This window comes from Pseudomonas sp. PAGU 2196 (assembly GCF_022179005.1).
Lineage (GTDB): Bacteria > Pseudomonadota > Gammaproteobacteria > Pseudomonadales > Pseudomonadaceae > Aquipseudomonas > Aquipseudomonas kermanshahensis.
In genome coordinates, this window is sequence record NZ_BNTL01000022.1 from 56,579 (window position 1) to 170,068 (window position 113,490).

The following is a 113,490-nucleotide window of genomic DNA, read 5'->3' on the forward strand; positions in this document are numbered from 1 at the left end:
GCGGCGACAAAGCCGACTGAGTTGAATGCTGTGACCGGGTCTTGCAGTATTAGCCCTCTGGGCGGCCAAGGCCTCCACCGAATACACGAATCACGAGAAGCGAAACCACCATCATGATGCGCAGCCATTATTGCGGCCAACTGAACGAGAGCCTGGACGGCCAGGAAGTCACCCTTTGCGGCTGGGTCCATCGTCGCCGCGACCACGGCGGGGTGATCTTCCTCGACATCCGTGACCGCGAGGGCATGGCCCAGGTCGTATTCGACCCCGATCGCGCCGAAACCTTCGCCGCCGCCGACCGTGTGCGCAGCGAATACGTCGTGCAAGTCACCGGCAAGGTTCGCAAGCGCCCTGACGGTGCGGTGAATGCCAACATGGCCTCCGGTGCCATCGAGATCCTTGGCTACCAGCTGACCGTGCTCAACGAAGCGGAAACCCCGCCGTTCCCGCTCAACGAATACTCCGACGTTGGCGAGGAAACCCGCCTGCGCTACCGCTTCATCGACCTGCGTCGCCCGGAAATGGCCGACAAGCTGCGCCTGCGTTCGCGCATCACCAGCAGCATCCGTCGCTTCCTCGACGAGAACGGCTTCCTCGACGTCGAGACGCCGATCCTCACCCGTGCCACGCCAGAAGGCGCGCGCGACTACCTGGTACCGAGCCGTACCCACGCAGGCAGCTTCTTCGCCCTGCCGCAGTCGCCTCAGCTGTTCAAGCAGCTGCTGATGGTGGCCGGTTTTGACCGCTACTACCAGATCGCCAAGTGCTTCCGCGACGAAGACCTGCGTGCTGACCGCCAGCCGGAATTCACCCAGATCGACATCGAGACCAGCTTCCTCGATGAGTCCGAGATCATGGGCCTCACCGAGAGCATGATCCGCAAGCTGTTCAAGGAAGTCCTGGACCTGGAGTTCGGTGAATTCCCGCACATGACCTTCGAAGAAGCCATGCGCCGTTACGGTTCCGACAAGCCAGACCTGCGTAACCCGCTGGAGCTGGTCGACGTTGCCGACCAGCTGAAGGATGTCGACTTCAAGGTATTCGCCGGCCCGGCCAACGATCCGAAGTGCCGCGTTACCGCCCTGCGCGTGCCAGGCGCCGCCAGCATGCCGCGCAGCAAGATCGACGAGTACACCAAGTTCGTCGGCATCTACGGTGCCAAGGGCCTGGCGTACATCAAGGTCAACGAGCGCGCCAAAGGTGTTGAAGGCCTGCAGTCGCCGATCGTCAAGAACATCCCTGAAGCCAACCTCAACGTGATCCTCGATCGCGTTGGCGCGGTCGATGGCGACATCGTCTTCTTCGGTGCCGACAAGTTCAAGATCGTCAGCGAGGCCCTGGGCGCACTGCGCATCAAGGTCGGCAACGACTTCAATCTGCACACCTGCGAGTGGGCACCGATGTGGGTCGTCGACTTCCCGATGTTCGAAGAGAACGAAGACGGCAGCTTTACCGCGCTGCACCACCCGTTCACTGCGCCGAAGTGCTCGCCAGAAGAGCTCGAGGCCAACCCGGCCACAGCCCTGTCCCGTGCCTACGACATGGTCCTGAACGGTACTGAGCTGGGTGGCGGTTCGATCCGTATCCACCGCAAAGAGATGCAACAGGCGGTGTTCCGTCTGCTGGGTATCGAAGCGGCGGAACAGGAAGAGAAGTTCGGCTTCCTGCTCGACGCCCTGAAGTTCGGTGCACCGCCTCACGGTGGCCTGGCCTTCGGCCTGGACCGCCTGGTCATGCTGATGACCGGCGCCCAGTCGATCCGTGAAGTGATCGCCTTCCCGAAAACCCAGAGCGCTGCCTGCGTCATGACCCAAGCCCCAGGCATGGTCGACGCCAAGGCCTTGCGCGAGCTGCACATCCGCCTGCGCGAACAGACCAAGGTCGAGTAAGCGGGCCCCGGGCGCATCCAAATGGATGCGCCTTTGCGTTACGGCGCAGGTATTTTTGTCGTTGCGCCCCGTCAGGGGCGCAATTGTTTGTGTTTCAAAGAATTTGGAGTCGTTATGGCTGGTCATTCCAAGTGGGCGAACATCAAGCACCGCAAAGAGCGCCAGGATGCCAAGAGAGGCAAGATCTTCACCAAGTGGATTCGCGAGCTGACCGTTGCCGCCAAGCAAGGCGGTGGTGACCCGGCGTCCAACCCGCGTCTGCGCCTGGCCCTGGACAAGGCCCTCGGCGCCAACATGAGCCGCGATATCATCGACCGTGCCGTGGCCCGTGGTGCTGGCACCAACGAAAGCGACAACGTCGAAGAGCTCAGCTACGAGGGTTACGGCCCAGGTGGCGTGGCGATCATGGTCGAGGCCATGACCGACAACCGCAACCGTACCGCGGCTGCCGTGCGTCATGCCTTCACCAAGTGTGGCGGCAACCTCGGTACCGACGGCTCGGTGGCCTACCTGTTCGAGCGCAAGGGCCAGATCAGCTTCGCGCCGGGCGTTGATGAAGACGCCTTGATGGAAGCCGCGATGGAGGCCGATGCCGACGACGTCGTCGCCAATGACGATGGTTCGTTCGACGTCTTCACCTCGTTCAACAGCTTCTATGCCGTGCGTAATGCCCTGGAAGAGGCTGGCTTCAAGGCCGATGACGCCGAAATCGTCATGCAGCCGACCACCAGTGCCGAATTGGATCAGGAAGGTGCGGAGAAGGTGATCAAGCTGATCGACATGCTTGAAGACCTGGATGATGTGCAGAACGTCTATTCCAATGCGCAGATTTCCGACGAGATCATGGAAAAACTCGGCTAAGGTTTTCCTTTGGCCTTTGCGGCCATTCGCGGGCAAGCCCGCTCCCACAGCTACCGCACGGTTCCTGTGGGAGCGGGCTTGCCCGCGAATGGCCACTACTGATTGCAACAACATTGCAGGCGTTATGACTCTGATTCTTGGTATCGACCCCGGCTCGCGCATCACCGGGTATGGCGTTGTGCGCCAGACTGCCCGTGGTTGCGAGTATGTGGCGTCGGGTTGTATCCGCACGGGCAGTGGTGAGTTGCACGAACGTCTGCAGATTGTCTTTCGCGGTGTCAGTGAGATCATCAAGCTGCACGAACCGGTGACCATGGGCATCGAACGGGTGTTCATGGCCCGCAACCCCGACTCGGCGCTCAAACTCGGCCAGGCCCGCGGTGCGGCAATCGTCGCCGCCGCCGAGGCCGGCCTGGAAATCGCCGAATACAGTGCCACCCAGGTCAAGCAGGCCGTGGCGGGTACGGGTGGGGCCAACAAGGAGCAAGTGATGATGATGGTCATGCACCTGCTCAAACTCACGAAGAAGCCGCAGATCGACGCCTCCGACGCCCTGGCCATCGCCCTGTGCCATGCCCACACCCGCTCCAGCCTGGTACCGCACGGCCTGGCCACGGCACGGCGTCGCGGCGGGCGCTTGCGTCTGTAGTCGCTTCATGCGGTGATACACATTTTGTTCAGGTGAAGCGTTCACCTGAGGCATTTGCTGATAGGGTTGAGCGGTCTTTGATCGGCTCCCCAAGAGGAAGGATCGGAACGTGATTGGACGTTTGCGCGGCACCCTGGCGGAAAAGCAACCGCCACACCTGATTATCGACGTCAATGGCGTGGGCTATGAGCTGGAAGTGCCCATGACCACCCTGTATCGCCTGCCCAAGGTCGGCGAAACGGTAACCGTGCATACCCACCTGGTGGTGCGCGAAGACGCGCACCTGCTCTACGGGTTCCACGAAAAGCGCGAGCGCGAACTGTTCCGCGAACTCATTCGCCTCAATGGCGTTGGGCCGAAGCTGGCCCTGGCCTTGATGTCGGGCCTGGAAGCCGACGAGCTGGTGCGCTGCGTGCAGGCCCAGGACACCTCGGCCCTGGTGCGCGTACCCGGTGTCGGCAAGAAGACCGCCGAGCGTTTGCTGGTCGAACTCAAGGACCGCTTCAAGGCCTGGGAAACTTCACCGGCCATGTTCACCCTAGTGTCTGACGGGCCGGTGCCAGTCAGCGGTGCCTCCACGGCCGAGGCCGATGCCGTCAGTGCGCTGGTTTCTCTGGGCTACAAGCCGCAGGAAGCCAGCAAGGCAGTGTCCGCCATCAAGGACAAGGCAGGCCTGAGCAGTGAAGAGCTGATCCGCGCCAGCCTCAAAGGGATGATTACCAAGTGATCGAAGCCGACCGTCTGATCGCTGCCAGTGGGCGTGACCGCGAAGAGGTCCAGGACCGCGCGATCCGCCCCCTGCGCCTGGACGAATACATCGGGCAGCCGGTGGTGCGTGAGCAGATGTCGCTGTTCATCCAGGCGGCTCGTGGTCGCAGCGAATCACTCGACCATACCTTGATCTTTGGCCCGCCCGGGTTGGGCAAGACCACCTTGGCCAACATCATCGCCCACGAGATGGGCGTTTCGGTCAAGAGCACCTCGGGGCCGATCCTCGAGCGCCCGGGTGACCTGGCGGCGATGCTGACCAACCTCGAACCTCATGATGTGCTGTTCATCGACGAAATTCACCGGCTTTCACCGGTGGTCGAAGAAGTGCTCTACCCAGCGATGGAAGACTTCCAGCTGGACATCATGATCGGCGAAGGGCCCGCCGCTCGCTCGATCAAGCTCGACTTGCCGCCGTTCACCCTGGTGGGTGCCACCACCCGCGCCGGCATGCTGACCAACCCCTTGCGTGACCGCTTCGGCATCGTCCAACGCCTGGAGTTTTACAGCGACAAGGACCTGGCAACCATCGTCAGCCGCTCCGCTGGCATCCTGGGCCTGGTCATCGAAGACCAGGGCGCCTTCGAGATTGCCCGCCGTGCCCGTGGCACGCCGCGTATCGCCAACCGCCTGCTGCGCCGTGTGCGCGACTATGCCGAAGTGCGCGGCAAGGGCCAGATCACCAAGGCTGTGGCCGACCTGGCGCTGAACCTGCTGGACGTCGACGAGCGTGGTTTCGACCATTCCGACCGCCGCCTGCTGTTGACCATGATCGAGAAGTTCGACGGTGGCCCGGTGGGGGTAGACAACCTCGCCGCCGCCATCAGTGAAGAGCGTCATACCATCGAAGACGTGCTTGAACCCTACCTGATCCAGCAGGGTTACATCATGCGTACGCCGCGCGGCCGTGTGGTCACCCGGCATGCCTACCTGCACTTTGGCCTGAATGTTCCTGGGCGTTTGGGGGAGGGTGGTGATTTTTCCGAGCCAGGCGATGAATGACAGATCAAAACCGGCTTTTTGTGGTCCTACCGCTGGCATGCCCTCGGCGCGCTGGCAATAAGACATTAATGAGAAAAAACAGTTGCCGCAGCGGATTGGCAAGCTGAGGAGTAAGCACTAGAGTATGCGCGCGCAAAATCAGCTCGAACCGTTCGCCCACCGTTGTCGCGTCTACTACGAAGACACCGATGCGGGCGGCGTGGTGTATTACGTCAACTACCTGAAATTCATGGAGCGCGCGCGTACCGAGCGGCTGCGGCACCTGGGCTTTTCCCAGTTGCAGTTGGCCGGGGAGAACCTGCTGTTCGTGGTCCATTCCAGCGAGGCGCGCTACCACGCTCCGGCGCGGTTGGACGATGAACTGCGGGTGACCGCGCAAGTACTTGAACTCAATCGTGCCAGCCTGCGCTTCGTGCAGCAGGTCTGGCGGGAAAAGGATGAAACGCTGCTCTGCGAGGGGCAGTTCCTGGTGGCCGCCGTGCGCGCCGACACTTTCAAACCCCGAGCCATACCCCCCAAGCTGCGCGACGCCTTTATGGCGGACGGCTCGGGTACTCAATCGAATGCAGGAGAATAAGCGTGGAAGCTAACGTCGTCGACCATACCTCCATGTGGAGTCTGGTCAGCAATGCCAGCGTGGTGGTACAGCTGGTAATGCTGATCCTTGTGGCCGCCTCGGTCACCTCATGGATCATGATCTTCCAGCGCAGCACCATGCTGCGCGCCGGTCGTCGAGCGCTGGATGCCTTCGAGGAGCGTTTCTGGTCGGGTATCGACCTGTCCAAGCTGTACCGTCAGGCCGGCAGCAACCCAGACCCGGATTCGGGTGTGGAGCAGGTCTTCCGTGCAGGCTTCAAAGAGTTCTCGCGCCTGCGTCAGCAGCCGGGTGTAGACCCGGATGCGGTCATGGAAGGCGTTGGCCGAGCCATGCGCGTGGCCATTTCGCGTGAAGAAGAAAAGCTTGAGCAGAGCCTGCCGTTCCTCGCCACCGTCGGGTCGACCAGCCCGTACATCGGCCTGTTCGGTACCGTGTGGGGCATCATGAACTCCTTCCGCGGCCTGGCCAGCGCCCAGCAAGCCACCCTGGCCACGGTTGCCCCCGGTATTGCCGAAGCGTTGATCGCCACTGCGATCGGCCTGTTCGCAGCAATCCCAGCCGTTATCGCGTACAACCGTTTCGCCGCGCGCAGCGAAGTGCTGATCGGTCGTTACTACACCTTCGCCGACGAGTTCCAGGCGATCCTGCACCGCAAAGTGCACACCAGCGAAGAGTAATCAGGTAGAAGCCCATGGCCCGAGTTCGCCACAAACGCAAGCCGGTCGCCGAGATGAACGTGGTGCCCTACATCGACGTGATGCTGGTGCTGCTGGTCATCTTCATGGTGACGGCCCCAATGCTCAACCAGGGCGTGAAGGTCGACCTGCCCAAGGTTTCCAGTGAAGCCTTGCCGCAGGACAACAACGTCCAGATCCTCACCATTTCCATCAAGGCCGACAAGACCTACTACTGGAACCTCGGCAGCGAAGTCGATACCGACAAGCAGATGGACAAGGCCATGACCTTGCCCGACATGACCAACGCAGTGACCAAGATCATTGCCGCCGGCCGTGACCAGGGCAAGCAGACACAGGTCTTCATTCGTGGCGACAAGGCTGTCGACTACGGCGCGGTCATGGGTGCCATGGGCGGGTTGCAGAAGGCCGGTGTCGGTAACGTTGGCCTGATTACCGAGGCGCCCTGATGCAACAGCGAGAGCCATCCGCCTCGGAAAGCTACTTCTGGCCCAGTGTCTGGGCCATCGGTCTGCACGTGCTGGTGTTCGGCATGCTGTTCGTCAGTTTTGCCATGACGCCTGAACTGCCGCCTTCCAAGCCGATCGTCCAGGCTACCCTGTATCAGCTGAAGTCCAAGAGCCAGGCGACTACCCAGACCAATCAGAAGATTGCCGGGGAAGCGAAGAAAACCGCCTCGCGCCAGACCGAAGTCGAGCAGTTGGAACAGAAGAAGGTCGAGCAAGAGGCCGTGAAGGCCGCGGAACAAAAGAAAGCCGACGCCGCTCAAAAGGCCGAAGAGGCTCGCGAAGCCGCCGAGGCCAAGAAGGCTGAAGCCGCTGAAGCCAAGAAGGCTGAGGAGGCTGCCAAGGCCACCGAGGCCAAGAAAGCCGCCGAAGCCAAGAAAGCCGAGGAGGCGAAGAAGGCCGCCGAGAAACAGCAGGCCGACATCGCCAAGAAGAAGGCTGAGGAAGAGGCCAAGAAGAAAGCCGACGAGGAGGCCAAGAAAGAGGCCGCCGAAGAAGCGAAAAAGCAAGCCGCCGAGGACGCCAAGAAAAAGGCAGCCGAAGAGGCCAAGAAGAAAGCAGCCGAGGACGCCAAGAAGAAAGCGGCGGCCGAGGACGCGAAGAAGAAGGCAGCTGAAGAGGCCAAGAAAAAGGCCGCTGCAGACGCCCAGAAGAAAAAGGCACAGGAAGCGGCCCGCAAGTCGGCGGAAGACAAGAAAGCTCAGGCTCTGGCCGAGCTGTTGTCCGACACCACAGAGCGGCAGCAGGCACTGGCTGACGAGCAAGGCGACCAGGTGGCCGGCAGTTTCGACGACCTGATCCGTTTGCGAGCGGCCGAAGGCTGGGCGCGTCCGCCTTCCGCGCGTAAGGGCATGACGGTGGTCCTGCAGATCAACATGTTGCCAGATGGCACCATCACCAATGCCAGCGTTCTGCGCTCCAGTGGCGACGGTCCGTTCGACAGTTCGGCGGTGGCAGCAGTGAAGAACATCGGTCGTCTGACCGAAATGCAGGGTATGAAGCCGAGCGATTTCAATCAGTATCGTTCGTTCAAGATGACATTTACACCTGAGGATCTAGCGTTGTGATTAAACGTCTGAGAGGACTGCTGGTCATGCTCTGCTGCGTAGCAGGCATGGCGGTAGCAGATGAAAAGAACATCCTGGTCACCAGTGGCAGTGACCGGGCTACTCCCATCGCGGTAGTGCCGTTCGGTCTGCAGGGCGGCAGCGTGCTGCCCGAAGACATGGCCGACATCATCGGCAACGACCTGCGCAATTCCGGCTACTACTCGCCGATTCCGCGTCAGAACATGATCAGCCAGCCTTCCCAGGCCAGCGAAGTCATCTTCCGTGACTGGAAAGCGCTGGGCGCGCAGTACGTCATGGTCGGCAGCATCGTGCCGTCCGGCGGCCGCCTGCAGGTGCAGTACGCCCTGTTCAACGTCGCCACCGAGCAGCAAGTGCTGACCGGTAGCGTGGCGGGCAGCGTCGACCAGTTGCGCGACATGTCGCACTACATCGCCGACCAGTCGTTCGAAAAACTCACCGGCATCAAGGGTGCGTTCTCGACCCGCATGCTGTACGTGACGGCCGAGCGTTTCTCTACCAACAACACCCGTTACACCCTGCAGCGTTCGGACTACGACGGTGCCCGGGCAGTGACCCTGCTGCAATCGCGTGAGCCGATCCTGTCGCCACGCTTTGCACCGGATGGCAAGCGCATTGCCTATGTGTCGTTCGAGCAGAAGCGCCCGCGCATCTTCGTTCAGCACATCGACACCGGTCGCCGTGAGCAGGTCACCAACTTCGAAGGCCTCAACGGCGCGCCTGCCTGGTCGCCGGATGGTTCGCGCCTGGCGTTCGTGCTGTCCAAAGATGGCAACCCGGACATCTACGTGATGAACGTGGCGTCGCGTCAGATCAGCCGTGTCACTGCCGGCCCAGGTATCAATACCGAGCCGTTCTGGGGCAAAGATGGCAACACCCTGTACTTCACCTCCGACCGTGGCGGCAAGCCGCAGATCTACAAGCAGTCGGTCAGTGGTGGTGGTGCTGAGCGCGTAACTTTCGTGGGTAACTACAACGCCAACCCGAAACTTTCGGCGGACGAAAAGACGCTGGTGATGATTCACCGTCAGCAGGGCTTCACCAACTTCAAAGTGGCGGCACAGGACTTGCAACGCGGAAGTGTAAAGATTCTCTCGGAAACAAGTCTTGATGAGTCTCCCACTGTTGCGCCAAACGGCACCATGCTAATCTACGCCACCCGCCAGCAGGGCCGGGGAGTCTTGATGCTCGTGTCGCTTAATGGCCGCGTGAGGCTCCCACTTCCTACCGCTCAAGGCGAAGTCAGAGAACCGTCCTGGTCCCCTTTCCTGAACTGATTGCGGCGTAATACGTTTTGCTTAACACACTGGGGTTTCATTAGGAGTTTCACGATGGAAATGCTGAAGTTTGGTAAATTCGCTGCGCTGGCTCTGGCCATGGCTGTAGCTGTAGGTTGCTCCTCGAAAGGCGGTGACAACGCTGGTGAAGGCGCTGTTGACCCGAACGCTGGCTACGGTGCCAACACTGGCGCTGTTGACGGCTCCCTGAGCGAAGAAGCCGCCCTGCGCGCAATCACCACCTTCTACTTCGAATACGACAGCTCGGACCTGAAGCCAGAAGCCATGCGCGCTCTGGACGTTCACGCCAAGGACCTGAAGTCCAACGGCAACCGCGTTGTTCTGGAAGGCAACACCGACGAGCGCGGCACCCGCGAGTACAACATGGCTCTGGGTGAGCGTCGTGCCAAGGCCGTTCAGCGTTACCTGGTTCTGCAGGGCGTTTCCCCTGCTCAGCTGGAACTGGTCTCCTACGGTGAAGAGCGTCCGGTTGCCACTGGCAACGACGAGCAATCCTGGGCTCAGAACCGTCGCGTAGAACTGCGTAAGTAAGTTCCTATGCGAATGTGCCGCCGTGTTGTAACCGTCCTCGCACTCAGCCTGCCGCTCGCGGCCTGGGCTGAGGTCCCTGTAGTAGATGACAACGCGGGTGGGTATCCACCTGCGGGTTATGGCACGAGCGGCGCCTATGCCGGGGCAGGGGCTTCGACCCCTGCCTCAGCACAGGGCCAGCTGTTCATGCAGCTGCAACAGATGCAGGATCAGCTTTCCCGCCAGCAAGGCATCATCGAAGAGCTGCAAAACGATGTGTCGCGCATGAAGCAGGAAAACCTGGAGCGATACCAGGATCTGGACCGTCGCATCAACAGTGGTGCCGCGCCTGCCGCGACCCCTGACAATTCCGCTACCGGTGGCGCATCCAATGCCGCCGCCGGTGCAGCAGCAGGCGCCGCTGGCGCTGCTGCACAACAACCGGCCGCCAACAGCGAGCCCGGTGATCCGGCGAAAGAAAAGCTCTACTACGATGCTGCTTTCGACCTGATCAAGCAGAAGGACTTCGACAAGGCCAGCCAGGCGTTCAACGCCTTCCTGCGCAAGTACCCCAACAGCCAGTACGCCGGCAACGCCCAGTACTGGCTGGGTGAGGTGAACCTGGCCAAGGGCGACCTGCCGGGTGCCAGCCAGGCCTTCGCTCAGGTGAGCCAGAAGTACCCCAAGCACAGCAAGGTGCCTGATTCGCTGTACAAGCTGGCTGACGTCGAGCGCCGCATGGGCCACACCGACAAGGTCAAAGGCATTCTGCAACAGGTCATCACCCAGTACCCCGGCACCTCTGCCGCACAGCTGGCGCAGCGCGACCTGCAGAAGCTCTAAGCAGCACCTTTCAAAAGAAACCCGCGCGAGTCGCGGGTTTTTTCGTTAGAATCAGTGCTCTTTTTCCTAAACACGCTGCTGCGGATAACGCCATGTCGAGTCCGCGACAGTGCCTGACGGAGGCGGACAGCCTGTTTAGCTGTCACGCCCGTGGCGATCATGCAAGACACATTACGCATCACCGAAGTCTTTTACTCGTTGCAGGGTGAAACACGAACGGCTGGGCTGCCCACGGTATTCGTGCGCCTGACCGGCTGCCCCCTGCGCTGTCAGTACTGCGACAGTGCCTACGCCTTCACCGGCGGCACTATTCGCACCCTCGATTCGATCATGGAACAAGTGGCCGGCTTCAAGCCGCGCTACGTCTGTGTCACCGGTGGCGAACCGCTGGCCCAGCCCAATGCCTTGCCTTTGCTCCAGCAGCTGTGCGATGCCGGCTACGAGGTCTCGCTCGAGACCAGTGGCGCCCTGGATATTTCCGGTACCGACACCCGCGTCAGCCGTGTGGTCGACCTGAAGACCCCAGGCTCCGAGGAGTCGCACCGCAATCGCTACGAGAACATCGAGCACCTGACCCGCAACGACCAGGTCAAGTTCGTGATCTGCTCCCGTGAGGATTATGACTGGGCCGTGTCCAAGCTGATCCAGTACAACCTGGTCGAGCGTGCCGGTGAGGTGTTGTTCTCGCCCAGCCACCATCAGGTGAGCGCAAGTGACCTGGCCGACTGGATCGTTGCCGACAACCTGCCCGTACGCTTCCAGCTGCAGCTGCACAAGCTGCTGTGGAACGACGAACCCGGACGTTGATTGAGGAGTTGCAGTACATGACTGAGAAACGCGCGGTAATCTTGCTGTCCGGTGGCCTGGACTCGGCCACGGTGGTGGCCATGGCCAAAGCCGAAGGCTACAGCTGCTACACCATGAGTTTCGACTATGGCCAGCGTCATCGGGCCGAGCTCGATGCTGCCGCCCGTGTGGCGCGTGACCTGGGTGTGGTCGAGCACAAGGTCATTGGCCTGAGCCTGGACGGTATCGGTGGCTCGGCCCTCACCGACAGCAGCATCGACGTGCCGGAAACCCCGGGCGAAGGCATCCCGGTCACCTACGTACCGGCGCGCAACACCGTTTTCCTGTCCTTGGCCCTGGGCTGGGCGGAAGTGCTCGAAGCGCGTGACATCTTCATCGGCGTCAATGCCGTGGATTACTCCGGTTACCCGGACTGCCGCCCCGAATTCGTCGAAGCCTTCGAGCGCATGGCCAACCTGGCGACCAAGGCGGGTGTCGAAGGGCAGGGCTTCCGCATCCAGGCACCGTTGCAGAACATGAGCAAGGCGCAGATCGTTCAGGCGGGCATCGCCCGGGGTGTGGATTACAGCCTGACGGTTTCCTGCTACCAAGCTGACGATCAAGGCCGTGCCTGCGGCAAGTGCGACAGCTGCCGCCTGCGTGCTGATGGCTTCAAGGCTGCCGGGGTGACCGACCCGACGCGTTATTTTTGATTTTTTTTATGGCGAGGTGTTGATTTCCCGTTAGAAATCAGTATTATACGCGCCATCCAACGGGTCGTTAGCTCAGTTGGTAGAGCAGTTGGCTTTTAACCAATTGGTCGTAGGTTCGAATCCTACACGACCCACCATACGCAGTAAGTCAAAGCCCGCTACCGGCAACGGTAGCGGGCTTTGTCGTTTCTGGCGCGAACTGCCGGTTACTCAGCCCACTCCGGATCCCCGGTAAACACCACGGTCAACCAACGGTCCGGCCCTTCGCCGCCCACGGCATCGCCGATCTCGTTGCGCAGCGCATCCCACTCATCGATGGTTTTCGCGCCCATGCCGGTAGGCACGATGAAGTACAACTCGATCTCCCGCGAACGCCCTACCTTGGCCACATAGGCGCGGTACGACTGCAGCCCGTGGCGCGCAACGAAGGCCTTGGCGACTTCGTCGACATGCAGTTTGAGGTCCCCCGGCGTCACCAGGAATATCTCTGAAAACGCCTGGCGTACCACCGACAGCGGCAATGGAATGATCACCAGGCAGACCAGTGCCAGCACCGCCGGGTCGATGTACGGGGACATCCATTCCCACTGCGTGCCCTGTACCGCATAGCCAAAGCAGAAAGCGATCAGCAACGCAGCGGTGATGCTCGCTGACATCACCCAACCCTTGACGTCCATGCGTACGAAGTCCGACCCCAGCTTGCGGTTGGCCCGGGCTTCGACGACTGCGATGGTCACGCAGGCGATCACGGTCAGTACCGCGTAGACCATGGCGATACCGAACTCCAAGTGCCGCCCGCCTTGCAGCACGCTGCTGACGGCGTTGATCAACGCATAGATAGCCACGCCGCTGAGTAGGATGCCATTGAGCGCTAGCACCATCGGTTCCAGGTGCCAGAAGCCCATGGTGAAGCGCTCACGCAGCTTGCGTGACATCTGCAGGCTGGTGGCGTGAGAGGTGATCAGCTTGACCACCACCAGCGACAGGCCGCTCATGCTGGCGTCGACCAGCGAGTAAACGCCGTCGAAGATGATCGAGAACGAGCCCGAGGCCAGGCCGAAGGCAATGCCGATGGTGGCGATGAACAGGGTAACGGCGATCGAGGTGCGTAGCAGGCCTTGTTCGCTGGTGATGTCGAAGAACGGGGTTTTGTTTGTTGCTTGCATGGGTAAAGCTCTTTCAAAAGGTGGGTTGCCTGTGCTGGCCCTTTCGCGGGCAAGCCCGCTCCCACAGGGTAAAGTGCAGTTTCGAAGGCTGCACAGGTCCTGTGGGAGCGGGCTTGCCCGCGAAGAGGCCGGTACCGGCTAAACGCGAAACTGCTCCATCAAAGCTTGCTGCTGATTGGCCAGCCGGTTCAGCGCCTGGCTGATCCGCGCCGATTCATCGGCCTGGCCAGCCAGCGATTCTGTCACATCACGAATACCTGCCACGTTACGGTTCACTTCCTCGGCTACCGCACTTTGTTCCTCGGCCGCCGAGGCGATCTGCAGGTTCATGTCGCTGATCACCGCCACCGCCTCGCCGATGCGCTGCAGGGCCGGCAGCGCCTGTTCCATGCGCGTTGCGCTGGCCTGGGCTTGGCGCTGGCCCTCATGCATGGCGCCCACCACATCCTGGGTGCCTTGCTGCAGGCCCTCGATGACCTGGCGGATTTCCTCGACCGACACCTGAGTACGCTGGGCCAGGCTGCGCACTTCATCGGCGACCACGGCGAAGCCACGGCCAGCCTCGCCGGCGCGGGCCGCTTCGATGGCGGCATTGAGCGCCAGCAGGTTGGTCTGCTCGGCAATCGCACGGATCACCTCTAGCACCGAGCCGATCTGATCGCTGCGGCTTTCCAGGGTGCGCGCTTCGTCCATCGCGGTATTCATGTCAGCTGCCAGGCGGTCGATGGCCTGGCGGGTGCTGGCAATCAGTTGCAGGCCTTCGCGGCTTGCCTGGTCGGCGCCACGGGCCGCCTGGGCGGCCTGGGAGGCGTTGTGGGCTACATCCAGCGCGGTGGCGCTCATTTCGTTGGCTGCGGTGGCGACCTGCTCGATTTCCCGGTGCTGTTGCTGCATGCCGCTACTGGTCTGGCTGGCGATGGCGGCGGACTGGTCGGCAGTGCCACGGGCTTCCTGCAGCGAGCCTTTGACTTGGGCGATCACCGGCTGGAGTTTGTCGAGAAAACGGTTGAACCAGCCGGTCAGCTGGCCCAATTCGTCCTCTCGGGTGTAGTCCAGGCGGCGCGTCAGGTCACCTTCACCGCTGGCGATGTCTTTCAGGCGTGCGGCGACGGCAAGGATCGGCCGCGTCACGCCGCGGGCGGTCAGCCAGACCAGTACCAGGCCCAGCACAGCGGCGCCAAGGCCGATCAGCAGGCTGCTGAGGTTGGCAGTTTGGTTGTGCGCATCCAGGCGTTGATTGAGCGCCATGGCCGGTGCTTGCAGCACGCTTTCAGGCAACTCCAGCAACACTTGCCAGGGCGCTGCGTCGGGGATGGGGCTGAACGGGTGAGCAACGCGCAGCAAGCCGTTAGGTACCGCCGCGTCCAGCGCCTTGCCGAGCTGGCTGCTGTCGCGGCTGTGGCCCGCCAGCAGGCCGGCGGGGCTGACGATGCTGACCTGGCCCTGGCCATCGAACAGCTCCTGGCGGCCGTTCAGGCTCAACTGCTGCAGGTTGTCCAGGCCTATGTCCAGGCCGACCACGCCGACGACCTTGCCGTTTTCCAGCAGAGGCAGGGCAATGCTGGTCATCAGCACCTGGCGGCCGTTGACCTCGTCGAGGTACGGCTCGAGCATGCAGGTCCGGGCGGTTTCTTGCGGGCAGGTCAACCAGCGGTTCTGCGGGCTGCCGCTGGTGCTAGTGCGGGTGTCGGCGAGCATCGCCTCAGGCATGGCTTCTTGCTCCAGGGTGCCTGGGCGTGGCTGCGACCAGTACAGCGAGAAGCGCCCGCTGTCGTTGCTGCCCACGGCCTCCTGGGCGACGAACTGGCTGTCCTGGTGGTCCAGCGCGTCCGGCTGGAACACCAGGTACAGGCCGATCACGTCCGGGTTGCTGGCCAGGCTGGCGCGCGCCTCGCGCGTCAGCTCGCCACGCAAGTCGTTGCCGCCGCGGGCCTTCAGCACCTGTACCAGGCGTCGGAAGCCATTACCGTGCTGGTAGGCGTCCATGAAGTAGCGCTGGATACGCAGCGCCTGGGTTTCGGCGTGCGCCTGCAGGCGCAGGCGCGCGCTGTGGTCGAGCATTTCCGAGTTGGCCTGGCTGACCAATGCCGCGCTGCGCCGGGCCTGGGTCAGCGAGGTGGTGACCAGCAGTGCGACGATGGCCAGCAGGCACAAGCCGGCAAGCAGGGTGATCTTCCACTGGATGGAGAGGCGACGCAGCGACATGAGGGCTTTCCTTTTCGATCAAGGACAACGCCCGCGGTCAGGCGCGGGCGTTGTCGGCAGCGTGGGTCATTCAGCGATGCAGTTCGGTGGCGCAACCCTGAAGGCCTTGGTCAGCCAGGCCAGGTAGATCACCCCGAGCAGTGCCCAAAGCCCGCCGAACATCAACGAGTGCGCGTTCAGGTCCAGCCACAGCGAAACGATGATGCAGAAGCCGATGGTCGGCAGTACCAGGTACTTCAGCTTGTTGGCCACGCCTTTGCGGTTGCCTTCGCGCAGGTAGCAGTGGTTGATCACCGATAGGTTGACGAAGCTGAACGCGACCAGGGCGCCGAAGTTGATGATCGACGTGGCGGTGACCAGGTCGAAGAAGATCGCCGACAGCGAGATCAGCCCGACCACGGCGATGTTCATCACCGGTGTCTTGTAGCGCGAGTGCAGGCGGGCAAAGATGCTGGCCGGGATTACATTGTCGCGGCCCATCACGTACAGCAGGCGCGAGACGCTGGTCTGCGAGGCCAGGCCCGAGGCGATGGTATTGATCACGGTGCAGGCGATGAACACCGACTGGAACAGCTTGCCGCCCACGTACAGGGCGATCTCCGGCAGGGCGGCTTCCTGGTCATGGAAGCGCGCCATGGTCGGGAAGTAGGCCTGGATGAAGTACGACACCAGGATGAACACCATCCCGCCGATCAGCGCGGTCAGGAAGATGGCCCGTGGGATGGTCTTGCCCGGGTCGCGGGTTTCTTCCGACAGGCATGTCACTGCGTCGAAGCCCAGGAACGAGAAGCACAGGATGGTGGCGCCAGCGGCCAAGGCGCTGAGTTGGGTCTGGTTGTCGGCGAACGGCAGCAGGCTCCAGGTGGTGCCCAGCCCTTCGCCGTGGCCCAGGCCACGCACGCAGAGGTAGATGAACACCGCAATGATCGCGACCTGCACCGCCACGAACAACAGGTTGAAGTGCGCCACCAGGTTGATACTGCGCATGTTGATCAGGCTAATCAGGCTGACGAACCCGGTCACCCAGACCCACGCCGGCACTTCGGGGAACATGGCCGACAGGTAGAGCTTGGCCAGCAGCGCATTGACCATGGGTAGGAGCAGGTAATCCAGCAGCGATGACCAGCCCACCAGGAAGCCCACGTGCGGGTTGATGGCGCGCTGGGTGTAGGTATAGGCCGAGCCCGATTGTGGGAAGCGTCGTACCAGGGTGCCGTAGCTTACCGCCGTGAACAGAATACCGGCCAACGCCAGGATGTAGGCGCTCGGCACGTGCCCGGCGGTGATGCCGGAGACAATGCCGAAGGTGTCGAACACGGTCATCGGCGTCAGGTAGGCCAGGCCGATGATCACCACGTGCCAAAGGCGCAGGGATTTGCGGAATTGGTCGCCGCCGGAAGTGCTGTGGTCAGGCTGCATGCTGGCGTGGCTCCTGCGGCTGGACGTGAACGGCGGGCACAGTGAGTTGCGCATGCGGCAAGGGCGAGCGGGTGGGCTCCATGTTGTTCACCTTTATTGTTCGGAGCAGAGGGAGGCGCGTGCGAGGCGCCGGTTGTTCTTTGTGGGGTGGGCGCGGTGCAAGTGGTGAAAATAAAAAACGATGGGTAGGTTGGTGTCAAGTTAAACATGACAAGATGTTGCCAAACTGAAATATTTATCGATTTCAATGGAGTTTTGTTCAGTTTTTGCGCGTTTATTTGCGATTTTGATCGATTTAGATGTTCGTAAAAATGAACAAATAGGATGTTTCCTGTGGGCCTATCAGACGGGTCCTAAAAGCGGGATTTCTCGGCTTCGTCCACCACCTGCCCAAGGCTGCGGTGATATTCTTCAGGCCTTGCGTGGCACCTTGGCCACGTGTAAGCCCTTATGGACAGCATTCGGTTCTATTCATGAAGAAATCAGTAGGCATCCTTACCGGCCTGGCTATCGCTATTGCCGTCGCAACCACCGCTGGCGCCTGGTACACCGGCGAGCGCTTGCCTGCGGAGCTGGAATATTCCGTCAACCGCAGCAACGCCGAACTGAAAAAAGCCCTGGTGGGCGTCGGTGGCAGCCTGACCGTCGAACTGGTCTCGCTGGATCGGCACTTCTTCAGCAGTACCGCCCAGTACCGGCTCAAGGCCAAGGACATCAACCTGGGCGACGACGAAGTGGTCAGTTTCGATGTAGGCATGACCGACCAGATCGAGCATGGCCCATTCCCGTGGTCGCGGGTCAAGGCACTGAAGCTAATGCCCGTGCTGGCTGTCAGCAACAGCACCCTGCAGAAGGACGATTTCACCGCCCCCTGGTTCGCGGCGGCGGGCGAACAGGCGCCGGTCAGCGCGCAGACCAGCCTGGGCTACGGCGGCAACGTCGACAGTACGGTCCTGCTGGCCCCGCTCAAGGTCAACGAAACCGACGGCAACAGCCTCGCGTTCTCGGGCATGCAGTTGCAGCTCAGCGGCGACCGCGAAGGCAAGGCGACGAAATTCCAGGGCAGTGCCGAGCGCTTCGAAATGAAGTGGGTGCACGACGATCAGCCGCCTGCCACCTTCGAGCTGAAGGGCTTGAAGGTCGACGGCGACCTGGCCGCCACCCAGCACGATGCGATCTATGTCGGCAAGGTCGACCTGTCGCTGGCGGAAACCAAGGTGACCTTGGGGCCCAAGCAGCAGGTGCTGTCGATCAAAGGCTTTGAGCAGAAAGCTCAGCAAGCCCTCGATGGCCCGGACACCGTCGGTGGGCGCGCGGATTACACGCTGGCGGATATCACCTGGGACGGCCGCGCGGTCGGCAATGCGCAGATGGCCGTGAGCATCAAGTCGGTCAATGCGCCGGCGCTGCAAGCGCTGTCGCACTGGTACCAGGCGCACTTGCCGGAGTTCGAGGCTGCGGCCGCAGCGGGCCAGGCAGTGCCACAGATCCAGATGGGCGAAGCCGAGAAGGCCAAGTTCCAGGCTGACCTGCAGCAGCTGCTGGCCTCCAAGCCCAAGCTCGCGGTAGAAAACCTGTCGTTCAAGACCGCCAACGGCGAGAGCCGCTTCAACCTGGCAATGGACTTCGCCAGCCCGGCTTCCTTCGACCTGCCGCCCGACCAGCTGAGCAAACAACTGATCACCGAGGTCAAGACGTCGCTGTCGCTGTCCAAGCCGATGATCGGTGACCTGGCAACCTTGCAGGCACTTTTGGACGGGCAGACCGATGCCCAGGCCATCGCCATGCAGTCGAGCCAGGCAGGTGAAATGGTTGGCATGATGGCGCTGCAGAGCGGCATGGCCACGGTGCAGGGCAACGACGTGGTGACCCGCCTGCACTATGCCGATGGCATGGTCGACTTCAATGGCCAGAAGATGACTGTAGAAGAGTTCGCCATGCTGATGTCCATGCGTCTTGCCGCCTTGCAGCCGCAAGGTTGATTCGGTAAGCCTGCCCCGGCCCGTTCGCCGGGGCAGGCTGCATAAAAACCCCTTTTGAATTCCCTCGATTGTCTGTAGCCTTCGGCGTCCGATAATAATCCGCGCCCGCAGAGGGCCGTGATGGCCTGCGCGCCGTCCGGCGCCCTTAGCCGATCTGCCAGGGCCGGGTGATACACTCGATTTGATGCGCGCACGCGCTTGCAGGTCCAGCGATCATGACCCAGATTTCCGAACGCCTGTTGGTTCAGGCCCACCTCGACGCCAAACAGCTCAACCCGCTGACAGCCGAGCAGGAGGCCGAATACCGTGCGGCCATCGCTGCCGAGCTCAAGGCTCAGAACGCCGTGCTGGTCGCCCATTACTACTGCGACCCGGTGATCCAGGCGCTGGCCGAAGAAACCGGCGGCTGCGTATCCGACTCGCTGGAAATGGCCCGCTTCGGCAAGAACCACCCCGCCGAAACCGTGATCGTCGCCGGCGTGCGCTTCATGGGTGAGACGGCAAAAATTCTCACCCCCGAAAAACGCGTGCTGATGCCCACCCTGGAAGCCACCTGCTCCCTCGATCTGGGTTGCCCGGTCGAAGCGTTTTCGGCCTTCTGCGACCAGCACCCGGAACGCACCGTGGTGGTGTATGCCAATACCTCGGCGGCCGTGAAGGCCCGTGCCGATTGGGTGGTGACCTCGAGCTGCGCACTGGAGATCGTCGAAAGCCTGATGGACAACGGCGAGACCATCATCTGGGGCCCGGACCAGCACCTGGGCCGTTACATCCAGAAGCAGACCGGTGCCGACATGCTGCTGTGGGACGGTGCGTGCATCGTCCACGAAGAATTCAAGTCGCGCCAGTTGGCCGACATGAAGGCGCTTTACCCGGATGCCGCGATTCTGGTCCACCCCGAATCGCCAGAATCGGTGATCGACCTGGCTGACGCGGTTGGCTCCACCAGCCAGTTGATCAAAGCCGCGCAGACCCTGCCGAACAAGACCTTCATCGTCGCGACCGACCGCGGCATCTTCTACAAGATGCAGCAGCTGTGCCCGGACAAGGAATTCGTCGAGGCCCCGACTGCCGGTAACGGTGCCGCGTGCCGCAGCTGCGCGCACTGCCCGTGGATGGCGATGAACACGCTGGAGCGGGTGTTGGAATGCTTGCGCACGGGCAGCAACGAGATTTTCGTTGACCCGGCGTTGGTGCCCAAGGCGATCAAACCGCTTAACCGCATGCTGGATTTCACCCAGGCGGCGCGCTTGAAGCTTTCGGGTAACGCCTGAAAATGCTGGGGCCGCTCTGCGGCCCATTCGCAGCACAAGGCTGCTCCTACAGGGGAATGCGATCTCCTGTAGGAGCAGCCTTGTGCTGCGAATGGAGCGCAAAGCGCTCCCGAAAAACTCAGCGCCCCATCATCTCCCTGACCATCCGCTGCTGCTCCATGACCTCGCGCTGGCGCTGATCGATCTGTGACGCCAGCGGGAAGTTGCTCCCCGCACGACGCTTGGCGTAATCCAGCTGCTGGATAGCCTGGTCGAAGTCACCGACCAAGGTGAAGTACTCGGCACGCGCCCGGTGCAAGCCAATGGTGTTACCCGACAACCCCCGCACTTCGGCAACGTCGTACCACACATCCGGATCATCCGGCCGGCTCTTGAGCAGGTCGTTCAGTACTTTTTCCGCTTCAGCTGGCTTGTTCTGCTTCACCAGCAGGTCGGCCCGCACCTGTTTCAGCGGGTAGTTGCCCGGGTACAGCCCCTGCATGCGCTCGGCACGCTGCTGGGCGTCAGCGAGGCGGTTGTTGGTGATGTCCAGGTCGATCTGCGCGAGGTTATAGGTAATGTCGTTGGGCGCTTTGGCCAGCAACGGCTTGAGCAGTTCGCGGGCTTCGTTGAGCTGGCCGCCCTTGATCTGCGCCAGGGCCAGGCCGTAGCATGCGGCGTCCAGTTTGGGGTCTTCATCCAGTTGGGCACGGAAGCGCTTGGCGGCAAGGCCTGGTGTACCTTCGTAGGTGAGGGCCACGCGGGCGCGGATCAACTGGTAGCGCTGGGTGTCTTCGATGCCGCCCTTGGGCGCCTGCTCGGCGCGGTTGCGGGTGTCGGCAACGCGCGACTCGGTAACCGGGTGAGTCAGCAGGAATTCTGGCGGCTTGGCATCGTAGCGGTACTGGCGCGCCAGGCGCTCGAACATGCTCGGCATATTGCGCGGGTCGTAGCCGGCCTTTTCCAGGTTCTGGATACCGACGCGGTCGGCTTCCTGCTCGTTTTGCCGCGAGAAGCGCCGTTGCTCTTGGATCGCCGCCGCCTGGGTGCCGGCAATCATGCCGATGCCAGCGTCGCCAGCGCCCCCGGCCGCCAGCACGATGCCAGCCAGCAGCGCTGCCATCATGGGCAGTTGCATGCGTTGCTGGGCTTCGACGCCACGCGCAAAGTGGCGCTGCGACAAGTGCGCCAGTTCGTGCGCCAGTACCGAGGCGTATTCGCCCTCGGTCTGGGCATTGAGGAACAGGCCGCCGTTGACCCCGACGATGCCCCCAGGGGCGGCGAAGGCGTTGAGCTCGCGGCTGTCGATCAGGATGAACTCCAGGCGTCGGTCCTGCAGCTGGCTGGTTTCTGCCAGGCGGTACACGCTGGTTTCGACGTAGTCCTTGAGCTGTGGGTCGTTCAGCTGGTTGACCTGGCCACGTAACAGGCTGAGCCAGGCGCGGCCGAGCTGGTGTTCCTGCTGCGGCGAGACGATCGCAGAGCTGGCATCACCCAGTGATGGCAGGTCGTCAGCATGGCCGGGAAGGGCCATCAGGCAGGCCAGCGTCAACAGGGTAGGGCGCAGTAGATTCATGCACGAAGCTCGCGTCGGGTCAAAGGCCTCTACTGTAGCCCGCTCACACGTTGGCGACCAGTGGCGGTATCCTAGCGGGCCTGTTACCAAAGACGTCTACCCGCGTGTGGAGAACCCCTGATGAGTGACACCCTGACCTGCGACGCCGAACTCGACGCCAGCGGGCTGAACTGCCCACTGCCACTGCTGAAGGCGAAGATGGAACTCAACCGCCTGGCCAGTGGCGCGGTGCTCAAGGTGATTGCCACCGATGCCGGCTCGCAGCGTGACTTCCGCACTTTTGCCAAGCTGGCCGGTCATACGCTGCTGCACGAAACGGCCGAGGCCGGTACCTACACCTACTGGCTGCGCAAGGCCTGAGTCTTAACCAAGGATCGTCAATGTTCAAAGTGCTTCGCGACTGGATGCAGCGCTACTTCTCCGATGAAGAGGCAGTGGTGCTGGCGGTCCTGCTGTTTCTGGCCTTTACCGCGGTACTGACCCTGGGCGGCATGCTCGCGCCGGTGTTGGCGGGGATGGTCCTGGCGTTCCTGATGCAAGGCCTGGTCAACGCCCTGGAGCGTCTGCGCGTGCCTACTCGGCTGGCGGTGGCGGTGGTGTTCGCGCTGTTCATGGGGGCGCTGGCGGTCATCCTGCTGGTGCTGGTGCCGTTGCTCTGGCATCAGCTGATCACCCTCTTCAACGAGTTGCCCGGCATGCTCGGCAAATGGCAGTCGCTGTTGTTGCTGCTGCCTGAGCGCTACCCACACCTGGTGTCGGATGAGCAGGTGTTGCGCGCTATCGAGTCGGTGCGCGGTGAAATCGGCAAGTTTGGCCAATGGGCCCTGACCTTCTCGCTGTCGAGCCTGCCGCTGCTGGTCAACGCCATGATCTACCTGGTGCTGGTGCCGATCCTGGTGTTCTTCTTCCTCAAGGACCGGGAACTGATCGCCCGCTGGGTCAGTGGTTATCTGCCACGCCAGCGCACACTGTTGAACCGGGTGGGCAGCGAGATGAACCGGCAGATTGCCAACTACATCCGTGGCAAGGGTATCGAGATCCTGATCTGCGGGATTGCCACCTACATCGCCTTTATCAGCCTGGGGCTCAACTATGCCGCGCTGCTGGCGCTGCTGGTGGGCTTGTCGGTGGTGGTGCCTTATGTGGGCGCGGTGGTGGTCACCGTGCCGGTGACGCTGATTGCCTTGTTCCAATGGGGCTGGGGGGACCAGTTCATCTACCTGATGACGGTGTACGCGATCATTCAGGCACTGGATGGCAACGTGCTGGTGCCGCTGCTGTTTTCCGAGGCGGTCAGCCTGCACCCGGTGGCGATCATCTGCGCGGTGTTGTTGTTTGGTGGGCTGTGGGGCTTTTGGGGGATCTTCTTCGCGATCCCGCTGGCGACGCTGTTCAAGGCCGTGCTGGATGCCTGGCCGCGGCAGGAGCCGAGTGTTTCGCCACTGCTCTGAATGACATTGGGGCCGCTTTGCGGCCCCAACCAATCTCAAGCCTTGTTCAAAGCCTGGGCCGCCGCCAAAACGGCCTCCACATGCCCTGGTACCTTCACCCCACGCCATTCCTGGCGCAGCACACCGTCCTTATCGATCAGGAAGGTGCTGCGGTCCACGCCCATGTATTCCTTGCCATACAGCTTCTTCAGCTTGATCACGTCGAACAGCTGGCACAGGGCCTCGTCCTTGTCGCTGATCAGCTCGAACGGGAAGCCTTGCTTGGCCTTGAAGTTCTCATGCGACTTGAGGCCATCGCGCGACACGCCGAACACCACGGTGTTGGCTGCGGCAAAGGCGTCATGCTGGTCGCGGAAACCCTGGCCTTCGGTGGTGCAGCCCGGGGTGCTGTCCTTCGGGTAGAAGTACACCACCACCTGGCGGCCCTTGAGCTCGGCGAGGCTGACCGTTTGGCCGCTGGTGGCCTGGGCCTGGAAATCGGCAACGGGTTGGTCGAGTGCTACGGCCATAGGGGCTTCCTTACACGGGGTTCTGTGGGCGCCAAGGCTCGATCAGCGCATCCAGGTTCAAGGCATCGGCAAAGTCCAGGAACTGGTCACGCAGCCAGCTGATCTGGGTGCCGGCGGGCAGGATCACGGTGAACTGGGCGTTGAGCATGCTGCTGCCGGTTTGTGGCGCCAGGTAGGTGTCGCAGGTCATGGCTTCGAGCTCGACGCGGTGGTCGAGGAAGAACTGGCACAGCTCATTGATGATGTCCGGGCGGTAGGCTGCACTGACATAGGCCACATAAGGCAGCGCCTGCGGGCGCACCTCCTGGTCGGCGCTGCGCACCACATCGAGGGTCAGGCCGTGCTTTTTGCCCAGGCCCGGCAGGGAAGCTTCAAGACGCGCCAGGGCGTCCCAGCTGCCACCGACCTGCAGCACCAGGGCGCTGGTCTCGCCATGGCGGCTCAGGCGCGAAGTGACGACCGCGCAGCGGTTTTCGAAGGCAGCGCGGCTGAGGACGTTGGCCAGTTCCATGGGGTTTGGGCCCAGGGCACTGATGACAAGGAATTGTTCGCGGACGGTGGGGGTGGACATGCAGCATTCCTAAAGCGATGAGCGGTCGGTGCAGGACAGGCAAAAGCCTCCAGTCGGCAGGGCCCGGGGCTCGCATGCGAGGTCGTGGACGCCGGCGGGGAGCAAGGTCGACGGCCCGGCGGGCCGCGCTGCACCGATCAAAGGGCCAAGGGTAGCGAAATAAGCCGCCGAGGGGAATGCTCCGCCCGCCTGCTTCGCTTGTGCAAGGCCGATGCCCCCAGTACCATTACCGCTCTCTTTTTCCGGCAGGAGCAGTTACATGATTGCGGGCAGTATGGTGGCATTGGTCACTCCCATGGATGCACAAGGGCGTCTTGACTGGGACAGCCTCGGCAAACTTGTAGACTTCCACCTGGAAAACGGCACTCATGCGATCGTCGCCGTCGGCACCACCGGCGAGTCGGCCACCCTCACTGTTGAAGAACATATCGAGGTCATCGAATTTGTTGTCAAACGTGTCAATGGCCGCATCCCGGTCATCGCGGGCACCGGCGCCAACTCCACGTCGGAAGCCGTGCACCTGACCCAGAACGCCAAGAACGCTGGCGCCGATGCCTGCCTGCTGGTCGTGCCGTACTACAACAAGCCGACCCAGGAAGGCTTGTACCAGCACTTCAAGCACATCGCTGAAGCCGTCGACATCCCGCAGATCCTCTACAACGTGCCCGGTCGCACTTCGTGCGACATGCAGGCCGAGACCGTGATCCGCCTGTCGACCGTGCCGAACATCATCGGCATCAAGGAAGCCACCGGCGACCTTGCCCGCGCCAAAGCCATCCTCGATGGCGTCAGCAAGGACTTCATCGTCATGTCCGGCGACGACCCGACCGCTGTCGAGCTGATCCTGCTGGGCGGCAAGGGCAACATCTCCGTGACCGCCAACGTCGCCCCGCGCGAAATGGCCGATCTGTGCGAGGCCGCCCTTGAGGGCAATGCCGAGAAGGCCCGCGCGATCAACGAAAAACTCATGCCGCTGCACAAAGACCTGTTCTGCGAAGCCAACCCGATTCCGGTGAAGTGGGCGCTCGTTGAAATGGGCCTGATGCACAAGGGCATTCGCCTGCCGCTGACCTGGCTGAGCGAAGGCTGTCACGAAAAAGTCCGTACTGCCTTGCGCCAGTCCGGCGTACTGGTTTAATCGAGGAAGTACACCGCATGAAGCGACTGGCTGGTCTTTCCGCCCTTGCCCTGATCATTTCCAGCACCAGCGGTTGCGGCTGGCTGTGGGGCGACGAGGGTTATTTCCGCGACCGCGGCAGCGATTACCTGCAGGCGCACCCGACTGCGCCGATGCAACTGCCGCCGGACGCCAGCAACGTCAAGCGCCTCGACCCGCTGTTGCCTATTCCGCGTAACGTTGCTGATGACCGTGCCACCGGCGAGTTCGAAGTACCGCGCCCGCAGCCCCTGACTGCGGGTGCTGAAGTCAGCGATTTCAGCCTGCAGCGCAGCGGCAACAGCCGTTGGGTCCTGGCCCAGCGCTCGCCCGCCGAAGTTTGGCCGGCAGCCCGTCAGTTCTTTGAAGACAATGGCTTCCGCATTGCTGAAGAGCGCCCACAGACTGGCGAATTCAACACCACCTGGCAGCGTTTCGACGAACTCTCCGCGTCACTCGGTCAGCGCCTGGCGAGCACCGCCAGCAGCGCAGACAGCGAAGTGCGCGTGCGTGTACGCATGGAGCCCGGCGTGCAACGCAACACCTCCGAGGTGTACATCGTCAGCGTCGAGCGCCCGGCCGGCAGCACTGCCGAGCCTGGTTTCCCGTCCTCGTCCAGCAACACTGGCGCCGATGCCCTGCTGGTCGACGAAATGCTTGCCAGCATGAACCGCAGCGCCGAGAAGGGCGGGTCGGTCTCGCTGCTGGCCGCACGCGATTTCGATGCCCCGAGCCGCGTCAGCCTGAGCGAAGACGGCAGCGGCAACCCGGTGCTGTACCTGGGCGCCGACCTGGATCGTGCCTGGTCCAGCGTAGGCCGCGCCTTGGAGCAAGGTGGCGAGTGGCGTGTCGAAGACATCAACCGCAGCTTGGGCCTGTACTACATCAACCTGTCCGAAAAGCCTGACGACAAGCAGAACGAGCCGGGCTTCTTCAGCCGCCTGTTCGGCAGTGCGCCGTCCAAGGAAGAGCGTGAAGCCCGTGCCGAACGCTACCAGGTGCGCCTGAGCAAGGTCGGTGAAAGCGTGCAGGTAACGGTCGAGAAAAACATCAACACCGTGGCTCCGGCCGATGTCGCCCGCCGCGTGCTGAGCGCCATTCAGGACCACCTGGGTTAAGTGCGCTTCGCGGTACTCGGAAGCGGCAGCCAGGGAAACGGCACGCTGATCGCCAGTGGTGACACGCTCATCCTGGTCGATTGCGGGTTTTCCCTGCGTGAAACCGAGCGGCGCCTGGCGCTGCTCGGGGTCAGCGCAGCACAGCTTAGCGCCGTGCTGGTCACCCACGAACATGCCGACCACGTGCATGGGGTGGGGTTGCTGTCGCGGCGCTACAATGTACCGGTCTACCTCAGCCAAGGGACCTTGCGCGGCCTGCGCAAGCCGGTGGAGGTGGCCGGTTTTCTCGCGTGTGGCGACAGCCTGCGCATCGGTGGCCTGGAGGTGACGGCGGCGCGCGTCGAACACGACGCCTACGAGCCGTTGCAGTACGTGTTTAGCGACGGCCGGCGGCGTTTCGGCATGCTCACCGACCTGGGCTCGTACGATGCGTTGTTGCTGGAGCGCTACCAAGGCCTGGATGCCTTGTTGATCGAGGCTAACCACTGCCGTGACCTGCTGGCGCGCGGGCACTACCCGGCCTTCTTGAAGCTGCGGGTGGGTGGCGCGCAAGGGCATTTGAACAATCACCAGGCTGCGCGCCTGGTGGACGAGTTGGGCTGGAGCAACCTGCAACACCTGGTGCTGGCCCACCTCAGCAGCAAGAACAACCTGCCACAACTGGCCCGCCAGTGCTTCGTCGACACCCTTGGGTGCGACCCGGACTGGCTTCAGGTGGCGAATCAGGAACACGGGCTCGACTGGCGCGAAATCGCCTAGCCCAACTACTCAAGCAAGCGGAGCCCATCATGGAAAAACGCGAAGAACTTTACCGCGGCAAGGCCAAATCGGTTTACAAGACCGACGACGCCGACCGCTTGATCCTGCTGTTCCGCAACGACACCTCGGCGTTCGACGGCAAGCGCATCGAACAGCTCGACCGCAAAGGCATGGTGAACAACAAGTTCAACGCCTTCATCATGCAAAAGCTCGAAGAAGCCGGCGTGCCGACCCAGTTCGACAAGCTGCTGGGCGACAACGAGTGCCTGGTGAAGAAGCTCGACATGATCCCAGTCGAGTGCGTCGTGCGTAACTACGCCGCGGGCAGCCTGGTCAAGCGCCTGGGCGTGGAGGAGGGCATCAAGCTGGAGCCGTCCACCTTCGAACTGTTCCTGAAGAACGACGAGAAGGGCGACCCCTTCATCAACGAATCCCACGTTGTCGCGTTCGGCTGGGGCACCGCCGAGCAGCTGGTCGAAATGAAAAAGCTGTCGCTGAAAGTCAACGAAGTGCTGAACAAGCTGTTCGATGACGCCGGCCTGCTGCTGGTCGACTTCAAGCTGGAGTTCGGCGTCTTCCACGGCCAGATCGTCCTGGGCGACGAATTCAGCCCAGACGGCTGCCGCCTGTGGGACAAAGAAACCCGCAAGAAGATGGACAAGGACCGCTTCCGTCAGGGCCTGGGCGACGTCATCGAAGCCTACGAAGAAGTTGCCAAGCGCCTGGGCGTGCCGCTGTAAGCGGCCCGTTCACGCAAGCGCCTGATACCACGCGAATTTTTTTGAAATAAAGGTTTGCGTTTCAGAAATTCGCTGGTATGATGCGCGCCATTGGAGAGATGCCGGAGTGGTCGAACGGGACGGATTCGAAATCCGTTGTACTGGCAACAGTACCTAGGGTTCAAATCCCTATCTCTCCGCCATACAAGATGAAGCCCCGCAGATTAACGTCTGCGGGGCTTTTTCGTTTCTGGATTGTACTACTCGATTGTACTACTCAATCCACCTTGCCCTTTACCTTAGCTATCTATCTCTGGTCTCGTCTGTTTCCCTTTGTGACGACCTAAGACCAACCCACTCCCCAGCCTTCTAGTCGTCTCCAGCCGATGCAAGAGGTCTGCTAATGAGCAGGATATTGAAGCCTAGTCAGTCGCCCCTCGTATCGCGTTGAGGGGAAAATCGATGATGTGTCTGGTGTTATGGATTTGATCGGTCGAGCCTTGCTTTGAAAACTCTCTCATGGGATGGTGGCATGTTGACATGCCTTGACTCCATGGAGGACGATTCTATATGGCCGTTTGGATAATCGCAGCAGGGGGCTTGAATGACGCGGCTGCTCTTGGAAACTACAGCAAGACGTTAGCAGCCCCTATTTCAAAGGCTCGACTTGAGGCACTCCCTCCTGAAGTAATGCTTCCTGACGGTGACCTATATGCTTGGGGTTTTCCCAGAACCCAGAAGGGTGGTAATGAGCGAAAGCTCGTTCAGATAGCTATAGGGGACATCTGCTTTTTCTGCACTACTCGCTGTGAGGGGCGGAGGAGCAATTGGTCCAATGCTTATCACTGGGTTGCCAAGGTTGTTGGTAAAATTGATGGCGCTCATTCAGCGGCGGTATCAGCAGCCTTCTGGGATTCTGATAATTTCTTGCCGTATCTGCTCGGTCAACCCCTAGCTGTAAATATCAGTTTTGAAGAATTTTCTCGAGAAATTGATCCGGCTGGTAGGCACTATAGCGGTAGTCCACAGAGTTCAACTAGACTTACTGATTTGACAAAGTTGCGTCATGTTATTGATAGGTATGGCTCTGTAGATAACTGGGCTGAAAATTATATAGAAAGGCTTTCTGCTCTGTCAGTCGTTACTGAACAAAATCAACTAACATCTGTGCCCAGTCGAAATCTACCGAAAAAGGAGCCGGACAAGGTCGATTATAAGATTCGACTTCCTGTAATGCGTGAGTGGTTGATAAGAGTTGCTCAAGTAGGCGGAAGGGTTACTTATCGTGAGTTTATGGATGTTTTTGGTATAGATAGGTACACCTCTAAGCACAGTATGGACAGACTGGGTGAGTACTCTCAGGCGCTTGGTGAGCCAATTATTACTGCTCTTTTAGTTGGTGGTGATAGTAGTCGTTCCTCAACTGGCTTGGATAAGTTTGGAGTTCTAGATGATGAGGCTGAGCGCCAGAAGCTCTATGAATTCTGGTCTGGTATTGAGCTTGATATTTCAGATTCTTCGATGCCTGATTCGCTTGAGGTGCGGGCAGCAAAGTTCGCTAGTGTTGAAACTCGACCTGAACAGGCGGCGTTTAGGCGTAAGCTTTTCAGTGCGTACAGGGGGCGTTGTGTCGTAAGTGGATGTAATGTAGTACGTGCACTAGACGCGGCTCATCGCCATGGGCGTCATTGGCGAAAAGGACATAATAACGTTGAGGATGGATTTCTCCTTCGTAAAGACTTACATGCCTTATATGATTCTAAGCTGCTAAGAATATCTGATGGTGGTCTTGTTGAGCTGTCGGATGAGATTTTAGATCATTATGAAAATTTCAGTGGAATTGTCGTAAAGCTGGTGCAGTAATAATATTGCTGAGATCTGGGTTCTGGTTAGTTTATATTTGACAGGGAGTGAATTGTGGCGAAGATCAAAAGTCCTGCGACCATTAGTACGGAGTTTAATATAGATCCGGGTGTTTTGCTTCGAGCAGGGATTATCGATACCCAACTTTCTAGTGATACCAATTTGTTCATTGACCCCCTGCTTCTCGAGGGGAGTGCCCATCCAGAGATTAATACAGGAGCTGCTACAGCATATGAGCAAAGGTTTGAACTCATAATAAAATTGTTGCGTGTCTCCGAAGCAAAAGGCGACTTGCCATGGCGTAAGGTTGAAAAGCTTTTTAAATTTTCAGAAATTAGTTGGACTTGTCTTGGGTATAGTTCGTCAGTTCGTGGTGCAGGCTTCGGAAAGGAGTTGACTACACATGCATTGGATACGGCCTATCAAATCGTAAAGCTTGGTATTACCGATATAGACTTCTTTATGGGGCTCTCGCTTTTTGAGGAAGGTATAGGGGCTGATCGCATAAGCGATATGACGACTAATATAATCATTAAGGATCTGGTGCGACTGACTCAGCGGATTAATGGAGAGCTTAAAATCCCCTCTAAAGAGTTCAATGTAGAAGGGGAGCTACAAGAGTTGCCAGTTAATCCCTATACAGATGATCCTCTAATATTCGTTCCTACAGATATCGTTCGTGATCTCCCGATTGCTACCGATTGGGGTGATATATCTCGTGCGGTTAAAGAGAATGAAGAACTACGTGAGAGGGTAAGCGGAAAGATTGGTCAAATTTGGGCAACTATGACCAAGAAGGACAAGGCAAAAGTTAAGACTGCGGCACTTTCTAGTAAAGAAGCATTTGAGCAGTTATTGGAAATGCTGAGGGAGGTTCCGCTCGAGTCCTATGATTTTGCGAAGGATGCGAATGGTGAGGCATTCTGGGCGAAGTTGACAAAAATTGGCTATGAGTATCCAGTTGAATTCAAAAGTAGTACGGCTCCAGCTACTCCAGAAGAAGCTGTGGGGTTTGTTGAAGAAATGATCTTGCAGTTCCAAGATCTTATTGAGAATAAGGGGATTTGGAAAGAGCTGTGGAGTGATGATAAAAAGCCGCGTAGAGAGAAGGCAGCTCAGCGATTGTTCTTCACTATGGCATACTCCTATTGTAAGGCTAATAATTTAGATATTACGCCTGAGGCCGATGCAGGTAATGGGCCAGTAGATTTTAAATTTTCCTCAGGGTTTAATAATCGTGTCCTTGTTGAGATAAAATTGTCAACAAATTCCTTGTTGCACGGTTATCAAAAGCAATTAGAGATTTACAAGGCTGCAGAAGATACAGATCATGGTATCTACTTGGTCATCGATGTAGGTGGGCTTGGGCAAAAGTATGCTGAGGTTCAGCGAGTCCGGAGGGAGGCCATTGATCGTGGGGAGAAGACATCGAAGATATTTTTGATCGATGGGAATAGAAAGGCTTCCGCTAGTAAACGATGATAATCAGCTACCTTGCTGATCTATTGAAGAAGTGTTCCTCAGCACCTAGCGGCCATGCTTCGTAGCGTTGGCTACACGATCACAATCTATCCTAATGGTCGGCTTATCTCGTCGGAGACAGGAGTTGTGTACCGCTATGCTGGGGTTGATCGATAGGTAGGCTAATACAAGCTGATGCAGGATGGCAAGCTTTCACTAGTGATGAAAGGCTTTGACGGCGATGGACTTTACTATAAACCATTCCAGGGGGGGAGGGTAAGATGGTGTGGGATAGAGGTGATTATGAAAAACTGCGACTAGAATATGAGTGAAGTGTCTTCATTGGCTTTCTACTGAAAATCTATGGGGTGAGTCGTGGCGCATCTAGGGAAGAGCTGGGCGGGTAGGGCGTTTGGTACTAATACTGGAAACCTTGCAATCTCGTTCACTAAGGATGAGGAAGAGCTTGAAGGGGTGGTTCGGTTTCAAGATGAGCAGTACGGAATCGTCATATACAACGTGACAGGCACGTTCAAAGATGGGGTCCATCTAACGGGGAAGACCGAAACCGTTATTGAGGATGTGGTTTTTGGTGATTTGACTGTTGATGCCGTGCTTACTACGGAAGGCAGCCTAAAAGGTGAATGGACTACTACTCTGGGCTCTGGTGGGCCATTTATCGCACATCCTCACGGCGGGACTAAGACCTTGAACGCCCCTACCTCTGATGTGGAAATCGAGCAGTTTTATACGCGAACCCACATTCTTGGTGCGTTGAATTTAGACAGGACGGCTGTGCAATCGCTTATCGAAATGGTGAAGCGAGATTTCAACGCAGGCGGGCGCCTTATCATAACGTATCGCAATGGCGGTGCAGAGGTTACAAAGTTTGGGTCTGACTTTGAAGCTGCAATTGATGGCTTAGGAGAGTTGAGTTACCTGAAGCTTTTCATACAAGAGCCAGACGAGTTCGGTGTGAATAAGATGGTGATGGTTGAGCTTGTTGAGCATGGCCTAAACAAGATCGTCGTTCAAGGTGTGCGTGAGGTTTGGGTAGAAGGTAAGGCGAGGGTGTTGCTGGATGAGCTTGACAAGAGGAAGAGAAATCTAGTCACCAATTTCAAGAAGCATGGCGTAACCATAACCCAGCTGGCGTTCTTCGCAATGTTGGTTGTGATAGTAGACATCCAGTCATTCTGGAGCAGAGCCGGGTTCATAGCAGTGTTCCTTATTACCATCAGGATCATTGATTGGCTTCATTCTTCGTACATTCCAAATGCAACAATCCGGATGAATCCGGGGGAGCAATCCATTGTTTCTAAGTACGGTGTGTCAGTAGTTTCATGGCTGGCAACGATTCTAGGTGCTTTGATAAACAGCTATCTTGCTTACCTGCTCATTCCTTCGTGACTAGAAGCGGGCGTTTCTAAGCGAAATCCCAGCCCCCGCCGCGAGGATCGTACACTTGCAGGGTTTCTGGATTTCCAACTGGAAAATGTACAAGGGAGCGGACTATGCCGACTATTTTGGATGGAATCATTCGCCATCAAGCCCGAAAGCTGGCTAAGGCTCACATCAAACTGGCTTTGGACGACCTGAAGGGAGGCGGGCAGCTTAATTTTGAAGAATGCCAACGAGAAATCCGTAACAGCTACTGGCAGCGGAAAAGTGTTAATTTTGTCTTCGATAGGGCGTATGACGGTCCTTGGTCGGTCCTGGGTGGTGAGGATGCCATCAGGGGATGCAGGAGGTTTGACGTTCCAGCTTACCTGGAAGGCTGGCGAATCCAGATTATGTCTCTAGCTTTCAATGGGTGGGTGAACCCGCGAGTGATTCAGCAGTACGGCTGGATTGATGAAGTGATAGGCCAGCAGTACATAAATGCCAAACACCAGCTTGACCAATTGGATTGGGATTCCGCTCCGTATGACAAGAAAAGCCGGGTTGGATAGTTTGGCAGCGGTAGGAAGCGGCAGCTTGCGGGCGCAACTCGGGCCGGCCTTTTTCTGGACAGATTCCAAGTTCCCGCCGTGAAAAACGTCTTCATCCCTATGAAGTTTGATTTCTTAGGCCGAAATATAAGCTGGGGCGATTGGCGTTTGGAAAGTGGGGTTATCCGCAGAGCCGCTTAACGCTTTACGACTAGTCTAAGCAGAAGCTGCCGAAATCTGAAAGTAAGTTGGTGCCCGTCTCTAGGGTGTGCCTGTTCCGTCAGACTAAAACGACTGTAGGCCACGGAATACAAGGGCTAGAGGCAAATCCATTCCCGTAGAATGTCTCTTAATCTGCCATTAATGGGAATGCTCAGGCGGCTTTCTTCGCACGTTGGACAGTCGAGGGGTTGATACCCAACTCAGCGGCTACAGCACGTACAGTCTTGCCTTCTGCCAGCAGGGCGAGGATTGCAGCATCATCAACTGTTTTGGCTCGTCCTTTGTAGACGCCTTTCTCCTTGGCCTTGGCGATACCTTCACGCTGGCGCTCCTTCATCACTTCCCGTTCAAACTGGGCAAAGCTGCCCATCATGTTCAACATGAGTTTCTGCATGGGCGAATCTTCGCCAGTGAACGTCATGTCTTCTTTGTGAAATTTGACATGCACACCCTTGGTGTTCAGTTCAGCAACGATCTTGAGTAGGTCAGCCATAGAGCGAGCCAGACGGTCAATCGAATGCACATGTACCACGTCCCCTTCACGCACCCACTCAATCATGGCGATCAGTTGAGGGCGGTTTGTGTCAGAGCCTGACAGCTTGTCAGTGAATGTCTTATCGAAGGTCATGCCGTCAAGTTGTCGATCCGTGTTCTGGTCAATGGTCGAAACTCGGATGTAGGCGATGTTGGTCATGTAAGGCTCTCTGTGTGCTTTTGCCTCTAGAGGTTTGAATTCTGCTTGTGTGCATTGCCTGTGTCAATCCTAAAGCATACGGATTTTCGGCTGATCTTGTATGCAACGAATGTGTGCTCTAGACCCTGATCTATTGCATACGTACACGCGGTGCAAGGTCGCCCCATACCGTTAACGGAAGAGCTGAACGAGAGGAATGGTGACGGCTCTGTTTTTCCGAGTTGCGTGGCGGTTGGTTCGAAAGACTTGATGCGGGTTTTGAGAAATTGAGAAAGAGAAAGCGCCTTGCTTAGCAAAAACGGGTTTCTCCAGCGTTCGCTCTTCACCTGACTAGCCGCAGGCCAATGAAATCAAGGGTGCAGGACTGGGGGGGGTGGGGCAGTGTCTCCAGATCGAGGCAGGTAAGGAGGTTTCGAATGGGTTTCTGTACGGTTTTTGAACAGTTTATCTACGACTATTCGGTAGCTGTATCTGGTGCTTTGAATGTGTCGCACATTACATAGAGCGAAGAGATTCGATTCCAGAGGCAATGGCTTCAGCGTTTGTGTCAAGGGTGGTAAGGATGCTCAGCATGTTGTCATGCACGTTAGTTGATCCACGTTGACTGATCCATAGGGGCAGCTCCTCAAGGCCAGCTCTCAGAGCCTGCTGGTTGAGTAAGAGTAGTTCCAGGGTGTCAGCGGTGATGGCAGTACGGTCATCCATGGGTGGCGGGTCCGTTTAGATCAGTAGCGTAACTGTAGCGCTAACCTGACGGTTTGACGGTTCAAAGACCTTGCAGCAGATCGGAGAGGGTGATGCCCAGACCATCGGCAATCACTTTGGCCGCTTCAAGGCTGGGGTTGGCGGTGCCGGTCTCAATACGGGACATGTAAGTACGCATCACGCCACACCTGTCGGCGAAGGCTTCTTGGCTGATGCCTTGCTCTTTGCGTAGGTCGCGGATTCGTTGACCGAAAGCTGTTCTGAGGATGTGGTTTGTCTGCATCGGTGAATGATGGGGAGGTGCAGCCCAATCGTGAACACACCAATTGATGACACACCAATCGTTACATTTTCCTCGTGTGCTGGCATTATGGCTTCTTTGCTACTGACCGATTTAGGATCGCACAATGAAGACTGTTGCCCGTATGCTTTGCCTTTTGCCGCTGATTGCATCTGCTGCAATGGCCGAAACCTACCCCAAGAAGACCTTGGTTGCTGGTTCGATGGTTTGCTTCAAGGGTGGTGACTGGAGGGATATGGTGGAGGCTTCGCTCGATCAGGATGAGGAGGCGGCTGAACGCCTGATCGGCTCCGGCAAGTGCAGGACGGTTTCGAATGCCACTAAGGTCAGCTACATCGAGGAAGCCAAATTCATTGGTGACTCTGCACTGATCCAACTCCCGAGCGGCAAGACGGCTTTCACTGCGGATGGTTGGTTACGCTGAGTTGTGTAAGCGGAAGAAGACGGTGGTGTCATTCTTCCGTACTGGTCAATCGTGTGGGAGCGGGGATAACTCTCGCTCCTTTGCACATCAGTGCTGGTAACGGAACGTTGGGATCATTGCTTCCGCATTGGAGTGCAGTCGATCAGCGTACTTGATCAACGCTCGTACTACGCGTAGATCAGGTACAGGCTCTCGCAGGTAGTCACGAAGGTGGTCATCAACCACATCAGCTTTCATTCTCTGCCAGTCGCAATGGGCTTCCACTGCATCCGTTCTCCACTCTCCGAGCTGGGTTGAACCCTTGTGCATGATCTGAGCTTGGAATCCGCCGCCAAACATGGTGACTCCTGGATACCCTGAGCGGGGTGTTTTCCTCCGCCATCGCACGGCCATATTGATGTGCGAAGGTACGAAGCAACATGTCTCGGGGCTGTAGACCCTGTTTTCCGGAACAAGAATATCTTTGTCCAGTTGGTAGCCAACGATGCTGTTCTGGTCGAACCATGCCTTGAAGTCCGAGTACCTGTGCCAGCATGGTGAAATGGTGCAATCTTCGTAGGTCGCTCGTGACCTTGTTGAGTCTTCGTTGTAGCAGCAGTCAAACATTCTCTGCCAAACGTTGTACGACCAGTCGTCTGCACCGGGAGTGTCTTTGAAATCGTCAATACCCACACCGAACAACAAACCACCTTTCGATTTGTCGGTGATCGGTTTCGGTATCGTAAATTCTATTGGTGCGTAGTCTGGCGTTCGTGTTCTTGAACCCTTACCACGAGAAGGAAGGATTTCTGTTGTTTGTGTTTCGTATGTCATGAACATATTGACTCCTTGTGTTGTGTTGGTTGGTGGTATTCCTCTTCTGTCGGATTGAGGTTGCTCGGCATGCCCGCCGAAAGGTCTTTCTTTAGTAATAGGATTTTGCTCAAGCCCTTATGGTCCGGGGCTTGCAGCAAGATTCTTGCGTAGTTTTTTTGAAAAACTGATGTGATCTAAGCTGCGAGTTTCGAAGTGGCTTTGGCAGGCGTCGGCCTGTCGCTCGCAGGGGTCAGATACCAGTCCTTCACGTACTCCTCTCGTGCGTAGTCGCCGCCCCGAAAGACAAGCAAAGGATTGATCGTCAGCTTGATCTCGCCTGTGCGAATGCCGCCATATCTTGAGGTGCTGACTCTGACCATGTTGCTGCTGATCAACGTGCTCAGCCTTTTCATCAGGTTTGACTCTGACGTTCCCAAAGCCTTAGCCAAGTCGGCTTGAGACATGAGGATGACGTTCCGGTACAGAACCAAATCGTGCAACTGGCTGAGGGTGTTCATCATTGGGACCGTGATACGACAGTCCACGCCTGTCCGGCGCCATACACCATGAGCCTGGTCCTGCGCTGTAGTCAGGGAGTGCAGTGAATGGGGTGGCAGCTTACGTCGATCAACGTGTTTAAGGTGCTGCTCTAGGTCGTCAGTGCTCCGACACCCGCTAAGTGGTGGCTTGTAGTCAGGGCGTTCGCTGAAGACAGAAGGCTTTTCATCGTAGCCGAAGATTTCGCCGGTTGTCGGACTGATCAGCAGCCCATCGACGTTAAGGAAGGGGGATACAGTAAAAGCTGGGCACTCGTATGCCATTGGTCATTCTCCTCTTCAAGTTCATTACATGGGCAGTTCCTCTCGGGTTGTGCCGGTTTAGTTTGATAAATCCCAGACAAGACGAAGCCCCCATACAAGGCACTGGATGAGCAGTGGTTGCGGTGGAGGCTTCGAAGTTGTAAGTCTGCTTACTGGGCAGGTTTGTATACTCGCACATTAGTCTCTCGACTGTCAACATCTAGTTGCAATTTGCGTGCGAGTGTGGTTTGGCTTGGCGTGGTGTTCTATTCGTTGTCCTGTCAGAGCACAAGTTTGGAAATTGCCTCAAGCTTTTGTGCGGATGAAGCGCCTTGCGAGTAAACGTCAAATGTCACCGTTCCCGTTTCATGGCCTACCAGTTCGGCAATCAGGGTTCCTTGCACGCCTGCTCTGACTAACTGGGTAATCACAGTTTTGCGAATCGAATGGAAGACATGTTGAGGGCCGTAACCTTGCGTCTCTTTGAGTCTGCCGAACGCCTTTGAGAGCGCGTCAGATCGTATACCGTACTTGTTCCTACTGTCCGAGGGGATCAGGAAACCATCCTTCGAGTCGGTCCTCAAACGCTCCACAACGGCTCTGAGAGCAGGGTGGATGGGCACGACTCGAATACCTGCTGCGGTCTTGGAGTCCACGATATCAAAGCAGTCGATGCCGTCTGGATTGATCAGATGCTCAGTCCTCAACTGGCAAAGCTCCTCGATCCTGGCGCCGGTATATGCACCGAGCAGGATCAAGTCAGCCAGAGATGTAAGCCCAGTGTTCAGGGCTGCGTCATGCAACGCTGCAATTTCGCTTGGTTGGAAGTCCTTCCTTTGGCGGTCTGCACGTTCCTTGCCCCGTATCTGTGGCAGCTCATGGTTTTCGAAGGGGTTGGCCTTGTCTTTGAAATCGTCTCGCCAACGTGCGTCATGCTTCATTGCCCATTTCCAGAACACGTTACCGGCCAACAAGTATTGGGCAAGAGTCTTGCTCGCCAGTTTTAGCGAGTCGAGCCACGCCGAAACAGCGTCGAAATCGAGTTGGCGACCCTCCTTGGCGAGATACGCCGATAACTTCTCAAGCTTCGACTGCTGCTGATCAATCGTCTTGGTGGCGACGTTCCGAGTTTCTCGATACTGGCGGAAGGTTGCGATGCGTTGCTTAGTGATCGGTGACTTGACCTTGTAGGCAGTGGGGTCGGTGAAGATGGCTTGCATCTCTTCCTTTTCCTCCGCCGAGAAGTCGTTTTTGTAAGCAATAAGGTCGCCCAAGGTTTCGATCAGAGCGTTGTGAGCGAGGTCGTTGAGTGCCAATTCCCTGTCCAGCCCCTGCTTCGCATATGCTGCTTCTGCTGCTGCTTGGCGACGTAGGCCGCTTTGAGAATCGTTGAACACAAATCGGCGTAACTGTTCTAGGTCTGCTGGATCAATGTCGAGCGGCATTAACTTCGACTCACCTAGTGCCGTATCAATCTTGAGTTGGCGGATGATTTGGCTAAAGTCCTGTGCATCCTCCGCAATACGCTCCTTCCAGCCATCACCACGGTTGCTTCGCTTGTCGCGTGCGGCCTTGATTTGGGACTTCCACCCAGCGAGAACAGAGAGGCGTCGAACCATCGCTTCGGAGCGAAGGCCAGTTTTCAGCGACTGGATCAGGACTTTCGCCCCGCCCATTGCGTTCTGCACGTCAGCAGGTACGGCGAGACGGACGTACCACGTCGATTCGCCCTTCTTCTGGATCAAATTGTCAGACATGGAGGTGTCGCTGTAGGATGAGAGGCATACAGCGGATTGTACTACTCATTTGTACCACTATTGAAGCTAAAAGCCCCGTTATTACGGGTTTAAAGGGCTTGGTGGTAGTGTGTGGTGAGTCCCTATCTCTCCGCCATACATGTGGTAGATGAAGCCCCTGAAAACGATGAGTTTTCAGGGGCTTTTTCGTTGGTCTCTAATACGCCCTCATCGGTCGCCTAGTCGGCGTCATAAAAGACGTCACCTTGGTCTAGGCGGCATCTTTTACGCTAGATGCTTATCAAGCGGCCTAACCGTTAACTCCACTCCCAGGGCAAGCATGAGCTTCTGAACTGTAGCGAAACGAGTCTTGTCGCCACCTTTGAGTGTTTTATAAAGAGATTCTCGGTTTACCCCGGCATCCTGAGCGAACTGGTTCACGCCCCTTGCTTTTGCCACTTCTCCCATTGCGTGCATCAAGACCTGAGCGTCGTTAGCCTTCATCGCTTCAGCTAGAAACGCGGCAATGGTTTCAGGGCTATCAAGGAACCGAGAGGCTTCGAAAGGCTTGGTATTGCTCAAATCTAGATCGAGGATTGGCATCTCGTCGTGATGGGCTGTGTTACTCATGATTTTTACCTCGCAGGGCGTCAAGAATTTCTTTCGCTCGTTTAATGCTTCTGGATTGAGCCGTCTTATCACTGCCGTAGAGCATCAGGTAGCGGGTTGTGCCTGTACGCACGTAGTAAATGCGATAGCCGGGGCCGACGAATACACGCATTTCGCTGACACCATCGCCGACAGGCTCTGTATCACCAAAATTCCCGCCTTGTGCGCGGATCATTCTTCCGTTGACGGCACCTTTGCCTATCGCGTCTTTGATTCCACCCAGCCAATCGTCAAATTCAGGCGTTGTGTCGATTTGGTTCGCCATGCTTTAAATGTAGCCTAGTGGCTACTCCTTGTCGATGTGTGGGGCGCCATCTTGATGATGGCGCCTTGGCGGAGAGGTTCGATGCCTTCGTTGCCTGTCCCTAATGCTTCATCATCCCCAGCTCCGCATCGTCAAGCAGCGCTTTGGCCATCGCGCTCAGGTAATGCGAAGCCCAGATCAACTTCTGATCGCCCTCCATCAACCCCGTCAGGGTCATGTCGCGTACATAGCCCATCAGCTCGGATGCCTGTTCGCGGGCGCTTTGGCAGCAGATGCCTGGCTCGATGCGAAAGAGTGGGTGGGTTTGGTTTTCGCCTTGGTAGAACGTTGTCAGGCCGACCGTGGTGGGCGGCTTTGGGGTGGCTGTAGTCGTCATTTAACTCCCTGGAATCTTTAGTGGCGGGCCTGGCCTCTTCGCGGGTGAACCCGCTCCCACAGGTATAAAGAAGAGCCCTGTGAGAGGGGTACGCAGCTATTCGAACGCTCAATGCACCGTGCCCGGCGCTGCGGGGATGTGCGGCTGCATCTGCAATTGCATCAATGCGGACTCAACCAGGCTTTGTACTGCCTCCATCTCGTGGATGACTGCCTGCATCACGATCGAGTTGGGGGAGGTGGGCTTGAGTTGCACTGATTGGCGGGCTACAGACAGGGCACAGAGGACGTACTCTGTGGATTGGATCAGGGTGTCCTGCAGGATTTGAGAGGTATCAAGGGGGTAGGGCGGATCGGGGACTATCTTGCGCATATACAGCTCCAGAGTCTGAGGTGCTGCTACAGACTTGCTGTCAAACAAGAGGGTGGCAGCGGTACGCGGGTTGACAGACCGAGGACTCCGGAGACTCGGCGCACACAAGGTGCCCCACGTACTGCCGCCATAACGGCGCACGTGTTCGGAGTAATCGTCAGCCTGTCAAAGCCGGTCGCTACATTGGCAACGACACGGCGAGACTAGAGCGCGACCCAAGCACTAGCAACAGTTTGAGCGGCTCGGGAGTATGTTTGGGAAATGGACTACAAGATAGGGGAAAAAACTGAAGGTTAGCTGTAGGGCGTAAAGCTGAGGGCGATAGGATTCGCCCGATCAGGCGGTTCAGATAGCAAAATCTACTGATAGATAGTAATTTTCGCTAGACTTAGCTATCTATTGCTATAGCTCCATCTGAGAGGTGGCCCCATGGACCCTTACCGCAACCCTTTCGCACCTGGCGCAGGCAGCCGGCCCCCCGAATTGGCTGGGCGGGATGTAGTGCTGGAGCATGCCCGAATAGCCTGTGGTCGAGCAGTCAATGGCCGCAGTGCAAGGTCCATGATGCTTCTCGGCTTGAGAGGCACCGGCAAGACTGTACTGCTGAACGAAGTCGGGAAAATCGCAGAGGACGAGGGCTTGCTGGTATCTAAAGTCGAGTCTCCGGAAGAAGAGAGCCTGGCTCGTCTGCTTTATCCAGAAATGCGTAAGGTCATGAGGTCACTCTCGACTGTAGAAGCCGCCAAGCAGATCGCCCATCGAGGTCTGAAAGGTCTTCGGGGTTTTGCCTCTATCTTCAAAATCGATATTGCCGGTGTGGAGGTTGGGGTAGAGCCAGAACCGGGGTTGGCCGACAGTGGCAACCTTCAGTACGATCTGCCAGACCTCTTCAACGTTATCGGGCGGGCTGCAAAGGCTGCAGGCAAAGGCTGGATATTGCTGATCGATGAGGTGCAGTACCTGTCAGAGGCGGACCTGCGGGCATTGATTGTTTCGATGCATCGTATGTCTCAAGAAGGCCTGCCCGTGCTACTGGTCGGAGCCGGCCTGCCTCAGGTGGCGCGCCTTGCTGGCGAGGCAAAGTCTTATGCCGAGCGGCTGTTTCTCTATCCCGAAATCAATGCACTGGATGCAGAAGCTGCCGCACAAGCAGTACTAAAGCCAATCGTGGACGAGGAGGCATCTATTGCAGAAGCCGCATTACAGGAGATTGTCGTCCGTACCAAGGGGTATCCGTTCTTTTTGCAGGAATGGGCCTCTACTGCATGGAACTGTGCTGAAGGCCCAGAAATTTCACTAGAAGATGTAGTCCATTCATACTCTGAAACGTTGGCTTTGCTCGATGCAGGTTTTTTCAGGGTCCGGATAGATCAGTTGACCCCAGGGGAAGTGCTATTCGTCAAAGCCATGTCGGAGCTTGGTAATGGGCCCTATGCCGTGAGTGATATCGCGAAGGCACTGGGTCGAACCCAATCATCCTTGGGGCCGACCAGAGCTAAGGTTATCTCCAAAGGCATGGCCTACAGTACCGATCATGGTTTCCTGGATTTCACCGTGCCACTTTTTGCGGAGTACATGCGGCGTCAGGGTTGAACGGTGGCAAGTGCCCAGTTCGATTAGCCGTGAGCTGCGCAGCAGCCCCGGCTCTCTCGAATCCAAATGACAACCCTCAGCGCATCGCCGCCAGCTTGATCCCGAACCCAACCAGGCAAACCCCCGCCAACCGCTCGAACAGGTTGGCAATCCGTGGGTTTGCGCGCATGCGTTCGGCCAGCTTGTGGGTCAATACCACCGCGATCAGCCCATACAGGAACGTCACCACCGCCACGGTCGCCGCCAGAAAGCCAAAGGTCAGCAAACCCTGGTGTTTCACCGGGTCGACGAACAACGGGAAAAACGCCATGTAGAACATGATCGCCTTGGGGTTGAGCAAGGTGATCATCATCGTCTGGCGCAAGTAGTGGCCGTTGTCCATGCGGCTTGCACGCGGGGCGCCGCCGGGTTTGCTCAGCACCATGCGCAGGCCCAGGTAGGCCAGGTACGCAGCCCCCGCCCATTGCACCACGTGGAAGGCGGCAGGGTAGGCGGCAAGTAAGGTGGCAACGCCGGCCACGGCCAGCCACAGCAGCACCTGGTCACCCAGGATTACCCCGAAGGTCGCCGCCAAGCCGGCCTTGATGCCACCCTTGCCCGTGGCCGTGATCAAGGCAAAGTTGCCCGGGCCAGGGATGGCCAGGACGATGATGAAGGCGATGACGAAGGCGCCGTAGTCGGTAACACCCAGCATGGGGGGAACTCCTGTAATAGTGCAGGTGCAAGGCAGAACTACAGACTATCTTCCCCGACGGCTTACTTTTCAACTGTCCATTAATGCTACAAGTATGCGACGCATTTTTACATCGCAGCCCGTGCGACTTGGATCCAATGCCTTGGTTCTGTATGATCCGGGCGCCATCAGTACGATGGCCGACGATTCATTTAAAGGACTTAGTATGAAAAAGCTGTTGAAAGCCACTGTTGCCGTTGCTGTCGTTTCGGGCGTTGCCCTGCTGTCCGGCTGCACTGGTCAAGTCTACAACCAGCAGAAGAACTGCTCGTACGACTACCTGTTCCACCCTTCGGTTTCCATCTCCAAGGTCATCGGTGGCTGCGGCCCGATCGATAAACTGCCTCAGCCGCAGTAATCTTGGCGATACCCTGATCGCGACGCTTGCGGCGTGATCCAAGGACCCCGGTCATGCAGATGGCCGGGGTCTTTTGTTTAAGGGGTCACCAGCGCAACGAAACGGTACCGAGCAAGGTCCGCTCTTCACCCCAGTAGCAACGCCCGGCGTTGTTGCAGCCTGCTACGTACTCTTTGTCGAACAGGTTGCGGGCATTGACCTCGACTGACCAATGTTCGTCGAGGGTATACCCCACCTTGGCATCCACCAGCGTGACATCACCGGTATCGAGCTTGCCGTACAGGCTCGCCGGGGTATAAGCGAAGGTGCTGTCGAAGTGACGCACGCCACCGCCGATCTGCAGCCCCTTCAACAGCCCGTCACGAAAACGGTAGGTGCTCCACACCGATGCCTGGTTGCGCGGCACGCCGGTCATCTGGTGGTCTTCATACAGCGAGCCCGCCACGTCCTTGGTTATGCGCGAATCGGTGTAGGTGTAGGCCGCGGTGAGGTTGAGGTTTTCGCTCAGGTCGCTGTTGAGCTCCAGTTCCACACCCTTGGCGCGGCTGGCGCCGATCTGGCGGTAGTCCCCGACGCTTGAGTCGAACAACACATCGTCCTTCTTGCGCAGGTCGTACACCGACGCGGTAAAGGCAGTGTTCCAGCCCTTGGGCTCATACTTGATACCCACTTCGTACTGTTCGCTGGTGGTCGGGTCCAGCGGGCCACTCTTGCTCTCGGTCTGCTGGGTGGGGGCAAAGGCGGTGGAATAGCTGAAGTACGGCGACAGGCCGTTTTCGAACTGGTACATCACGCCGGTCTGCCAGGTGAAATCGCTGTCCCAGCTGTCCATGTCGGCTTGTGCGTTGAGGGTGCCGGCCTTGTTGCGGAACTGGCTGTTGACCCGGTCCAGGCGCCCGCCGAGCAGCAGCACCCAGTTGTCGACCTTGGTTTGCAGCTGGCTGTAGAGGCCGTACATGGTCTGTTCGAGTAAGGCGTTCTGTACGTGTAAAGGCGTGCTTGGCTTGCCATTCCAGACCGGGTTGAACACGTTGATGGTGCCGCCGTTACCGGCATCCCAGTCCTGGTTGAACGAAGTGCGGTCAAGGCTCGCCCCCAGCAGCAGGGTGTGTTCGAACGCACCGCTGTCGAAGTGGCCTTCGAACTGGTTGTCCAGCGAATAGGCGATGGATTTGTTATAGCGGTCGTAGGCCTGGTTATTCAGGGTGGTGCCGAAGCCGCCATTGTCGAGGTTGCCTGGCCACATTTCCTGGCGGTCGATGCGCGACTGCATATAGCGCGAGTTCTGGCGGAACTGCCAGGTGTCGTTGAAGCGGTGGCTGAACTCATAGCCCAGGCTCCAGGTTTCGCGTTCGAAGTTGTCCCAGTCCGGGTTGCCGGACAGCTGGTCCTTGTCGATCTTGCCGTTGGGGTTGTGCAGCAAGGTGCCGGCCGCGGGGTAGCCCAGCTCCATCAAGGTGCGGTCGCGCTGGTAGGTGGCCAGCACGGTCAGGCTGTTGAACTCGTCGAAGTTCAGGGTCAGCGACGGGGCGATGTAGAGGCGGTCATCAGGCTGGTGATCGACCTGGGTATCGGCGTTGCGGCCCATCATTACCAGGCGGCCAAGCACATTGCCTTCATCGTTCAACGGGCCGGAGACGTCGACACCCAGTTGGCGGCGGTTGTGCGAGCCATAGCTCATTTGCACTTCGCCGCGGGCCTCGGCGGTCGGCCGTTTGCTGACCAGGTTGACCACGCCACCTGGGGCGTTTTCGCCGTACAGGATCGAGGTCGGGCCGCGGAACACTTCCACGCGCTCGAGGCCATAGGGTTCGCTGCTGGTGTCGTAGCGGTTGCCTTGCACCCGCAGGCCATCGCGCAGCAGGCCGTAGCCATAGTCGGTGGCGTTGAAGCCACGGATGAAGAACAGGTCGCCGGCCTGGCCGTCACCGCCGGCAAAGGGTGGGGAGAAAATGCCCGGTACATAACCGAGCACTTCGGTGAGGGTCTGCGATTGCTGGTCGTCCATGCGCTGGCGTGTCACCACCGAGACCGAGCGCGGGGTGTCGGCGAGGGCGCTGCTGGTCTTGCTGGCCGTGGCGCTGGAGACGGCACGGTAGCCCGTGTCGCCCTGGCCATTGCTGGCGGCCAGGGTGGCGGCGTTGATGGCGGTGGCATCCAGTTGCAAGGCGTTGCCGTCTTCGACCGGTTGCAGCACATAGCCGCTGCTGCCTTGCGGTACAGCCCGCAGGCCGCTGCCTTGCAGCAGACGGGCCAGCCCTTGGGTGACGCTGTAGCGGCCTTGCAGGCCCTGGCTGGTTTTACCGGCGGCCAATGCGTTGCTGCCGGCCAGGTAGATGCCGGCCTGGCTGCTGAACTGGTTGAGGGCGCTGGTCAGTGAGCCCGGGGCGATGTTGAAGGCAGTCTCGGCATTGATCGCTTGTTCGGCGTGCGCCAAGGTCGCCGGCAGCATTAGCGGTGCAGCGGCACAAAGGGAAAGCGGGGCGGCAAGCGCCAGGCGAAAGGCGGGGTGGAGGGGCGTCGGCATGCTGGTCCCTGAGGTCGATACGGTCAGTTGAGGGAGGTTGTGAGGGGTTAACCGAACGAGATTGGGAAAAGGGAACCGGTTGGTGCGGTTTTTTTGCATGAGGATTGTGGGGGGTATGGCGTTGTTTTTATAGCGCCTGTGAAACCTATCGGCAACCACCGATCAGCCCCACTCCTCACGCCGGCTCGACGCTCACCCACCAGGGCGTCAGCCTTTGCACACGAACCGGCAGGGCCGCCTGCAGCAGGTCGAGTGCGCGGTCGGTATCGTTGAGCGGAAAAGCCCCCATCACCGACAGCTGCGCCACCGCCGGGTGCCAGCCCAGGTGGCCATGGCGATAGCGACCCAGCGTCTGCAACAGCTGCGCCAGGGGCATGTCCTCGGCATTCAGGCGCTGATGAATCCACGACTCGCCCGCGCTCTGCGCCGGGCGCGGCGCGCTGATGCCCAGGGCGGTGAAGACCACCTGCTGCCCGGCCTGGACAATAAGGCGCTCGGCCCGCTGCGCAGTGCACACTTCGACGGCACCGGCGTACACGTCCAGCCGCGTGGTCTCGCCCTGCTGGCACACCGCAAAACGGGTACCCAGGGCTTGCATGCGACCTTGCGCGGTGTCGACAAAAAATGGCCGGCGCGGGTCGGCGGCGGTTTCCACCAGGATTTCGCCAAAACGCAACGTGAGCACGCGGCTCAGCGCAGAGAACTCCAGGTCCACTGCACTCTGGGCGCCCAGCCACAGCTGGCTGCCGTCGGCCAGGCGGGTTTGCCGGGTTTCACCAATGCCGGTGGCAAGGTCGGCACCCCAGCCCGGCAGTGGCGCACCCCGCCAGGCCTGCCAGCCGAGCAGCGAGCTGGCGCCGAGCACCAGCAACGTCTTGAGCCCGGTGCGCCGGCTGAAGCGGTGCGGGTCGTGCTCGCGCAGGGCCCGGCCCGCGGCAGTGCCTTCGGCCTGCAAAGGCGCGAAGCGCTGGCCGACACGTTGCACGTAGTGCCAGGCTGCGCGGTGGTCGCCGTGCTGGTCGAGCCAGTGTTGCCACTGGTGGTGCACCTGCGGGCCGGCGTCCTCGTCCTGCAGTTGCACGTACCAGTGCGCGGCTTCCTGCAAACTGGCGTGGCTGAGTTTCTGTGTGGGTGTGCTCATGGCGTCATTCCACCAGCACGCCGTCGAGTTCGGCTTCAAGGATGGCGCAGTGCAAAAAGGCCTGCGCCAGGTACTTCTTGATCATGCGTTCGCTGACGCCAATGTGCGCGGCGATATCGCGGTAGGCCAGGCCATCGATTTGTGCCAGCAGAAACGCCTGGCGCACCTTGCCGGGCAAGCGCAACAGCATCGCGTCCACCTCGTGCAGGGTTTCGACGATGATCGCTCGCTGCTCGGGGGAGGGCTGCACGGCTTCGGGCTGCAACGCCAGCTGTTGCAGCCAGGCATGCTCCAGCCGCTGGCGCCGCCAGTGGTCCACGCACAGGCCACGGGCGATGGTGGCCAGGTAGGAGCGTTCAGCGCGCTCCCCGTCGAATTGGCGCGGGCGGTTGAGGATGCGCAGGAACGTGTCCTGAACCAGGTCGGCAGCATCGCAACGGCTGCCCAGGCGCCGGTACAAAAAGCCAAGCAACCAGCGCGAATGGCTGTGGTACAGGGTATGGATCGAGGTGTTCAACTCAGGTATCGAAACCACGGCGGCATCCGGCGCGAGCGCGTACTGGTGCGAATGAGAAATGATCGCAATAGTAGGGGTGGCGGAAGAATACTGCAATCGCTGTCGAATATTCCCGCGTGGCTGGGACAACCTGTCGCCTTGACGCGCGGCCCCTCAATTTGTTTGTGCTGGCAATTCAGATACAATCGGAAAAACGTTTCAGCGATGGCGGGTCAATTCGACCATCGGCTGGGCGTTCACTGTTTCTCTTGGCTGCTGACTCCAATGATCAATAACAAGCGCGCGCTGAAGGACAGAATGACACGAGGCCCCGCCTAGGCCTCCCTTACGTGCTAACCATTGGGATTGATCAATGTTCAAGAAAGCTGGCAAGACCTTGCTGGGTCTGGCTGTCGCGGCGAGCGTCATGCAAGCGCACGCGGTAGAAACCAAGAAAGTCGACGTGCTGCTGGTCGGCGGCGGCATCATGAGTTCCACCCTGGCGGTCTGGCTGCACGAGCTGGAGCCGAGCTGGTCGATGGAAATGGTGGAGCGCCTGGACGGTGTCGCCGAAGAAAGCTCCAACGGCTGGAACAACGCCGGTACCGGCCACTCCGCGCTGGCCGAGCTGAACTACACCCCGGAAGACAAAGACGGCAACGTCAACATCACCAAGGCCATCGAAATCAACGAAGCCTTCCAGATCTCCCGCCAGTTCTGGTCGTGGCAGGTGCGTCAGGGCGTGCTGAAGAACCCGCATTCGTTCATCAACAGCACCCCGCACATGAGCTTCGTCTGGGGCGATGACAACATCAAGTTCCTCAAGAAGCGTTATGACGCGCTGCAGGCCAGCCCGCTGTTCCGCCCGATGCAGTATTCCGAGGACCACGCGCAGATCGCCAAGTGGGTCCCGCTGATGATGGAAGGCCGCGACCCTAACCAGAAGCTGGCCGTGACCTGGACGCCGATCGGCACCGACGTCAACTTCGGCGAGATCACCCGCCAGTTCGTTGGCCACCTGAAGACCCAGGACAAGTTCGACCTGAAGCTGTCCAGCGAAGTGCAGGACATCACCCGCAACAAGGACGGCTCCTGGCACGTCGAGTACAAGAACCTGAAGGACGGTACCGAATCGGCCACCGACGCCAAGTTCCTGTTCATCGGTGCCGGTGGCGGCGCGCTGAAGCTGCTGCAGAAGTCGGGCATCCCTGAGGCCAAGGAATACGCCGGCTTCCCGGTGGGCGGCTCGTTCCTGGTGACCGAGAACCCGACCGTTGCCATGCAGCACATGGCCAAGGCCTACGGCATCGCCTCGACCGGCGCGCCACCCATGTCGGTACCGCACCTGGACACCCGCGTGCTGGACGGCAAGCGCGTGATCCTGTTCGGGCCATTCGCGACCTTCTCGACCAAGTTCCTGAAGAACGGCTCGTACCTCGACCTGCTGGGCAGCACCACGCTGCACAACGTGTGGCCGATGACCAAGGTCGGTATCGAACAGTACCCGCTGGTGGAGTACCTCGCGGGCCAGCTGATGCTGTCTGACGACGACCGCTTCGAAGCCCTGCGTACCTACTTCCCGAACGCCAAGAAAGAAGACTGGCGCCTGTGGCAGGCCGGCCAGCGCGTGCAAATCATCAAGCGTGATGCCGAGAAAGGCGGCGTGCTGAAGCTGGGCACCGAAGTCGTGGCCTCCGAGGACCGCACCATTGCTGGCCTGCTGGGTGCCTCGCCAGGTGCTTCGACTGCTGCGCCGATCATGCTGAACGTGCTCGAAACCGTGTTCAAAGAGAAGGTGGCGACACCTGAGTGGCAAGCCAAGATCAAAGAGATCGTGCCGAGCTACGGTACCAAGCTGAATGATTCGGCAGCCGCCACGCAGAAAGAGTGGAACTACACCGCTGAAGTGCTGCAGTTGGAGAAGCCGCCAGTGATCGACGCCAGCGTCGATTTCGGTGCTGCGCCAGGCAAAGCAGTTGAAAGCAAGCCAGAGAACGACATGGCGCTGTAAGCGACACTGTTGTGAACGAAAGCCACGGGGGTGACCTCGTGGCTTTTTTATTGCCTGTACCGGCCTCTTCGCGGGTGAACCCGCTCCCACAGGGTTAAGCACAATACCTGTGGGAGCGGGTTCACCCGCGAAAGGGCCGGTACAGAAAACCGCTGATCGGAAACCCTGGCGGCAGCCAATAAAAACATATTTTGATGCTTAAATTAATCTTGTCAGTCGATCCCCTCCAGGAGGGTGCCGTCATGAACCTCAAGATTGCTGCCTTACTGCTGCTAGCGCTGTTCGCACAGCCGGCATGGAGCCAGAGTTACGCAACCGCTACCCCCGCCGCCAAACCTGCCCAAGCCGGTGCACTGACCACGCGCCTGGCCCTGCGCGACCTGTGGGTCGAGCACATTTTCTGGGTTCGCAACTACGCCGTGGCCAACCAGGCCGGCAATGCCAAGCAAGCCGCAGTCGCTGCCAACGAAGTGGTCGCCGATGCCACCCGCATCGCCAACAGCATTGCGCCGTTGTACGGCCAGACGGCAGCCGACCAGTTGCTCAAACTGCTCGCCGGCCACTGGGGCGCCATCAAGCATTACAGTGACGCCACCGTGGGCAAGGACAAAAAAGGCCAGCAGGCCGCTGTCGATGACCTGACCAGTAACGCCAAGGCGCTTGCAGCGTTCCTGGCCAAGGCCAACCCCAACCTGCCCGAGCAGACCCTGATCACGATGCTCGGCGCCCATGGCGGCCATCATATTGCGCAAATCGACCAGCTTGCCGCTGGCGACTATGCCGGTGAGGCACGCACCTGGGGGATGATGCGCGAGCATATCCTGGCACTGGCGGACGCCTTGACGGCGGCGCTGGTCAAGCAGTTCCCGGACAAGTTCTGATGCTCGAAGGGCTTGGCCGTACCCAACAGGACCTGCTCCATGCATTGCTGCATCAGCCGGCTGGCATGAGCATCGACGACCTGGCGCAGGCCCTGGCCATCACCCGTACCGCGGTGCGTCAGCACCTGGCCGCACTGGAGCGTGACGGCCTGGTGATGCGTGGTGCCACCCGGCCTACCGGGCGCCGCCCGGAGCAACTGCACCAGCTCACCGAGCATGCCCGCGAGCTGTTCCCGCGGCAGTATCCGCTGTTGGCCAATCTGTTGATCGATGAAGTGGCCGGCATCATCGGCCATGACGCCTTGCAGGTGCTGATGCGCCAGTTGGGGCGCAAGCTGGCGGCAGACCTGGAGCGGCAGGTGGTAGATGAGGCGCGCATCGTTCAGCACATGAACACGGCCGGGTATGAGGCAGAGGTGTTCTTTCGCTCAGCCGGGGAGCCGCAGATCGTGGCGCACAATTGCGTGTTCCATCACCTGGCCAAGGCGCACCCCGTGGTGTGCGAGCTGGACCTGGCGCTGATCGGGGCGTTGGGGGGCGCTGAGGTCAGCCATGAAGAATGCATGCTGAGGGGAGGGCTGGTGTGCAGGTTTGCACTGCGTAAGGAACAGACTTGATGCTGGTTGTGCGGGCCTCTTCGCGGGCAAGCCCGCTCCCACACGGTCCTCACTGACTTCAAAGGCAATGCTGTACCTGTAGGAGCGGGCTTGCCCGCAACGAGGCCCGCACAGCAATCACTGCTGCCGCAGAATACACGCCATTAACCCAGGGAACCGTTCGTCGAGCATTTCGCTGCGCAACGAGTTCATGTGGGTCGTGCCGACATTACGCGTATGCACCAACCCCGCATCGCGCAACACGCGAAAATGGTGCGACATGCTCGACTTCGGCCGGCCGCCGTCCAGCTCGCCGCAGCTGGCCTCCGCCACGCCCGCCAAGTGGCGCACGATTTCCATTCGCACGGGGTCGCTCAAGGCGTAAAGCAGGCGCTCGAGGATCAGGTCTTCAGGGTTGGGATGTTTGTAGGCTCGCATGGTCGACATGATAACGGGCCTTTCAATTATTGCCATAGTTCGATTATGATCGAACTATCGTATTCAGATGAACCCGGAGTCCCTCATGTCCGCATTGTTCGAACCCTATACCCTCAAAGACGTCACCCTGCGCAACCGCATCGCCATTCCGCCCATGTGCCAGTACATGGCCGAGGACGGCATGGTCAATGATTGGCACCATGTCCACCTGGCCGGCTTGGCCCGGGGTGGTGCCGGCCTGGTGGTGGTCGAAGCCACTGCAGTCGCGCCGGAAGGGCGCATTACCCCCGGCTGCGCCGGTATCTGGAGCGACGCCCATGCCCAGGCGTTCGTGCCGATGGTGCAGGCGATCAAAGCAGCAGGCTCAGTGCCGGGCATCCAGATTGCCCATGCCGGGCGCAAGGCCAGCGCCAACCGCCCGTGGGAAGGGGACGACCACATCGCCGCCGACGATGCCCGCGGCTGGCAGACCATCGCCCCCTCGGCAATCGCCTTCGGCGCTCACTTGCCGAAAGTACCGCGCGAAATGACCTTGGACGACATTGCCCGGGTCAAGCAGGACTTCGTCGACGGCGCACGCCGTGCGCGCGAGGCGGGCTTTGAGTGGATCGAGCTGCACTTTGCCCACGGTTACCTGGGCCAAAGCTTCTTCTCCGAGCATTCCAACCAGCGTACCGACACCTACGGTGGCAGCTTCGAGAACCGCAGCCGCTTCTTGCTGGAAACCCTGGCAGCCGTGCGTGAGGTGTGGCCGGAGAACCTGCCGCTGACCGCCCGCTTTGGTGTGCTGGAATATGACGGTCGCGATGAGCAGACCTTGGACGAGTCCATCGAGTTGGCCCGGATGTTCAAAGCCGGTGGCCTGGACCTGCTGAGTGTCAGCGTCGGCTTCACCATCCCTGAGACGAACATCCCGTGGGGCCCGGCGTTCATGGGGCCGATTGCCGAGCGCGTACGCCGCGAGGCCGGCCTGCCGGTGACGTCGGCGTGGGGCTTTGGTACGCCGCAGCTGGCTGAAGGCGCGCTGAAAGCCAATCAGCTCGACCTGGTGTCGGTAGGGCGTGCGCACCTGGCGGACCCGCACTGGGCGTACTTCGCGGCCAAGGAGTTGGGGGTGGATAAAGCGTCGTGGACCTTGCCGGCGCCTTATGCGCACTGGCTTGAGCGTTATCGCTGAGTTGCTGATTATTCAGTAGCCTGGGCCGGCCTCTTCGCGGGGCAAGCCCGCTCCCACAGGTACTCCGCTGGCCTTGAGGTTGGCAGTTACCTGTGGGAGCGGGCTTGCCCCGCGAAGAGGCCGGTCCTGATCAAAACCGATCCAACCGATAGGCCTCCATCTGCGGCCCTCTTTCCTGTTCGGCAAGCCGCCCCACCCATTCGGCCGTCACCGCCGCCTGGGTCAACCCCAGGTGCTGATGCCCGAACGCAAGCATCACCCGTCCCCCGCACACCTGGTCGATCACCGGCAAGGAATCCGGCAAGGACGGCCTGAAACCCATCCACGGCGTCGCCCCTTCGGCATCGAGATCTTGCTGGAACAAGCCCTTGCTCAGCCTATGCAGCTGCCATGCCCGCTGCATGCTAGGCGGCGCATCGAGCCCGGCGAATTCCACCGTGCCGGCCAGCCGTAACCCGTCGGCCATCGGCGTCATGATGAACTTGCGCTCCAGCGAGGTGACGGCAAAGGGCAGCCGTTGATGTTCACCCGGCAACATCAGGTGGTAGCCACGTTCGGTGTCCAGCGGCACCCGCTTGCCGGTAAGGGCCGCAGTGAGTTTGGCCGAATGCGCGCCGCAACTGATCAGCACCTGGCGTGCAGTGAACGTGCCTTGGTCGCTGGCCAGGCTGACGCCGCTGCCGTGCAGGTGCCCACCGTCGACGTGCGCCTGGACGAACCGAACCCCACTGGCCTTGGCCGCTTCGAAAAGCTCACAGACCACGCGGTACGGGTCGATGAAATGCCCGGTACGGGGGAAAAACAGCCCGCCCAGGATCGAGCGGCTCAACTGAGGCGCCGTTGCCCGCACGCTGTCGGCCGACCAGTACTCTGCCGGCACCGCCTGCTGTTGCATGCGCGCCTGCAAGGCCGCCAGTGCCTGGCGCGATTCGTTGCGTTCGAACACCAGCAACGACCCCGCTTCCTTGAACAGGTCGCTGCGCCCAATCGAGCCTAACAACCGCTGCCAGGCCGCCAGGCTGCCTTCGTTCAGCGCACGGATGCCAGCCACGCTGCGCTGAAATGGCGCGGGCCGCAGGTTGAGCAGCAAGCGGGTGAACCAGGGCATGGCCTTGGGCAGGTACTTCCAGTCCAGGCGCAGCGGGCCCATCGGGTCCATCAGCATGCTGGGCAGGCGTTTGAGAATCGACAAGTCGGCAATCGGGAACACCTGCTCGGTGGCCAGGTGCCCGGCGTTGCCGAACGAGGCGCCGTGGCCAGGTGGCTGGCGGTCGATCAGCAGCACCCGACGGCCTTGCCTTGCCAGCTGCAGGGCACAGGCGACGCCGACGATGCCGGCGCCGACCACGGCGATATCAGTTTCAGCAGCGTTGAGCGGCTCGACCATGGTTCAGCCTTCCCGCTTGCCGTCGAGCAACCGGCGCAGTTGCAGCGGGTTGCCGTGGCGCAAGGCCTCTGGCAGCAGCCCGTCTGGGAAGTCCTGGTAGCACACCGGGCGCAGGAAGCGCAGGATCGCCGCCGTGCCCACCGACGTGGTGCGGGCATCGGAGGTAGCCGGGAATGGCCCGCCATGGACCATCGCATCGCACACCTCGACCCCGGTCGGCCAACCGTTGACCAGGATGCGTCCGGCCTTGCGTTCCAAGGTCGGCAACAGCGCGCGGGCACTGTCGATGTCGGCCTCGTCCAGTTGTAGCGTCGCGGTCAGTTGGCTTTCCAGGTGCTCGGCCACCTGGCGCACCTGCGCGTCGCTGTCGCACGCTACCACCAGTGAGGCAGCGCCGAAGACCTCGGCTTGCAGCGCCGGGTCGGTCAGAAACGCGCTGGCCTGGGTCACGAACAACTGGGCCTGGCACTGGTTAGGGCCTTGCGCCGGTTGACCGCTGGCGGCGACGTGGGCGTTGTTGTTCTCGGCCAATGCGCCAACGCCCGTTTCATAAGCGCTGAAAATACCGGGGGTGAGCATGGTTTGTGCGGCTGCACGTTGCACCTGCTCGCTGGCGGCGTCGACGAAGCGTTGCAGCGCCGGCCCTTGCCGGGCGATCACCAGGCCAGGGTTGGTGCAGAACTGCCCGGCGCCTTGGGTCAGCGAAGCGACGAACCCTTGCGCCAGTACTTCGCCGCGACGCTGCAGGGCGGCGTCAAACAGGAACACCGGGTTGATCGAACTCATCTCGGCGTACACCGGGATAGGCTCTGGGCGGGCCTGCGCCGCGTGGCACAGGGCGATGCCGCCGCTGCGCGAGCCGGTAAAACCGACGGCTTTGATGCGCGGGTCGCTGACCAGGGCGATGCCCACTTCACGGCCCGCGCCGTACAACAACGAAAACACGCCTTCAGGCAGGCCGCAGTGCTTCACGGCGTGCGCCACTGCCCGGCCCACCAGCTCGCTGGTGCCAGGGTGGGCGCCGTGGGCCTTGACCACCACCGGGCAACCCGCGGCCAGTGCCGAAGCCGTGTCGCCGCCGGCCACCGAGAAGGCCAGGGGGAAGTTGCTGGCGCCAAACACCGCTACCGGCCCTAAGGCCACCTGGCGCTGGCGCAGGTCGGGGCGCGGCAGGGGCTGGCGCTCGGGCAGGGCATTGTCGACCCGCACGTCCAGCCATTCGCCGGCACGTACCACACGGGCGAACGTGCGCAGTTGCGTGCAGGTGCGGCCGCGTTCGCCTTGGATGCGTGCCTTGGGCAGGCCCGTCTCGGCGACGGCGCGGTCGATCAGTGCATCGCCCAGGGCCTCGATCTGTTCGGCGATGGTTTCAAGAAAGTGTGCCCGTTGTTCGAGCGAGGTCTCGCGGTATTCATCGAACGCCGCCCAGGCCAGTGCGCAGGCCTGGGCCACGTGTTCGCCGGTGCCGCCGAGGTAGGCGGGTTCGAGCGCTTGGCCGGTGGCCGGGTCGATGGCGCGCATGGCGTCGCGGCTGCCGGTTACCGGCGTTTGGCCAATCAGCAGGTTGCCTGTCAGGGGCATAGAGCCTCCTTTGGAGTCGGATTCAGGTGCAAGGGTGTAGCGCATACCCTGTGGGAGATCCCCCAGCGGCATTGTGGGAGCGGGCTTGTCCCGCGAAGGGGCCGCGGTGCAGGGCACCGGCTTTGCCGGTGTTCGCGGGGCAAGCCCGCTCCCACGGTTACGCCCACAGTGATCAGGCGACGTTTTGCTCGGCCGACCAGTTGGCGTACCACTGGCGGAACAGCGCGTATTGCTGTTCGGCGTAGTTGCGCTGGGCATCGGTCAGGGCGTCGGTCTCGTTGAAGTGCAGGCTGTACTCGCGGTCGCCGTTGAGCACCATCAGGTGTTTGTAATACAGCACCAGGTCGCAGCCTTCATCGAACGACGACAACACCGCCAGCGCCGCTTCCAGTTCACGGGCCAGGCGCCGGGCCTTGGCATCACCTTTGGCAGCCTGCTTGCTCAGGCTCACCAGTTGCAGCACTTCACGGGGCAGTGCGTTGCCGATCCCGGTGATGGCACCGGTGGCATTGCAGTTGACGAAGCCATGCACCACTTGGGTGTCGACGCCGACCATCAGGGTCACGTCATCGTCCTTGGAGGTGATGTGCTCGGCGGCGTAGCGCAGGTCGGCGCCACCGCCAAATTCCTTGAAGCCGATCAGGTTCGGGTATTCGCGGCGCAGTTCGAAGAACAGGTCGGCACGGGTGGCAAAGCCGTAGTACGGGCTGTTGTAGATGACTGCCGGCAGTTTCGGCGCGGCGGCCAGGATGGCCGAGAAGTGGTGCTTCTGGGCGATCAACGAAGCGCCGCGGGACAGTACACGCGGGATCACCATCAGGCCGGCCGCGCCAACTTCGGCGGCATGGGCCGCGTGGGAAACCGCTTCACGGGTATTCACCGCGCCGGTGCCGACGATGGTCGGGATGCCGGCAGCCACCAGGCGCGCCACGCCTTCTTGGCGTTCGGCCTCGGTCAGCAGCGGCCAGTCGCCCATCGAGCCGCAGTACACCACGGCGCTCATGCCGGCTTCGATCAGCTCGCGGCCTTTGCGTACCAGGGCGTCGAAGTCCGGTTTACGCGCGGCGGTGCAGGGGGTCATCAGGGCAGGCATGCAGCCGGTGAAGATGTTGTCGCTCATGGGTGTCACTCCTTGCAGTATTCAGTCTGGGTTGCGAATAAAAAGGCCTGGGCAGGTCAGATGCCCCAGGCGAAAGGATCCTGTTCGTCGATCAGCAGGGTGCTGTCGGCGGTCATGTAGGCGCGGCCGGTGATGAACGGGCGAATGCGCTCGCCCTCGCGCTGGTAGCGGCCCTGGAACTGGCTGCCGGTGATGCTCGCCTGGACCCAGGTCTGGCCTTCTTCGAGCTTGCCGTCGGCGGCCAGGCAGGCCAGCTTGGCGCTGGTGCCCGTGCCGCAAGGGGAGCGGTCGTAGGCCTTGCCGGGGCACATGACGAAGTTGCGGCTGTCGGCGTCGGGGTCGTCGGCAAACAGCTCGACATGGTCGATCGGCTCGCCGTTTTCGCCGGTGATGCCCTGGGCCTCCAGGGCCTTGAGCATCGCCCAGGTGTAGTCGGTGAGCGCTTCGACGTTGTCCAGCTCGATGCGCTGGCCATGCTCGGACACCAGGAAGAACCAGTTGCCGCCCCAGGCGATATCGCCGTGCACCACGCCATGGCCCGGTACCTCGACCGGCACCTGTTGGCGATAGCGGTAGGCAGGCACGTTGCCTACGGTGACCGCGCCGTCTTCATGCAAGGTGGCGCTCACCTGGCCGACCGGCGTGTCGACCGTGTGCACACCTGGCGCGATCAGCCCCAGGTGCTGCAGCGAGGCGATCAGGCCGATGGTGCCGTGGCCGCACATGTTCAGGTAGCCGGCGTTGTTGAAGAAGATCACCCCGCACGTGGCGTCTTCCGAGACCGGTGGGCAATACAGCGCACCGACCAGCACATCGTTGCCGCGAGGCTCCAGCAGGCAGGCGCGGCGCCATGGGTCGTGCAGTTCGCGCAGTTCGTCGCGCTGTTCGGCCATGGTGCGGCCATTGAGCGGTGGGAAGCCTTTCATCACCAGGCGGGTCGGTTCGCCGCCGGTATGCGAGTCGATGACGTGAATGTGTTTCATGGGCAGGTCCCTTGAATGGTGGCCGAGGTCAGGAGGCGACAGCGGCAGGGCGGTGGCCCAGGTGTGTGTCGGCGGTGGCTTCGCTCTCGTCTTCACCATCCAGGCGCACCAGGTGCGCCGGCACGCCGGTCGCAGCGCCCCAGTAGTAAATGCCCAGGGCACAGGCGGCCACGACCACGGTGTCGAACGGGTGGCCGATCACGCCCAGGCCGCCGAAGCTGCCGAGCCAGGACAGCAGGATGGTCACGGCGTAGAAACCGATCAGCCAGGCCGACGAGCGCACTTGCTGGCCGATGGACAGGTGCTGGGTTGGCACGAAGCGGGCGCACAGCAGGTAAAGCACGAACATCACGATTTGCAGGGCCAACAGCCACGACACGGTGTTCCAGCCCGACCAGTAGACGATCAGCGCGGCGATGATGAACGACAGCGGGCCGAGCACGCTCATGCCCTTGACGCGGAACGGGCGCGGCATGTCGGGTGCGTTGCGGCGCAGCGCGGCGACGGTGACCGGGGCCACGGCATAGCTCAGTACCAGTGCCGCCGAGACCACGTTGATCAGCGCTTCCCAGGACGGGAACGGCAGGGTCCAGAACACCGACAGGGCAAAGGTCAGCCACAGCGCCGGGCGGGGGATGCCGGACTGCTCGTCGATGCGGGTGAAGACTTTGAAGAAGGTCCCGGTCTGCGCCCAGCCATAGATCACCCGCGGGGTGGCGTTCATGTAGATGTTGCCGCAACCGCTTGGCGAGATGACCGCGTCGGCCACCACCAGGTAGGCCAGCCAGCCCACGCCCAAGGCCAGGGCGATGTCGCGGTAAGGCAGGGCGAGTTCCTTCGTCACACCGGCCCAGCCGTTGGCCAGCATTTCGGTCGGCACGCTGCCGAGGAAGGCCAGTTGCAGCAGGGCGTAGATCGCGGTGGACAACAGCACCGACAGGATCAGCGCGATTGGAATGGTGCGCTGCGGGTTCTTCACTTCACTCGCCACCGAAATGATCGGTGTCAGCCCTAGGTAAGCGAAAATGATGCCACCCGCCGAGACGGCCATTTCCACACCGGACAGGCCGAACGGCGCAAAGCCTTGGACCTCGAAATTTGCCGGTTTGAAGAAGGTGAACAGCACACCGATCACCAGCAACGGCACGATGAACTTGAACACGCTGACCAGGTTGTTGGCTTTGGCGAAGGTCTTGACGCTGCGGTAGTTGAGCAGAAAGAACAGCCCCAGCAGCGCGAACTGCACCAGCCAGCCGAGCACGCTCGGGTCACTGGACCCGGCCTTGGTCAACTCGGGGAACCAGGCCGCGGCGTATTGCCGTGACGCGACCACTTCGATGGCGATCAGGCTGGAAAACGCGATCAGCGTGATGAAGCCCATCAGGTAGCCAAGCAGCGGGCCGTGGGAGTACACCGGGTAGCGCACCACGCCACCGGCGCGGGGCAGGGCGGCGCCGAGCTCGCAGTAGACGATGCCCAGCAACAGCACGGCGAAACCGCCGAGGAACCAGGACAAAATACCGGCGGGGCCAGCGATGGCCGAGACGTGGCTGGCGGCGAACAGCCAGCCGGAGCCGAAAATGGCGCCTAGGCCGATGAAGGTGAGGTCGAGCAATGAGAGCTGTTTTTTGAATTTGCCTGACATGGGTGCGCCTTTTTGTAGGTTTTGGATAGGCAGGTCTGATGTCACGAGGTGCGGCTTTTTGGGCCGCGCTCTTGTAGGTCTTGGGCGGCTTGCGTGGGGCATAGAGTGGACCGATCTGGGCATCGGTTCTTGATGGTTTTCTGCAGGGTGGATGACGAAATCGGCACAGTTGCAGAAAAGTAGTGGCGGGGTGGTGGGCTCGTGGATAGGCTGAAAGCCATACCGCATAAGGGCTTGGGAGATGCAGTGCCAGTGCCGGCCTCTTCGCAGCACAAGGCTGCTCCTACAAGGCAGTGCGGTCCCTGTAGGAGCAGCCTTGTGCTGCGAAGAGGCCAGTAAAGCCATTAGAGATCAACCCGATGACCGCCCCTTCTCTGGCAACCCTGTACCAGTCCTTGGACCAGCACCGCCCCGCCACCCTGGAGGCCCTGCTCGCCGGGGTCTCCCTGCTGCTGCCGATCCTCGACGCGATCCCCAACGCCGCGATCTTCATCAAGGACGCCGACGCCCGCTACGTGCTGGCCAACAACACCCTGGTCCAGCGCTGCGGCCTCAAGCGTTTGCAACCCTTGCTGGGCAAGACCAGCGCCGAGGTCTTCCCGGCACAACTGGGCCCCGGCTACACCGAGCAGGACCGTCGCGTACTCAAGGATGGCTTGGTGCTGCAAGACCAGCTCGAACTGCACCTGTACGGCAGCCGCGAACCGGGTTGGTGCCTGACCCACAAGCGGCCCTTACTCAACCCCGACGGCGCAATAATCGGCCTGGTGGGCATCTCGGTCGACCTGCAGTCAGCCGCCGACACCCACCCCGCTTACCAGCGCCTGGCAGCTGTGGATGAGCACATTCGGCGGCATTTTCACCAACCCATCAGCATGGGCGAACTGACCCGCATCGCGGGTATTTCCGTGGCGCAGCTGGAGCGCTATTGCAAGCGGGTGTTCCACCTCACGCCACGGCAGATGATCCACAAGGCGCGGCTGGAGCATGCCCATCGCTTGCTGCACAGCGACTTGCCAATCACCGAGGTGGCGATGCAGTGCGGCTTCACCGACCACAGCGCTTTCAGCCGCCAGTTCAAGCAATTGACCGGGTTCACCCCGCGCCAATACCGCCAGGCGACGGCCACTCAGGAGGGTTGAAACAGCGCGCGCGCCTCGTCAAAGCATTGCTCGGCAATCGCCGAACGCGGCTCGCTGCGGCGCAGCAGCAGGCCCACCGGGCTGTGGATGCTGGCGTCGACGATAGGCAGGATACGCATGTGGTCGCTCAAGTCTTCCAGCCCGCAATCCAGTGGCATGATCGCGCAGCACACGCCGGTGCTGATGGCTTGGATCAGCTGGAAGCTCGAGTCGCTTTCCAGCACGGCGTTGGGTTCCAGGCTGCGGCTGCGAAAGCTCAGGTCCAGCGATTGACGGTAGTGCATGCCTTTGCTCAGCAAGCCCAGTGGTATATCGCCGAGGTCTTCCCAACGCAGGGTGTCGGCCTGGAACTGGAAGTGCCGGGTATCGTGCAGCAGGCCCATGGTGGTGGTGCCCAGCTCGATCACTTCGAAGAAGCTGGCATTGACTTGGTCGAGGTAGCAGATGCCCAGGTCGAGCTGGTTGCGGCTCAGGCCATCCATGATCTGCTCGGTGCTGTGCGAGCTGATCTGGAAGTGCAGCTCGGGGTATTTTTCGCGCAGCGGCAACAGCAATTGCATCGGGTTGAAGCTGGCCAGCGGCACGGTGCCCAGGCGTAGGCTGCCGACCACCTGGCCGCGGCAACTGGCGGCTTCGGCTTGCAGGCCGTCGTGGGCCGCCAGCAGCGTGCGGGCCCAGGCCAGAATGCGTTCGCCGGCTTCGGTGAACCCTTCGAAGCGCTGGCCGCGTTTGACCAGCACCAGGTCCAGTTCGTCTTCCAGGTTGCGCAGGCGCATCGACAGCGTCGGCTGGGTGATGTGGCACAGCGCTGCGGCCTGGCCAAAATGGCGGGTCTGGTCGAGCGCGATGAGGAACTTGAGTTGCTTGATGTCCATGGGAGTGCCTGGCGTCTGGTTATGCTGACCTTAACCAAGTCAGCGATAGATGTCATTGATCACCCGGTACGCCATATCGATTGGACGCCCCCCGGCCGTGCCTCTAGCGTGGTGACAATGCCCTTTCAGGAGTAGCCTACCGTGAGCGTCAAACCCGATGCGGTCTTCGTACCGCTCAACATCGCCGTACTGACCGTCAGTGACACCCGTACCTACGACAACGACACCTCCGGTGAGCTGCTGGCCAGCCGCTCGGTGGAAATCGGCCATCGCCTGGTGGCGCGAGCGCTGCTCAAGGACGACCTGTACAAGATCCGCGCCCAGGTCGCCACCTGGATCGCCGACGAGCAGGTGCAGGTGGTACTGATCACCGGCGGTACCGGCTTCACCGGGCGTGACAGTACGCCTGAAGCCGTTGAATGCCTGTTGGACAAACGTATCGATGGCTTTGGTGAGCTGTTCCGGGCGTTGTCCATTCTCGATATCGGCACATCGACTATTCAGAGCCGGGCATTGGCCGGGCTCGCCAACGGTACCTTGGTGTGCTGCCTGCCAGGCTCGACCGGGGCTTGCCGCACGGCGTGGGAAGGGATCCTGGCCGAGCAACTGGATGCGCGCCACCGGCCGTGCAACTTCGTGCCGCACCTGAAGCCTGTCGAGGCTTGCGCAAGCCGCGGTTAATGCCCTGGCTGTGCTGGCCTTTTCGCGGGCAAGCCAGCACAGGCAGCAAAAGTATCAGCTCAACACATACCCCACCGGCTCCAATGCCGGTGGCAGCGGCTCAACCCCCAACCCCGCCAGCACATCGCGCTCCACGGTGCGCACCAGCGCATCGGTAGGCAGGTCGTTCTCATCGCGCCCAAACGGGTCTTCCAGTTCGTTGCCAATCGCATCCAGCCCAAAAAACGTATAGCCGACGATGGTGGTGAACAGCGGCGCCAACCAGCCCAGCGGTTCAGCCAGGGCGAACGGCAGCAGCAGGCAGAAGATGTAGATGGTGCGGTGCAGCAACAAGGTATAGGGGAACGGCAACGGCGTGCCTTTGATCCGCTCGCAGGTGGCCTGCACTTCGGTCAGCCCCACCAGCCGCTGTTCCAGCACGCTGTAGCGCCAATCGCTGATCTGCCCCTGTTGCGCCAGCCGTGAGCAGTGCCCGCCGACTTCGCGCAAGATCGTGTCGCACACATTGTGCGGGCTGATCGCATTGGGGTTGGCCAGCCAAGGCCGGGCGGCCGCCAGGTCGTCCTCGTTGCGCAGCCGGGCGTTGAGCGCATGGGCAAAGCCGCACAGGCTGCGCAACAGTTCGGCACGCAGTGCCGGGTCGGCGATCACCACGCTTTCGCGCACGAACGAACGAGTCTCGATGATCAGCTTGCCCCAGGCCTTGCGGCCTTCCCACCAGCGGTCGTAGCAGGCGTTGTTGCGAAAGCTCATGAAGATCGACAGCGACAGGCCCAGCAAGGTGAACGGTGTGGCGCTGACCGGGTAGAAAAATGCCGGATAGTGGCGCTCGACCAGCACGATCAGTGCGGCCAGCAGGGTGACCATCAGGCAGCGCAGGGCGATGCGTTTGACGATCGACCCCTTGAGGGTGAACAGCACGCGCAGCACATCGGGGCGGGGGTGGACGATCATGGAAATCCAGAGGTGGCTGTTCAGCCGCCGGTCATGTTCATGAAACGCAGGATCTGCACGTCACCCCCCACCTCGAAATGATGGCGGTAAGGCTTGAGGTGCAAGGAGTCGCGGATGGCGTTTTCCAGGCGCTCGGCGTTGCCTAGGTGGGCACGCAGGACCTGCTTGAGGTCCACCGAATGCTCGTTGCCCAGGCACAGCAGCAGGCGGCCTTCGACGGTCAGGCGCACGCGGTTGCAGGTGGCGCAGAAGTTATGGCTGTGCGGCGAAATGAAGCCGACCCGGGTGTGCGCCGCTTCGGCCAGGCGCCAGTAGCGTGCCGGGCCTTGGGACGATTCGGTGGACTCGATCAGGGTGAACTGCTCGGCCAGCCGGTCGCGCACCTCGTCACTGGAGTAGAACGACTCACCACGCTGGTGTTCGCTGATGTTACCCAGGGGCATTTCTTCGATGAAGGTGATGTCCAGCTCGCGGTCGATGGCAAAGCGCACCAGGTCGACCAGTTCGTCATCGTTGCGGCCCTTGAGCACTACGCAGTTGAGCTTGGTCTTGCGAAAGCCTGCCTGGCGCGAGGCGTCGATGCCGGCGATCACCTGGTTGAGGTCGCCGGTGCGGGTCAGTTGCTTGAAGCGCCCGGGGTCCAGGCTGTCGAGGCTGATATTCAGGCGCGAGACGCCGGCGTCGAACAGCGGTTGGGCCAGGCGCCCGAGTTGCGAGCCGTTGCTGGTCATGCACAGTTCGCGCAGGCCGGGCAGGGCGGCGATGCGCCCGCACAGCTCGACGATGCCCTGGCGCACCAGCGGCTCGCCACCGGTCAGGCGGATTTTGCGGGTGCCCAATGCGACGAAGCGCTCGGCCACCTGGAACAGTTCTTCGAGGCTGAGGATCTGCTGGCGCGGCAGGAACTGCATGTCTTCGGCCATGCAGTACACGCACCGGAAGTCGCAGCGGTCGGTGACCGACATCCGCAGGTAGTCGATTTTCCGGTTGAAGCCGTCGATCAGGGCCCGGCTGTTCTGTTCCACGATTGCGCTCGAATGGGATGGACTCAGCTCCAAGCTATAACCTGGCCGCACCCCCGTCAAATTGCTTTCCCCGACTGGTTGATCAATCTGCTCTATCACGGCTGCAGGCCCCGGCATGTATGGGAGATTTCCCCTGTAGGAGCAGCCTTGTGCTGCGAAGAGGCCATTGCAGCCACAGCTTCTCGGCTAGCCAAACCGGCCTCTTCGCAGCACAAGGCTGCTCCTACAGGACGCGATCTGGATTGTCAGTGCTGGCCCATGATCGAAACGGCTTATCAGCCCGTAAGATCTTTCGATTGGACGCTTGTGCCCCACGCTCAATAGTCTGGAAAAAACACCGAGCGTGAGGATTCACCGCATGAGCCAGGACGAACATATCAGGGACTACAAAGGCGCCGCCGCCGGCTGGGGGGCGCTCAAGAGCGTGACCAAAAGCTGGCTGGGCAGCGAAAACGCCTTCAAGAACCTGCGGGCCATGCTCAAGACCAACCAGAACGGCGGCTTCGACTGCCCCGGCTGCGCCTGGGGCGAATCGCCGGAAAACGACATGGTCAAGTTCTGCGAGAACGGCGCCAAGGCGGTCAACTGGGAAGCCACCGGTCGCTCGGTAGACCCCGCATTCTTCGCCAAATACAGCGTCAGTGCGCTGGCCGAACAGACCGATTACTGGCTCGAATTCCAAGGCCGGCTGACCCACCCGATGCGCTACGACGCGGCCACCGATCACTACGTCGAAACCTCCTGGGAAGAGGCCTTCGCCCTGGTTGCCAAACACCTGCAGGCGCTCGATTCGCCCGACCAGGCCGAGTTCTACACCTCGGGGCGGGCCAGCAACGAAGCGGCGTTTTTGTACCAGCTGTTTGTCCGCGCCTACGGCACCAACAACTTCCCCGACTGCTCGAACATGTGCCACGAGGCCAGCGGTGTGGGCATGTCGGAAACCCTCGGCGTGGGCAAGGGCACCGTGGTGTTCCATGACCTGGAACTGGCCGACGCCATCTTCGTCATCGGCCAGAACCCCGGCACCAACCACCCGCGCATGCTCGAACCGCTGCGCGAGGCGGTCAAGCGTGGTGCCCAGGTGGTGTGCTTCAACCCGCTGAAGGAGCGTGGCCTGGAGCGCTTCCAGCACCCGCAACACCCGTTCGAAATGCTCAGCAACGGCTCCGAACCGACCAACACCGCGTACTTCCGCCCGGCCCTGGGCGGCGACATGGCGGCCATGCGTGGCATCGCCAAGTATTTGCTGCAATGGGAACGCGAGGCCCAGGCCAAGGGTGAACCGGCGGTGTTCGACCATGCCTTCATCGCCGACCACACCAGCGGCGTCGACGCCTACCTGGCGGCGGTGGATGCCACCTCCTGGGCGCATATCGTCGAGCAGTCGGGCCTGACCCAGGCCGAGATCGAGCTGGCAGCGCGCATGTACCGCAAGGCCGAGCGGGTCATCATGTGCTGGGCCATGGGCGTCACCCAGCACCGCCATTCGGTGCCCACCGTGCAGGAAATCGTCAACCTGCAACTGCTGCGGGGCAACGTTGGCAAACCCGGTGCTGGCCTGTCGCCGGTGCGTGGCCATAGCAATGTGCAGGGCGACCGCACCATGGGCATCGACGAGAAGCCCAAGGCCGGGCTGCTCGATGCCCTGGAAAAACGCTTCCAGTTTCGTGTGCCCCGTGCCCATGGGCATAACGCGGTGCTGGCGATCAAGGCCATGGAAGAAGGGCAGGCCAAGGTCTTCATCGCCCTGGGCGGTAACTTCGCCCAGGCTACCCCAGACACCCCTCGGACCCACGCGGCCCTGCGCAACTGCGCATTGACCGTGCAGATTTCCACCAAGCTCAACCGTTCGCACTTGGTCACCGGCCGTGATGCGCTCATCCTGCCGTGCCTGGGGCGAACCGAGATCGACCTGCAGGCCGACGGGCCGCAGGGCGTGACCGTGGAGGACACCTTCAGCATGGTGCACATCTCCCACGGCCAATTGCGCCCGCGCTCGCCACACTTACGTTCGGAGCCGGCCATCGTGGCCGGCATGGCCCAGGCGACCTTGGGCAAGCAACCGATCGATTGGGAATATGCCATTGCCGACTACAGCCGCATCCGTAGCATGATCGCTGATGTGATCCCCGGCTTTACCGACTTCAACGAGCGCTTGCAGCACCCGGGTGGCTTCCACCTGGGCAACAACGCGGCGGATCGCACGTGGCGTACCGCCACCGGCAAGGCGCGTTTCAGTGCCAGCCAGTTGCCGCAGCAACTGGTCAATGCCCAGGTGCTGGCCCGTGGCGACAAACCGGACCTGATCCTGCAGACGTTGCGTTCGCACGACCAGTACAACACCACCCTGTATGGCCTGGATGACCGCTACCGTGGGGTGTTTGGCCTGCGTGAGGTGGTGTTTGTCAATGAGGCCGACATCCGTCGCCTGGGGTTCGAGCCTGGCGAGCACGTGGACTTAGTGTCGTTGTGGGAGGACGGGCGCGAGCGGCGGGTGTCCGGGTTCCGCCTGGTGGCGTACGACGTGCCGCAGGGGCAGGCCGCGGCGTATTACCCGGAGACCAACCCGCTGGTGCCGCTGGAGAGTTATGGCGAGGGGACGTATACGCCGACCTCGAAGTTCATCGCGATCAGGGTAGAGAAAGCCAAGGCGGGGATCCGGATCGAGGCGCGGTCTCTGTAGGAGCGGCCTTGCGTCGCGAAAGGGCCGCGCAGCGGCCCCAGGTTTTCAGCTTCGCGGCATAAATTGTTGGGGCCGCTTCGCGGCCCTTTCGCGACGCAAGGCCGCTCCTACAGACGATCGCGCTAGGGCCGGTGCACCGGGTAAGCGGTGGTGTACTTCATCTGCTCCATGGCAAAACTCGACGTAATGTTGGAAAGCCCGTCGGTGCGGGTGATCAGCTTCTTGTAGAACCGGTCATAGGCGGCAATGTCACCCACCACCACCCGCAGCATGTAATCCCAATCCCCCGACATGCGGTAAAACTCCATCACCTCCTCGAAACCGGTCACCGTCGCGGCAAACTGCTCCAGCCAGGCGCTGTCGTGGCGCTGGGTCTTGAGCTGGACGAACACGGTCAGGCCCAGCCCGAGGCGCGTGGGGTCGAGCAGGGCGACGCGGCCAAGGATGTAACCCTCTTCTTCCAGCCGTTTGACCCGCTTCCAGCAGGGCGTGGTGGACAGGTTTACCGCCTCGGCCAGGTCCTTGAGGGAAATGGACGCGTCGCGCTGCAGCAAGGTGAGGATGTGTTGGTCGAAATTGTCCATGTCGATTACAGGCTGGCCAGAGAATGATTTTCTCCAGATTACTGCAAAACCGGAAAAATGTGTGACCCCCGTTGCGCGTCCTTGCCGCCGGCAATGGTTGTGCGATAGTTGCAGGCTTACCTCAGTCAATGGACCGGATCATGTCCGACAAGCCGCGTAATTTCGCCACCCGTACCATCCACGCCGGCGAGCAGGATAGCGTTGCCGACAACGCGATCTTCCCGCCCATCTACACCGCCAGTTCGTACATCAAGCGCAGCTTGGACGACAACCCCGAGTATGCCTACAGCCGCGTCGGCAACCCGACCCGGCATGCTTACGAGAGCTGTGTCGCGGCGCTGGAAGAAGGTGCCGGCGCGGTGGCCTGCGCCTCCGGCGTGAACGCCACGGCGACGGTGCTGGAGCTGTTGCCCAAGGATGCCCACGTGGTGGTGATGAACGGCGTCTACGGCGGCACCTTCCGTATTCTGGAGGACTACCGCAGCCACACATCGGGGCTGACCACCACTTACGTCGACCTCAACGACGTGCAGGCTGTGGCCGCGGCGATTCGCCCAGAAACCCAGCTGATCTGGATCGAGTCCCCGACCAACCCCTTGCTGCACCTGGTCGACATCAAGGCGGTCTGCGACCTGGCGCGGTCGCGCGGTATCCTCACCTGCATTGACAACACCTTCTGCTCGCCCTGGAACCAGCGCCCGATCACCCTGGGCGTGGACCTGGTGATGCACTCGGCAAGCAAGTACATCGGCGGCCATTCCGACCTCACCGGCGGTGTGGTGGTGGCCGCCAACGACGCGCTGCTGGCGCGGCTGCGCAAGATCAGCATGGCGGTCGGGGCGATCCAGGGGCCGTTCGACTGCTACCTGGCCCTGCGTGGCCTGAAAACCTTGGATGTACGCATGGAGCGCCAGTGCGCCAATGCCCTGCAGGTGGCGCGTTTTCTCGAAAGCCATCCGCAGATCGAGCAGGTGTTTTACCCGGGGCTTGAAAGCCACCCCCAGCATGCGCTGTGCAAGCGCCAGATGCGTGCGGGCGGGGCCGTGGTGGCCATGAAGGTCAAGGGTGGCGACCGGGCGGCGCTCAATCGCCTGGTCGAGGCGCTGCAGATCTTCGTCCTCGCCGATTCGCTGGGCGGTGTGGAGAGTATGATCAACCACTCCTGGAGCATGTCGCACAACTCCCTGAGCCCGGAACAGAAGGGCGAGATGGGCATCAGTGAGAACTTGCTGCGGCTGTCGGTGGGGATCGAGGAGTATCGGGACCTGATCGAAGATCTGGATACGGCGTTGAAGGCGTCGGCTAGCGTATAAAAGCGGCTGGCCCTATCGCCGGCTTGCTGGCGATAGGGCCGGTTGATTCAGCAGAAACCCCTCAAGATTTCGGCGGATGAATGATCCGTTCGATCTTGTCCTTGATCAGCAGCCGCTCCTTGCGCAGTCGGGTGACGGTGTCATCGGTGCTGGCGTTACCTTCAGCGGCCAGCACTTCCTTGTCTTTGGCGTTGTACTCCTTGTGCAGTTTGTGCAGGTCATGGTCTTTGTCGATGCGCGTCTGGAAATCCTCGGCAGTGATGTTCAGGTCAGCGAGCAGATCATGCGGAACGGGCATTTCTTCACCTCTCTTGGCGGTTGGCGAACGGTCCTGACCTCTGAGGATAGCCGCCTTTGCGCAGGTGGGGAGCTGGGGGTGGCCGGCGCAGCCTTCTCGCAACCGGGCAGCACACTTGGCCTGCCAGGCTGAATGGCGGCTGAATAAACTTCATTTAATGTTGGAAAAACGCCATCTCACGGTTTTGTTGGCGTCTTTTTCACGAAAAATTGATGGTGGCCTTTCTAGAGTTCAGCCAACTTTTCGCGGTGCCGCACAGGCCCGTGGGCTGATAATCACTCTTGATTGCGAACACTGATGCTCAACTTTAAATCCCTGCGGACTGAATGGGTCACGCTGCTGGCCAGCCTGTACCTGCTGATCGGCTTCAATTTCTTTCTCTGGCAGCACCTGGAGCAAGTGGTTCCGCCAGGGTTGGCGGGGCTTTGGCTGAGCCTGGCGTTTGCCGTGCTGATGCTGTTCGCATTCAACCTGATTTTGACCTTGTTTGCCTTCCGGTATGTATTAAAGCCGGTACTTATTGTGCTGTTCATGAGTGGCGCGGGTGTTGCTTACTTCATGAATCAGTACGGGGTGCTTATTGATGCCGGCATGTTCCGTAACATGGCAGAGACCAATGTTGCGGAAGTGCGCGACCTGATGTCGTTTAAGTTTGCCGCTTATATACTGTTGCTGGGCGTATTGCCCTCGGTCTTGCTGTGGAAAACACCGATCGCCTACCGCGCCTGGCACCGTGAGCTGTTGGGCAAGCTGGTGGTCAGCGGCGCCTGTGTGGTCGCCCTCGGGTCTGTGGCGTTGGTCAACTACCAGGGCTTGTCGTCACTGTTTCGCAATCACCACGAACTGCGCCTGATGCTCACCCCGAGCAATATCGTGGGTGCCTCCATTGGTTATGTCAGCGAACGCGTCGGTACAGCGGCCAGGCCCTTCCAGAGTTATGGCACGGATGCGAAACGTGATGCCGCCTGGCAGCACCATGAGCGCAAGTCGTTGACGGTGCTGGTCGTCGGTGAAAGTGCGCGGGCAGACCATTTCGGTGTGCTCGGTTATGACCGCGACACTACTCCTAACCTGGCCAAGGAGCAGGGCCTGCTGGCCTTCTCCGATGTGCATTCGTGTGGGACTGAAACCGCCGTGTCGGTGCCCTGCATGTTCTCGGGCATGCCGCGCAAGGACTACGACGCGCGCGTGGCGAAAAACCGCGAAGGGCTGCTGGATATCCTGCAGCGGGCAGGCCTGGCCGTGCAGTGGCGCGACAACCAATCGGGCTGCAAGGGCACCTGTGATCGGGTGCAGTTCATCGATGTCAGCAACCTCACCGACCCGGCGCTGTGCGCCAACGGCGAATGCCATGACGAGATCCTGTTGCAGGGCCTGGGCGAGCTGATCGACAACCTCGACAAGGACACCGTGCTGGTGCTGCACCAGATGGGCAGCCACGGCCCCGAGTACTTCAAGCGCTACCCCAACGCCAGCGAGCGCTTCACCCCGGTGTGCCAGAGCAATGCGCTGAACCAGTGCAGCGAGCAGGAAATCATCAACGGCTACGACAACACCCTGGCCTACACCGACAAGGTGCTGGCGTCGCTGATCGACACGTTGCGCAGCAAACAGGACAAGGTCGACACAGCGATGATCTACCTCTCCGACCACGGTGAGTCGCTGGGTGAGTACAACCTGTTCCTGCACGGCACCCCTTACGCCATCGCCCCGGAGCAGCAGAAGCACGTGCCACTGCTGACCTGGTTCTCCGACAGCTACAAAGAGGACTTTGGCCTGGACACCGACTGCCTGGCCAAGCTCAGCGATGCGCCGCTGTCCCAGGACAACCTGTTCCACTCGATGCTCGGCCTGTTGCAGGTGCGCACCGAGGTCTACCAGCAATCGTTGGACATGTTCGCCAGCTGCCGGCCGTGGCTGGCCGCCAAGCGCTGACGCGCATGGCTTTTACACCACCGTTTATCTATTCCAGGGATGGCGCAGGTTTCACCCGCAGTGCCCGCGCCGTATATACTGCGCGCCAATGTTAGTGGGAGAGCCTCGTGGCCATCGAAATTCACTGGATCCGTGACGACCAGACCCTGGCCGACCTCTGCCGAAAGTGGCGCCAACTGCCCTTCGTAGCGCTCGACACCGAATTCATGCGGGTAGACACGTTCTACCCCAAGGCGGGGCTGATCCAGATTGGCGACGGTCAACGTGCCTTTCTGATCGACCCACTGCTGATCAAGAACTGGCAGCCGCTGGGCGAGCTGCTTGAAGACAGCGGCGTGGTCAAGGTGCTGCACGCCTGCAGCGAAGACCTCGAAGTGCTGCTGCGCCTGACCGGCAAGCTGCCACAGCCACTGTTCGACACGCAGTTGGCCGCCGGTTACCTGAACCTGGGTTTCTCCATGGGTTACTCGCGCCTAGTCCAGGACGTGCTGGGGCTCGAGCTGCCCAAGGGCGAAACCCGGTCTGACTGGCTGCAACGCCCGCTGTCCGACACCCAGGTCAGCTACGCCGCCGAAGATGCCGTGCACCTGGCTGAGCTGTTCATCGCGCTGCGCCCGCGCCTGTCCGATGACAAGTACGCTTGGGTGCTGGAAGACGGCGCCGAGCTGGTGGCCCAGCTGCGCCGGGAAGTCGAGCCCGAGAGCCTGTACCGCGACGTCAAGCTGGCCTGGAAGCTGGCGCCCCAGCAGCTGGCCGTGTTGCGCGAGCTGTGCGCCTGGCGTGAGCGCGAAGCGCGCAACCGCGACGTGCCGCGCAACCGCATCCTCAAAGAGCACTCGCTGTGGCCGATGGCCAAGTCCCAGCCCTCTAACTTGTCGGCCTTGGCCAAGATCGACGAGATGCACCCGCGCACCATCCGCCAGGACGGGGAGTTTCTCGTCCAGCTGATCAAGCGTGCTGCCAGCCTGCCCGCCGATCAGTGGCCGCAGGTTTTGCCTGAGCCCTTGCCGATCGAAGCGGCCGGTATCCTCAAGCAGCTGCGCGCCATCGGCCAGGCCGAAGGCGAGCGCTTAGGCATTGCCCCCGAGCTGATGCTGCGCAAGAAAACCCTGGAAGCGCTGCTCAAGAGCGGCTACCCCAATGGCCCCTATCAACTGCCCGATTCGCTGCGCGGCTGGCGTCGCGAGCGCATGGGCCAGGCCCTGCTGGACAACCTGGCAGGCGCCGGAGAGACCCGATGAAACGTATTTGCTCGATCTACAAGAGCCCCCGCAAGAACGAAATGTACCTGTATGTGCTCAAGGCCGAAGGCCTGGAGCGCGTGCCCGAGGCCTTGCTGCCGTTCTTCGGCACCCCCGTGCATGCTTTCGACCTGGTGCTGAGCCCCGAGCGCAAGCTGGCGCGCGAGGACATCACCAAGGTGCTGGAAAACCTCGACAACCAGGGCTATCACCTGCAGATGCCGCCGGCCGAGGATGAGTACATCGAGCACCTGCCCGAAGAGCTGCTGCGCCGTAACGACCCGGTCTGACCCAGGCCCGGTTCCTCTCATTCGCCAAGTGGCCCGCCTGTCGGGCCGCTTTCGTTGTCTGCCAAGGTTGTTTTCACGATGCGCGTTCTGATCGCCGAACAGGATCATGCCAAGTACACCCAGCTGCTGGGCGAAGCGGCCCCTGACCTGCAAATCCTGACCAGCAGCGACTCTGCCGAGCTGGCGCTGCAGGCGCCGCAGTGCCCGGTGTGGCTGGGCCAGCCCGACTTGTTGGCGAGCCTGCTGCGCCAGGGCCACAAGCCGGCCTGGATGCAGTCGACCTGGGCCGGCATCACCCCGTTGCTGGCCGAGGGTTTGTCACGGGACTATCGCCTGACGCGCGCAGTTGGCATTTTTGGCCAGGTGATGGCGGAGTACATGCTCACCTACCTGCTCGGCCATGAACGCGAGGTGCTATCGCGCCTGGTGAGCCAGGTCGAGCGGCGCTGGGACGACCGCCCAGGGCGCACCCTTGAGGGGCGCAAGGTGCTGATCGTCGGCACCGGTGATATCGGCCAACGTGTGGCGGAGTTTCTGCTGCCATTCGGCGTGACCTTGTACGGGGTCGCGAGCAGCGCCCGCGAGCAGCTGCCGTTCGTCGAAGTGGCGGCCCTGGCGGACCTGCCGCGCATGGTCGAGCAGGTTGATTACGTGATCAACCTGCTGCCGGACACGCCTGCCACCCACGATTTGTACGATGCTGCGCTGTTTCAGCGCTTCAAGCCCAGTGCCTTGTTCATCAATGCCGGGCGTGGCGTGGCGGTGGTCGATGGCGACCTGGTGGAAGCACTGAAGCAGGGGCATCTGGCGGGCGCGGTGATCGATGTGTGCCGCCAGGAGCCACTGCCCCAGCGTCACCCGTTCTGGACCGCCTGGGGGTTACTGCTGACCGGGCACAGCTCGGCGCCCACCTCGCCGGCGGCGATGGTGCGGCTGTTCGTCGAGAATGTGCGGGCGTATGAGGCGGGGCAGGGGTTGCGCGGGGAAGTGGATTTCGCCCGGGGTTACTGATTGCTAGTGGCCTGTACCGGCCTCTTCGCGGGGCAAGCCCGCTCCCACAAGTACCGCGCCGACCTTGGGCCTGCGGGGTCCTTGTGGGAGCGGGCTTGCCCCGCGAAGAGGCCGGTACAGCCAAAAAAAGCTTACAGGCTAAAATCCCCCTCAGCTGCCAGCTCGCTCAGCGGCCGGCGCGAGCTCGGCACTTCACGCGCCTGCAGCGCCTCAGCCAAGGTCGCCTTGTCGCCCAGCTTGCCGATCGCCACCATGGCATGCAGCTCGTAGCCTTCCGGCACCTTCAGTTCGCTACGTGCCAGCTCCTTGTCAAAGCCAGCCATGCCGTGGGTGTGCCAACCGCTGATGCTGGCCTGCAAGGCCAAGTGCCCCCAGGCGGAGCCGGTGTCGAAGGTGTGCCACAGGGCAGGGCTTTCTTCAGCGGCGCCAGGCGCTGCGAAGGTGGTTTTGGAGATGATCAGCACCAGCGCCGACGCCTGTTGCGCCCAGCTGCGGTTGAACGGCACCAGCAGGCTCAGGTAACGCTCCCAGTTCGCGGTGTCGCGACGGGCATAGAGGAAGCGCCAAGGCTGCGAGTTGTACGCCGACGGCGCCCAGCGCGCGGCTTCCAGAAAGCTCAGCAGGGTCTCCTCAGTGATCGGCTCGGCGGTGAAGGCCCGTGGCGACCAGCGGTTGATGAACTGCTCGTTGATGGCGTAATCGGCAATACGGGGGGTGGCGCTCATGGCTGTTCCTGCAAGCGGATGGGAAAACCGCACGCTACTGCGTCCCGTCATGACTGACAAGCGGTCTGGCTTTGCCGAAGGCCAGGCTCTAGACTGGCGCCGCCGCGCGCCGCGCACTGATGATGAATGCAGGAAACCCGTGTGATGATCGCTGACAGCGCGCCGTTCTGGCGGCGCAAAACCCTCGAACAACTCAGCCCGCAAGAGTGGGAATCGCTCTGTGACGGCTGCGGTTTGTGCTGCCTGCAAAAGCTCGAGGACGAGGACGACAACAGCATCTATTACACGCGCATTGCCTGCAAACTGCTGGACCTCGACACCTGCCAGTGCAGCGACTACCCCAACCGCTTCGCCCACGTGCCCGACTGCATCCAGCTGACCCCTGGCAAGGCTGACCAGTTCAAGTGGCTGCCGAGCACCTGCGGTTACCGCCTGGTCAGCGAAGGCAAGGACCTGCCTGACTGGCACCACTTGATCTGCGGCGATCGCCAGCAGGTCCATGAACAGCGTATTTCCCAGTCAGGGCGTATGCTCAGTGAGCATGATGTGGATGAAGACGACTGGGAAGACCACCTGATTTTTCGCGCCAGCTGACCGGCGCACCCCCGTCGCCTCTGGGAAACAAGGAGTTTCTGTATGCGTTGCCAGCTGTTGTTGCTGCTGAGCCTGATGGCCTGTTCGCCGGCCTGGGCGAAGAAAGTCGACCTGGACTATCACGTGCGCCTGTTGCCAGCCAATGGCCAGGCCGAAGTGCGCCTGACCCTGGCCGAGGGCAGCAGCGTGCGCAGCCTCGACTTCGAGTTGGGCAAGGCCGGTACTTACAGTGGCTTCCAGGCTGACGGCCAATGGCAAGTCGCAGACAAGGGCGAGCGCGGTGTGTGGCACCCGGCGCCCGGCAAGACCAGCCTCAGCTACCGCGTGCAACTGGACCAGAAGCTGCGCAGTGGCGCTTATTCGTCGCGTATCACGCCCCATTGGGCCTTGTTCCTCGGCGACCAACTGGTACCGCCCGCGCGCCTTGATCAGCAGGACGGTACCGAATTGGTGGCACGCCTATGGTTCGACCTGCCAGAAGGCTGGAAAAGCATCGAAACCTCCTGGCCGCGCATCGGCAAGGACAAGTTCCGCATCGACAACGTCTCGCGCCTGTTCGACCGCCCCACTGGCTGGATGCTGGCGGGTGACTTGGGCAGCCGCCGGGCGCGGCTGGGCGAGACTGAAGTCACCGTTGCCGCGCCAGTCGGGCAGGGCATGCGGCGCATGGACAGCCTGACCCTGCTGACGTTCGTCTGGCCGCAATTGCAGGCCGTGTTCCCGCGTAACCCACCCAAACTGCTGTTGGTCGGCGCCCGGGATGGCATGTGGCGCGGTGCGATGGCGGCGCAGGGGTCGCTGTACATGCACAGTGCCCGGCCGATGATCAGCGAAAATGGCAGCAGCCCGTTGTTGCGCGAATTGGTGCAACTGTTTGCGCAGATTCATGGCCGTGAAGGCAGTGACTGGCTGATCGAGAGCCTGACTGACTACTACGCCAGTGAGTTGTTGCGCCGGGCAGGCGGGGTCAGCGATGACCGCTACGAGGCCTGGCAGGCGCGCTTGAGCAAGCAGGCTGCCAAGGTTACCCAGCTCAAGGGCGAGCAGGCCAACCCGGCGCAGGTTGCCCGAGGGGTGCTGTTGCTGCAGGCCCTGGACAAGGAGATCCGCATCCACACCCAGGCCAAGCGTTCGTTGGATGACGTGGCGCGGGCGCTGATGCGCTTGCCGAGTGTCAGCACCGAGGAGTTCGTGCAGATCAGCGAGCGTGTGCTGGGGCGGCGGTCTGAGGTGTTGCAGAGCAAGGTGTTGCGCTAGCGATTTGTGTCACCTGTGCCGGCCTCTTCGCGGGGCAAGCCCGCTCCCACAGGATTGCGCTGCTCTGAGGACCAATGGACCAATGGGCCAATGGAGCAATGCACTGCTCTGAGGACCAATGGAGCAATGCACTGCTCTCAGGATCAGTGAAGTAATGGTGGGAGCGGGCTTGCCCCGCGAAGAGGCCGGCACAGGCAAAAACAAAATCAAAGGCCAGTCAACGGGTCCTTCCCTGTCACCGTCACCCCGCGGGTAGCTGCCTTGGCACTCGCCTTCAACGCCTGCAACTGCGCTGCACTGTCTTCGATGTCCGCGCGCAACCGGTTGTATTCCTGACGATGGCGCTGCCACCAGGCCTTGGTCGAGCAATGCCCGCTGACCCCGCGCGCCACGGCCATGCCGCCCACCACCATCTGCAGCAGCCCGACCAGGCCACCATGGCGCAGCCCCTTGCTGAACATCAGCGCCCCGCCGGCCAGCGAACCGACCCTTTCCAGGCCCTGGACATTGTGCTCCGGCGATGCCGCAGCGGAATGGATATCGAGCATGGCAAGCCCTCCGTATGAAGTGTAAGCAGCTGACCGCAGGGGGCTCGCCGCCGTTCATTCGCTGTGCCGAATGGTTGCAAGGCGCACAGCCTGCGGATTGCCATTCAGCGCCATCACCTGAAAAATGTCTCGTCTGGGCAGTTATTTGTCCGCTTTGGCAATGCAGCCGGCTAGGTGTTTAATCTCACCCTTTAAAACCGCGAAGCCCTTTAAATTCGGGCGATCCAGAGATTCAACCGCTCATCGAAAATGCTGTAGACACATTGTCTAACAGTGCCCTATAGTCGTTATACAAATAGTAGACACAGCGCTATGACAACAAAGAAGGCCGCCATGAAAGCCACCGTTCAAGCCATCAGCGAAGAAGCGCCGCAGGACCGCAAGGCCGTCCTCGCCGAAGCGCTGCGCCGCCGGATCCTCAGCATGGAACTGGCCCCCGGCGCTGTGGTGGACGAGTTGGCCCTGTGTGACGAGTTTGGCCTGTCGCGCCCACCGGTGCGTGAGCTGCTGCGCCAGATTGCCGCCGAAGGCTATATCGAGCTCGAGGCCAACCGCGCGCCACGGGTTGCCGCGATGAACCACGATTCGCTGCACAGCTTTTTCGTCGCGGCGCCGCTCATCTACATCGCCACCACCCAGTTGGCCGCTACCTACGCCAGCGAAGCGGAAATCGAGGCGCTCAAGGCTATCCAGGCGCAGTTCCGCCAGGCCATCGAAGCGCGTGATGTGGAAAACCGGGTGGTCTACAACGACGCCTTCCACCTGGAAATCGGCAGGATGGCGCACAACGACTACCTGATGCCGAGCCTGCGCCGCCTGCTTATCGACCATGCCCGCCTGGGCAAGATTTTTTATCGCCACCCGACCACTGATGACATGCAACAGGACCTTGAAACCGCCTGCGACCAGCATGACCAGATGATCGATGCCATCGAACGCCGCGACCCCGCGCGCGCCGGGCAACTGGTGCGAGAGCACTTCGAGCTGTCGCGCCGGCGCATGGCTGAATACGCCGCACCGCAAGGGCTGGATGTACCGATTCAGATATGAGGTTTCCAGGTCGTCGCCACTGGCGCTGATCGCTCGTCAACAACAAGATCCAGGTTAGTGACATGACAAGAATAAGCTCGTTACCTGCCGATGATGCCACCTGTGGTTGGTATCACCTGAGCACACCCCGCACGCCACGGCCGGCCCACAGTGGCCATAGCCAGGCGCGCTGGGTGGTGGTCGGTGCCGGCTTCACCGGGCTGGCCGCTGCGCGCCAGCTGGCAACGAACTTTCCGCATGACGAGGTTGTGCTGGTCGAGGCCCAGGAAGTCGGTTTTGGCACCTCCGGGCGCAACGCCGGTTTTGCCATCGACCTGCCCCATGACATCGGCGCCGAGGACTACATCGGCGACATCGATACCGCCAAGACCGTGCTCAAGCTCAACCTGGGTGGGCAGTCGTACCTCAAGGAGCTGATCGAGCGCCATGGCATCGAATGCCAGTTTCGGCACTGTGGCAAATACCAGGCCGCTGTCGAGGATCGTGGCATTGCCGTGCTCGATGCCTACCGTCGAGGCCTGGACAAACTCGGCCAGCCCTATGAAGTGATCGAAGGTCGCGACCTGCCCGAACACATCGGCACGCACTTCTACCGCAAGGGTTTGTTCACGCCGGGTACCGCGTTGCTGCAGCCTTCGGCGCTGGTCAAAGGCTTGGCCGACAGCTTGCCGAGCAATGTTTCGCTGTACGAGCACACGCCGATCACTGACGTCGAGTACGGCGACAAAGTGCTACTGCGCCACGCCAAGGGCTCGATCACTGCTGACAAGCTGGTGCTCACCACCAATGCCTTTGGCATGAGCTTCGGCTTCCTCAAGGGCCGCATGTTGCCCGTGTTCACCTATGGCAGCATCACCCGCCCGCTGACCGAAGACGAGCAAGCCCGCCTGGGTGGCAAACCCTACTGGGGCGTGATCCCCGCCGACCCATTCGGCACCACCCTGCGGCGTACCGTCGACAACCGCCTGCTGGTGCGCAACAGCTTCAGCTTCAACCCGGACGGGCGCAGCAACCGCAAGTACCTGGACCGTTTCGTTCAACGCCACCGCGAATCCTTTGCCCGGCGCTTCCCGATGTTGCCCGACGTGAACTTTGAATACACCTGGGGCGGCGCCCTGGCGTTGTCGCGTAATCACATGGGGTTCTTTGGCCAGTTGGCGCCCAATGTGGTCGGCGCGCTGTGTTGTAACGGCCTGGGTGTTACCCGCGGCACGGTCACCGGGAAGTTGCTGGCCGACTGGCTGGCCGGTGACAAACACGAACTTATCGAGTTTTTGCTCAATGCCCCCGGGCCTTGCGCGAATCCACCGCAGCCCTTGGTATCCCTGGGCTTGAACGCCAACTTGATGTGGGGGCAACTGCGCGCGGGCAAAGAAAGCTGATCGTTTTGTAAGTTAGGCCATTGAATATTTGACGTCGGGCGGCTTTGCCCGGCACGGGCGCGCTTTGCCCGAAATTGATGATCGAGATGTCATGTCCGATGACCCGGGGCTGAAGGCTGTTTTCAGTTTCGCGGACGCGCTCGCCTTGAAAACGTGCATGCAGAAGAAGTGGTAGGAACAACAATGACAAGTCCGAATATTTCGATTGAAGATGTACCGATCAACCGTTTTCACCAGTTTTTGACCCTGCGCTCCGGCGGGGGCTCTTTCGTCGATGGGTATGTGTTGAGCATCATCGGCGTGGCAATGGTGCAAATGTCCGCGGGCCTGAGCCTTACCAGCTTCTGGCAGGGCATGATCGCCGCCTCGGCGCTGATCGGCATTTTCTTCGGCGGTTTTTTCGGCGGTTGGCTGACCGACCGCTTTGGCCGCAAGCGTGTGTTTTTCGTCGGCCCGACCCTGTTCATCCTGTCGTCGCTTGCGCAGTTCTGGGTGGAGTCGGCGCTGGCCTTGTTCCTGTTGCGTTTTGCCATCGGCATCGCGGTGGGCATCGAGTACCCGGTGGCCACCTCGCTGCTGGTGGAATTCCTGCCCAAGAAGAACCGCGGCCCGCGCTTGGCCACCCTGACGGTGCTGTGGTTCGCCGGCGCCGCGACCGCCTACATGGTCGGTGAGGCGATCCTGCGCCACGGTGGCGATGATGCCTGGCGCCTGGTATTGGCCAGTGCGGCGGTCATTGGCGCGCTGCTGTTCGCCATTCGCCTGGGCACCCCGGAATCGCCACGCTGGCTGATCAGCAAGGGCCGCTCGGCCGAGGCCGAACAGGTGATCAAACGGGTCTATGGCAATGGCTTCTCGCTGCGCAACCTGCCGGAAGAACCCAAAGCCCGCAAGCTGTCGTTTCTCAGCCTGCTGCACTCCGGTTATGGCAAGCGCATGCTGTTCGTCACCCTGTTCTGGACCTGTTCGGTGATCCCGGTGTTCGCCGTGTACGCCTTCGCCCCGAAAGTGCTGGGCGCGCTCAACCTCAAGGGTGACTGGGCATCGATCGGTTCGGTCGCCATTACCTTCCTGTTTGTGGTCGGTTGCATCATCGGCACCCGCCTGCTCAACACCCTCGGTCGGCGCACTACGCTGCTGCACAGCTTCTTCTGGTCGGGGCTGGCGCTGCTGGGCCTGGCGGCATTCAGCCATGGCAGCGAGCTGCTGATTCTGGTGCTGTTCGGTGCTTACGCACTGTTCATCGGCGGTGCCCAAGTATTGCAACTGGTCTACCCCAACGAGCTGTTCCCCACCGAAATCCGTGCCGGCGCCGTGGGCGTGGGCACCTCCATGTCGCGGGTCGGTGCTGCTGTCGGTACCTGGCTGGTACCCATCGCCCTCGACAACTATGGCATCGGCGCAACCATGTATGCCGCCGCCGCCGTCACGTTTGTCGGCCTGGCCGTCTCTGTCGCCCTGGCCCCGGAAACCCGTTCATTGAACCTGCAGCAAGCGGCATCGCTGAGCTGAGCTATTCGAAAAGCCGCCGCAGCGTAGAACCGCTGTGGCTTCTACACCCCTGAACAACGCACTGGAGAACCTACCGTGAAATTCGAAGGCATCTACACCCCGGCAATCACTCCGCTGGCTGCGGACGGCTCGATCGACAAGGCGGCGTTCGCCGAAGTACTCGACTACCTGGTCGAATCGAAAATCCACGGCGTGATCATCGGTGGCTCCACCGGCGAGTACTACGCTCACACCGCGCAAGAGCGCATCGAACTGGCCGCCCAGGCCAAGGATGTGCTCAATGGCCGCCTGCCGCTGATCATCGGCACCGGCGCGATCCGCACCGAAGACTCTGTGGCCTTCGCCAAGCACGCCAAGGAAATCAAGGCCGACGCGCTGTTGGTGGGCACGCCGCCGTACGCGCTGCCGACCCAACAGGAAATCGCCCTGCACGTCAACGCGGTCGACGCTGCTGCCGGCCTGCCGATCATGCTCTACAACTACCCAGGCCGCATGAGCGTGGGCATGGGCGAGGAATTCTTCGATGCGGTCGCCGATGTGAAAAACATCGTCGCCATCAAGGAGAGCTCGGGCGACATGGCCCAGTTGCACCGCCTGGCCATCCAGCGCCCGAACATCCAGCTGTCGTGCGGCTGGGACGACCAGGCCCTGGAGTTCTTCGCCTGGGGCGCGCAGAGCTGGGTTTGCGCCGGTTCCAACTTCATCCCGCGTGAGCACGTGGCCCTGTTCGAGGCCTGCGTGATCGAGAAGGACTTCGCCAAAGGCCGCCGCATCATGGCCGCCATGATGCCGCTGATGGACTTCCTCGAAGGTGGCAAGTTCGTCCAGTCGATCAAGTACGGCTGCGCGCTGAACGGCCTGAGCACCGGTGGCGTGCGCAAGCCGCTGTACGACCTGGATGCCGCTGAGAAGCAGGCACTCGAGCGCGTGGTCACTGAACTCAAGCGCAATATCGCCCAGATCACCGGAGGTGCCTGACCATGGCTGAATTGCTGAGCAAGGAACAGTACGCGGCCATCGCCGCCGACCTGCAGCTGCGCACCCAGGCGTTCATCGACGGTGAGTTCCGCGATGCCGTCTCGGGGCGCACCTTTGTCACCACCAACCCGGCCACTGGCAAACAGCTGGCCGAAGTCGCCGCCTGCGACGTGCAGGATGTCGACGTTGCCGTGGCGGCGGCCAAGCGTGTCTTCGAAGACGGCTCGTGGTCGAAACTGCAACCCGCTGAGCGCAAGCACATCCTGCTGAAGTTCGCCCAGCTGCTGGAAGACAACAGCCACGAGCTGGCGGTTTTGGAGGCACTGGACAGCGGCAAACCGGTCAGCGAATGCCAGAACGTCGACGTGCCGGAAACCATCCACACCCTTCGCTGGCACGCCGAGCTGATCGACAAGATCTACGACAACACCGCCCCCACCGGCAATGCGGCCGTGACCATGGTGGTGCGTGAAGCCATCGGTGTGGTCGGCCTGGTGCTGCCGTGGAACTTCCCGCTGCTAATGCTGGCCTGGAAGATTGCCCCGTCGCTGGCGGCCGGTTGCTCGATCGTGGTCAAGCCGGCCAAGGAAACCACCCTCAGCGCCCTGCGCGTGGCCGAGCTGGCGCATCAGGCCGGCGTACCGGCGGGTGTGTTCAACCTGGTGCCAGGCGGTGGCCGTGAAGTGGGCGAAGCCATCGGCCGCCACATGGACATCCCGATGGTCAGCTTCACCGGCTCCACCGACACCGGCCGCCTGTTCCTGAAATACGCCGCCGAGTCGAACCTCAAGCGCATCGTGCTGGAACTGGGTGGCAAGAACCCGGCCGTGGTCATGAACGACTGTGAAGACCTGGACGAAGTGGCCCAGTTCGTCACCGCCGGTGCGTTCTGGAACATGGGCGAAAACTGCTCGGCGTCCTCGCGCCTGATCGTGCATAAGGACGTCAAGGACGAGCTGCTGACGCTGATCGGCAAGCACTTGAAGGACTGGAAGCTGGGCGACCCGCTGGACCCGGAAAACCGCTTGGGGGCGATGGTCAGCAAAGCGCACTTCGAGAAGGTGAAGTCTTACCTGGAATATGCCGCCGAGCAGAAGCTCAACGTGGTGCAGGGCGGTGAGACCGAGCAGGGCGTGTTCGTGCAACCGACCATCGTTGACGGGGTGACGCCTGACAACCGGTTGTTCGTCGAGGAAATCTTCGGGCCGGTGCTGAGCGTGACCAGCTTCGAAACCATTGACCAAGCGATCGAGCTGGCCAACGACACCATCTACGGCCTGGCGGCTTCGGCCTACACCGGCAGCCTGCGCAATGCCCTGCGCCTGTCGCGGGAAATCCGCGCGGGTGTGGTCACGGTCAACTGCTTCGGCGAAGGCGATGCTTCGACGCCGTTCGGGGGCTACAAAGAGTCCGGCTTTGGTGGGCGCGACAAGTCCATCTGGGCGCACGATCAGTACACGGAGTTGAAGACCATCTGGATCAACGCTTCGTGAGCTGACCGCAGGACGGTGCTGTTCTGACGGAGCTCAGCACCTGGCCGCCTCTGGTGATGCCTGTACCGACCTGTAGGAGCAGCCTTGTGCTGCGAAGAGGCCGGTACAGGCACCCTCAGAGGCGGCTTTTTTACTTGAACTTGGGCCCCGACCGGGTATTCAGCCCTTTGGCCATCCGGTCATACAGCACCACATTCACTGTCGCCGCCAGGTTCATGCAGCCTTGGGTCGGGATGTAGATGGTCTCTTCACACCACCCCCGCACATCCGCATCGAGGCTGCCGTCTTCTGGCCCGAAAATGTAGATGGCGCGATCCGGGTGGGTGTACTCGGGCAGCGGCCGTGCGCCGTCGACCATTTCTACCGCCACCGGCGTGCAGCCCAGCGGAATGATGCGCTGCAGGTCGTCGATGCCGATCAGCGGGATGTCGTAGTGCACACGTTTGGTGTCGGTGACGAAGTCGCGGGCGCGCTCATACCGTTTGCCAGTGTAGAACACCGAGTTGACGCCGTAGCAACCCGCTGCGCGCATCACCGAGCCGACGTTTTCCGCCGACTTGGGGTTGAACAGGCCGATGCAGCTGTATCGTTTGTTTGCCACGTGCCGGGGCCCTTCGCAAAAAAAAGCGCGATTATACGGGCTCGCCGGCCGCAGCGGGGGCTGTGTCGATGGTCAGTCTTTTTTCAGCAGGCCAGCCAGCCCGGCAAACGGGTTATGGGTAGCCTTGGCGATGCTCGGGGTGCTGGTCGAGCCTTCGCTGAAATACTGCTGGTCGGTGTAGCGCGAGTGTTCGTTGTCGTGGCAGTACAGGCACAGCAACTCCCAGTTCGAACCGTCCTGCGGGTTGTTGTCGTGGTTGTGGTCACGGTGGTGCACGGTCAGCTCGCTCAGGCGCTTGCCGGCAAACTCGCGGGCGCAGCGGCCACACACGTGCGGGTACATTTTCAGGGCCTTGTCGCGGTAGCCCATCTCTTTGTCGCGCTTGGCGTCGGCAAGGATGCGGTCGAGGCGTGCGGTGGCGGCGGAGGTAGAGGCCGAACTCATGGTGTTTCCTTTGTTCTGATCAGGCAAATGACGGTTATGCCATTGAGTCTAGCGCGCTTGCAGGCCAGGCGGACAGGCGAAAGCTTCCATTTAGGCGTAGCCTGTAGGAAGGTTCCCGACAGGAGGTTGCTGATGTTGCATGCGATCCTCACCGCGTTGCTCCTGGCTGGCCTGCCCATGGCCGAAGCCGCCAGCGCGCCACCCCGGCTCAATACACCCGTGCCCGGCGCCCCCGGCACGCCCACGCCCACGCCCTATCCGCAGATCACCCCGAGTACGCCGCCGAAGGCTTATGACAGCCAGCCTGGCGCACCGTTGTTGCCGCCAATGCCGGTGCCTGGGCCGCCGAAGGACCAGCCATTGCCAGGCTTGCGGCCAGAGCCGCCGAAGGTGCAGGTGGAGGAGGATTGAAGTGATGGTTTTGGGTGGGAGGCGATTGTCGTGAAATGTGCGGTGTTGCGAAGATCGGGCGCCGCCCGCGCGCCTGTATCACAGGCCTCACTGGCCCGAAACAGATGTGGGAGCAGCCTTGTGCTGCGAAGCGCCGCGCGGGCGGCGCTCGATCTCAAAGGCTCTATGTCCCCAGCGCCATACGCCTGAAGGCTACACCACCCCCAACTCGCCAAACACAAAGGCATACTCCAGCGCCACATCCTTGAGCCCCTGGTACCGCCCACTCATGCCGCCATGCCCAGCACCCATTTCAGTCTTGAGCAGCAGCAAGTTGTCATCGGTCTTGCGCGTGCGCAGGCGGGCGACCCACTTGGCGGCCTCCCAGTACTGCACGCGGCTGTCGTTGTAGCCGGCTACCACCAGCATGGCCGGGTAGGCCTGGGCTGTTACGTTCTCGTACGGCGCATAGGCCTTGATGCGCTCATACACCTCGGGCTCTTGCGGGTTGCCCCATTCGTCGTACTCGGTGACGGTCAGCGGCAGGTCGGGGTCGAGCATGGTGTTCAGCACGTCGACGAAAGGTACTTCGGCAATCGCGCAGCGGAACAGCTCGGGGCGCAGGTTGAGCACCGCGCCCATCAACAACCCGCCCGCGCTGCCGCCGCTGATGGCCAGGCGCTCGGGCGAGGTCACGCCTTCGGCGATCAGGTGCTCGGCACAGGCGATGAAGTCGGTGAAGCTGTTCAGCTTGTGCGCCTGCTTGCCGGCCCGGTACCAGGCCTCACCCAACTCGCCACCACCGCGCACGTGGGCAATGGCAAAGGCCACGCCGCGCTGCAGCAGGCTCAGGCGGGCATGCGAGAACCACGGGTCGAGGCTTTCGCCATAGGCGCCGTAGCCATACAGGTACAGCGGCACGGTCTTGCCCAGGTCTTCGCGGCGGCGCACCAGGCTGATCGGCACCTGGGTGCCGTCCTGGGCGGTGGCCCACAGGCGCTGGCTGACATAGTCATCGGCATCGAACGCACCCAGCACCGGGGTTTGCTTGAGCACCGCCTGTGCACCGGTGGCCAGCTCCAGTTGCCGCACCTGGGCCGGGCGGTTGAGCGCTTCGTAGCGCAGGCGCACGCGGGGGCTGACGAACTCAAGGCTGTCCTGCACGTAAAGGCTGTAGGCAGCATCCGGCAATTCGACACGGTAAGCCGCCAGGCCCTGGGGGCGTACTTCGATGATCGGCAGGCCACCTTCGCGCAGGCTCAGGGTCAATGCCCCTGCGTTGAGGCTCAGGCCTTCCAGCATCACCTCGTCGCTGTGCGCTACCTGCAACTGCCAGCGATCACGGGTCGGTACGTCATCGGCTGGGGCGTGGTACAGGGCGAAGTTGATGCCGTCCTGGTTGGTGCGGATGAACCAGCGCCACTCGCCATCGAGCTGGCCGTGGTCGGGGAAGTACTCATGGTCTTCAACGCGTGGCGCCAGGCAGGTGAACGGCAGCTGCGGCGTTTCGGCATCGAGTACCCAGGCCTCGCTGGTGGTCTTGCTGTTCAGCAGCAGCACCAACTGGCGTTCGGAGCTGGTGCGGTAGCAATGCAGGAAGAAACGGCCGTCGGGCTCTTCGAACACGGTTGGCGCGCCGCTGCTGCCTAGGGTGTGACGACGCAGGCGCCAAGGGCGGTGGGTGTCATCCAGTTCGGCGAAGAACAGCGTCTGGCTGTCATTGGCCCAAGTCAGGCTGCCGTCGCAGTCCTCGAAGGGCAGGGTGGTGATGCTGTCGTCGCCCAGGTCCTTGACGTACAGGGTGTAGATCTCGTCGCCGCTGGTGTCGAGGCTGTAGGCCAGCAGGCGATGGTCGGGGCTGACGTTGAACGCCCCCAGTGACAGGAAGCCGCCGTTGGCCAGTGCGTTAGGGTCGAGCAGCAGCTGTTCGCGGTTTTCATCCACCGTGTTGGAGTCGTCAGCCGGGCGCGGGCAGCGGTAATGGCGCGGGTATTCGTCGCCGGCGGTGGTGCGGGTGTAGTACAGGTACGGGCCCCAAGGGGAAGGCAGCGACAGGTCGGTTTCCTGGATGCGGCCTTTGATTTCCTCGAACAGCTGTTCACGCAGGGGCGCCTGGTCGGCCAAGCAGGCCTCCTGGTAGCTGTTCTCGGCCTGCAGGTATTCGAGCACCTCGGGCGCGTCGCGCTGTTGCAGCCAGGCGTATGGGTCGGCGGCTTGGTCTGCACGGGCGATGGGGGGCTGGGGCTTGGTGGGCATCGGGGGTCCTTGGCTGAGGGCTTGCGGTGCCTGTTCACGCCGCAACGCGGGCAAGCCTGAACAGGGAAGCGCTGTCTGCGCCCTGAAAAGTGTTTATCATAGGCAACTCTTTGCCTGGCTTGCACGAACACCATGACCGAGAACGACTATACCCTCGCCTGGGGCCTGTACGCCCTTGCCGCCCTGGGCTGCCTGTTGGTGGGCTTCAAGCTCACGGGTTGGATGTGGCGCTGGCTGCGCGAACCGCTGCGGGTGATCCTGGCGGTACTGCTGCTGACCCCGACCATCGTCGACCCGGTCAAGGACAGCTTTGCCCCAGCCATCGCCATTACCGCCCTGGACGTGGCCTTCAAGGTCGGCAACAACGCCTGGCGCGCGGTGTCCGACTTTGCCATGTACGGCATGATCGCCTTTGGCCTGTACTTGCTCTTCGTGCTGGTGCGCTGGCCGCTGGAAAAGCGTGCCCGTGAGCGCCGCGAGCAAGCCGAAGCCGCCGCCAAGCGCCAGGCCGCCGAAGATGACGAGGTCCGGGTCGACGCCCCGCTGGCGGCCGAGCGCCGCGACCGTTACCGCAACGATCCACCCCCTGCCGCGCCTGCGGGCGGCGGTCGGGTCGAGCCTCGCCTGTAAATCGGAGACACGCGCATGTGCGAACTGCTGGGCATGAGTGCCAACGTCCCCACCGACATCGTTTTCAGCTTCACCGGCCTGATGCAACGCGGCGGCCGCACCGGCCCGCACCGTGATGGCTGGGGCATCGGCTTCTACGAAGGGCGCGGCCTGCGCCTGTTCCAGGACCCCGCCGCGAGCAGCGAGTCGGAAGTCGCCAACCTGGTGCAGCGTTACCCGATCAAAAGCGAAGTGGTCATTGGCCACATTCGCCAGGCCAACGTCGGCAAGGTGTGCCTGTCCAACACCCACCCGTTCGTCCGCGAAATGTGGGGCCGCAACTGGTGCTTCGCGCACAACGGCCAGTTGGGCGATTTCAAGGGTGAAGCGACCTTCTATCGGCCCGTGGGCGATACCGACAGCGAAGCGGCCTTCTGCGACTTGCTCAACCGCATCCGCGCGGCCTTCCCAGAGCCGGTAGCCGTGGAACAGCTGCTGCCAGTGCTGGTCGAAGCCTGTGCCGGCTACCGTGGCAAGGGCGTGTTCAACTGCATGCTCAGTGACGGCGACTGGTTGTTCTGCTTCTGCTCGACCAAGTTGGTGCACATAACCCGGCGCGCACCTTTTGGTGCGGCACGGTTGAAAGATGTCGACCTGATCGTTGATTTTCACACCGAAACGACCCCCAATGACGTGGTCACGGTGATTGCCACCGAGGCCCTGACCGAGAACGAGACCTGGGCGCGTTACGCGCCGGGCGAGTGGGCACTGTGGCGGCACGGAGAGTGCGTTTCGCAAGGCCAGAGCTAAGGACGCTGCATGTTCAGAAGTTACCTGCGGTTGTTGCTGTTCACCTTCGGCCTACTGGCCGGTATCCAGGTTCCGGGGCTGGTCAATGACTACACCCAGCGGGTCGAGGCACACCTGTTCGAATCACGCCAGGCGCTGGATGGCTTCAAGCAGACGGCCGAACGCTTCTTCAATGGCGATCTCCAGGCGCTGCTGCGGCATTACCGCAGCAGTGATGACCCGGTGTTCAACAGTGATGCCAACAGCATCGAAAGCCTGATGATCCGCAACGAACTGCTGGAAAACGAATGGCAGGCGTTGCAAGGGTCGTGGGTGAGCCGTGCCTGGCATGTGTTGGTACAGCCGGACCCGCAAATGCGTGAAGAAACGCTCAAGGGCTACAGCTACCAGATTCTGCTGGTGCCAGAGGCGGTTGGCTGGGGCATTGGCGCCGGGTTTGTGCTGGCCTTTGTGGTCGAGAGCCTGTTGCTGGCGCTTGGCTGGGTGATCATGGGCGGGCGGCGCCGGGTGGTGAAGGAAAGCTGGCGCTGAGTCATGTAGCGCCTGTGCGGGCCTCTTCGCGGGGCAAGCCCGCTCCCACAGGTTGCCCACTGCTCTCAGGCTCAGTGGGCAGCCTGTGGGAGCGGGCTTGCCCCGCGAAAGGGCCGGTAAAGGCAGCGATAATCCCTAGACCAGCACAATCCGTTGCCCACCCACATCCTGCGCATACCGCTCAAGCACCTGCCGGCACACCTCGACCACCTCATCCACCAATGCCACGCCAGTCTGCCAGGCCACCACCAGCTCCAGGCTGGGCGGTGGTTGCAGCCCTTCCAGCAGCACCAATTCCCCCAAGCCTAGCTCCGCATCCACCAAGGCCGGTGGCAGCGCACCCACCGCAAAGCCGTCGCGCAAAAGCCGGGTAATCGCTGCCACCGAGTTCACGCAGTTCAAGCGCGGTGTTTGCACCCCGGCACCTTGCAACAGGCTGAGCACCTCCTGGTGCGGCCTCGAGTTTTTCGAAAAGGTCACGATGCGCTCGCGGCCCAGTTCCGCCAGCGAGGCGTAATCACGGTGCTGGAGCGAGCCTGCGGCCACGATCCAGCCCATCGGGTAACGCGCCAGGTCCAGGCTGCGGATCGACTGTTCACGCAGCAGGTCGGTCTGCAGGATCACATCCAAAAAGCCCTTCTGCAGCTGCTCGCGCAGGTTCAGCGCGGTATCAGCCACCAGCTCGATCTCTACCTGCGGGTAGCGCTCGGTCAACGCCGCTACCAACGCGCTCATCCAGGTATGGATCACCGTGTCCATCACCCCGATGCGAATGCGCCCGACCTTGGCCCGGTCGCTGTCCAGCGATTGCTTCATGGCCTTGGCGGTGTCGAGCATGCGCTCGGCGTATTCCAGCACCTTGCTGCCCTCCGGGGTCAGGCTGACGCCGCGCGAGTCGCGCAGCAGCAGTTTGACGCCCAGGTCGGCTTCCAGCGCGGCGATGCGGCTAGAGACCGAGGCCTGGGTGGTGAACAGCTTTTCTGCGGTCAGGCGGAAGCTCTTGAGCCGGGCGACCCAGACGAAAGTTTCGAGGAAACGAAGGTTCATGATCAGTTTTTCTTGTTCCAGACCGGCGGTTTTTCTCGTTGGACGCACCTGGCGCGGTCTCTGAACAATGATGCCCAGGCCGCGACGCAATAGGTCGCCCCATAAAACAATACCAACAAGCCGAGGCAAGCATGAACCCCACCGGCGTGCAGCAGCAGGTCGCTTCACCTTCTTCGACCGGGCCTTTCGCCTGGTACCGCGACATCGACAAGCAGCAACGACGCACCTTCTGGAGCTGCAAGATCGGCTATGGCCTGGACGGCATGGACACGCAGATGCTCAGCTTCGTCATCCCCACGCTGATCATGCTGTGGGGCATCAGCACCGCTGAGGCCGGGCTGATCCATACCAGTACGTTGGTCGCGTCTGCCATCGGCGGCTGGGTCGCCGGCATCCTTTCCGACCGTATTGGCCGGGTCCGCACCTTGCAGCTCACGGTGCTGTGGTTCGCGTTCTTCACCTTCCTCTGCGGCTTCGCGCAAAACTACGAACAGCTACTGATTGCCCGCACCTTGATGGGTTTTGGCTTTGGCGGCGAATGGACTGCAGGCGCGGTGCTGATTGGCGAAGTGATTCGCGCCCAAGACCGTGGCAAGGCGGTGGGTATGGTGCAGTCCGGTTGGGCCATCGGCTGGGGCCTGACCGCAATTCTGTACGCGCTGCTGTTCTCCTGGCTGCCGGCCGAGCAGGCCTGGCGCGCGCTGTTTTTGCTGGGGCTGGTGCCGGCCGTGTTCGTGATCTTCGTGCGCCGCCTGGTCAAGGACCCGGAGGTGTACCGCCAGGCCAAGGCGGCTGAGGCGGTCGAAGCACCGTCGCACTTCTACGAAATCTTCGCCCCCGGCATGCTCTGGACGACCGTGCGTGCATCCTTGCTGACCACCGGAGCGCTGGGCGGTTACTACGCGATCACCTCGTGGTTGCCGACCTTCCTCAAAAACGAGCGCGGCCTCAGCGTGCTCGGTACCGGTGGCTATTTGGCGATGGTGATTGTCGGTTCCTACATCGGCTATGTGGTCAGCGCGTACCTGTCCGACCTGCTGGGCCGCAAGAAGAACTTCATCCTGTTCGCCGTGGGCTCGTTCATCATCGTGCTGCTGTACACGCAGGTGCCGGTCAGCGATGGCGTGATGCTGTGGCTGGGCTTCCCGCTGGGGTTCTTCGCCTCTGGTATCTTCAGTGGCATGGGCGCGTTCCTGACCGAACTGTTCCCCACCCGCATTCGTGGCTCGGGGCAGGGCTTTTGCTACAACATCGGCAAGGTCATCGCCGCACTGTTCCCGTTGCTGATCGGCGTGCTCAGCCAACAGGTGCCACTGGGGTTGGGGATTGGTGTTTTCTCGGCTGTCTCGTACGGCGTGGTAATCCTGGCAGCGCTCAGCCTGCCGGAAACACGCGGCAAACACCTTCAGGCGCGGTAAGGTAGGCCTATGAACAGCGACAAGGGAGTCTGTGTGGTGGAACGCCTGCTTCTCAATTGTGACATGGGCGAGAGTTTTGGCAGCTGGCGCATGGGCCTGGATGCCGAAGTGATGCCGTTTATCGATTGCGCCAACATCGCCTGCGGCTACCACGCCGGCGACCCCAGCATCATGCGCCGTACTGTGGAGTTGGCACTGGCCCATGGCGTAACTATCGGCGCGCACCCGGCCTACCCGGACCTGGTCGGCTTCGGCCGCCGCTCCATGGCCTGCAGCCCTGAGGAAATCCGCGACCTGCTGCACTACCAGATCGGTGCGCTGGACGGCATCTGCAAGGTGCTTGGCAGCCGGGTGGCCTACGTCAAACCCCATGGCGCGCTGTACAACGACATGATCGCGGACCCGCTCAAGTTGCGCGCGGTGCTCGAAGCCGTGGCGGCCTATGATAGCGGCTTGCCGTTGATGCTCATGGCCACTGCCGACGACAGTGCAGCACAGGCCCTGGGGGAGGAGATTGGCGTGCCGCTGTGGTTCGAGGCCTTCGCCGACCGCGCCTACACCGCCAGTGGCCATCTGGTCTCGCGGCGCCTGCCCGGCGCCGTGCACCATGACCCGGCCCTCGTGGTCGAACAGGCCGTGCGCCTGGCCCGCGGCGAAACCCTTGTAGCGGACGATGGCAGCGCGTTGCGCCTGCGCGCCAGCACCCTGTGCGTGCACGGCGACAACGACAGTTCAGTGGCGGCGGTGCGGCAGATCCGCCAGGCCCTCGATGCGCTGGAGCAAGCATGAAGGTGCGCGTTGAAGTGGTCGCGATCGACAGCCTGATGGTGCGCCTGTTCGACACCATCGATGAAGCCAACATGCCGTGGATGCTCGCGGCCAGCCAGCGCTTGAGTACCGCGTTCGGGAAGCACCTGGTGGACTTGGTGCCTTCCTACACCACGCTGATGGTGCAGTTCGATCTGCCGCCTGGGCAGGCGAGGGCGCTGATCACCCAAGCGCTGGAGGGGCTGCAGCCGGACACCGGCAGCGGTGGCCGTCGGCATGAGATTCCGGTGTGGTACGACGCCAGTGTCGGCCCTGAATTGCCCGTATTGGCGGCGCGCACCGGCCTGAGTGAGCAAGCGGTGATCCGCCTGCACAGCGAGCGCGAGTACCCGGTATTCGCCCTCGGCTTCGCCCCAGGCTTCGGCTTCATGGGGCTGGTGGACGAGCGGCTGGCAGCGCCGCGGCTGAGCACCCCGCGCAAGCGTGTGGCGGCGGGTAGCGTGGGTATCGCCGAGCGCCAGACCGCCGCTTACCCGGCGGTATCGCCAGGCGGCTGGAACCTGATCGGGCGTACCCCGGTGCGCCTGTTCGACCGTGAACGCGAAGGCTACAGCTTGTTGCAACCGGGGGATCGGGTGCGTTTCGTGGCGGTTTCCCACGCCGAGTTCAGGGCGTTGGGGGGGGATGACAGCCCACTGGAGGCGCAGGCATGACGCAGTTGAAGATCGAGGCCAGCACCGCGCTGTGCCAATTGCAGGATGCCGGGCGGTTTGGCGTGCGCCACTTGGGCGTGACCCAGGGCGGGGCCCTGGACTGGGTGGCGATGAATTGGGCCAACTGGTTGTTGGGCAACCCGTTGGGGGCGCCAGTGATCGAGGTGGCGTTGGGCGGATTCAGCGTGGTGGCCGAGCAGGATTGCGTCCTGGCCTTGGCGGGCGCCGACCTGGACGCGCGGGTCGATGATCAGCCCCTGGCGCCTTGGCGCAGCTTTACCCTGGCCAAGGGCCAGCGGCTGACGTTGAGGCAGCCCAAGCAGGGCGTACGCGCTTATCTTGCCGCGCCTGGCGGGTTCCAGGCTGAGACAGTGCTAGGCAGTTGCGCCACCGTTGTACGTGAAGCATTAGGCGGTATCGATGGGCGAGGGGACGCGCTTGGCAAAGGTCAGGGGCTGACGTTTGCCGGTTCACCCCCGGCCTTGCGCGAAGTGCCTGGGGCGTTGCGGCCCGTGTATTCGGCGAAGCCTGTGCTCGACCTGGTGATGGGTGCGCAGATCGGTGACTTCAGCGGCATGAGCCTGTTTGAAGCGTTCAACAGTGACTGGACTTTGGACAGCCGAGCAGACCGCATGGGGATTCGATTGCTTGGGCCACAGCTGGTTTACCAGGGCGCGCCGATGATCTCCGAAGGGATCCCGCTGGGCGCGGTGCAGGTGCCGCCAGATGGGCAGCCGATCGTGCTGCTCAATGACCGGCAGACCATTGGCGGGTATCCGCGGCTGGGGGCGTTGACGCCGTTGGCGCTGGCGCAATTGGCGCAGTGCATGCCGGGGGCGGGGGTGCGGTTCAGGGCGGTGGTGCAGGAGGAGGCTTGGCGGGAACAGCAGGGTTATCTGAACTGTTGGCGGTGAAGCTACCGGCCTCTTCGCGGGACAAGCCCGCTCCCACAGATAGGGTGCTGTCCCTAAGAACAGCACCCTACCTGGACTGCACTTGAACCTGTGGGAGCGGGCTTGTCCCGCGAAGAGGCCGGTGCAAGTGATATCACTTAGACAGGTACCGCATCCCATCCTCCAACCCCTGCAGGGTCAGCGGGTACATCTTGTCCTCGATCAAATCCCGCACCAGGTGCGTAGACGCCGTGTAGTCCCACGCCTGCTTCGGGTACGGGTTGATCCAAATGATCTTCTTGAATTTCTCCATGAAGCGCTGCATCCACACATACCCGGCTTCTTCGTTCCAGTGCTCGACGCTGCCACCGGGCTGGGTGATCTCGTAGGGCGCCATGGCCGCGTCGCCGACGAACACCACTTTGTAGTCATCGCCGTACTTGTGCAGCAGGTCGAAGGTGGAGAACCGCTCCGAGGTGCGCCGTAGGTTGTTCTTCCACACCGACTCGTACACGAAGTTGTGGAAGTAGTAGTACTCCAGGTGCTTGAACTCGGTCTTACAGGCGGAAAACAGCTCTTCGCAGACTTTGACGTGGGCATCCATCGAACCACCGATGTCGAACAGCAACAGCAGCTTGACGGTGTTGCGCCGCTCTGGGCGCATCTGGATGTTCAGCAACCCGGCGTCGCGTGCGGTGTGGTCGATGGTGCCGTCGATATCCAGCTCTTCGGCAGCGCCTTCACGGGCGAACTTGCGCAGCCGGCGCAAGGCCAGCTTGATGTTGCGCGTGCCCAGCTCGACCTGGTCGTCGAGGTTCTTGTACTCGCGCTGGTCCCACACCTTCACCGCCTTGCCCTGGCGCTTGCCAGCCTCGCCCACGCGGATGCCTTCGGGGTTGAAACCGCCTGAACCGAATGGGCTGGTGCCGCCGGTGCCGATCCACTTGTTGCCGCCGGCGTGGCGTTCCTTTTGCTCTTCGAGGCGTTTCTTGAATTCCTCGATCAGCTTGTCCAGGCCGCCCAGCGACTGGATTTGCGCGCGTTCTTCATCGGTGAGCGAGCGCTCGAACTCCTTGCGCAGCCAGTCTTCGGGGATCAGCGCTTCAAGGTGGCGGTCGAGGTTTTCCAGGCCCTTGAAGTAGGCCGAGAATGCTCGGTCGAACTTGTCGAAATGCCGCTCGTCCTTCACCAGGATCGCCCGTGCCAGGTAGTAGAACTCGTCCATGTCGGCGAACACCACGCGTTTTTGCAGGGCATTGAGCAGGTCGAGCAGTTCGCGTACCGACACCGGCACCTTGGCCGCGCGCATTTCGTTGAACAGGTTGAGCAGCATGGCCGGCCCCTCAGCGGTTGCCGCGCCGGCTCATGAAGGCCAGGCGCTCGAGCAACTGGACGTCCTGCTCGTTCTTCACCAGGGCGCCAGCCAGGGGTGGGATGGCTTTGGTCGGGTCACGCTCGCGCAGCACCGCTTCGCCGATGTTGTCGGCCATCAGCAGCTTGAGCCAGTCGACCAGCTCGGAGGTGGAGGGCTTTTTCTTCAGGCCCGGCACTTTGCGCACATCGAAGAACACGTCCAGCGCCTCGCTGACCAGCGATTGCTTGATGTTCGGGTAGTGCACGTCGACGATCTGTTGCAGCGTGGCGCGGTCGGGGAAGGCGATGTAGTGGAAGAAGCAGCGGCGCAGGAAGGCGTCGGGCAGTTCTTTTTCGTTGTTCGAGGTAATGATGATGATCGGGCGCTGCTTGGCCTTGATGGTCTCGTCGGTTTCGTAGACATAGAACTCCATCTTGTCGAGTTCTTGCAGCAGGTCGTTGGGGAACTCGATGTCGGCCTTGTCGATTTCGTCGATCAGCAGGATGACCCGCTCTTCAGCCTCGAAGGCCTCCCAGAGCTTGCCCTTTTTCAGGTAGTTGCGCACATCGTGGACTTTTTCGGTGCCCAACTGCGAGTCGCGCAGGCGGCTGACTGCGTCGTACTCGTAGAGGCCCTGGTGGGCCTTGGTGGTGGACTTGATGTGCCAGGTGATCAGGCGGGCGCCGAAGGAGGCCGCGAGCTGCTCGGCGAGCATGGTCTTGCCAGTGCCCGGTTCGCCTTTGACCAGCAGCGGGCGTTCGAGGGTGATGGCCGCGTTTACCGCCAGTTTCAGGTCGTCTGTGGCGACGTAGTCGCGGGTGCCTTCGAACTTCATGGGAGTGTCCTCTGCGGGTGGCTGTGCCGGCCTTTTCGCGGGGCAAGCCCGCTCCCACAGGAGCACCACAAGCCTTGAGAACTGTGGTATCCCTGTGGGAGCCGGCTTGCCGGCGATAGGGCCATGACAGCCAGTACCTATTTTTGATTTGTTACCGACTATAACGCGGGGCTCGGCGCCTGCAAACGCAGACTGGGTATTCAGTCCCTGAATGCCCCGTCACGCGCTTTCAGTCGGACTTTGGCGCAGGCTGCTCATACCGCGCATTGAACGCCTGGACAAAACCATTACGCAGGATCTGCAAAAACGCCTCGAAGGCACTGACATCCTGCTTGTGCACACTGCCACTAAGCTCCACCCGGGTGGCGAACTGGTTTTTCGGCTGGTTTTTCAGCACCGATTCGGTGCCCCCCACCAGCGCCTCCCACACCGAGCGGAAAAAGCCCTTGTCCTTGTTCTGCACGTCCTGCTGCCAGTTAAACACATCGACATCGCGCAGCAACGGCTTGATATAGCCCGTAAGCCGGCCCTTCTCAGCCTGGGCTTCGATCACCAGGTCGCCATGCCCGGCATTGAAGTCGAACTTGCCATAAGCGCTGGCAAAGTCATTGAGCTTGCGCAACTGAATGTCGGTGGCGCGCAGGCGGAATTCGAAGTCGTCGAAGTCGCTGAACGGGTCGAAGGTAGCGCGGCTCTCGACCTTGGCATCCCCGAACAACACGGCATTGGCGTCGAAACTGGCGTCGCGCCGGCCTTTTTCGTTGCGCACGTTGGTCAGGTTACGAATGCTGGCGTCGAGCCGGGTCGCCTTGAGGTTGACGGGGGGCTTGGAGGTGAAGTTACGAAAGGTGAGCACGCCGTCTTCGATGCGTACTTCGTTGAGGGTGATCGGCAGCAGTTTTTCCAGTTGTTGGCGCCAATCGGTGCCGCGGCCGGTCTGTGACGCCTGCTTGCTGCCACCATCGACAAAGTTCAGCGCTGGCCGCACGAAGGTCACCTCGGCCACTACGGCGCGGTCGTACCACAACGCGTGCCAGCTCACCGACAGGTCGATCAGGGGCGCATCGAGCAGCGGCACCGGGACCTTGCCGCTGGTCTTGACGATCTTCAGGCCGTTGATCTGGTAAGCGCCGCGCCACCAAGCCAGGTCGACGTCGACGACCTGGCCGCGGTAGTCACCCATGTCGGCCAGCTTGTCGTTGAGGTAGTCGCGCACCAGGTAGGGCAGGGCCAGGTGCAGGGCCACCAGCAGCACGACCAGGCTGGCCAGGCCGACCAGCGGCCAGCGGTAGCGACCTTTCATCGAAGGTTCTCCTAGGCTGGATGTGCGGTTGACCGCAGCCGCCGCCTGGGAGTTCGAACAGGCTTTACGGGCCAACGGGGCAGGCTTACCCTTGAAGTCTTTCCCTGCATCTTCTTGTTCAAGGACCCCTGCCATGAGCCGTATCTACGCAGACAACGCCCATTCCATCGGTAACACGCCGCTGGTGCAGATCAACCGCATCGCCCCGCGTGGGGTGACCATCCTGGCCAAGATCGAAGGGCGCAACCCGGGCTACTCGGTCAAATGCCGGATCGGCGCGAACATGGTCTGGGACGCCGAAAGCAGCGGCAAGCTCAAGCCCGGCATGACCATCGTCGAGCCCACCTCGGGCAACACCGGCATTGGCCTGGCGTTCGTTGCCGCCGCCCGTGGCTACAAGCTGATCCTGACCATGCCGGCCTCGATGAGCCTTGAACGGCGCAAAGTGCTCAAGGCCTTGGGTGCCGAATTGGTGCTGACCGAGCCGGCCAAGGGCATGAAGGGCGCCATCGAGAAGGCCAACGAAATCGTCAACTCCGACCCGGCCCAGTACTTCCAGCCAGGCCAGTTCGAAAACCCGGCCAACCCGGCAATCCATGAAAAGACCACCGGCCCGGAGATCTGGAACGACACCGACGGCGCCGTCGATGTGCTGGTGGCCGGTGTGGGCACTGGCGGTACCATCACCGGCGTTTCGCGCTACATCAAGCAGACCCAGGGCAAGTCGATCCTGTCGGTGGCGGTGGAGCCGGTGGCCTCGCCGCTGATCAGCCAGACCCTGGCCGGTGAAGAGCTCAAGCCCAGCCCGCACAAGATCCAGGGCATTGGCGCGGGCTTTGTGCCGAAGAACCTCGACCTCTCCATGGTCGACCAGGTCGAGACGGTGACCGACGAAGAGTCCAAGGCCATGGCCATTCGGCTGATGCAGGAAGAGGGCATTCTGTGCGGTATTTCCTGTGGCGCAGCGATGGCGGCGGCAGTGCGCCTGGCCGAAAAACCAGAGATGCAGGGTAAGACCATCGTCGTAATCCTGCCCGACTCTGGTGAGCGTTACCTGTCGAGCATGCTGTTCAGCGATATGTTCAGCGAGCAGGAAAACCAGCAGTAATCGCCTCGTCCTCTGATCAGGCGCAACACTCGGTAATCCGGTTTATTGCAGAATCTTCATGAATGAGATCCCGCCCAGGTTGTTTTTACCGGGGCGGGATGGGTTTATGATGGCCGGATGATTTTTTCGGGAGCAGGCGGCGCAGGCCTGCTTCCTTTCCAAGGAGTGTTGCATGACCTTTTCCTTTGCAGCCAAGGCGGGTGTCCTGCTGGTGTTTTTCGGCAGCGTGCTGTTCGTGCACCTGCGCGGCAAGGCGCGCCTGCCGGTGTTGCGCCAGTTCGTCAACCATTCGGCGCTGTTCGCCCCCTATAACGCCTTGATGTACCTGTTTTCTGGCGTGCCGTCCAAGCCGTACCTGGACCGCCAGCGCTTCCCTGAACTGGATGTGCTGAAGGACAACTGGCAGGAAATCCGCGAAGAGGCCATGCGCCTGTTCGACGAGGGCTACATTCGCGCAGCTGAAAAAGACAACGACGCCGGCTTCGGTTCGTTCTTCAAGAAGGGCTGGAAGCGCTTCTACCTGAAGTGGTACGACAAACCGCTGCCGTCGGCCGAGGCCCTGTGCCCGCGCACCGTCGAGTTGGTCAGCAGCATCCCCAACGTCAAGGGCGCGATGTTCGCCTTGCTGCCCGGTGGCAGCCACCTGAACCCGCACCGCGACCCGTTCGCCGGCTCGTTGCGCTATCACCTGGGCTTGTCCACGCCCAATTCCGACGACTGCCGCATCTACGTCGATGGCCAGGTGTATGCCTGGCGTGACGGCGAGGACGTGATGTTCGACGAGACCTACGTGCACTGGGTCAAGAACGAGACCGACGTCACCCGCGTGATCTTGTTCTGCGACATCGAACGCCCGCTGAGCAGCCCGCTGATGACCCGCATCAACCGCCAAGTCAGTGCCTTCCTCGGCCGCGCCACCGCGCCGCAGAACACCGACGACGAGCGCGTCGGCGGGATCAACCAGGCGTATGCCTGGAGCAAGCGCTTCAGCAACAAGATCAGCAGCCACGTGAAGCAGTTCAAGCGCGCCAACCCCAAGGCCTACCGCATTCTGCGGCCGGTGTTGGCGGTGGTGGTGGCGTATCTGTTGTATCGCTGGTTGATCTGATTTCTACCCACTGGGGCTGCTTTGCAGCCCTCTCTGGCCCAAAATCTGTAATCGGATGCAAGTGCTTGTGTATTAGGGGTGTGCTATCTCAAGAAGTCGAACCCGTCGAACGTATAGGAAATACGAAAAGTTCCGGGTACAGGAAGTATGCTGCCCTGTGTTTCAGTGGATCGATGCAAGGCTTCAAGGTGCATAAAAAGTTGCTCTACGTAAGCGGAATGCATGTCGAATGCACGGTATTCCCCCCTGAGGGAATAGTCACCTTCTAGGGCATAATATCGCAGTATTCGAGGGTCCTCGCTTGGCGGTGTTTTGGGGGTTACTTCAATGTTTCTAATTATTCCGTTGCAGGCCTCTGTGACGAACGCTGAATGAGCGAGTGGCAGTTGTGAGTTTCTGAAGAAGCTACTCGTTGATTCGAGGCTTTCCAGAACTTTGTCTACATTGCCAAAAGCCATCCTCCATGTGGCCTTGCGGATACAGAAATTGGGCAAGGCATCACTGTCCGTGTCAGACGCATAGAGGCCGTAGAACGTCCCAGTCTTCTTCTCAAATACTGAAATGCCGAGTGTTAATTTGAAAACAAGCAGCGCTTCGTCCGAGAAGGTTGCGCTGATTGTTGTGACCTCGTGCATCAAGGCGCTCACCAGCTGGCGTGCCCCTGGAGGGGAGATATAAGCTTGCATGCGGGATTGATGACCAGCAGGCGTTTGGGTCAGGTCTTTTTCCCATGAGAGGTTGTGCATTATCATTTCCTTCGCATGTCTTTCAAGCGGCCGAGGAATTCGGGGTTTGTTGATTTGAACCGATCTACAGTCCAAACATTAGAGCGGGAGTCGATGGCGAGGTTTCGCCGTGAGTCCCCATAGTTAGCTTTTTCCTCGTGTGCATCAACACCTTGGTTTTTCCACCATTTATCATCCCGAGCCGTCAGCTTTACAACCGGCGCATCAGGGATTTCGAAATCATCATCCGATGCCTCATTGTGCTCCTCGTTGAAGCTCAGGCGGTTTTTCCAGCTAGAGGTGTTGTCTTGATCTGCCCACGAAGGCGTATTGTCAAGCTTGAATGAAGATTCAAACCCACCAAGGTCCTGGTTTGAGCCGTTGTTGGAGTTTGTCGTGATGGTGCGACCGGTCAGCGCGCTAAGCAACCGAGCAAAGAAACTACTAAGCGTCTGACTCAATGCTTGCTTGCCATCAGGGTCCACATATTTGTACGGGTTACCCAAGTATCTCGACGCGAGCAGTCTCTACCCAGGTAGCGGTGCAAAGCGGCCAGACGGTGTTGCTGGGGGGCTTGATCAAACAGAACGAGGCCGACAGTCAGAGCCGTGTGCCTTGGTTGGGCAGGGTACCTGGGGTGGGCTGGCTGTTCAGCGATACGCAGCGTAGCCATGGCCGTACCGAGTTGATCGTGCTGATCACGCCGAAGGTGGTGAGTGATGCCAGCACGGCCCGCCAGGTGACGGATGAGTATCGGCAACAGTTGCAGCTCATACGGCCTGGATTGAGTGAGGGGTGAGCCACTGATTAACTGATTATCCCGCCGTGTTGCGTTGAGTAATGCTGTGTGTGGAAGGTCCGGGCCGGGAGTGATAGCACATGCCCGGACCTTAGCGATCAGTTAATCAGCTCCCGTCGCAACGATTGGCACAAGGCGAGGGCAGCGCCCTCGCTCTTGGTGTTGCTGGAGTCATTATTGTTGCGTGGTGCCAAAATTTTTCAGATAGGTTTGCGCGAGCGTCCCATCGGGCCCAGGTTTTTTTGAAATGGCTGCAAGTTCGCCAATGGAAATGAAGTGATCATGGATCACCTCTTTGAACTCGCCATTAAAGAATTCTCGCTTGACCGCTATTACCGCCAATTCATCGCATGCGCTTTCAATGGCTAGCCATTCCATGTTGCGGCTACATAGAACTATCGGGTAATCGAGCGTGCCGTCAAAAAAAGTCCTGTTGCCATGCTCAAATTCTTCAAGGTCATTGAGGGTATTCTTTCCGCTGAAGGAAAGGCAGCTACCCTCTTGAGTGGCCTCACCCAGATATTTGACGATCACCGGCGCGCAAAATTGATGGGTGCTGGAGTCGATAAGTGACGCCATTACCGTGTCATTGTCCAGTATGGGCCTTTCTATAAAATAGAAAACACAATCACGATATTTGAATACGTTCTGTGGGAGCTCCTTGTTAAACGCTAAATGCTCAGAGATTTTGGTTGTAATATCAACGGTGTCTTGAAAGTTTAACTTTAGCATCATGGTGTTGATCCAAATCGTATTTTTGTCAGGTCTTTTTTGTCACCTGTCATGCGCATCGCAGCTGACGGGCCGCCGGTGCTCGTGGATTTTTCATAGAATCTATAGGTTTTCTGGCTATTGGTGAGTTAGGACGGATCCGTCTTTCGAGGTGCTGTGTTCGTAGCCATTAGATTTAGCGTCGATTGCTGCCTCGGGCGTGCGGTCTGCTTGAATTTGGTTTGAACTGTTTTTTGTGAATTTTGAGGGGGAACTGACAGGCGTCCAAGGCGCGTTTTCGGCAGTCGTCAGCGTTTTTCCGAAGCTTGCTATATTTTCCCACCCCGTATCGCGTCTATCGCGTCTATCGCGACGCTTGCGAGGCCAGGGACAGAGGGAATTACAGAAATCACAGCATCGAAGGCAAAATACCATCACAACCACCTGGCTATCCCCCTGCATTATCAGGGCGCACAAAAAAGGCGGTCATTGCCGTGACCGCCCCTCAAGCCCGCGCTGCGCTACCTCACGCCGGCTCTAGTGCCTCGACCACCTTCCCGCGGCTCAGGTGCACCACCTTGTCCGCCGTATCGAAGTAGCGGTCATCATGCGAGATCACGATGATGGTCTTGCCCAACCGCTTCAGGTCCGGCAGCAGCTCGGTGTAGAACACCCGGCGGAAGGTCGGGTCCTGGTCTGCCGCCCATTCGTCGAACACCAATACCGGCCGCCCATCCAGCCAAGCGTTGACCAGCGCCAGGCGTTTGCGTTGGCCGGTGGACAGGTCGGTGGTGGTAAACGCACCATCGCGCACGCTCACCTTATGGGCGATTTCCAGCCGCTCCAGGTAGCGCGTGGCATCGCTGGGCAGGCTGTGCTCGTGCTCTGGCAGGTCTTCGAACAGGTAGTAGTCGGCGAACACGGTGGTGAACAGCTGGCGATAGTCGTCCAGCCCCTGCGGGTCAACGGCCTTGCCGTTCAGGCGCACTTCGCCGCGTTGCGGGGTATACAGGCCCAGCAGCAGCTTGATCAGCGAGGTCTTGCCGCAGCCGTTTTCGCCGACGATGAACAGGATCTCGCCCGGCGCGATGCTCAGGTTCACCGGCCCGACGCGGAAGGGTTCGTTACCGTCCACCGGTGGGTAGGCGTATTCGACATTGTGCAGCTCCAGGTGCGCGCTGCCGGGGGCGGTGTGCTTGATCGGCTGGTCCAGCAGCAGGTGCGGTTCGGGTGAGGAAAAACGCTCGGACAGGTCGGCGATGCGGCGGAACGCCACTTGCGCGCGGCCGAGAATCGGCAGGTTGCCGATCAGTGTCTCCAGCGGGCCTTTCATGTACAGCAGCACCAGCACGAACCCGCTCATTACGGCCGGGTCGTTGCTCGGCCACAGCGACTGCAGGGCCAGGGTCAGGCCGATGACCACGAAGAACAGCATCGAGCCGAGGCTCTTGGCGGCCACGAAAATGTTGATGGCGCGGATGTGGGTGTTGGCGATGAAGTCGGCGGTGCCCTGGATGTTGCGGGTCAGCATGGCATGGCGGCGGCGGCGGTCGATGCGCAGCTCCTTGGCGCCTTCGGCAATCGCCGAGTAGTGCTTTTGCAGGTTGTCCTCGGCATCGCGGGCGGCGTTGAAACCGGCCACGCCTTTTTGCCGGGCCACGTACTGCACGGCGCTGCCGATGCCGATCGCCACCAGGGTGATCAGGAAGATCGGCCACGACAGCCAGGCCAGGTAGGCCAGGCAGCCAGTCACGGTGGTCAGCGAGATAGCCAGCGGGGCGAAGGCAAAGGCGAAGTCACTGATGGTGTCGACGTCGCGGGTCAGCACCGGGATCAGGCGGTGGGTGCGGTAGCGCTCGATCTGCTCGATCGGCGCCGACAGCACCTTGGCGCCGAGGTCTTTGCGCAGCCGGGCGATGACCTTCTGGCCTACGTAGTTGGTGCCACTGTCGGCGGCCACGCTGCTCACCAGCGCCAGCACGCACAGGCCGGCGAAGGCCAGGATCACGCCCTGGCTCATGCCATCGGGGGCATGCAGGCCCTGGTTGACGGTGGCCAGCAGCGCGGTCACGGCCAGGCCGCCGACCATGCCCAGCAGCACCGAGACGATGACCGCCGGGCGGTAGGGTTTGAGCAGGCCCAGCAATTCGCGGATGGCCCCGGGGGAAGACGTTTTCATGAAGCGCGATCTCGGTGAGGGAGTGGAGGTGGGCGGCGCGGCGGGGTCAGCTCCCGAGGGCCAGGGTGCCCTTCATCAAGGTGCTGTGGAATGGGAACGAGCAGTAGAAGCTGTAGGCAGTGCCGGCCCTCAACGAACGGGTGTCGAGGGTGACGCTGTCTTTTTCGCCACCGCCGATCAGGCGGGTATGGGCGATGACCCGGGTATCGCCTGGCTTCACGTAGTCCTGTGCCTCGCCTGCCTTCAGGCCGTCGTCCAGCACGCCTTGCATGTCTGCCTGGGTGCTCAGGACCCAGTTATGGCCCATCACGTTCTTCGGCATTTCGCCAGGGTGGGCGAGGGTGACGGTGAACGACGTGCAGGCCTTGGGGATGGTGATTTCGGCCTTGTCGAAGGTCATCTGGTCGGTGCCGTGGATGTCCACGGCGCAGTGCTCGGCCGACCAGGCGACGGCAGGGGCCGCGGCGAGCAAGGCGAGGAGCAGAAGCTGGCGAGTCATGTAGGGTTCCTGGACGATAAAAGGGTGCACATCGTTCAGACGAACCGGCGCGCGTTCGCTTTACCTGTGTGTTCGCGCGGGTGAATTTCTGCCGGGCATGCTCGTTCATCTAGTCAGGCGCCCTGATGGCGCAGCATCCCTTTCGCCGCCACGGCGGCCCTGGCTTGAGGTGACGGTACATGAGTGAATTGCTGAGCTTTGCGATCGAACCCCTGGACGCTGCCCGCGGCGACCTGCCGTTGTTGGTGCGCGCGCCGGAGCCTGGCATCGACCTGCTCGACGCGTTCGACGAGCTGAAACCGCTGGTTGACCGCCACCTGCTGCACGCCGGCGGCATCCTGTTCAGGGGCTTCCAGGTGGGTGGGGCTGAGGCTTTTCGCCAGTTCGCCGCCGCGTTCGGCCACCCGCTGCTCAACTACGAGTTCGGCTCCACGCCGCGCAGCAACGTGACCCAAGGCGTTTACACCTCGACCGAGTACCCGGCGCACCAGAGCATCCCGCTGCACAACGAGCAGGCCTACACCCTCGAGTGGCCGATGAAAATCTGGTTCTACAGCGTGATCCCCGCCGAGACCGGCGGCGAGACGCCGATTGCCGACAGCCGCGAAGTGTATCGGCGGATGCCAGCGCGTATTCGCGAGCGCTTGGTCGAGAAGGGCCTGATGTATGTGCGTAACTACGGCAACGGCCTGGACGTGGAATGGTCGCAGGTGTTCAACACCGAAGACCCGCGGCAGGTCGAGGCCTACTGCCGTGCGCATGCCATTGAATGCATCTGGAAGGAGGATGGCGAGTTGCGCACACGCCAACGCTGCCAGGTAGTGGCGCGTCATCCGGTGACGGGGGAGGACGTGTGGTTCAACCAGGCGCACCTGTTCCATGTGTCTAACCTGCAGCCGGAGGTGCGGGAGTCGTTGATGGACATCGTCGAGGAAGAGGACCTGCCGCGTAATGTGTATTACGGCGATGGCTCGACCATTGAGGACGCGTTGCTTGATGAGGTACGCGGGGTGTTGGATGAGTGCACTATCAGTTTCCCTTGGCTGGAGAATGATGTGCTGATGCTCGATAACATGCTCGCGGCGCATGCGCGTTCGCCGTTTACGGGGAAGCGCAAGGTGGTGGTGGCGATGGCGCAGGGGCATTCTCAGGTGGGGCGGNNAGCGCCGCCTGTTCCTCAAAGCGTTGCAGGGCGAGGGCATGGACTTCTCCGTGCTGCCGATTGCGCCGGGTGTCGAGGTCGACGAGCGTGACCGGTTGTCCTACGCCCAGCGGCGCATGTGGTTCCTCTGGCAACTCGACCCCCAAGGCGCAGCCTATAACCTGCCAATGGCCGTGCGCCTGAATGGCCCATTGGACCTGAGCGCCCTGCAACACGCATTCGACGCTCTGGTCGCCCGCCACGAAACCCTGCGCACCCGCTTTGTCGCCGACGGCGATGACGTACGTCAGCACGTGGATGCCGTCGCGGCCCCGCTGCAATTGCGCCAGGACTGCCTGAGCGAACTGGCCGAAGCGACCCGCCAACACACCCTCGAATCGATTGCCGAAGCCGAGGCCCTGGCGCCTTTCGACCTGGCCACCGGCCCGCTGCTGCGCGTGCGCCTGCTGCAACTGGCAGCGCAGGAACATGTCCTGCTGCTAACCCTGCACCATATCGTCGCCGATGGCTGGTCGATGAACGTGTTGATCGACGAATTCCTGCACCTGTACGACGCCGCCGTGGCCGGCACCCAAGCCACACTCGAGCCCCTGCCGATCCAGTACCGTGACTATGCCCTGTGGCAGCGCAGCTGGCTCGAGGCTGGTGAGCAGGACCGCCAATTGGCGTACTGGCAGGCGCGCCTGGGCGATGATCACGCCCCACTGGAGCTGCCGCTGGACCGCACCCGTAACGGCCGGCCAAGCTACCGCGGCGCCCGCCACGCATTCCCGATTGCTGCCGATGTCGCCGAGCGCCTGCGCGGCCTGGCGCGTCGGCACAACGTTACCTTGTTCATGGTTTTGCTGGCGGCCTTCAAGCTGCTGCTGCAGCGCTACAGCGGGCAGGGCGCAATCCGCGTTGGCGTGCCCATCGCCAACCGCAACCGCGCCGAAAGCCAGGGCTTGATCGGCTGCTTCATCAATACCCAAGTGCTGCACACCGAGCTCGACCCGTTGCTGGATATCACCGGCCTGTTGCAGCGCGTGCGCGAAACCGCCGTGGGCGCGCAGAGCCATCAGGACCTGCCGTTCGAGCAACTGGTCGAAGCCTTGGACCTGCCCCGTAGCACCGACAGCCCGCTGTTCCGCGTGCTGTTCAACCATCAGGCCCAGGTGGCGGATGTCGAAGCCATCAAGACCTGCTCTGGGCTGAGCCTGGCGCCGATCACCCTGGAAAAGCACAGCGCCCGTTTCGACCTGGCGCTGGATACCCACGAGCGTGCCGGGCAGCTGCATGCGGCCTTCACCTATGCCCTGGACGTGTTCGATGCGGCCACGATCGAGGCCCTGGGCGAGCAATGGCTGGCCTTGGTGCAGGCGCTGGCCGATGACACCGCTGGCGCGGTGGGCGAGTTGCCGTTGCCTGGCCTGGCAGCCACTCGGGGTGTGCCAGGTCATTTGGTCGAGCCGCTGCTGGTTCACCAGCGCTTTGCCGACGCCGCCCGCCGCCACCCCGCGCGCACCGCAGTGATGGCCGCCGGCGAGGCAGCCAGCTACGCCGAACTCGATGCCCGCGCCGAGGCCATCGCCGACAGGCTGGTCGAAGCTGGCGTGCAGCCAGACACCCTGGTCGGCGTGCTGGCTGACCGCAGTGTCGGCATGCTCGCCAGCATCCTCGGCGTGCTCAAGGCGGGCGGCGCGTACCTGCCCCTGGAGCCTGAACAACCGGCCGAACGCCTGGCCTACCTGCTCACCGACAGCGGCACCCAGCGGGTGCTGGCGCCTGGCAACTGGCAGGCGGAACTGCCAGAAGGCGTCTCCCGGCTGGCGTGGGAACATACCCAAGCCCTAAGCCAAAACACGCCACGCCCTAGTGCTGCCGCAGCCAACCTCGCCTACGTGATCTACACCTCCGGCACCACCGGCCAGCCCAAGGGCGTCGCGATCAGCCATGGCGCCTTGGGCAACTACGTTGAGGGCATCGCCGCACGCCTGCCGGTGGGGCAGATCCACAGCATGGCGCAAGTCTCGACCCCGGCAGCGGACCTTGGCCACACCATGCTGTTCGGCGCCCTGTGTGGCGGCCAGACCTTGCACCTGATGCTGCGCGAGCAAGTGTTGGATGCCGAGGGCTTTGCGGCCTACCTGGCACAGCACCAGGTGGACGCCCTTAAGATCGTGCCCTCGCACCTGGAGGCCATGTTGGGCGCCGGTCGCGCGGCACTGCCTGGCCAGTGCCTAGTGCTGGGCGGCGAAGCCATCAGCCCGGGCCTACTCGGCAAAATCCGCGCCCTGGCGCCGGCACTCAAGGTGTTCAACCACTACGGCCCGACCGAGACCACGGTCGGCGTGCTGGTGGCTGAACTGGACGATCAGGCGTCGCTCGGCCAACCGCTGGCCAACGCAACTGTCAGCGTGCTCGACAGCTGCCTGCAGCCACTGCCGGCCAAGGCCAAGGGCGAGCTGTACATCGGCGGCGCCGGCCTTGCCCGTGGCTACCTCGGCCGCCCGGCGCTCACCGCCGAGCGCTTCGTGCCCGACCCAAGTGGTGCCCACGGCGAACGCCTTTACCGCAGTGGCGACTGGGTACGGCACAACGCCGCTGGCGAGCTGCAGTTTGCCGGGCGCATGGACGGCCAGGTGAAAATCCGCGGTTACCGCGTGGAACTGGCCGAGATCGAGCAGCAGTTGCTTAGTCTGGAAGGCGTCGTCAACGCCGTGGTCCGGGTCAAGGGCCAGGCACCGGAAGCGGTGCTGGCGGCCTGGCTGGTGCCCAGCCAAATGCCGGCAGACAGCCAAGCTTGGCAGGACACGATTCGCGCCACGCTCAAAGGCCTGCTGCCCGAGCACATGGTGCCGACCCACCTGATGGTGCTGGCGCAACTGCCGGTCACGGTCAACGGCAAGGTCGACGTCAAAGCGCTGCCCGAGCCGGTCGCCATCCAGGCCGCCTATCAGGCCCCAGTGACCCCGCTGCAGGTGCAACTGGCGCAGATCTGGGCTGAAGTGCTGCAGGTGCCGCAGGTGGGCCTGAGCGACAACTTCTTTGCCCTGGGCGGGCACTCGCTGCTGGCCACCCAGGCCGTATCGCGGGTGCGCAAGCACCTGGGCCTGGACATCCCGCTGCGTACCCTGTTCGACACGGTCGACCTGCAGGCTTTCGCCCAGGCCGTGGCCGAGGGCGAGCAGGGTGCAGGGCTTGAGATCGAGATCCTCGACCGCGAGCAGCCACTGCCGGTGTCCCGCTCGCAAAACCGCCAGTGGCTGTTCTGGAAGCTCAACCCCGAAAGCCTGGCTTACAACACGCCAATGGCCGTGCGCATGCAAGGCACCCTCGACCGTGCTGCGGTGCAGGCCGCGCTGGATGCGCTGGTGGCGCGCCACGAGTCACTGCGCACGGTGTTTGTCGAAGCTAACGGTTTGCCGTGGCAACGCATCCTGCCCGCCGCCTCGGTGCCGATCGGTTTCGAAGACCTCAGTGGCCAGGACGAAGCCGCGCAGATGCGCAAGCTCGAGGCTGAAGCCTTCGCCCCGTTCGACCTGGAGCACGGCCCACTGCTGCGTGCCCGCCTGTTCAAGGTGCATGCGCAAGAGCACCTGCTGTCGCTGACCCTGCACCACATCGTCTCCGACGGTTGGTCGATGAGCCTGCTGGTACGCGAGTTCGCAGCGGCCTACAACGCGGCCGCCAGCGGCCAGGTGCGGGCCATCGAACCGCTGCCGGTGCAGTACGCCGACTTCGCCGCCTGGCAGCGCAAATGGCTGGACGAGGGGCAGATGCAGGCACAGATCGACTATTGGAAAGCGCGCCTTGAAGACGACTTCGAGGTCCTCGAACTGCCCGCCGACCGTATTCGCCCGCAGGTCAAAAGCTACCAGGGCAGCCGCTTCGATGTGCGCCTGCCGCTGGCCCTGACCGAGCGCCTGCGGGCATTGGCGGTGGCGTCCAATGCCACGCTGTTCCATGTCTTTTTAGCGGCCTATGCCATCGTGTTGTCGCGCTACAGCCGCAAGGACACGATCAACATCGGCGTGCCCGTCACCAACCGCAACCGCCTGGAGCTCGAAGGGCTGATCGGCTTCTTCATCAACGTGGTGGTGGCGCGGGTGGGCGTCGATGGCAGCCTGCCGTTCCCGCAACTGCTGGCCGCGATCAAGGAGACCACGTTGCAGGCCCAGGCCAACAAGGACGTGCCGTTCCTTGAGGTGGCCGAAGCCCTGTACCCCGAGCGCGACCAGGGCGTGAACCCGTTCTTCCAGGTGCTGTACAACCACTTGCGCGACTTGGGCGAGCAGGTGTCCAGCGATGCCCTGCACGGCCTCAAGGTCCGGGAAGTGGACCTGCTGGAGCCGGGCGCGCAGTACGACATCTCGCTTAACACCCTGGAACGCTCCGACGGTGTAACGGCCTCGTTCAACTACTCCACCGACCTGTTCGATGCCCCGCGTATCGAGCGCATGGCCGGGCACTGGCAAGCGCTGCTCGAAGCCATCTGTGCCGAGCCGCAGCGCTGCATCGCCGAGCTGGACTTCTTGGCCGACGCTGAGCGCCGTCAACTGACTCAAGGCTGGAACCCGGCACCGCAGGCCAGCAGCGGCCTGTGTGCGCACCAGTTGCTGGAGCGTCAGGCAAGTGCGCGGCCCGACGCCGTGGCGCTTATTTTCGACGACCAGCAACTGAGTTACGCCGAGCTGGACCGCTGCAGTAACCAATTGGCCCACCGCCTGCGTGCCCTGGGCGTAGGCCCAGACCGCCTGGTAGGTGTAGCCGTCGAGCGCGGCCTGGGCATGGCACTGGCGCTGATCGCCATTCACAAGGCTGGCGGTGCCTATGTGCCGCTGGACCCGGACTACCCGCAAGAGCGCCTGGCGTACATGGTCGAGGACAGCGGCATCGGCCTGCTGCTGGCCGATGCGCCGTCGCTGGCGCGCTTGCAGCTGGATAATCAGCTGCCTTGCGTGGTGCTCGAGCCCGGCACCCAGTGGCTGCACGCCTGGCCAGCCGAGCCGCTGCCGAACCTGGCCGCGCCGCACAACCTCGCCTATGTCATCTACACCTCCGGTTCCACCGGCATGCCCAAGGGCGTGGCCATCGATCACCATGCCTTGTCGGTGTTCTGCCAGGTGGCTGGCGACTACTCGCGCCTGAGCCCGGAAGACCGTGTGCTGCAGTTCGCCACCTTCAGCTTCGACGGCTTCATCGAGCAGTTTTTCCCGCCGCTGGCGCAAGGCGCTTGCGTGGTGCTGCGCGACCTGCGGCTGTGGGACACCAACACCCTGGTGGACGAGATCAACCGCCACGGGGTTACCGTGGCCGACCTGCCGGCGGCCTACTGGCGCCTACTGGCCCTGGAGCGTCGCGCACCCGAGGCCTATGGCCGGCTCAAGCAGATCCACGTGGGCGGTGAAGCGGTGCCGGAAGATGCCCTGCGCGCCTGGCTGGCCGACGGGCCGCCGGCGGTGCGCCTGCTCAACACCTACGGCCCGACCGAGGCGACCGTGGTCGCCACCACGTTCGACTGCTCGCCAATGACGCCCGAGCAGATCAGCGCAGGCGGCGTGCCGATTGGCCGCGCGTTGCCAGGCCGGACCTTGCACGCCCTGGACGACGGCCTGGCGCCGACCCCGGTCGGCGTGTCGGGCGAACTGTTCATCGGCGGGGCAGGGTGCCTGGCGCGGGGTTACCACCAACGCCCATCGCTGACAGCCGAACGCTTCATTCCCGACCCGTTCGACCCCGTGGGTGGAGGCCGGTTGTACCGCACCGGCGACCTCGGCTACTACGACGAGCAGGGGCAACTGGCCTATCGCGGGCGAGCTGACCACCAGGTGAAGGTGCGCGGCTTCCGTATTGAACTGGGCGAGATCGAGCAGTACCTGCGCGCGCATCCAGATGTGCGTGAGGCAACGGTACTGGCTATCGACCTGCCCAGCGGGAAGCAGCTGTGCGCCTATGCCGTGCCTGTCGAAGGCAGCACTGGCGACCTGCGCCAGGCGCTCAAGCAGTACCTCAAGGCCAGCCTGCCGGACTACATGATCCCGTCCTACCTGGTGACCCTGCCGAACATGCCGCTGACCCCCAGCGGCAAGCTCGACCGCAAGGCGCTGCCGCTGCCCGACCCCAGCCAGCCGCAGCACGACTACGAAGCGCCGCAGACCGAACTGCAACAGCAACTGGCGAGGATCTGGGCGCAATTGCTGAACCTCGGCCAGGTTGGCCTGAACGACAACTTCTTCGAGCTCGGCGGCCACTCCCTGCTGGCCGCACAGGCAGTTTCGCGCATCAACGTGGAGCTGGGGCTGGACCTGCCCCTGCGGCTGATCTTCGCCCACCCCGAGCTGCGTGCGTTCGCCCAGGCACTGGACGAGCAAGGCCTGTCGCTGAGCGACGACGGCCTGAGCGATATCGAAAAAATGATGAATGAATTCACAGAGGCCTGACATGGAACTCACTGCAGCACAACGCATTGCCCAACGCTTCGTCGGCCTCCCTGTGGAGCAGCGTCAGCAGATTCTGGAGAAAATGCAGGCCACCGGGCAAAGCTTCCGCCTGTTGCCCATCGTGCCCGCACGCCAGAGCCTGGCGCGCATTCCGTTGTCGTTTGCCCAGCAGCGCTTGCTGTTCCTCTGGCAGTTGGAGCCCGACAGCCCGGCCTATAACGTGCCGATGGCCGTGCGCCTCAAGGGCGCACTCGACCTGGCGGTATTGCAGCAGGCGCTGGATGCGCTGGTCAGCCGTCACGAGTCGCTGCGTACCCGCTTCGTCTCGGATGAAGGCGAGCTCCATCAGGACATTCTCGACGCCTGCCCGCTGGTGCTGGACGTGGTCGAGTGCCAGGACGATGAAGCCGCCTTGAGCGTCGCTGTCGATGCCGCGCTGAAGCAGCCGTTCGACCTGCTGGCCGGGCCGTTGATGCGGGTTACGCTGCTGCGCGTGGACGCCGAGCACCATGTGCTGGCCCTGAGCATGCACCACATCATCTCCGACGGTTGGTCGAGCGACCTGCTGGTGCAGGAATTCATCCAGTTGTACACCGCGTTGGCTGAAGGCCGCCAGGCCGAATTGCCGGCCCTGCCGATCCAGTACGCCGATTATGCGATCTGGCAGCGTGCCTGGCTGGAGGCCGGTGAGGCCCAGCGCCAGCTGGCGTACTGGCAGGCGCAACTGGGTGACGAGCAGCCGTTGCTGAGCCTGCCGTTGGACTTCGAGCGGCCGGCCACACCGAGCTATCGCGGCGCGGTGCTCAAGCTGAACATCGGCGCCGAGCAGGCCGAGGCTTTGCGCGCCCAGGCACGCAAGGGCGGCCACACCGTATTCGTGCTGATGCTGGCTGCCATGGCGGTGGTGCTGTCGCGTTACAGCGGGCAGTCGGACATCCGCATCGGCGCACCGAATGCCGGGCGTAACCGCAAAGAGCTGGAAGGCCTGATCGGCTTCTTCATCAATACCCAAGTGCTGCGTGTGCAAGTGGACGAGCGCGCGACCTTCGCTGCGCTGCTGGAGCAGGTCAAGGACGTGATCGGCGGCGCCCAGTCGCACCAGGAGCTGCCGTTCGAGCACCTGGTGGATGCCTTGCTGCCAGAACGCAACCTGGCCCACAACCCGCTGTTCCAGTTCAAGATCAACCAGCACGTGGCGGCCGGCGACCCCTCGCGCAAGCGCCTGGGCGAGCTGGAGGTAGAAGGCTTTGCCCGCGAAGGGGGCGATGCGCGCTTTGACCTGGCCTTCGACTTCTCGGACAAACCCGATGGCATCGAGGGGTATTTCACCTACGCCACCGACCTGTTCGAGCAGGCCACCATTCAGCGCCTGGCGGATTCGCTGCGGCGCGTGCTGGACGTGCTCAGCCACGCCCCGCACACGCCGATCGTCGAGCACCTTGAAGTGGCGGCGCAGCAGCAGGCCGCGCCAGCAGCCTACCCGCACCGCGACGTCCTCGCCTTGTGGCACCAGGCGATGGCCCAAGGGCAGGCCCAAGGTGGCGTGCGCGCAGGTGACCGCTTCATGACCCAGGCCGGGCTGGACGCTGCGTCCAACCGCGTGGCCGACTACCTGCGCCAGCGCGGCGTCGGTGCTGGCAGCATCGTTGCCCTGTGCCTGCCGCGCTCCATTGAGTGGGTCACGGCCTTGCTGGCAGTCCTCAAGACCGGCGCCGCCTACCTGCCGCTGGACACCCTGCAGCCGCAGGAGCGCTTGCAGCAGTTGATCGTCGACAGTGGCGCTGCCGTGCTGCTGCATGAGCCGGGCGATACACGCTTCGCGGGGCTCGACGGGGTGCATGCGGTTGCCTGTGAGCCCGCCAC

Annotated in this window: 105 protein-coding genes, 2 tRNA genes and 2 pseudogenes (2 of these 109 only partly in view); 65 read left to right on the forward strand and 44 right to left on the reverse strand. The window is 61.5% G+C overall.

Annotation, left to right across the window (positions count from 1 at the left end; genetic code table 11):
- From MFF34_RS19035 to MFF34_RS19110, 16 genes are all read left to right on the forward strand, one after another.
- Positions 1–20, forward strand: the final stretch of a protein-coding gene (locus MFF34_RS19035; protein ID WP_027594670.1) for an FmdB family zinc ribbon protein. 202 nt of this gene lie to the left of the window's left edge; the window shows 20 of its 222 coding nt (coding positions 203–222); its start codon lies off the left edge, out of view; the stop codon is at positions 18–20.
- Between the two features lie 93 nt (positions 21–113).
- Positions 114–1,889: an aspartate--tRNA ligase gene (gene aspS / locus MFF34_RS19040; RefSeq protein WP_027594669.1), complete on the forward strand. Its 1,776-nt coding sequence runs from the start codon at positions 114–116 to the stop codon at positions 1,887–1,889.
- A gap of 114 nt (positions 1,890–2,003) precedes the next feature.
- Positions 2,004–2,750: a YebC/PmpR family DNA-binding transcriptional regulator gene (locus MFF34_RS19045; protein ID WP_027594668.1), complete on the forward strand. Its 747-nt coding sequence runs from the start codon at positions 2,004–2,006 to the stop codon at positions 2,748–2,750.
- 124 nt (positions 2,751–2,874) lie between these two features.
- Entirely contained in the window at positions 2,875–3,399 is a 525-nt protein-coding gene (ruvC, locus tag MFF34_RS19050; protein WP_027594667.1) for a crossover junction endodeoxyribonuclease RuvC, read from the forward strand.
- Positions 3,400–3,508: 109 nt separating this feature from the next.
- Positions 3,509–4,126 carry a Holliday junction branch migration protein RuvA gene (ruvA, locus tag MFF34_RS19055; RefSeq protein WP_238215831.1) on the forward strand — a complete coding sequence of 206 codons (618 nt, stop codon included), beginning with the start codon at positions 3,509–3,511 and terminating at the stop codon, positions 4,124–4,126.
- Positions 4,123–5,169 (forward strand): Holliday junction branch migration DNA helicase RuvB, encoded by a 1,047-nt coding sequence (gene ruvB, locus MFF34_RS19060; RefSeq protein ID WP_027594665.1) that lies wholly within the window; start codon positions 4,123–4,125, stop codon positions 5,167–5,169. Before ruvA ends, ruvB begins: the two co-directional genes overlap by 4 nt.
- A gap of 124 nt (positions 5,170–5,293) precedes the next feature.
- Positions 5,294–5,746, forward strand: coding sequence for a tol-pal system-associated acyl-CoA thioesterase (gene ybgC, locus MFF34_RS19065; RefSeq protein ID WP_027594664.1), 453 nt, complete (start codon positions 5,294–5,296; stop codon positions 5,744–5,746).
- Positions 5,747–5,748: 2 nt separating this feature from the next.
- Positions 5,749–6,444, forward strand: coding sequence for a protein TolQ (gene tolQ / locus MFF34_RS19070; RefSeq protein ID WP_008090219.1), 696 nt, complete (start codon positions 5,749–5,751; stop codon positions 6,442–6,444).
- Between the two features lie 14 nt (positions 6,445–6,458).
- Positions 6,459–6,911, forward strand: a complete 453-nt coding sequence (gene tolR, locus MFF34_RS19075; protein ID WP_012273765.1) for a protein TolR — start codon at positions 6,459–6,461, stop codon at positions 6,909–6,911.
- The gene (tolA, locus tag MFF34_RS19080) at positions 6,911–8,035 is read left to right on the forward strand and encodes a cell envelope integrity protein TolA (protein ID WP_033694212.1); all 1,125 of its coding nucleotides are present in this window, start codon (positions 6,911–6,913) and stop codon (positions 8,033–8,035) included. Before tolR ends, tolA begins: the two co-directional genes overlap by 1 nt.
- Positions 8,036–8,061: 26 nt before the next feature.
- The gene (gene tolB / locus MFF34_RS19085) at positions 8,062–9,333 is read left to right on the forward strand and encodes a Tol-Pal system beta propeller repeat protein TolB (protein WP_238215833.1); all 1,272 of its coding nucleotides are present in this window, start codon (positions 8,062–8,064) and stop codon (positions 9,331–9,333) included.
- Positions 9,334–9,387: 54 nt separating this feature from the next.
- Positions 9,388–9,885: a peptidoglycan-associated lipoprotein Pal gene (pal, locus tag MFF34_RS19090; RefSeq protein ID WP_008090230.1), complete on the forward strand. Its 498-nt coding sequence runs from the start codon at positions 9,388–9,390 to the stop codon at positions 9,883–9,885.
- 6 nt (positions 9,886–9,891) lie between these two features.
- Positions 9,892–10,707, forward strand: coding sequence for a tol-pal system protein YbgF (gene ybgF / locus MFF34_RS19095; protein WP_099430209.1), 816 nt, complete (start codon positions 9,892–9,894; stop codon positions 10,705–10,707).
- Positions 10,708–10,866: 159 nt separating this feature from the next.
- Positions 10,867–11,514: a 7-carboxy-7-deazaguanine synthase QueE gene (gene queE, locus MFF34_RS19100; protein ID WP_099430960.1), complete on the forward strand. Its 648-nt coding sequence runs from the start codon at positions 10,867–10,869 to the stop codon at positions 11,512–11,514.
- A 17-nt stretch (positions 11,515–11,531) separates the two neighbouring features.
- Positions 11,532–12,206, forward strand: a complete 675-nt coding sequence (gene queC, locus MFF34_RS19105) for a 7-cyano-7-deazaguanine synthase QueC (RefSeq protein WP_238215835.1) — start codon at positions 11,532–11,534, stop codon at positions 12,204–12,206.
- Between the two features lie 61 nt (positions 12,207–12,267).
- Positions 12,268–12,343: transfer RNA gene (locus tag MFF34_RS19110), tRNA-Lys, on the forward strand.
- Between the two features lie 69 nt (positions 12,344–12,412).
- Here MFF34_RS19110 and MFF34_RS19115 read toward each other — a convergent pair.
- The 3 genes from MFF34_RS19115 to MFF34_RS19125 form a co-directional block, all read right to left on the reverse strand.
- The gene (locus tag MFF34_RS19115) at positions 12,413–13,372 is read right to left on the reverse strand and encodes a cation diffusion facilitator family transporter (protein WP_027594658.1); all 960 of its coding nucleotides are present in this window, start codon (positions 13,370–13,372) and stop codon (positions 12,413–12,415) included.
- Between the two features lie 138 nt (positions 13,373–13,510).
- On the reverse strand, positions 13,511–15,577 hold the full coding sequence (locus MFF34_RS19120; RefSeq protein WP_238215837.1) for a methyl-accepting chemotaxis protein: 2,067 nt from the start codon (positions 15,575–15,577) through the stop codon (positions 13,511–13,513).
- A gap of 66 nt (positions 15,578–15,643) precedes the next feature.
- Positions 15,644–16,996 carry an APC family permease gene (locus MFF34_RS19125; protein ID WP_238215839.1) on the reverse strand — a complete coding sequence of 451 codons (1,353 nt, stop codon included), beginning with the start codon at positions 16,994–16,996 and terminating at the stop codon, positions 15,644–15,646.
- A gap of 473 nt (positions 16,997–17,469) precedes the next feature.
- Here MFF34_RS19125 and MFF34_RS19130 point away from each other — a divergent pair, with 473 nt between their 5' ends.
- On the forward strand, positions 17,470–18,978 hold the full coding sequence (locus MFF34_RS19130; protein WP_238215841.1) for a YdgA family protein: 1,509 nt from the start codon (positions 17,470–17,472) through the stop codon (positions 18,976–18,978).
- 215 nt (positions 18,979–19,193) lie between these two features.
- Entirely contained in the window at positions 19,194–20,252 is a 1,059-nt protein-coding gene (gene nadA / locus MFF34_RS19135) for a quinolinate synthase NadA (protein WP_085272423.1), read from the forward strand.
- Positions 20,253–20,370: 118 nt separating this feature from the next.
- Here nadA and MFF34_RS19140 read toward each other — a convergent pair whose 3' ends face one another.
- A complete protein-coding gene (locus MFF34_RS19140) occupies positions 20,371–21,807 on the reverse strand; it encodes a M48 family metalloprotease (RefSeq protein ID WP_238215843.1) in 1,437 nt (478 codons plus the stop codon).
- Between the two features lie 120 nt (positions 21,808–21,927).
- Between MFF34_RS19140 and MFF34_RS19145 the strand changes: the two genes are divergently transcribed.
- Positions 21,928–22,167: a sulfurtransferase TusA family protein gene (locus MFF34_RS19145; protein ID WP_027594652.1), complete on the forward strand. Its 240-nt coding sequence runs from the start codon at positions 21,928–21,930 to the stop codon at positions 22,165–22,167.
- Positions 22,168–22,187: 20 nt separating this feature from the next.
- Complete coding sequence (locus MFF34_RS19150) at positions 22,188–23,258, forward strand: AI-2E family transporter (RefSeq protein WP_238215845.1); 1,071 nt, start codon at positions 22,188–22,190, stop codon at positions 23,256–23,258.
- A 35-nt stretch (positions 23,259–23,293) separates the two neighbouring features.
- On the opposite strand, the gene MFF34_RS19155 is transcribed toward MFF34_RS19150, so the two are convergent.
- A complete protein-coding gene (locus MFF34_RS19155) occupies positions 23,294–23,767 on the reverse strand; it encodes a peroxiredoxin (protein ID WP_238215847.1) in 474 nt (157 codons plus the stop codon).
- 10 nt (positions 23,768–23,777) lie between these two features.
- Complete coding sequence (locus MFF34_RS19160; RefSeq protein ID WP_027594649.1) at positions 23,778–24,338, reverse strand: glycine cleavage system protein R; 561 nt, start codon at positions 24,336–24,338, stop codon at positions 23,778–23,780.
- A gap of 259 nt (positions 24,339–24,597) precedes the next feature.
- On the opposite strand from MFF34_RS19160, the gene dapA reads away from it, so the two are divergent.
- From dapA to MFF34_RS19205, 9 genes are all read left to right on the forward strand, one after another.
- Positions 24,598–25,476, forward strand: a complete 879-nt coding sequence (gene dapA, locus MFF34_RS19165) for a 4-hydroxy-tetrahydrodipicolinate synthase (protein ID WP_099430204.1) — start codon at positions 24,598–24,600, stop codon at positions 25,474–25,476.
- 17 nt (positions 25,477–25,493) lie between these two features.
- On the forward strand, positions 25,494–26,612 hold the full coding sequence (gene bamC / locus MFF34_RS19170; protein ID WP_027594647.1) for an outer membrane protein assembly factor BamC: 1,119 nt from the start codon (positions 25,494–25,496) through the stop codon (positions 26,610–26,612).
- Positions 26,613–27,371, forward strand: coding sequence for an MBL fold metallo-hydrolase (locus tag MFF34_RS19175; RefSeq protein ID WP_027594646.1), 759 nt, complete (start codon positions 26,613–26,615; stop codon positions 27,369–27,371). It abuts the gene before it with no gap.
- A 29-nt stretch (positions 27,372–27,400) separates the two neighbouring features.
- Positions 27,401–28,111, forward strand: coding sequence for a phosphoribosylaminoimidazolesuccinocarboxamide synthase (gene purC, locus MFF34_RS19180; RefSeq protein WP_008097517.1), 711 nt, complete (start codon positions 27,401–27,403; stop codon positions 28,109–28,111).
- A 92-nt stretch (positions 28,112–28,203) separates the two neighbouring features.
- Positions 28,204–28,293, forward strand: a tRNA-Ser gene (locus tag MFF34_RS19185).
- A gap of 367 nt (positions 28,294–28,660) precedes the next feature.
- Positions 28,661–29,953: an HNH endonuclease gene (locus MFF34_RS19190; RefSeq protein WP_238215849.1), complete on the forward strand. Its 1,293-nt coding sequence runs from the start codon at positions 28,661–28,663 to the stop codon at positions 29,951–29,953.
- A gap of 54 nt (positions 29,954–30,007) precedes the next feature.
- Positions 30,008–31,435, forward strand: a complete 1,428-nt coding sequence (locus MFF34_RS19195) for a hypothetical protein (protein ID WP_238215851.1) — start codon at positions 30,008–30,010, stop codon at positions 31,433–31,435.
- Positions 31,436–31,789: 354 nt separating this feature from the next.
- A complete protein-coding gene (locus tag MFF34_RS19200) occupies positions 31,790–32,824 on the forward strand; it encodes a hypothetical protein (protein WP_238215853.1) in 1,035 nt (344 codons plus the stop codon).
- Positions 32,825–32,928: 104 nt separating this feature from the next.
- Complete coding sequence (locus tag MFF34_RS19205; protein ID WP_238215855.1) at positions 32,929–33,366, forward strand: hypothetical protein; 438 nt, start codon at positions 32,929–32,931, stop codon at positions 33,364–33,366.
- Between the two features lie 352 nt (positions 33,367–33,718).
- On the opposite strand, the gene MFF34_RS19210 is transcribed toward MFF34_RS19205, so the two are convergent.
- Positions 33,719–34,261 carry a recombinase family protein gene (locus MFF34_RS19210; protein WP_238215856.1) on the reverse strand — a complete coding sequence of 181 codons (543 nt, stop codon included), beginning with the start codon at positions 34,259–34,261 and terminating at the stop codon, positions 33,719–33,721.
- A gap of 766 nt (positions 34,262–35,027) precedes the next feature.
- Positions 35,028–35,249 (reverse strand): helix-turn-helix domain-containing protein, encoded by a 222-nt coding sequence (locus MFF34_RS19220; RefSeq protein ID WP_283236625.1) that lies wholly within the window; start codon positions 35,247–35,249, stop codon positions 35,028–35,030.
- 124 nt (positions 35,250–35,373) lie between these two features.
- On the opposite strand from MFF34_RS19220, the gene MFF34_RS19225 reads away from it, so the two are divergent.
- Positions 35,374–35,691 (forward strand): hypothetical protein, encoded by a 318-nt coding sequence (locus MFF34_RS19225; protein WP_238215860.1) that lies wholly within the window; start codon positions 35,374–35,376, stop codon positions 35,689–35,691.
- A gap of 87 nt (positions 35,692–35,778) precedes the next feature.
- On the opposite strand, the gene MFF34_RS19230 is transcribed toward MFF34_RS19225, so the two are convergent.
- From MFF34_RS19230 to MFF34_RS19260, 7 genes are all read right to left on the reverse strand, one after another.
- Positions 35,779–36,510, reverse strand: a complete 732-nt coding sequence (locus tag MFF34_RS19230) for a hypothetical protein (protein ID WP_238215862.1) — start codon at positions 36,508–36,510, stop codon at positions 35,779–35,781.
- A gap of 170 nt (positions 36,511–36,680) precedes the next feature.
- A complete protein-coding gene (locus MFF34_RS19235; RefSeq protein ID WP_238215864.1) occupies positions 36,681–37,004 on the reverse strand; it encodes a replication/maintenance protein RepL in 324 nt (107 codons plus the stop codon).
- A gap of 563 nt (positions 37,005–37,567) precedes the next feature.
- Entirely contained in the window at positions 37,568–39,043 is a 1,476-nt protein-coding gene (locus MFF34_RS19240) for a tyrosine-type recombinase/integrase (RefSeq protein WP_238215866.1), read from the reverse strand.
- Between the two features lie 264 nt (positions 39,044–39,307).
- On the reverse strand, positions 39,308–39,652 hold the full coding sequence (locus tag MFF34_RS19245; RefSeq protein WP_027594645.1) for an addiction module antidote protein: 345 nt from the start codon (positions 39,650–39,652) through the stop codon (positions 39,308–39,310).
- Positions 39,645–39,956, reverse strand: coding sequence for a type II toxin-antitoxin system RelE/ParE family toxin (locus MFF34_RS19250; RefSeq protein WP_238215868.1), 312 nt, complete (start codon positions 39,954–39,956; stop codon positions 39,645–39,647). Before MFF34_RS19250 ends, MFF34_RS19245 begins: the two co-directional genes overlap by 8 nt.
- Before the next feature lie 100 nt (positions 39,957–40,056).
- Positions 40,057–40,332 (reverse strand): DUF3077 domain-containing protein, encoded by a 276-nt coding sequence (locus tag MFF34_RS19255; protein WP_099430202.1) that lies wholly within the window; start codon positions 40,330–40,332, stop codon positions 40,057–40,059.
- A gap of 108 nt (positions 40,333–40,440) precedes the next feature.
- Positions 40,441–40,704: a hypothetical protein gene (locus MFF34_RS19260; RefSeq protein ID WP_238215870.1), complete on the reverse strand. Its 264-nt coding sequence runs from the start codon at positions 40,702–40,704 to the stop codon at positions 40,441–40,443.
- Positions 40,705–41,133: 429 nt separating this feature from the next.
- On the opposite strand from MFF34_RS19260, the gene MFF34_RS19265 reads away from it, so the two are divergent.
- Entirely contained in the window at positions 41,134–42,297 is a 1,164-nt protein-coding gene (locus tag MFF34_RS19265; RefSeq protein ID WP_099430200.1) for an ATP-binding protein, read from the forward strand.
- A 76-nt stretch (positions 42,298–42,373) separates the two neighbouring features.
- Here the strand turns inward: MFF34_RS19265 and MFF34_RS19270 are convergent, their stop codons facing one another.
- On the reverse strand, positions 42,374–42,991 hold the full coding sequence (locus MFF34_RS19270) for a LysE family transporter (protein WP_027594642.1): 618 nt from the start codon (positions 42,989–42,991) through the stop codon (positions 42,374–42,376).
- A 205-nt stretch (positions 42,992–43,196) separates the two neighbouring features.
- On the opposite strand from MFF34_RS19270, the gene MFF34_RS19275 reads away from it, so the two are divergent.
- Positions 43,197–43,388 (forward strand): DUF4223 family protein, encoded by a 192-nt coding sequence (locus MFF34_RS19275; protein ID WP_027594641.1) that lies wholly within the window; start codon positions 43,197–43,199, stop codon positions 43,386–43,388.
- A gap of 85 nt (positions 43,389–43,473) precedes the next feature.
- Here MFF34_RS19275 and MFF34_RS19280 read toward each other — a convergent pair whose 3' ends face one another.
- The 3 genes from MFF34_RS19280 to MFF34_RS19290 form a co-directional block, all read right to left on the reverse strand.
- Positions 43,474–45,915 (reverse strand): TonB-dependent siderophore receptor, encoded by a 2,442-nt coding sequence (locus MFF34_RS19280; protein WP_238215872.1) that lies wholly within the window; start codon positions 45,913–45,915, stop codon positions 43,474–43,476.
- A gap of 175 nt (positions 45,916–46,090) precedes the next feature.
- Positions 46,091–47,056: a FecR domain-containing protein gene (locus MFF34_RS19285; RefSeq protein WP_238215873.1), complete on the reverse strand. Its 966-nt coding sequence runs from the start codon at positions 47,054–47,056 to the stop codon at positions 46,091–46,093.
- Between the two features lie 4 nt (positions 47,057–47,060).
- Positions 47,061–47,591, reverse strand: a complete 531-nt coding sequence (locus MFF34_RS19290; RefSeq protein WP_186680966.1) for a sigma-70 family RNA polymerase sigma factor — start codon at positions 47,589–47,591, stop codon at positions 47,061–47,063.
- 334 nt (positions 47,592–47,925) lie between these two features.
- On the opposite strand from MFF34_RS19290, the gene mqo reads away from it, so the two are divergent.
- The 3 genes from mqo to MFF34_RS19305 all read left to right on the forward strand — a co-directional run bounded on the left by mqo (position 47,926) and on the right by MFF34_RS19305 (position 51,061).
- A complete protein-coding gene (gene mqo, locus MFF34_RS19295) occupies positions 47,926–49,563 on the forward strand; it encodes a malate dehydrogenase (quinone) (protein ID WP_027594638.1) in 1,638 nt (545 codons plus the stop codon).
- A 242-nt stretch (positions 49,564–49,805) separates the two neighbouring features.
- Positions 49,806–50,444 carry a hypothetical protein gene (locus tag MFF34_RS19300; RefSeq protein WP_238215875.1) on the forward strand — a complete coding sequence of 213 codons (639 nt, stop codon included), beginning with the start codon at positions 49,806–49,808 and terminating at the stop codon, positions 50,442–50,444.
- A complete protein-coding gene (locus MFF34_RS19305) occupies positions 50,444–51,061 on the forward strand; it encodes a metalloregulator ArsR/SmtB family transcription factor (protein ID WP_238215877.1) in 618 nt (205 codons plus the stop codon). Before MFF34_RS19300 ends, MFF34_RS19305 begins: the two co-directional genes overlap by 1 nt.
- Positions 51,062–51,178: 117 nt before the next feature.
- Here MFF34_RS19305 and MFF34_RS19310 read toward each other — a convergent pair whose 3' ends face one another.
- Complete coding sequence (locus MFF34_RS19310) at positions 51,179–51,514, reverse strand: helix-turn-helix transcriptional regulator (protein WP_238215880.1); 336 nt, start codon at positions 51,512–51,514, stop codon at positions 51,179–51,181.
- A gap of 49 nt (positions 51,515–51,563) precedes the next feature.
- Here MFF34_RS19310 and xenA point away from each other — a divergent pair, with 49 nt between their 5' ends.
- Positions 51,564–52,655: an NADH:flavin oxidoreductase/NADH oxidase gene (gene xenA / locus MFF34_RS19315; RefSeq protein ID WP_238215882.1), complete on the forward strand. Its 1,092-nt coding sequence runs from the start codon at positions 51,564–51,566 to the stop codon at positions 52,653–52,655.
- Positions 52,656–52,785: 130 nt separating this feature from the next.
- Here xenA and MFF34_RS19320 read toward each other — a convergent pair whose 3' ends face one another.
- From MFF34_RS19320 to MFF34_RS19340, 5 genes are all read right to left on the reverse strand, one after another.
- Positions 52,786–54,042, reverse strand: coding sequence for an FAD-binding oxidoreductase (locus MFF34_RS19320; RefSeq protein WP_238215884.1), 1,257 nt, complete (start codon positions 54,040–54,042; stop codon positions 52,786–52,788).
- A gap of 3 nt (positions 54,043–54,045) precedes the next feature.
- The gene (locus MFF34_RS19325) at positions 54,046–55,623 is read right to left on the reverse strand and encodes an aldehyde dehydrogenase (NADP(+)) (protein WP_238215886.1); all 1,578 of its coding nucleotides are present in this window, start codon (positions 55,621–55,623) and stop codon (positions 54,046–54,048) included.
- Positions 55,624–55,795: 172 nt separating this feature from the next.
- Positions 55,796–56,743: a dihydrodipicolinate synthase family protein gene (locus tag MFF34_RS19330; protein WP_027594631.1), complete on the reverse strand. Its 948-nt coding sequence runs from the start codon at positions 56,741–56,743 to the stop codon at positions 55,796–55,798.
- A 56-nt stretch (positions 56,744–56,799) separates the two neighbouring features.
- Complete coding sequence (locus MFF34_RS19335) at positions 56,800–57,726, reverse strand: 4-hydroxyproline epimerase (RefSeq protein WP_238215887.1); 927 nt, start codon at positions 57,724–57,726, stop codon at positions 56,800–56,802.
- Positions 57,727–57,754: 28 nt separating this feature from the next.
- The gene (locus MFF34_RS19340) at positions 57,755–59,371 is read right to left on the reverse strand and encodes an APC family permease (RefSeq protein WP_027594629.1); all 1,617 of its coding nucleotides are present in this window, start codon (positions 59,369–59,371) and stop codon (positions 57,755–57,757) included.
- A 359-nt stretch (positions 59,372–59,730) separates the two neighbouring features.
- On the opposite strand from MFF34_RS19340, the gene MFF34_RS19345 reads away from it, so the two are divergent.
- Positions 59,731–60,513 carry an AraC family transcriptional regulator gene (locus MFF34_RS19345; RefSeq protein WP_238215889.1) on the forward strand — a complete coding sequence of 261 codons (783 nt, stop codon included), beginning with the start codon at positions 59,731–59,733 and terminating at the stop codon, positions 60,511–60,513.
- Here MFF34_RS19345 and MFF34_RS19350 read toward each other — a convergent pair.
- Entirely contained in the window at positions 60,501–61,388 is an 888-nt protein-coding gene (locus MFF34_RS19350; protein ID WP_238215891.1) for a LysR family transcriptional regulator, read from the reverse strand. The two genes, MFF34_RS19345 and MFF34_RS19350, sit on opposite strands and share 13 nt — an antisense overlap.
- Positions 61,389–61,529: 141 nt before the next feature.
- Here MFF34_RS19350 and moaB point away from each other — a divergent pair, with 141 nt between their 5' ends.
- Positions 61,530–62,069, forward strand: coding sequence for a molybdenum cofactor biosynthesis protein B (gene moaB / locus MFF34_RS19355; RefSeq protein WP_099430188.1), 540 nt, complete (start codon positions 61,530–61,532; stop codon positions 62,067–62,069).
- 54 nt (positions 62,070–62,123) lie between these two features.
- On the opposite strand, the gene MFF34_RS19360 is transcribed toward moaB, so the two are convergent.
- Both MFF34_RS19360 and moaA read right to left on the reverse strand, forming a co-directional pair.
- Complete coding sequence (locus MFF34_RS19360) at positions 62,124–63,023, reverse strand: bestrophin family protein (RefSeq protein WP_099430187.1); 900 nt, start codon at positions 63,021–63,023, stop codon at positions 62,124–62,126.
- Between the two features lie 20 nt (positions 63,024–63,043).
- Entirely contained in the window at positions 63,044–64,048 is a 1,005-nt protein-coding gene (moaA, locus tag MFF34_RS19365; RefSeq protein ID WP_238215893.1) for a GTP 3',8-cyclase MoaA, read from the reverse strand.
- 358 nt (positions 64,049–64,406) lie between these two features.
- On the opposite strand from moaA, the gene MFF34_RS19370 reads away from it, so the two are divergent.
- Complete coding sequence (locus MFF34_RS19370) at positions 64,407–66,731, forward strand: FdhF/YdeP family oxidoreductase (RefSeq protein ID WP_238215895.1); 2,325 nt, start codon at positions 64,407–64,409, stop codon at positions 66,729–66,731.
- 122 nt (positions 66,732–66,853) lie between these two features.
- Here the strand turns inward: MFF34_RS19370 and MFF34_RS19375 are convergent, their stop codons facing one another.
- Positions 66,854–67,315: an Lrp/AsnC family transcriptional regulator gene (locus MFF34_RS19375; RefSeq protein WP_027594622.1), complete on the reverse strand. Its 462-nt coding sequence runs from the start codon at positions 67,313–67,315 to the stop codon at positions 66,854–66,856.
- Between the two features lie 128 nt (positions 67,316–67,443).
- Between MFF34_RS19375 and MFF34_RS19380 the strand changes: the two genes are divergently transcribed.
- Complete coding sequence (locus MFF34_RS19380) at positions 67,444–68,628, forward strand: PLP-dependent aspartate aminotransferase family protein (RefSeq protein WP_238215897.1); 1,185 nt, start codon at positions 67,444–67,446, stop codon at positions 68,626–68,628.
- Positions 68,629–68,689: 61 nt separating this feature from the next.
- Here the strand turns inward: MFF34_RS19380 and MFF34_RS19385 are convergent, their stop codons facing one another.
- Positions 68,690–68,926, reverse strand: a complete 237-nt coding sequence (locus MFF34_RS19385) for a YdcH family protein (RefSeq protein WP_027594620.1) — start codon at positions 68,924–68,926, stop codon at positions 68,690–68,692.
- Positions 68,927–69,223: 297 nt separating this feature from the next.
- Between MFF34_RS19385 and MFF34_RS19390 the strand changes: the two genes are divergently transcribed.
- The 4 genes from MFF34_RS19390 (at position 69,224) to MFF34_RS19405 (ending at position 73,403) form a co-directional block, all read left to right on the forward strand.
- Positions 69,224–70,861 (forward strand): phosphoethanolamine transferase, encoded by a 1,638-nt coding sequence (locus MFF34_RS19390; protein ID WP_238215899.1) that lies wholly within the window; start codon positions 69,224–69,226, stop codon positions 70,859–70,861.
- A 107-nt stretch (positions 70,862–70,968) separates the two neighbouring features.
- Positions 70,969–72,102: a ribonuclease D gene (gene rnd, locus MFF34_RS19395; RefSeq protein ID WP_238215901.1), complete on the forward strand. Its 1,134-nt coding sequence runs from the start codon at positions 70,969–70,971 to the stop codon at positions 72,100–72,102.
- Complete coding sequence (locus MFF34_RS19400; RefSeq protein ID WP_027594617.1) at positions 72,099–72,392, forward strand: YcgL domain-containing protein; 294 nt, start codon at positions 72,099–72,101, stop codon at positions 72,390–72,392. Before rnd ends, MFF34_RS19400 begins: the two co-directional genes overlap by 4 nt.
- Positions 72,393–72,470: 78 nt before the next feature.
- Positions 72,471–73,403: a D-2-hydroxyacid dehydrogenase gene (locus tag MFF34_RS19405; RefSeq protein ID WP_238215903.1), complete on the forward strand. Its 933-nt coding sequence runs from the start codon at positions 72,471–72,473 to the stop codon at positions 73,401–73,403.
- 131 nt (positions 73,404–73,534) lie between these two features.
- Here the strand turns inward: MFF34_RS19405 and MFF34_RS19410 are convergent, their stop codons facing one another.
- On the reverse strand, positions 73,535–74,128 hold the full coding sequence (locus MFF34_RS19410) for a nitroreductase family protein (RefSeq protein WP_238215905.1): 594 nt from the start codon (positions 74,126–74,128) through the stop codon (positions 73,535–73,537).
- Between the two features lie 144 nt (positions 74,129–74,272).
- Here MFF34_RS19410 and MFF34_RS19415 point away from each other — a divergent pair, with 144 nt between their 5' ends.
- Both MFF34_RS19415 and MFF34_RS19420 read left to right on the forward strand, forming a co-directional pair.
- Positions 74,273–74,722, forward strand: a complete 450-nt coding sequence (locus MFF34_RS19415) for a YcgN family cysteine cluster protein (RefSeq protein ID WP_027594614.1) — start codon at positions 74,273–74,275, stop codon at positions 74,720–74,722.
- Between the two features lie 42 nt (positions 74,723–74,764).
- Positions 74,765–75,979: a hypothetical protein gene (locus MFF34_RS19420; RefSeq protein WP_238215907.1), complete on the forward strand. Its 1,215-nt coding sequence runs from the start codon at positions 74,765–74,767 to the stop codon at positions 75,977–75,979.
- A gap of 206 nt (positions 75,980–76,185) precedes the next feature.
- Here MFF34_RS19420 and MFF34_RS19425 read toward each other — a convergent pair whose 3' ends face one another.
- Positions 76,186–76,527 carry a YgaP-like transmembrane domain gene (locus MFF34_RS19425; protein WP_027594612.1) on the reverse strand — a complete coding sequence of 114 codons (342 nt, stop codon included), beginning with the start codon at positions 76,525–76,527 and terminating at the stop codon, positions 76,186–76,188.
- A 333-nt stretch (positions 76,528–76,860) separates the two neighbouring features.
- On the opposite strand from MFF34_RS19425, the gene MFF34_RS19430 reads away from it, so the two are divergent.
- The 5 genes from MFF34_RS19430 (at position 76,861) to MFF34_RS19450 (ending at position 82,942) form a co-directional block, all read left to right on the forward strand.
- Positions 76,861–77,577, forward strand: coding sequence for a GntR family transcriptional regulator (locus tag MFF34_RS19430; protein ID WP_186680931.1), 717 nt, complete (start codon positions 76,861–76,863; stop codon positions 77,575–77,577).
- Positions 77,578–77,639: 62 nt separating this feature from the next.
- Entirely contained in the window at positions 77,640–78,959 is a 1,320-nt protein-coding gene (locus MFF34_RS19435) for an FAD-binding oxidoreductase (RefSeq protein WP_238215909.1), read from the forward strand.
- 183 nt (positions 78,960–79,142) lie between these two features.
- Complete coding sequence (locus tag MFF34_RS19440) at positions 79,143–80,471, forward strand: MFS transporter (protein ID WP_238215911.1); 1,329 nt, start codon at positions 79,143–79,145, stop codon at positions 80,469–80,471.
- A 75-nt stretch (positions 80,472–80,546) separates the two neighbouring features.
- Entirely contained in the window at positions 80,547–81,449 is a 903-nt protein-coding gene (locus MFF34_RS19445) for a dihydrodipicolinate synthase family protein (protein WP_238215914.1), read from the forward strand.
- A gap of 2 nt (positions 81,450–81,451) precedes the next feature.
- Complete coding sequence (locus tag MFF34_RS19450; RefSeq protein WP_099430179.1) at positions 81,452–82,942, forward strand: aldehyde dehydrogenase; 1,491 nt, start codon at positions 81,452–81,454, stop codon at positions 82,940–82,942.
- Between the two features lie 130 nt (positions 82,943–83,072).
- Here MFF34_RS19450 and MFF34_RS19455 read toward each other — a convergent pair whose 3' ends face one another.
- Positions 83,073–83,543, reverse strand: coding sequence for an RNA methyltransferase (locus tag MFF34_RS19455; protein ID WP_238215916.1), 471 nt, complete (start codon positions 83,541–83,543; stop codon positions 83,073–83,075).
- Between the two features lie 72 nt (positions 83,544–83,615).
- A complete protein-coding gene (locus MFF34_RS19460; protein ID WP_027594605.1) occupies positions 83,616–83,987 on the reverse strand; it encodes a YajD family HNH nuclease in 372 nt (123 codons plus the stop codon).
- Positions 83,988–84,119: 132 nt separating this feature from the next.
- Here MFF34_RS19460 and MFF34_RS19465 point away from each other — a divergent pair, with 132 nt between their 5' ends.
- A complete protein-coding gene (locus MFF34_RS19465; RefSeq protein ID WP_186680926.1) occupies positions 84,120–84,398 on the forward strand; it encodes a hypothetical protein in 279 nt (92 codons plus the stop codon).
- Between the two features lie 192 nt (positions 84,399–84,590).
- Here MFF34_RS19465 and MFF34_RS19470 read toward each other — a convergent pair whose 3' ends face one another.
- Positions 84,591–86,633: a S9 family peptidase gene (locus tag MFF34_RS19470; protein ID WP_238215918.1), complete on the reverse strand. Its 2,043-nt coding sequence runs from the start codon at positions 86,631–86,633 to the stop codon at positions 84,591–84,593.
- A gap of 132 nt (positions 86,634–86,765) precedes the next feature.
- On the opposite strand from MFF34_RS19470, the gene MFF34_RS19475 reads away from it, so the two are divergent.
- Genes MFF34_RS19475 through MFF34_RS19485 form a run of 3 tightly spaced genes read left to right on the forward strand, consistent with a single transcriptional unit; the run spans position 86,766 to position 88,583 of the window.
- On the forward strand, positions 86,766–87,263 hold the full coding sequence (locus MFF34_RS19475) for a hypothetical protein (RefSeq protein ID WP_027594602.1): 498 nt from the start codon (positions 86,766–86,768) through the stop codon (positions 87,261–87,263).
- Positions 87,264–87,278: 15 nt separating this feature from the next.
- Positions 87,279–88,052, forward strand: a complete 774-nt coding sequence (locus MFF34_RS19480) for a class II glutamine amidotransferase (RefSeq protein WP_027594601.1) — start codon at positions 87,279–87,281, stop codon at positions 88,050–88,052.
- Positions 88,053–88,061: 9 nt separating this feature from the next.
- Positions 88,062–88,583, forward strand: coding sequence for a DUF2937 family protein (locus tag MFF34_RS19485; RefSeq protein ID WP_238215920.1), 522 nt, complete (start codon positions 88,062–88,064; stop codon positions 88,581–88,583).
- 135 nt (positions 88,584–88,718) lie between these two features.
- On the opposite strand, the gene MFF34_RS19490 is transcribed toward MFF34_RS19485, so the two are convergent.
- The gene (locus MFF34_RS19490; protein WP_027594599.1) at positions 88,719–89,630 is read right to left on the reverse strand and encodes a LysR family transcriptional regulator; all 912 of its coding nucleotides are present in this window, start codon (positions 89,628–89,630) and stop codon (positions 88,719–88,721) included.
- A gap of 131 nt (positions 89,631–89,761) precedes the next feature.
- Between MFF34_RS19490 and MFF34_RS19495 the strand changes: the two genes are divergently transcribed.
- From MFF34_RS19495 to MFF34_RS19510, 4 genes are read left to right on the forward strand one after another with little or no spacing between them, the layout of a single operon-like run.
- Positions 89,762–91,048 (forward strand): MFS transporter, encoded by a 1,287-nt coding sequence (locus tag MFF34_RS19495; protein WP_238215922.1) that lies wholly within the window; start codon positions 89,762–89,764, stop codon positions 91,046–91,048.
- A 9-nt stretch (positions 91,049–91,057) separates the two neighbouring features.
- The gene (locus MFF34_RS19500; protein WP_238215925.1) at positions 91,058–91,837 is read left to right on the forward strand and encodes a 5-oxoprolinase subunit PxpA; all 780 of its coding nucleotides are present in this window, start codon (positions 91,058–91,060) and stop codon (positions 91,835–91,837) included.
- Positions 91,834–92,529, forward strand: coding sequence for a 5-oxoprolinase subunit PxpB (pxpB, locus tag MFF34_RS19505; protein ID WP_238215926.1), 696 nt, complete (start codon positions 91,834–91,836; stop codon positions 92,527–92,529). The genes MFF34_RS19500 and pxpB overlap by 4 nt, the downstream gene beginning before the upstream one ends.
- Positions 92,526–93,443: a biotin-dependent carboxyltransferase family protein gene (locus MFF34_RS19510; RefSeq protein WP_238215929.1), complete on the forward strand. Its 918-nt coding sequence runs from the start codon at positions 92,526–92,528 to the stop codon at positions 93,441–93,443. Before pxpB ends, MFF34_RS19510 begins: the two co-directional genes overlap by 4 nt.
- A 133-nt stretch (positions 93,444–93,576) precedes the next feature.
- Here the strand turns inward: MFF34_RS19510 and MFF34_RS19515 are convergent, their stop codons facing one another.
- From MFF34_RS19515 to MFF34_RS19525, 3 genes are all read right to left on the reverse strand, one after another.
- Complete coding sequence (locus MFF34_RS19515; RefSeq protein WP_027594592.1) at positions 93,577–94,755, reverse strand: VWA domain-containing protein; 1,179 nt, start codon at positions 94,753–94,755, stop codon at positions 93,577–93,579.
- A gap of 10 nt (positions 94,756–94,765) precedes the next feature.
- On the reverse strand, positions 94,766–95,611 hold the full coding sequence (locus MFF34_RS19520; protein ID WP_027594591.1) for a MoxR family ATPase: 846 nt from the start codon (positions 95,609–95,611) through the stop codon (positions 94,766–94,768).
- Between the two features lie 229 nt (positions 95,612–95,840).
- Positions 95,841–96,914 (reverse strand): DUF748 domain-containing protein, encoded by a 1,074-nt coding sequence (locus MFF34_RS19525; protein WP_238215931.1) that lies wholly within the window; start codon positions 96,912–96,914, stop codon positions 95,841–95,843.
- Between the two features lie 133 nt (positions 96,915–97,047).
- Here MFF34_RS19525 and cysK point away from each other — a divergent pair, with 133 nt between their 5' ends.
- Together cysK and MFF34_RS19535 are read left to right on the forward strand one after the other, a co-directional pair.
- Positions 97,048–98,022: a cysteine synthase A gene (cysK, locus tag MFF34_RS19530; RefSeq protein WP_027594589.1), complete on the forward strand. Its 975-nt coding sequence runs from the start codon at positions 97,048–97,050 to the stop codon at positions 98,020–98,022.
- A 172-nt stretch (positions 98,023–98,194) separates the two neighbouring features.
- Positions 98,195–99,130: an aspartyl/asparaginyl beta-hydroxylase domain-containing protein gene (locus tag MFF34_RS19535; RefSeq protein WP_238215933.1), complete on the forward strand. Its 936-nt coding sequence runs from the start codon at positions 98,195–98,197 to the stop codon at positions 99,128–99,130.
- A gap of 83 nt (positions 99,131–99,213) precedes the next feature.
- On the opposite strand, the gene MFF34_RS19540 is transcribed toward MFF34_RS19535, so the two are convergent.
- Positions 99,214–99,876, reverse strand: a complete 663-nt coding sequence (locus tag MFF34_RS19540; RefSeq protein ID WP_238215935.1) for a hypothetical protein — start codon at positions 99,874–99,876, stop codon at positions 99,214–99,216.
- Between the two features lie 2 nt (positions 99,877–99,878).
- Positions 99,879–100,361, reverse strand: a complete 483-nt coding sequence (locus tag MFF34_RS19545; RefSeq protein ID WP_238215950.1) for a hypothetical protein — start codon at positions 100,359–100,361, stop codon at positions 99,879–99,881.
- On the opposite strand from MFF34_RS19545, the pseudogene MFF34_RS19550 reads away from it, so the two are divergent.
- Positions 100,352–100,654, forward strand: a pseudogene (locus MFF34_RS19550) (type II secretion system protein GspD); the annotation flags it as partial. The gene MFF34_RS19545 and the pseudogene MFF34_RS19550 sit on opposite strands and share 10 nt — an antisense overlap.
- 174 nt (positions 100,655–100,828) lie before the next feature.
- Here MFF34_RS19550 and MFF34_RS19555 read toward each other — a convergent pair.
- The 3 genes from MFF34_RS19555 to azu form a co-directional block, all read right to left on the reverse strand.
- On the reverse strand, positions 100,829–101,233 hold the full coding sequence (locus tag MFF34_RS19555) for a hypothetical protein (protein WP_238215937.1): 405 nt from the start codon (positions 101,231–101,233) through the stop codon (positions 100,829–100,831).
- 658 nt (positions 101,234–101,891) lie between these two features.
- On the reverse strand, positions 101,892–103,544 hold the full coding sequence (locus MFF34_RS19560; RefSeq protein WP_238215939.1) for a cyclic peptide export ABC transporter: 1,653 nt from the start codon (positions 103,542–103,544) through the stop codon (positions 101,892–101,894).
- Positions 103,545–103,590: 46 nt separating this feature from the next.
- Positions 103,591–104,043, reverse strand: a complete 453-nt coding sequence (gene azu / locus MFF34_RS19565; protein WP_238215941.1) for an azurin — start codon at positions 104,041–104,043, stop codon at positions 103,591–103,593.
- A gap of 179 nt (positions 104,044–104,222) precedes the next feature.
- Between azu and MFF34_RS19570 the strand changes: the two are divergent.
- From MFF34_RS19570 to MFF34_RS19580, 3 genes and pseudogenes are all read left to right on the forward strand, one after another.
- Positions 104,223–105,191, forward strand: a pseudogene (locus MFF34_RS19570) (TauD/TfdA family dioxygenase); the annotation flags it as partial.
- 52 nt (positions 105,192–105,243) lie between these two features.
- A complete protein-coding gene (locus MFF34_RS19575) occupies positions 105,244–111,627 on the forward strand; it encodes a non-ribosomal peptide synthetase (RefSeq protein ID WP_238215943.1) in 6,384 nt (2,127 codons plus the stop codon).
- Between the two features lies 1 nt (position 111,628).
- Positions 111,629–113,490: part of a non-ribosomal peptide synthetase coding region (locus MFF34_RS19580; RefSeq protein ID WP_238215944.1), annotated on the forward strand (this coding region is incomplete at its 3' end). Its footprint extends 4,321 nt past the window's final position; the window shows 1,862 of its 6,183 annotated nt.

Excerpts from the sequence above, each read along its gene's own strand:
- aspS (WP_027594669.1), top strand. The coding sequence starts at position 114 with ATGATGCGCAGCCATTATTGCGGCCAACTGAACGAGAGCCTGGACGGC.
- MFF34_RS19045 (WP_027594668.1), top strand. The coding sequence starts at position 2,004 with ATGGCTGGTCATTCCAAGTGGGCGAACATCAAGCACCGCAAAGAGCGC.
- ruvC (WP_027594667.1), top strand. The coding sequence starts at position 2,875 with ATGACTCTGATTCTTGGTATCGACCCCGGCTCGCGCATCACCGGGTAT.
- ybgC (WP_027594664.1), top strand. The coding sequence starts at position 5,294 with ATGCGCGCGCAAAATCAGCTCGAACCGTTCGCCCACCGTTGTCGCGTC.
- tolR (WP_012273765.1), top strand. The coding sequence starts at position 6,459 with ATGGCCCGAGTTCGCCACAAACGCAAGCCGGTCGCCGAGATGAACGTG.
- tolA (WP_033694212.1), top strand. The coding sequence starts at position 6,911 with ATGCAACAGCGAGAGCCATCCGCCTCGGAAAGCTACTTCTGGCCCAGT.
- tolB (WP_238215833.1), top strand. The coding sequence starts at position 8,062 with ATGCTCTGCTGCGTAGCAGGCATGGCGGTAGCAGATGAAAAGAACATC.
- pal (WP_008090230.1), top strand. The coding sequence starts at position 9,388 with ATGGAAATGCTGAAGTTTGGTAAATTCGCTGCGCTGGCTCTGGCCATG.
- ybgF (WP_099430209.1), top strand. The coding sequence starts at position 9,892 with ATGCGAATGTGCCGCCGTGTTGTAACCGTCCTCGCACTCAGCCTGCCG.
- queE (WP_099430960.1), top strand. The coding sequence starts at position 10,867 with ATGCAAGACACATTACGCATCACCGAAGTCTTTTACTCGTTGCAGGGT.
- queC (WP_238215835.1), top strand. The coding sequence starts at position 11,532 with ATGACTGAGAAACGCGCGGTAATCTTGCTGTCCGGTGGCCTGGACTCG.
- MFF34_RS19115 (WP_027594658.1), bottom strand. The coding sequence starts at position 13,372 with ATGCAAGCAACAAACAAAACCCCGTTCTTCGACATCACCAGCGAACAA.
- MFF34_RS19120 (WP_238215837.1), bottom strand. The coding sequence starts at position 15,577 with ATGTCGCTGCGTCGCCTCTCCATCCAGTGGAAGATCACCCTGCTTGCC.
- MFF34_RS19125 (WP_238215839.1), bottom strand. The coding sequence starts at position 16,996 with ATGCAGCCTGACCACAGCACTTCCGGCGGCGACCAATTCCGCAAATCC.
- MFF34_RS19130 (WP_238215841.1), top strand. The coding sequence starts at position 17,470 with ATGAAGAAATCAGTAGGCATCCTTACCGGCCTGGCTATCGCTATTGCC.
- nadA (WP_085272423.1), top strand. The coding sequence starts at position 19,194 with ATGACCCAGATTTCCGAACGCCTGTTGGTTCAGGCCCACCTCGACGCC.
- MFF34_RS19140 (WP_238215843.1), bottom strand. The coding sequence starts at position 21,807 with ATGAATCTACTGCGCCCTACCCTGTTGACGCTGGCCTGCCTGATGGCC.
- MFF34_RS19145 (WP_027594652.1), top strand. The coding sequence starts at position 21,928 with ATGAGTGACACCCTGACCTGCGACGCCGAACTCGACGCCAGCGGGCTG.
- MFF34_RS19150 (WP_238215845.1), top strand. The coding sequence starts at position 22,188 with ATGTTCAAAGTGCTTCGCGACTGGATGCAGCGCTACTTCTCCGATGAA.
- MFF34_RS19155 (WP_238215847.1), bottom strand. The coding sequence starts at position 23,767 with ATGGCCGTAGCACTCGACCAACCCGTTGCCGATTTCCAGGCCCAGGCC.
- MFF34_RS19160 (WP_027594649.1), bottom strand. The coding sequence starts at position 24,338 with ATGTCCACCCCCACCGTCCGCGAACAATTCCTTGTCATCAGTGCCCTG.
- dapA (WP_099430204.1), top strand. The coding sequence starts at position 24,598 with ATGATTGCGGGCAGTATGGTGGCATTGGTCACTCCCATGGATGCACAA.
- bamC (WP_027594647.1), top strand. The coding sequence starts at position 25,494 with ATGAAGCGACTGGCTGGTCTTTCCGCCCTTGCCCTGATCATTTCCAGC.
- purC (WP_008097517.1), top strand. The coding sequence starts at position 27,401 with ATGGAAAAACGCGAAGAACTTTACCGCGGCAAGGCCAAATCGGTTTAC.
- MFF34_RS19190 (WP_238215849.1), top strand. The coding sequence starts at position 28,661 with ATGGCCGTTTGGATAATCGCAGCAGGGGGCTTGAATGACGCGGCTGCT.
- MFF34_RS19205 (WP_238215855.1), top strand. The coding sequence starts at position 32,929 with ATGCCGACTATTTTGGATGGAATCATTCGCCATCAAGCCCGAAAGCTG.
- MFF34_RS19210 (WP_238215856.1), bottom strand. The coding sequence starts at position 34,261 with ATGACCAACATCGCCTACATCCGAGTTTCGACCATTGACCAGAACACG.
- MFF34_RS19220 (WP_283236625.1), bottom strand. The coding sequence starts at position 35,249 with ATGCAGACAAACCACATCCTCAGAACAGCTTTCGGTCAACGAATCCGC.
- MFF34_RS19225 (WP_238215860.1), top strand. The coding sequence starts at position 35,374 with ATGAAGACTGTTGCCCGTATGCTTTGCCTTTTGCCGCTGATTGCATCT.
- MFF34_RS19230 (WP_238215862.1), bottom strand. The coding sequence starts at position 36,510 with ATGTTCATGACATACGAAACACAAACAACAGAAATCCTTCCTTCTCGT.
- MFF34_RS19235 (WP_238215864.1), bottom strand. The coding sequence starts at position 37,004 with ATGAACACCCTCAGCCAGTTGCACGATTTGGTTCTGTACCGGAACGTC.
- MFF34_RS19240 (WP_238215866.1), bottom strand. The coding sequence starts at position 39,043 with ATGTCTGACAATTTGATCCAGAAGAAGGGCGAATCGACGTGGTACGTC.
- MFF34_RS19245 (WP_027594645.1), bottom strand. The coding sequence starts at position 39,652 with ATGAGTAACACAGCCCATCACGACGAGATGCCAATCCTCGATCTAGAT.
- MFF34_RS19250 (WP_238215868.1), bottom strand. The coding sequence starts at position 39,956 with ATGGCGAACCAAATCGACACAACGCCTGAATTTGACGATTGGCTGGGT.
- MFF34_RS19255 (WP_099430202.1), bottom strand. The coding sequence starts at position 40,332 with ATGACGACTACAGCCACCCCAAAGCCGCCCACCACGGTCGGCCTGACA.
- MFF34_RS19260 (WP_238215870.1), bottom strand. The coding sequence starts at position 40,704 with ATGCGCAAGATAGTCCCCGATCCGCCCTACCCCCTTGATACCTCTCAA.
- MFF34_RS19265 (WP_099430200.1), top strand. The coding sequence starts at position 41,134 with ATGGACCCTTACCGCAACCCTTTCGCACCTGGCGCAGGCAGCCGGCCC.
- MFF34_RS19270 (WP_027594642.1), bottom strand. The coding sequence starts at position 42,991 with ATGCTGGGTGTTACCGACTACGGCGCCTTCGTCATCGCCTTCATCATC.
- MFF34_RS19275 (WP_027594641.1), top strand. The coding sequence starts at position 43,197 with ATGAAAAAGCTGTTGAAAGCCACTGTTGCCGTTGCTGTCGTTTCGGGC.
- MFF34_RS19280 (WP_238215872.1), bottom strand. The coding sequence starts at position 45,915 with ATGCCGACGCCCCTCCACCCCGCCTTTCGCCTGGCGCTTGCCGCCCCG.
- MFF34_RS19285 (WP_238215873.1), bottom strand. The coding sequence starts at position 47,056 with ATGAGCACACCCACACAGAAACTCAGCCACGCCAGTTTGCAGGAAGCC.
- mqo (WP_027594638.1), top strand. The coding sequence starts at position 47,926 with ATGTTCAAGAAAGCTGGCAAGACCTTGCTGGGTCTGGCTGTCGCGGCG.
- MFF34_RS19300 (WP_238215875.1), top strand. The coding sequence starts at position 49,806 with ATGAACCTCAAGATTGCTGCCTTACTGCTGCTAGCGCTGTTCGCACAG.
- MFF34_RS19305 (WP_238215877.1), top strand. The coding sequence starts at position 50,444 with ATGCTCGAAGGGCTTGGCCGTACCCAACAGGACCTGCTCCATGCATTG.
- MFF34_RS19310 (WP_238215880.1), bottom strand. The coding sequence starts at position 51,514 with ATGGCAATAATTGAAAGGCCCGTTATCATGTCGACCATGCGAGCCTAC.
- xenA (WP_238215882.1), top strand. The coding sequence starts at position 51,564 with ATGTCCGCATTGTTCGAACCCTATACCCTCAAAGACGTCACCCTGCGC.
- MFF34_RS19320 (WP_238215884.1), bottom strand. The coding sequence starts at position 54,042 with ATGGTCGAGCCGCTCAACGCTGCTGAAACTGATATCGCCGTGGTCGGC.
- MFF34_RS19325 (WP_238215886.1), bottom strand. The coding sequence starts at position 55,623 with ATGCCCCTGACAGGCAACCTGCTGATTGGCCAAACGCCGGTAACCGGC.
- MFF34_RS19330 (WP_027594631.1), bottom strand. The coding sequence starts at position 56,743 with ATGAGCGACAACATCTTCACCGGCTGCATGCCTGCCCTGATGACCCCC.
- MFF34_RS19335 (WP_238215887.1), bottom strand. The coding sequence starts at position 57,726 with ATGAAACACATTCACGTCATCGACTCGCATACCGGCGGCGAACCGACC.
- MFF34_RS19340 (WP_027594629.1), bottom strand. The coding sequence starts at position 59,371 with ATGTCAGGCAAATTCAAAAAACAGCTCTCATTGCTCGACCTCACCTTC.
- MFF34_RS19345 (WP_238215889.1), top strand. The coding sequence starts at position 59,731 with ATGACCGCCCCTTCTCTGGCAACCCTGTACCAGTCCTTGGACCAGCAC.
- MFF34_RS19350 (WP_238215891.1), bottom strand. The coding sequence starts at position 61,388 with ATGGACATCAAGCAACTCAAGTTCCTCATCGCGCTCGACCAGACCCGC.
- MFF34_RS19360 (WP_099430187.1), bottom strand. The coding sequence starts at position 63,023 with ATGATCGTCCACCCCCGCCCCGATGTGCTGCGCGTGCTGTTCACCCTC.
- MFF34_RS19370 (WP_238215895.1), top strand. The coding sequence starts at position 64,407 with ATGAGCCAGGACGAACATATCAGGGACTACAAAGGCGCCGCCGCCGGC.
- MFF34_RS19375 (WP_027594622.1), bottom strand. The coding sequence starts at position 67,315 with ATGGACAATTTCGACCAACACATCCTCACCTTGCTGCAGCGCGACGCG.
- MFF34_RS19380 (WP_238215897.1), top strand. The coding sequence starts at position 67,444 with ATGGACCGGATCATGTCCGACAAGCCGCGTAATTTCGCCACCCGTACC.
- MFF34_RS19385 (WP_027594620.1), bottom strand. The coding sequence starts at position 68,926 with ATGCCCGTTCCGCATGATCTGCTCGCTGACCTGAACATCACTGCCGAG.
- MFF34_RS19390 (WP_238215899.1), top strand. The coding sequence starts at position 69,224 with ATGCTCAACTTTAAATCCCTGCGGACTGAATGGGTCACGCTGCTGGCC.
- MFF34_RS19400 (WP_027594617.1), top strand. The coding sequence starts at position 72,099 with ATGAAACGTATTTGCTCGATCTACAAGAGCCCCCGCAAGAACGAAATG.
- MFF34_RS19405 (WP_238215903.1), top strand. The coding sequence starts at position 72,471 with ATGCGCGTTCTGATCGCCGAACAGGATCATGCCAAGTACACCCAGCTG.
- MFF34_RS19410 (WP_238215905.1), bottom strand. The coding sequence starts at position 74,128 with ATGAGCGCCACCCCCCGTATTGCCGATTACGCCATCAACGAGCAGTTC.
- MFF34_RS19415 (WP_027594614.1), top strand. The coding sequence starts at position 74,273 with ATGATCGCTGACAGCGCGCCGTTCTGGCGGCGCAAAACCCTCGAACAA.
- MFF34_RS19420 (WP_238215907.1), top strand. The coding sequence starts at position 74,765 with ATGCGTTGCCAGCTGTTGTTGCTGCTGAGCCTGATGGCCTGTTCGCCG.
- MFF34_RS19425 (WP_027594612.1), bottom strand. The coding sequence starts at position 76,527 with ATGCTCGATATCCATTCCGCTGCGGCATCGCCGGAGCACAATGTCCAG.
- MFF34_RS19430 (WP_186680931.1), top strand. The coding sequence starts at position 76,861 with ATGAAAGCCACCGTTCAAGCCATCAGCGAAGAAGCGCCGCAGGACCGC.
- MFF34_RS19435 (WP_238215909.1), top strand. The coding sequence starts at position 77,640 with ATGACAAGAATAAGCTCGTTACCTGCCGATGATGCCACCTGTGGTTGG.
- MFF34_RS19440 (WP_238215911.1), top strand. The coding sequence starts at position 79,143 with ATGACAAGTCCGAATATTTCGATTGAAGATGTACCGATCAACCGTTTT.
- MFF34_RS19450 (WP_099430179.1), top strand. The coding sequence starts at position 81,452 with ATGGCTGAATTGCTGAGCAAGGAACAGTACGCGGCCATCGCCGCCGAC.
- MFF34_RS19460 (WP_027594605.1), bottom strand. The coding sequence starts at position 83,987 with ATGAGTTCGGCCTCTACCTCCGCCGCCACCGCACGCCTCGACCGCATC.
- MFF34_RS19465 (WP_186680926.1), top strand. The coding sequence starts at position 84,120 with ATGTTGCATGCGATCCTCACCGCGTTGCTCCTGGCTGGCCTGCCCATG.
- MFF34_RS19470 (WP_238215918.1), bottom strand. The coding sequence starts at position 86,633 with ATGCCCACCAAGCCCCAGCCCCCCATCGCCCGTGCAGACCAAGCCGCC.
- MFF34_RS19475 (WP_027594602.1), top strand. The coding sequence starts at position 86,766 with ATGACCGAGAACGACTATACCCTCGCCTGGGGCCTGTACGCCCTTGCC.
- MFF34_RS19480 (WP_027594601.1), top strand. The coding sequence starts at position 87,279 with ATGTGCGAACTGCTGGGCATGAGTGCCAACGTCCCCACCGACATCGTT.
- MFF34_RS19485 (WP_238215920.1), top strand. The coding sequence starts at position 88,062 with ATGTTCAGAAGTTACCTGCGGTTGTTGCTGTTCACCTTCGGCCTACTG.
- MFF34_RS19490 (WP_027594599.1), bottom strand. The coding sequence starts at position 89,630 with ATGAACCTTCGTTTCCTCGAAACTTTCGTCTGGGTCGCCCGGCTCAAG.
- MFF34_RS19495 (WP_238215922.1), top strand. The coding sequence starts at position 89,762 with ATGAACCCCACCGGCGTGCAGCAGCAGGTCGCTTCACCTTCTTCGACC.
- MFF34_RS19500 (WP_238215925.1), top strand. The coding sequence starts at position 91,058 with ATGAACAGCGACAAGGGAGTCTGTGTGGTGGAACGCCTGCTTCTCAAT.
- pxpB (WP_238215926.1), top strand. The coding sequence starts at position 91,834 with ATGAAGGTGCGCGTTGAAGTGGTCGCGATCGACAGCCTGATGGTGCGC.
- MFF34_RS19510 (WP_238215929.1), top strand. The coding sequence starts at position 92,526 with ATGACGCAGTTGAAGATCGAGGCCAGCACCGCGCTGTGCCAATTGCAG.
- MFF34_RS19515 (WP_027594592.1), bottom strand. The coding sequence starts at position 94,755 with ATGCTGCTCAACCTGTTCAACGAAATGCGCGCGGCCAAGGTGCCGGTG.
- MFF34_RS19520 (WP_027594591.1), bottom strand. The coding sequence starts at position 95,611 with ATGAAGTTCGAAGGCACCCGCGACTACGTCGCCACAGACGACCTGAAA.
- MFF34_RS19525 (WP_238215931.1), bottom strand. The coding sequence starts at position 96,914 with ATGAAAGGTCGCTACCGCTGGCCGCTGGTCGGCCTGGCCAGCCTGGTC.
- cysK (WP_027594589.1), top strand. The coding sequence starts at position 97,048 with ATGAGCCGTATCTACGCAGACAACGCCCATTCCATCGGTAACACGCCG.
- MFF34_RS19535 (WP_238215933.1), top strand. The coding sequence starts at position 98,195 with ATGACCTTTTCCTTTGCAGCCAAGGCGGGTGTCCTGCTGGTGTTTTTC.
- MFF34_RS19540 (WP_238215935.1), bottom strand. The coding sequence starts at position 99,876 with ATGCACAACCTCTCATGGGAAAAAGACCTGACCCAAACGCCTGCTGGT.
- MFF34_RS19555 (WP_238215937.1), bottom strand. The coding sequence starts at position 101,233 with ATGGCGTCACTTATCGACTCCAGCACCCATCAATTTTGCGCGCCGGTG.
- MFF34_RS19560 (WP_238215939.1), bottom strand. The coding sequence starts at position 103,544 with ATGAAAACGTCTTCCCCCGGGGCCATCCGCGAATTGCTGGGCCTGCTC.
- azu (WP_238215941.1), bottom strand. The coding sequence starts at position 104,043 with ATGACTCGCCAGCTTCTGCTCCTCGCCTTGCTCGCCGCGGCCCCTGCC.
- MFF34_RS19575 (WP_238215943.1), top strand. The coding sequence starts at position 105,244 with ATGGACTTCTCCGTGCTGCCGATTGCGCCGGGTGTCGAGGTCGACGAG.